Below are 111,777 nucleotides of genomic sequence, written 5' to 3'. Positions count from 1 at the left end.
GCCCTGCGCGCCCAGATAGGCATTGGCCACCGCAAGGTCCACCTTGCCATCGGCCTGCAGGGTGATCTGCCCGGCCTTGTTGACCGGCGCCGTGCCATGCAGGCCCAGATTGACCTGCGGCCCCGCCTCGATCTGGGCATCCACCCGCGCCATGCCTGCATTGAGGTTGGCCGTGGCCTCGATCGACGCGGGCGCGAGCGAGGATGTGTAATCGGTATGGTATCTGAGGTCCGTGCCGCGCAGGCTGACCTTGCCCGTGGGGCTGGCGGGCGTGCCGGTCAGCCGGGCCTCGGCCGAGAGCTGGCCCTGCGCGTGCAGCGTGAGCACGAAGGGCGCCAGCAGGTCGGGCGAGAGGCGGTTGATCGCTACGTGCAGGTCAAGCGCCGGGCTGACCTTGCCGCTGGCCTCGATACTGCCCGCCTGCCCGCGCGGCGGCGTCAGGCTCACGCGCAGGTGGTCGAGCGCGATCTCCTTGCCATACCCCACGCTCACCGGCCCATCGAGGCGCACCTGCTCGCCGCGTGCCTGCGCCACGAGGCGGCGCACGCTCACCGACTGCCCGCTGATATTGGCCACCAGCGCCGTGTCCAGCGAGGCGGGGCCGGTCCAGGACGTATCGAGCGTGGACTGCGCGTTCACATCCAGCGCCGCAAGCGGCCCCTTGGCCGTGACATGCGCCCGCCCCCCCATATCGCGGAAATGGGCGTTATCCACCACAAGGTCGAGGTCGGTCGTGGGGGCATCGCCCGTGGGGTCGAGCACGTGGCCCCTGAGCACGACCCGGTCGATGCGGGCGATGGCGGCATTGAGCGCGCCATCGACATTCACCGCCAGTGCGGCAGGCGCCGTGACCGTGGCGCTGGTGGTGTGCACGGTGGCCGCGACATGGCCGCTGATGTCCTGCCCGGTCAGGTCATGCAGGTCGGCCAGGCGGGTCATGTGCAGGTCAAGCATGCCGGTTGGCACCTTGTGGCCATCGGGCAGCGTCATGTCCGCCGTGCCGCCAAGGCTCTTCCAGCCCAGCTGGGCAATCTGCAGGTGGCGGCTGTTATCGGCATTGCTGTCGAGGTGGGCGCTGACCTGTATGGGAGCCCGGTCCACCGTGCCGGATATGGCAAGCTCCCCCTGCCTGACCTGTGGCAGGTGCGCCATGGTCAGGCTGGCCTGCACGTCACCCGCCGCCGTGTTGCTTGCCGCGATGCTGGCCTGGGTTTTCAGGCTGGCCATGAGGTCATTGACCGGGCCCGCCGCATGCAGGTCGGCCTGCATGTGCCCCTTGAGCGTGGGCGCCAGCACATGCAGGTCCGACAGGGCCAGATGCGCCGTGGCATCCACATTGAGCGGCGTACCGGTTACGATCTGGCTCGGCGTGGCATCAAGCTGCAGGGTGCGGCCCTGTACCTGCAACGTGGTAAAGCGGATCGTATTGCCCCCTTTCCCGCCCGGCGTCATGGTGCCTGCAACGCTCACATGCCCCTTGTCGCCCACCAGCCCGACAGCCACCGGCAGGCCGCCATCAAGCACGATCTGGCTCTCGAGGCCGAACTGCCCGTCGTGCCCCTTTGCGGGCAGGCTCACGCTGCCATCCAGGCCCGCATGGCCATGCAGGTCCGTACCACCCGCCGCTGCCAGCGGGGCAAGGTCGGGCAGGTCGGCATGGAAGGTGGCTGTAATGGGCTGCGTGGTGGTGGCCTGCCCGGTCACCTGCGCCAGCGGGTGCGCCAGCGACAGCGTGACCGGCCCCTTTGGCGCATCGGGCCGCCACATGACATCAAGTTTCAGCGGATCGGCAGCGAACAGCATGGGCTGGCTGCCCGGAATGCGCAGCCCCGTCACGGTGGCATGCACCGCCGCATGTTCCGGCTGGCCCGCAACCGGAGCACTCAGCCCATCGGCCACCAGATGCAGGTTGGTGAAGCTGGTGTCGTTATAGGTCAGGCGGTCGATGTCGAGCGTGCCGTTGCCCGTGGGGCGGTCCAGCGTGCCGCCCAGATGGGTGGCGAGGTCGGCCCCCTGCCAGCCCGTGCCGCCAGTCGCCGTTACAGCGTCGCTATGGGCCGCGACATCAAGCGCCATGTGGTGATCGAGCAGCCCGAGTTGGCCATGCGCGCTGGCATGAATGCCGCCCGTGGCCAGCGCAAGCGCGAGTTGCGTGTTATCACGCGGGCCATGCAGCCCCAGCGAGAGGTCAAGTGGCGCCAGGGCGGGTACGTGGCTGAGCGTGGCGAGGAAGCCGTCCTCCCCTTCGCTGGCGTGCAGGTCCAGCGCCACGTCTGCCTTGCCCAGTCTGGTGACAAGATTGAGGCTGCCGGGATGATCGAGCCGGGTCAGCTTCAGCGCGATATCGGCCGGCGGCAGGGTCGCGATCGAGAAATGGTCGAGCACCGGGGCGATATCGGCCAGGCTGGCATGGCCGCCCAGGCTGAAGGCGGCGGGAACCTGCGCCAGGGCCGCGCCCACATCAATCCGCGCCACATGCACTTCCTTGATGTTGACGCCCATGTGGATGCTGCCGCCCGAGGGCTGTTCAGGCTTTGGCGGGTGGGCGGGGTCATCCTCGCTCAGGCGCGGAATGGCCAGCCGCGCCATGGACAGGTTGCTGATGACCGCCTGCCGCGTGAGCAGCCGCAGGGGCGACCAGTCAAGCTGGAGGTCATCGATCGACAGCCACGCGCCCCTGTAGTCATCAAGTTCAAGATGCTGGACATGCAGCGCATCGGGAAAGCGCCCCCCCAGCCCCGACAGGTGCACGCTGCCCCCGGTCAGGCCCGGCAGGCGGCGCTCGATCTCGCGCTGGCCCGCCCCGGTATTGGCCGCCACCAGCACCATGGCCAGTGCCGCGGCCACCAGCCCGAAGGGAATGCCCAGCGCCAGCGCGCAGGCGCGCGCAATGCGCCGCCCCGTGCGCGGCGGGGGGGAGGATGGCGTGTCTTGCGGCATCAGAATGTCTCCCCCAGGCCCACGTACAGCTCCCACTTGTCGCCTTTGGCGGGGCGGTTAAGGGGCACCGCCACATCCAGCCGCACCGGGCCGATGGGCGTGTAGTAGCGCGCCCCGGCCCCCGCACCCACGCGCACCGTGCCCTGGAACGGCGTGCGGTCCGCCGTGACCTGGCCTGCATCGATAAAGCCCACCGCGCCGAATTTCTGCAATATGCGCTGGCGGTATTCAAATGAGCCCGCATCCATCGACGTGCCACCAATGGCGTAGCGCGTATTGGCAAATTGCGGGCCAACGCCCTGGTAGCGGAAGCCGCGCACCGTGGCCGAGCCACCGGCGTATAGCCGCTGGTCAGGCGGGATGGCGAAGGTCGAGGCCCCTTCCACATTGCCGATGGTGCCGCGAAACGCCAGCACGCTGCGGCCAGGACGGCTCAGGCCAAGATGCTTGAGGTCGAAATAGGTCGAGACCGTGGCCTGCATGATGGCGAAGAACGAGGTGCCATCGGTCAACGAGGCGGAGGGCGTGATGCTGGCCCCCACGCGCACGCCATGGGTGGCAGGCGTGATGGGGTTGTCCACGCCCGTGCCGTCATAATTGGCGGTGAGCGGCACCGAGAGGATGAAGTAGCTGCTGGTGGTGCGCATCTGCTCGATCTGTTCCTGCTCGATCTGGCCGCCGAACGACACGTTCCAGTGCCGGTTGACGTGGCGCACGATGCCTATGCGCGCGAGCAGCGCGGTCTGGCGGTAGGAATAGAGTTCCTGCTTGATGCCCTCGATGCGGGCACTCAGGTTCTGCTGGCGCGAGCCGAAATCGGGCTTCATCAGGTCGGCATAGAAATCATAGCCCAGCCCCTGCTCCGCCGAGCCGCCAAGCCCGGTGATGAGCGCGGTGAGCCGCAGCCGCTCGGCATTGCCGAACAGGTTGTTATGCGTCCATGTCACGCCCGCGCGGCCACCGAGGTCGGTTGAATACCCGCCCTCCGCCCCCACGCTGTGGCGCTTGCCTTCATGAAAGCCGAAATCGAGCGGCATGGAGCCATCAGGGGCCAGCGTATCCCCATGATTGACCTGCACATCGGAAAACAGCCCCGTCGAGGCGATGTCCTGCCGGGCGCGCTCGATGCGCGAGGGCTGGTACAGCTCGCCCGGCGCAATGGTCAGCCTGCGCGCGATATAGGCCGGGTGCGTGCGCTGCAGCCCGCCAAAGGCGAAGGCGCCAAGGTTCACCACCGGGCCGCGATGCACGGTATAGGCAATGTCGAGCGTATGGGTGGCGGGGCGCAGCCAGGCCTGCGGGGTGCTGACATGGGCCAGCGCGTAGCCTTCCTCCGTCAGGGCGGTCTGGAGACTCGCCGCCGCCGTCAGCACGGCCTCGGCCTGCGCGGCTGCGCCCGGCTTCATGCCGAAGGCCGCCGCCTCGGTGGCGTTGAGATGAATGGGGCCATCCCCCTTGTCGGGGTTGAGCGTGACCGTGCCGATGCGAAACAGCGGGCCGGTCGTGGCCGCGATGCTCACCTGCGCCTTGTGGCCCGCGGGCAGCGCCTGCATCCATTCCGGCAGGTCGGGGTCGCGCCCGTCCTGCCCGCCATCGGCGGGCGTGGCGCCCTTGTGGCTGCCATCGCTTATGGTGATGGTAATGCTGCCCGCGTAGTAGCCGTAGCTTTCAAGCGCGCTGATCAGGCGGGAATAGTCGTTATGGATGCGCCCGGTCAGGGCGAAGGGGCTGACGGCCTGCGTTTTCTGGAGCGAAAGCAGGTCGGAAGATGCCCTGAGCGCTGCATCAAGGTCGGCATTGCCGGTGGGGCGGATGGTTGTGGTGTAGTCCTGCGGGTCAGCCGCGAAAGCCGCTGGCAGCCCCGGCAGGAAAACTGTCATGACCGCGAACAGGCTGACATAACCGGCCCCGCGCCGCGCACTGGCTGCCAGGCGGAGATGACGCAATCCTGTCAAACGGTGCTGCCCCTGTTGCTGTCTGCTTTCATGCGGTCAGTTGCCCACAGGGTCTTGTCTGCCATTCCCGCCGTGCATGATCAAACCGATATTAACGCCCTGCCCTTAATAAGTTCCGAATTTGTCGCATTGAAGGGCAAAACGGGCCAGAGATGTTGCAAACTGTCTCCACGCCCGCGTTCCTGACTTGACATACCCCCTGTTCCGGCGCGCATGATCGGGTTGAATCGGGCAAGGGGGCCGCGCCCGGCACCCCACCCTTCGCACCAGGAGCGTTGATGGGCAGACCATGTGTTCCCGGCTTTATCGGCGGCAAGCCTCTTGACCGCACGCAGGCAAGGCCCGATGTCTTGCCCCCGTTGCGCGGGCGCGTGCCCGCGATGATGCCTGAGGATACCTGACCCGTGAACAGCCTGTCTCCCCGCCCCGGCGTGGCCACGCCACAAGCCAGCACGTCATCCACCAGGGGGCTTCATGTCATAACATGGGGCTGCCAGATGAACGTGTATGACAGCGAGCGGATGTCCGATGTGCTGCGCCCGCTGGGCTACCGGGCCGTGAGCACGCCGGATGCGGCTGACATGATCATCCTCAACACCTGCCACATCCGCGACCGCGCGGCCGAGAAGGTATTCTCCGAACTCGGTCGCCTGCGCAAGGTCAAGGAGGCGCGCGCCGAACAGGGCGCGGCCACCGTGCTCGCGGTGGCGGGCTGCGTGGCCCAGGCGGAGGGCAAGGAAATCCTGGCCCGCGCGCCCTATGTCGATATCGTGCTGGGCCCCCAGACCTACCACCGCCTGCCCGAGATGGTGGCGCGTGCCGCCCGCGCGGCGGGGGCGGTGATCGAGACCGACTTCCCCGTGGAGCAGAAATTCGATTTCCTGCCCGCTGACCGCGCGGCCCCCGCGGGCGGTTCCGCCTTCCTTACCATTCAGGAAGGGTGCGACAAATTCTGCTCCTTCTGCGTCGTGCCCTACACGCGCGGGGCGGAAAGCAGCCGGCCCGCGCAGGCCGTGATCGATGAGGCCCGCAGGCTCGTGGCAGGCGGCGTGCGCGAGATCACCCTGCTTGGCCAGAACGTGAATGCCTATCATGGCGAGGGGCCGGATGGCCGCACATGGGGCCTTGCCCGCCTCGCCCGCGTGCTGGCCGGTGAGCTGGGCATCGAACGCATCCGCTACACCACGTCGCACCCGCGCGACATGGAGGATGACCTGATCGCAGCCCACCGCGACCTGCCGCAGCTCATGCCGTTCCTGCACCTGCCGGTGCAGTCCGGCTCCGACCGGGTGCTCGCGGCCATGAACCGGGGCCACACGGCTGATGATTACCGCACGCTCGTGGCCCGCCTGCGCGAGGCGCGGCCCGATCTTGCCCTGTCGTCTGATTTCATCGTGGGGCATCCCGGCGAGACGGATGCCGATTTTGCCGACACGATGCGCCTGATCGATGAAATCGGCTTCGCGCAGGCCTATTCCTTCAAGTATTCCTCCCGGCCCGGCACGCCCGCCGCGGGCGCTGGCATGCACGTGCCCGAGGATGTAAAGGATGCCCGCCTGCAGGAACTCCAGGCCATGCTGCGCGTGCAGCAGGATGCATTTAATGATGCAACCATAGGCCAGGTGGTGCCCGTGCTCTTTACGGGGCGGGGGCGCAAGCCGGGTCAGGTTTCGGGCAAGAGCCCATGGCTGCAGGCCGTGAGCATCGAAGGCCCGGACAGCCTGATCGGCCAGATCGCCAATGTGGATATCCGCCACAGGTACACCAACTCGCTGGGTGGTGTCCTGACAGAGGAGACAGACAGGGCTTGAGAGAACAGACACAATCCACGCTCCACGCCCCCCGTCGCAGCGGCGGGCGGCGTACCCCCGGTGGCACGGCCGCGGCCAATGACCGCACCGTGACCATGCAGTTTGAAGATAACGTGCTGCTCGCACAGCTTGTGGGTGACCATGACCGCCACCTGCTGCATCTTGAACGTGGATTTGATGTCCGGCTGGCGTGCCGGGGCAACCGCATCGCCATTTCGGGTGCGGCCCGGCGGGTAGAACTGACACAGGCCACGCTGACCGAACTCTACCGCCGCGCAACGGCGGGGCAGGCAGTCGATACCGCCACCGTCGATACCGCCATCCGGCTGGCCGCCCATGCCTTTTCCGCGCCTGCGCCACGCCCCGTTACGGGAGGACTGCCCCCCATGCCCGAAACCCGCGCCGCCATGCCCGCGCCGGCCCCCACGCTGGCCGACCTGCCCACCATCATGACCCGGCGCGGCCCCGTGGCCCCGCGCTCGGTTGGCCAGGCGGAATACATGGCCATGCTGGCCCGGCAGGAAATGGTGTTCGGCCTCGGGCCGGCCGGCACCGGCAAGACCTACCTTGCCGTAGCCCAGGCGGTCGCCATGCTGCAGGCAGGCCAGGTCGACCGCATCGTGCTGTCGCGCCCTGCGGTGGAAGCCGGCGAGCGGCTGGGCTTTTTGCCCGGCGACCTGAAGGAAAAAATCGACCCCTACCTCCGCCCCCTCTATGACGCCCTGCATGACATGATGCCGGGCGATCAGGTGATCCGGCGCATGGGCACGGGCGAGATCGAGGTGGCGCCGCTGGCCTTCATGCGTGGGCGCACGCTGGCGCACTGTTTTGTCATTCTGGACGAGGCGCAGAACACGACCCCCGCCCAGATGAAGATGTTCCTCACCCGCATGGGTGAAGGCACGCGCATGGTCATTACCGGCGACCTGAGCCAGGTTGACCTGCCGCGTGGCGTGACATCCGGCCTGCGGGAGGCGGTCGATACCCTCGACGGCCTGCCCGGGATCGGCATGATGCGATTTGAATCGCGTGACGTGGTGCGCCACCCGCTGGTGGCGCGTATAGTGGAGGCATACGACCAGCGTGCCGGGGCCGAACGCCGCCCCCACCGCGCCCGGTCGCAGCAGGAGAACGATGAAACCTCGAAGTAGCACAGGCCCTGCCCACAAGGGCGGGGTCGCAGCAGGCCAGGCCATGCAGCCTGACCTGAAGGCCGGGCGCGATGCCCCCGATGTCACGGTGGCGGACAGGCGCTGGAACCGCGCCGTCCGCCACCCTGCCCGCGTGGTTGAGCGCGCGGCAGGCGCCGCCCTCGCGGCCACGGGCTGCCACGGCCCGGTCACGGTGGTGCTGGCCGATGACCGCACGGTGGCCCGCATGAACTGGCGGCATCGCGGGCGCAACAAGCCCACCAATGTCCTCACATTCGAATACCCCGCGGCAGGCGGCGTATGGGGGGGTGACATCATCATCGCCTTCGAGACCGTGGCGCGTGAGGCGCAGGCGGCAGGACGCGACATGGCGGCCCATCTGGCGCATCTGGTTGTGCATGGCGTGCTGCACCTGGCCCAGTATGACCACCACCACCCCGGCGAGGCCCGCGAGATGGAAATGCGCGAGGCCCGCATCCTGTCCGGCCTTGGCGTTGCCAACCCGTGGAAGCCGGGCCGCATGGTAATGCGGGGGGCACGCTCATGAGCCGCCCCGGCACCGATGCCAACGAGGAGCCTCCGTCCGGCTCGCGCGGCAAGGGATTTCTGTCGCTGTTCAGCCGCAGGCGCGCTGAGCCGGGGCTGCGCCATTCCATTGCCGCGCTGGTCAAGGAAGCCGATGACGCGGCGGGGGATGACGCCAATCCCCACGCCTCCGAACTCGACCGGCAGGAGCGCGCGCTCCTGGCCAACGTGCTGCGCCTGCGTGGCATCACGGCCGATGACGTGATGATCCCGCGCGCCGACATCGTGGCGATGCCCGTCGATATCAGCCTCGACGAGGCGCTGGCCATGATGCGGCGGGAAAACCATTCCCGCATGCCGGTCTATCGCGACCAGCTGGATGACATCGTGGGCATGATCCATGTGAAGGACCTGATTGCCTATGTCGGCACATCGGAAGCCTTCCGCATGGAGCCCCTGCTGCGCCAGCCGCTCATGGTGGCCCCGCAGCTGCCCGTGCTCGACCTGCTTTTGCAGATGCGGGTGCGGCATGTGCATCTTGCCCTCGTGATCGACGAGTATGGCGGGATCGATGGCCTCGTCACCATCGAGGACCTGATCGAGACCATCGTGGGCGATATTTCCGACGAGCATGACGAACCGACCGTGAGCATGATGCGCGAACGGCCCGATGGCACGCTTGATGTCGATGCCCGCACCCCTGTTGCCGCCTTTGAGGAAAAAGTCGGCCCCGTACTCACGCGCGAGGAGCGCGAGGCCGAGATCGAGACCGTGGGCGGCCTGGTGTTCCGCCTTGCGGGCCACGTGCCCACGCGCGGCGAGATCGTGACGCATGAAAGCGGCATGGTGTTCCGCATCCTTGATGCGGATGCCCGCCATATCCGCCACGTGCGCGTGCGCCTGCCGCCCCGTGAGGCAGCCCCGCAGCAGGCCTGAACGGATGGCGCGCCAGAACGGGCGCGCCATCCGATAAGGGCATGATGGATTTACGCACGCCCCGCACGGCCCTAATACTGATCCCCGCCGGGGCCATGCCCCACCCCTGTCCCCACCGGAGAGTGACCGTAATGCCCATCACACGCCGCACCCTGCTTGCCTTAACCCCCACCCTCATGGCTGGCGGCCTGCTGTCTGGCCGGGCCATGGCGCAGGCGGCGGACCCGCGCCTGTCCATCCGCGCCGTGGGCAACCCGGCGGCCAAGGTGCATGTGGAGGAATTCTTCTCGCTTACCTGCACGCATTGCGCGCGTTTTGCCGCCGAAGTCTTCCCCGAGGTGCGCAGCAAGCTGATCGATACGGATAAGGTGTACTACATTTTCCGTGATTTCCCGCTTGACCAGGTGGCGCTGACCGCCTGCATGGTCGCGCGCACGCTCGCCCCCGAGCGCTATGAGCCGTTCGTGCTCGCACTGCTGTCCAGCCAGGATCGCTGGGCCTTTGGCAAGGAACCGGCGGAATCCGAGGCCGAGATCCAGAAAATGGCCGCCCTTGCCGGCATGTCATCCGACCTGTTCCAGCAGACCATCCATGACGACAAGCTGCGCCATGCCATCATGGATGAGGAAGACCGCGCCCAGGCCCTGTACAAGATCGACGGCACGCCGACCTTCCGCTTCAATGACAAGGAACAGGTGGCGCAGGAACTGACCTACGAGCAGTTTGCCCAGAAGGTTGAAGCGGCGGCCCGCTGAGCATGACCGCCCGTTTCGTCCGGCTGCGCATCGCAGGTTTCAAGAGTTTCGCCGATCCGGTCTCCGTGGAGATCCTGCCTGGCCTGACCGGCATTGTCGGGCCCAACGGGTGCGGCAAGTCCAACGTGGTCGAGGCCCTGCGCTGGGTCATGGGCGAAACCAATGCCCGCGCCCTGCGCGGCGGCGAAATGGATGACCTGATCTTCGCCGGCACCACCGCGCGCGCCGCCCGCAACATGGCGGAAGTAACCCTTACGCTGGAAGGGGCGGCCGAAATCGCCCCCGCCCCCTTTACCGGGCAGGAGGAGCTTCAGGTCTGCCGCCGGGCCGAGCGCGGGGCGGGCAGCGGCTACCGCATCAATGGCCGCACCACGCGCGGGCGCGACGTGCAGACCCTGTTTGCCGATCTGGCCTCCGGTGCGCGTTCATCGGCCATGGTCAGCCAGGGCCGCGTCTCGGCGCTGGTCAATGCCCGCCCTGAGGAACGGCGCACCATTCTGGAGGAAGCAGCCGGCATTACCGGCCTGCATGGCCGCCGCCACGAGGCCGAGCTGAAACTGCGCGCGACCGAGGCCAATCTCGCGCGCGCGGAAGATCTGCGCCTGCAACTCGAATCCCGGCTTGGTGATTTGCACGAGCAGTCCGAACAGGCTTCGCGCTACCGCGAACTCTCGCAGGACCTGCGCGACTCCGAAACCGCCCTGCTGGCGCTGCTGCATGCCCGCGCCCATAACGGCGTGGCCGAGGGCGAGGCCGCCCTGCTCGCCGCGCGCACCGACCTCAGGGCCGCGGAGGAAATGGCCGAGACCGCCGTCCTGACCGATTACGAAGTAACAAAGGCCCTGCCCGCCCTGCGCGAGGCACTCGATACGCGGCGCACGGCACTCGAACGCTTCAAGGTCCGCGCCGAAACCATTGCCGAGGAACTGGCCCGCGCCGAGGCCGCGGCGGAACAGGCGCAGGCCCGCCTTGCCGAATGCGAGGGCGTACAGGCCGCGGCCCTTGCGCGGCGTGATGACGCCACCCGCATGCTCGGGCAGCTTGAGGCCGAGCGGGCACAGGTCTCGGAACGCCTTTCCGCCCTGCCTGCCCTGCGCGAGGCCACGCAGGCCGAATGCACCGCGCTGGCCCAGGCCATGACCGGGATGGCGGCCCGCGTGGAAGAAGCCACCACCACCGTGCGCGAGGCCGAACTGCAGACAACGCAGGCCCGCGAAGGGCTTGCCACGGCCACCGCCGCGCATGAGCACCTTGCCACCCGGCACGCGGCCCTCGCCACCGAGATCGCGGCTCTTGAAGCCGACATGCCAACGGCCGAATCCATTGCCGACCATGACGGACAGATCACGCAGGCCGAGGCACAGGCCACCCACGCCCTGAGCGCGCGCGAGGCCGCCACCCGCGCCCATGCCGACGCCACGCTACAGGCGGACCTTGCCCGCAATGCCGCAACCGAGAGCCTGCGCGTGCATGCGCAGGCCACGCAGGATGCCGCCACGGCCACCAGCAGGCTCGAAGCCCTTGAGCGCGACGTGGCAACGCTGGGCAACCATGTGCGCAACGCCCGCGCGGACCTTGTGCCCGAGGCCGAGCGCACGCGTCTGGCCCAGGCGGAAACCGAGGCCCGGGCCGCCCTTGATACCCTCCGCGCCGAACGCGCCACGGCAGAGGACGCCCGCGCACAGGCGACACAAGCTGAAATTCAGGCCAATGCCCGCCTGAAGGAAGCCCGCGCCACCCGCGCCACCACCGAGGAAGCCCTGCGCGCTGCCCGGGCCGCCCACAAGCGCGCGCGCGACGAAGTCGATACACTTGCCGCCAGCATGACCCGCCTGCGCGCGCAGGCCGTGCCCGATGAGGCGCTACAGGCGCGCGTGGCCAAACGCGAGGCCGCGACCGCAGCACTGGAAGCCGCCCGCCAGCACATGGCTACAGCCGAGGCCGCCACCGTTGCCGCAACACGGGAAGATGAAGCCTGCGCCGGCCGCCTTGCCGGGGCCCGCGCCAGCCTGTCGGGCCTCGAGGCGGAAGCTGACGGCCTCGCCCGTGCGCTGCATAGCGAGACGCAGGCCGATCCCGCCCGTGGCACGACGCTGGCGGACAGCCTGCATGTGCCCGCGGGGCTGGAAACCGCGCTGGCCGTGGTGCTGTCCGATGGGCTTGAGGCGGTGGTCAAGGGCGTGGCCCCGCGCTCATGGCATGACCTGCCGCCTGCCGCACCCGCGCCCTTTCCGGCTGCGGGCATCGAACCGCTTTCCGCCGTGCTTGAGGCTCCGCCTGCCCTGTCACGCGCGCTGGGTGCGGCAGGCCTGCTACCCGATGGCATGGATGGCGCCCCCCTTCAGGCCAGCCTGACCCCGGGGCAATGCCTTGTCACCCGCGAGGGCGCGCTCTGGCGGTGGGATGGCTACACGCAGGCCCCCAACCTGCCCGACCGCGCGGCACTGAGGCTCAAGCAGCTCGGCCGCCTGCGCGCCCTGCGCACGGAACGCGAGCAGTTGCGCGCCACGCTCCCGGCGCTGGAACAGGCAGCACAGGCCGCCACAACCACCCGCCAGCAGGCAGGCCAGGCCCTGACAACCGCACGCGACGCCCGCATGGCCGCCGAGAACGCACTGGAAGCCGCCCGCACGGCAGAGGCCGAACTTTCACGCCAGCACGCCACCGTCTCGGCCCAGATCGATACGCTCGCGGTGCAGCAGGCCACGGCCCAGGCCGCCCTGGCGGATACCGAGGCCGCCTGCACCCGCGCCGCAGCGCAGGAAGCCAGCCTGCCCGACCTCGAGCAGCTGGCCCGCGCCCAGCAGGCGGCAACGCAGGCTGCCACGCAGGCACAGGATGCCGAAAAGGCGCTCCGTACCCGCTGCCAGCAGGCTGAAACTACGCTGGAACAGGCCCGCCGCGCCCTGCAGGCCGCCACGACCCGGCATGGCGAGGCGGAAACACGCCTGCAGGCCCTTCTGCCCGAACAGGCCCGGCTGGAAAACGACCGAGACACCGCCAGCACCGCGTTGGCCACCCGGCGCGAACAGCTTGCCGCCCTGCCCGCCCCGGCTGTAGCCGAGGATGCCGCCCGGCAGGCCACCGCAGCCGCGACACAGGCAGGCGAAGCGCTGGAACAGGCCCGTATGGCAGTGGAAAAGGCCACGACCCGGCTGGAGCAGGCCCGCGCCGCACGCACGGCCCTTGAGCAGAAAATGCGCGAGACCGGCGCCCGGCTTGAAGCCCGGCAGGCCCGCATGGCTGACCTGACCGATGGCCTGCGCCAGGCCGAAGCCACCGTTGCCGCCGCCCGCGCCCGCCTTGAGGCCCTGCCTGACCTAAGCGGGCTGGAACACGCGCTGGCCAGCCTGCGTGAACAGGCCGAAAGCCTGCGCGCGCAGGAAACCGAACAGCGCGACGCCCTGGCCCGCCTGCATACGGAAGATGCCACCCTGCGCCAGCGCTTTGAGGCATCCGGACAGGACATGACGCAGTGGACCGCCCGCGTGGAGGCTGCAAGCCTCGAAGCCGAGGCCGCCGGGGCCCGCCTGCACAATGCCCGGGCCGAGCATGAGCGCGTCGCCCCCCAGCCCGTTGCCGTGCGCGAACGGCGCGATGCAATCGCAACCGAACTGGCCCGGCACGAAGCCAGCCACGACGTGGCGATGGTGGAACTGCAACAGGCCGAAACCCGCATGGCGGAAGTGCAGCAGGGCCGCCGCACGGCGGAAGAGGTGCTGACCGCAGCGCGTGAAGCTGTGGTCCGCGCCGAAGGCAGGCGCGAGCAGGCGCAGGTGCTGCTGGCCCAGTTGCAGGCGGACTCGACGCCGCCCGCGGGCGTGGTGCCCACAGACCTGAGCGTGAACGCCGAGACCGGCCTGCGCCGCAAGGTTGCCCGCCTGATCCGCCAGCGCGATGAACTGGGCCCGGTCAACCTGCGGGCCGAACTTGAGGCGCAGGAGGCATCGGGCAAGATCGACACGATCTTGCATGAGCGCGATGAGCTGCAATCGGCCATTGCCCGCCTGCGCGGCATGATCGGGCAGCTCAACCGCGAGGGGCGCGAGCGGCTGATGGCCGTGTTCTCGCAGATCGACCAGCATTTCCAGGCGCTGTTCGCCCGCATGTTCAATGGCGGGCGGGCGCATCTGGGCATGGTGGGCAATGACGACCCGCTTCAGGCCGGGCTGGAAATCTATGCCCAGCCGCCGGGCAAGAAGCTGGCGACACTCTCGCTGCTTTCAGGTGGCGAGCAGGCGCTGACCGCGCTGTCGCTCATCTTCGCGGTATTCCGCTGCAACCCCGCCCCGGTCTGCGTGCTCGATGAGGTTGATGCCCCGCTCGATGATGCCAATGTGGGCCGCTTCTGCGCCCTGCTGGCCGACATGGTGGCCGAAGCGGGCACGCGCTTCCTTGTCGTGACCCACCACCAGCTGACCATGGCGCATATGGACCGCCTGTATGGCGTGACCATGCAGGAGCGCGGGGTCAGCCGCGTGCTGTCGGTTGACCTCGAACGCGCAACCGAAATGGTGGATGCCGAACCCGCCAGATAAAGCATTGATAAGAAATGAAAGTTTTTGGTGAAGCTTTTTCCAAAAAGCTTCGAAAGAAAACGCCGCCTTTTTGAAAAAAGGCGGCACCCAAAAACTTTAATGACTGCCTATATATGGTGCGACGGGGGCGGTACCTGACCGCATCCCGTCAGTTACCGATTGGCCCCTTACGGCAGCATGCTGCCAGTCTCGATGAAGCGCTGGTGCCATGACAGCGCCTCGGTCAGCAGGTGCGGCGACTGCTGGCCGAACGACCCCGCGCGGGCGCGCTTGTAGTAGTCCTGCAGCATGGGGCGGTAATCGGGGTGGGCGCAGTTGGCGATGATCACTTCCGCGCGCTGCTTGGGCGAGAGGCCACGCAGGTCGGCCAGGCCCTGTTCGGTCACGAGCACCTGCGAATCCTGCGTGATGTGATCGACGTGCGAGGCCATGGGCACGATGGCGGAAATCTTGCCGCCCTTGGCGGTCGATGGCGTCATGAATACCGAGATATAGGCATTGCGGGCAAAATCACCCGAGCCGCCAATGCCGTTCTGGATCTTCGAGCCCATGATCTGGGTCGAGTTCACGTTGCCATAGATATCCGATTCGATCAGGCCGTTCATGGCGATACAGCCAAGGCGACGGATCAGGCCGGGATGGTTGCTGATATCCTGTGGGCGCAGGATAATTTTTTTCTGGAACTCGCGCATGCGGCTGTTGAGCGATTCCGCGGCTTCCGGGCTGAGCGAGAAGGCCGTGGCCGAGGCCACCCGCATCTTGCCGCTTTCCAGCATGCCCAGCATGCCGTCCTGAATCACTTCCGTGTAGGCGGTCAGGTCATCGAACGGACCTTCCTCCAGGCCGCCCATCACGGCGTTGGCCACGTTGCCCACGCCGGACTGCAACGGCAGCAGCGAGGGCGGCAGGCGGCCCATCTTCACTTCATGGCGGAAGAATTCCATCAGGTGGCCCGCAATGCCGCGCGCGGTCTCGTCCGGCGGGGAGAACGGGGCGTTGCGGTCGGGCGCATTGGTCTCGACAATCGCCACGATCTTGGCGGGATCGACCTTGAGCGCGGTGCCGCCGATGCGGTCATCGGGGCGCAGCAGCGGAATGGGCTGGCGGTGCGGCGGCAGGGCGGCACCGTACCAGATGTCGTGCATGCCCTCGAGGGCCGCGTCCTGCCAGCTGTTGACCTCGATGATCACCTGTTTGGCGGTGTCAAGCCATGTCTTGGAATTGCCGACGGAAGAGGACGGCACGATGCTGCCATCTTCACGGATGGCGGTGGCCTCGATGATGGCGGTGTCGATCGTGCCAAAGAAGCCCGCCCAGGCCATGGGGGCGACATGGCTGAGATGCATGTCGAGATATTCCGTCTCGCCCTTGTTGATGCGCGCGCGCAGGCCGGGATCGGAATTATAGGGCATGCGGAAGGAGATGCCGTTGACCTTGGCGAGTGCGCCGTCAAGCTCCGGCCCGGTCGAGGCGCCGGTGAGCAGCCGGATGCGGTGCTCCTTACCCTCGGCATGCGCGCGCTCCATCAGTGCCGCGAGCGCCTGCGGCACGGCCTTGGGGTAACCGGCGCCGGTAAAGCCACTGGTGCCCACCGTGCTGCCCGGGCGGACAAGGGAGGCCGCCTGCTCGGCGGTGGTGATCTTGGCCCGGAGCGCCGCATTCCGGATTCGGGTGTGGTCGATCATGAACTTTCCCTCAAACTCTTATCGTTATGCCCGGCCGGTCGAGACCGCGCCGGATATGTCGTATGCCGTCGTCACGGCCCTGGCCGGGGCCGATCTGCCGGGGCAGCAACGGTGGTGCGGGTATTCCCTTTGCACCAGAGCGCTTCTCCCTGCGTTTCACTTCAGCATGACGTCTTCATCTGTTCTCCGTCCTGCAGGCTACGTCACAACAAAAGAGTGTGACACGGCGCCCTGACTCCGGTTGGCTGTTTCACGTTTGCTCCATCAGGCACGCCACAGGCCGCGGCGCGATGTCTTCTGCCGATCTGTGTCGGGGGTAATATATTCCGGTTTTTTCCTGTACAATATCGTTACCCGGATGCAACCGGTTTGTGTCATTAAGGATACATTATTGCCCATCCCCCTAGTGCATGGCGGTCAATCTTGTGAATAATAGGAGACCAGACCCAGCAAGGGGCACAACCCGGACCGGCCACCAACAGGAGAGGATTTTCGCTTGAGACGTCGATTTCCCTCTCATCGGCCTGTCATGGCACGGGATGCCACATTCCCGCCCGCCGCCGAGCGGGAAGACGCAGCCCCCCCTGCCCCGCCCGCGCTGCCCACGCACCCGCTCGCAGGGCTGCTGGCGGGGCGCCCCCTGCGCGTGGTGGGCGACGTGCACGGCGACCTGCATGCCTTCCGCCATGCCGCCGCGACCGACCGCTTTGTCATACAGCTGGGCGACCTGGTGGATTACGGACCGGACAGCGCGGGCGCGTTCCGCCTGATCGATGAAGGGCGCGGCCTGTTCATACTGGGCAACCATGACCGCAAGCTGGCCCGTGCACTGCAGGGCCGCAAGATGCGCCGCGACCCGCCGCTGATGGAAACGCTGGCCGCCTTCCTGCGCGAGGAGAACAGCGACGTGTACCAGCGCGCGCTGGCCGACCTTGCCAAGGCGCCCGCGTGGATCGTGCTGGGGCACTCCATATTCGTGCATGGCGGCTTTCATGCCCGCATGCTGGGCGAACTGCCGCCACCGGGGCTGGGCACGGTAACACCCCTGCTGTCACGCGCCCTGTTTGGCGAGACGACAGGCCGCATGCAGAAGGATGGCTACCCCGAGCGCAGGCTGAACTGGGTCGATCACATTCCGCCGGGCTATACGGTCTATTGCGGGCATGACCGCCGCTCGACTGACGGGCGGCCCTGGGTGCGCAACGGCCGCATGGGCGGGCGGGCCATCTTTACCGATACCGGGGCTGGCAAGGGGGGGCACCTGGCGTGGATCGACCTCCCGCCGGTGCTGTAAGTCTTTTTTCATCCCTTTTTTATCGCAGGAGCGCGGACACCGATGAACACCACCGAGGCCAGACAGGACGCAGCCCGGCTCAAACTTGAAGAGCTGCGCTGCAGCATCGACAATATCGATGCCGCCCTGATCTACATGCTGGCCGAGCGCTTTCGCCACACGCAGGCGGTGGGCAGGCTCAAGGCCGCCAACGACATGCCGCCCGCCGACCCCGCGCGTGAGGCACGCCAGGTGGCACGGCTGCGCGAACTGGCCACCGCAGCCCATCTGGACCCCGATTTTGCGGAAAAATTCCTGGCCTTCATCATCCGCGAGGTCATCCGCCACCATGAGGCCATTGCCGCGGGCACAGGCCAGTAACCGCCGTCATGCCCCGCCAGCTCGTGCTCATGCGCCATGCCCAGGCCGCTCCCGCCGCATTTGGCGACATGGGCGCCAAAGCCGACTTCAACCGCGCGCTCACCCCACATGGCCGCGACAGCGCACATGCCCAGGGGGCATGGCTGCGGGCGCGCGCCTTTGCCCCGCAGCTCATACTGGTCAGCCCCGCGCGGCGCACGGTCGAGACGCTTGCCGCACTGGGATCATTTTATGGCGATCAGGAACCCGATATCCGATATGTGAACGAACTGTATGAGGCGACGGCCGAAACGGTGCGTGAGATGCTGTATGGCATTTCCGATAAAGTAAGCAATATCATGGTATTAGGGCACAATCCGGCCTTGGGCGCCCTGGTGTTTGGCTGGGGCGGCCGGCATTGTCCGCCCGCCCTTGAAGGCGCCATGCAGCGCGGCTTTCCACCGGCCTCGATCGCCTGTTTTACCGCCAAAAAACCATGGAATTCCGCCACCGATGGTGAAATCGACCTGAACGCCCTGTCTTGCCAATAATGTCATTGCGGCAAAGGGGGGCATGGATTGCCACGCCGGGGGTTTCGTTCCTATCGTCAGAGCCGAGGCCCGATGGGTGCCGCCCCCCGCGGCACACGGGCATATAATTTGGGCATGTTCATAAACTGCCGCATGAACGGCAGAATGCCCGGAGGTTGGAGACATGGGCCCCCTGCCCCACCAGCGCAGGCGTGCCCCCCAGGAGGAGAGTTGTAGATGAGCGAGTCCGGAAAAACTGCCACAATCTCGCTAAACGGCAAGGATGTTGCGCTGCCCATGCTGTCCGGCACGATGGGGCCGGAGGTCGTCGACATCCGCAAGCTGCCTGCCCAGGCTGGCGTATTCACCTATGATCCCGGCTATGGCGAGACCGCGTCATGCTCCAGCAAGATCACCTTCATCGATGGTGAAAAGGGCGTGCTGCTGCATCGTGGCTACCCCATCGCGCAGCTGGCCGAACAGGCCACCTTCATGGAAGTGGCCTACCTGCTGCTCAACGGTGAACTGCCCGACAAGGCGCAGTACGACGGGTTTGTGAATTCCATCAAACACCACACGCTGCTGCATGAACAGATCCGCAATTTCTTCAATGGTTTCCGCCGCGATGCGCACCCCATGGCCATCCTGTGCGGCACGGTTGGCGCGCTGTCGTCCTTCTATCATGAAGGGCTTGATGTCTCGAATGCTGCCACGCGCTACCAGTCAGCCATGCGCATCATCGCCAAGATCCCGACCATCGCGGCCTGGGCTTACAAATACACGCAGGGCGAGACCTTCATCTACCCGCGCAATGACCTGTCCTACGCCGAGAATTTCCTGTCCATGATGTTCGCGGTGCCGAGCGAGCCCTACAAGATCAACCCGGTGCTTGCACGCGCCATGGACCGCATCCTGATCCTGCATGCCGACCATGAGCAGAATGCGTCGACCTCCACCGTGCGCCTTGCGGGCTCGACGGGGGCCAATCCGTTTGCATGTATTTCCGCAGGCATCGCGGCACTTTGGGGGCCCGCCCATGGTGGGGCCAACGAGGCGGTGCTGAAAATGCTGGCCGAGATCGGCCACAAGGACAACATCCCCGAATTCATCGCCAAGGTGAAGGACAAGACCAGCGGCGTGCGCCTGATGGGCTTTGGCCACCGGGTGTACAAGAACTTCGACCCGCGCGCCAAGATCATGCAGGCCACCTGCCATGAGGTGCTGGGCGAGCTTGGCATCAAGGATGACCCGCTGCTCGACCTGGCCATCGAACTGGAGAAAATTGCGATCCATGACGAATATTTCGTCAAGCGCAGCCTGTATCCCAATGTCGATTTCTATTCCGGCATCATCCTCAAGGCCATGGGCATCCCCACCAGCATGTTCACCGTGCTGTTTGCCGTAGCCCGCACCACCGGCTGGATCAGCCAGTGGAAGGAAATGATTGAGGAACCCGGCCAGCGCATCGGCCGCCCCCGCCAGCTCTATACCGGATCGCCCGAGCGCAATTTCGTGCCGTTTGACAAGCGGGCCTGATTGAAAAAACCGTGCCGGGTGGATGAGTGCCCCACCCGGCATGGCAATCCTGTTTTTGCAGGAATTTTCGTTATTTAGACCGCTATTGTCATAACATGTTTCGACGGTCACCATATGCCAATGGACCGGGAATATCCGTTGAAACACTTCCGGAAGCTAGCCAAGCAGCTTCCCGATGCCCCATTTTTACGCAATTCAGTTCCTCATACCCCGTATGGAAACGCGTTGATATGGCGCCGCTGTTCAAGGGGACCATGCATGTCCTCGCCGCTGATCCACTACGGTGCGCCGGGTTGCGCGAAGAACGTCAGATCTCCATCAACAGATTCAGAATAACGTGCTGGTCTTGCGAAACGGATCGCTCATTCCATTAAAATAAAGGACCAAAAAAATAATTTATATCTGTGTTATTTATAATAATACAGAATCCGCTACGTATATATAAAGAAAGAATGATACCGCCGCAGCAAGTATATCAGAACAGATTTAAATAAAACTGAAGAAGACGGAAACTAGCATCTGATCCTGTCGTGGACAATATGTTCCGTTACGGCGTGATGACCGGGCCAAAGGCTGCTTCTGGTAATGTTGCGTCATTCGTCCAGCACGTGACACGTGATGCGGACGGAGCATTTACGTTCTCTCACCTGCCTGCTGGCATCTGGCTACAGAGATCGGTCGCGAGAATATTGTCGTCAAGGAGGTCGGGACCCAGCCTGGCCAGACCACATCAGTCACCCTGCAGCATCGCTGGAATTATCCACCTTCGTGGCGGCATGGCCCGTTCCTGTGGCAGGTCGGTCTTGAGGGGAATACGCCGGGCATCTTCGATAAAGTTCCTCGTCTGACATGAAAACCGGACAGACTGCATCCGCAGTCGGCCCTGCTTTTTTACGAATCCCCTTCCCCGGATGGATCAGTCACACTCACACCCGGCAGTCGGGCCAGGGCGCTTCTGGATCACGTGATGGTCGATCCATTCCGATACCAGGCGCCGCGCCTCGTTGAGCGAGGATTCGGGGTGGTGGATGCGGTAGAGGGTCGTGCAGGCATGGAAAGCCGACACATCGCTGGTCCCGACGCCACGCAGTTCCTGGTAGGCGGTGATTACGGCACGCTCGCATTTGCGGGCGATGCGACTGTTTTCAACAGACACGATGCGATGATCCACTAGTGAGAATGATTATTAATATTGAGATACTAGAGCGAATACCCCGTGGGGGCAAGGTACGCGAGCACTCACACTCTGCTGATCGGGTCACGTTATATTTCCGATGCGGCGTTTTTTTGGCAATTCCGCCCCCATTGGCCCGGACACCGATGGATTTTCCGCCCTGTTGCGGTTAATCGTCTGTGCTGACATTCAGTACACGCAATTCATTTGGCCGGAGATAGGGTATGCACGACGCCACGGGGAATGGGGCAGGACTTTCAACAGGCACAACCGCATGGGACCGCGATGCGGCACTCATGACCGCGCGCCTGCTGCTGGAAATCAAGGCCGTCAACTTCCGCCCCGATGATCCATACACCCTGACCTCGGGCTGGAAATCGCCGGTCTATATCGATTGCCGCCGCATCATCTTCTTCCCCCGCGCGCGCCAGAAGATCATGGAACTGGCGGTGGAAAAGATCGGCCGCCATGTCGGCTACGAAAGCATCGACGCCGTGGTGGGCGGCGAGACGGCGGGCATTCCCTTCGCCGCCTGGATTGCCGACCGCATGATGGCGCCCATGGCCTATGTGCGCAAAAAGCCCAAGGGTTTTGGCCGCAATGCCCAGATCGAGGGTGACGTGCCCGAGGGCATGCGCACCCTGCTGGTGGAAGACCTGACCACCGATGGCTCATCGAAGGTGCAGTTCGCCAACGCGCTGCGCAAGGCGGGCGCGATCGTGGACCACACCTTCGTCGTGTTCTTCTATGGCGTCTTCCCCGGCGCGTATCGTACGCTGGCGGACATGGATATCAGCCTGCATGCGCTGTGCACCTGGTGGGATGTGCTCGAGGCCTGTGCGGGCAAGCCCTATTTCTCGGAAAAGGATGCCGCCGAGGTGCGTCGTTTCCTTGAAGATCCGTGTGCCTGGTCGGCCAAGCATGGCGGCGTGGGCAGTGCCGAAGAGGCACTGGCGCTCAAGGCCAAACGCGATTCCGGGGCCTGACCCACGGGCCAGATGATGCCGCGTGTTCTTGCCTTCGATTCGGGAATTGGCGGGTTGGGAATCGTAGCCCAGCTCCGCCCTCTCCTGCCCGGCATACCGGTCGACTATCTGGCCGACACGGCCGTATTCCCTTACGGCGAACAGCCCGATGCCGTGCTGCGCGAGCGGATCGTGCGCCTTGTGGGCGCTGCCATTGCCCGCCTGCGGCCCAGCGTGGTGGTGGTAGCGTGCAACACCGCCAGCACGCTCGCACTCGAGAGCCTGCGCGCGGCTTATGACGTGCCCTTCGTGGGCTGCGTGCCCCCCATAAAATGGGCTGCCGACCAGACCCGCACCGGCACGATCGGGCTACTGGCCACGCGGGCAACCGTGCGCAGGCCCTACCTGAAGGCTCTCAGCGCCCGCTTTGCGCCCAACTGCACCCTGCTTGCCCACGGCGCTCGCGGATTGGCGGACATGGCGGAAAACGCCTTTCGCGGCACCCCGCCAGACCCCACCCTGCTCGGGGCGGAACTCGCGGGCCTGTTCGGGCAACCCGGCGGCAGTGCAATCGACGTGGTGGGTCTGGGCTGCACACATTATACTTTTTTGCTTGATGCCATGCGTGACGCAGGCCCCCCGCATGTCACCTGGCTGGATCCCGCCCCCGCCGTGGCCCGGCAGGTCGCCCGCGTGCTGGCCGCATGCCCTGTCGCGACCGGCCCCGCCTCTTCCCCGCCCGACCAGTTCTGCTTTACCGCCCAGCCGCGTGACCTCGCGGCTCTGCGGCCGGGACTGGCCGCGCTGGGCTATGGGCAGGATGCGCCAAAGCTGTTCGACGCCAGCCCGGCTGCTGCATACAAAGGGTAGTACCGCCTTTTTTCAAAAGGCAGCGTTCCTTGAAGCTTTTTCTGATTTTCAGAGGCCAGAAAGGACAGGCCGCCCCGCCTGCTAGCGCAGGCGGTTGACGGTGTAGCTCGCCGTATCCTGCAGCATCTGGCGCAGGCGGCTGGGCGGGAAGATGGACAGCGCCTCACGCGCCGCATCGGCATATTCCGTTGCACGCTCAAGCGTGGTGCGGATAGCGCCGGTCTGTTCGATCAGGCGCAGGGCATGATCGAGATCCTCGGGCTTCTGCTCGCTTTCCTCGATCACGCGCTGCCAGAAGGCACGATCCTCCGCCGAGCCCGCGGCATAGGCCGCCAGCACTGGCAGGGTGATCTTGCCTTCACGGAAGTCATCCCCCACCGTCTTGCCCAGTCGGGCCTGATCGGCGGCGTAATCCAGCGCGTCATCAACCAGCTGGAAAGCCATGCCCAGATTGGTGCCGTAGGATTCGAGCGCGCGCTCCTCATCCTCGCCCCGGTCGGCCACGACAGCGCCCACGCGGCAGGCTGCGGCGAACAATGCCGCAGTTTTGCCATGAATCACTTCCAGATACTGATCAATCTGTGTGGACAGGTCATTCTGCGTGGACATCTGCAGCACTTCCCCTTCCGCAATGGTGGCGGAAGCGGATGAGAGGATATTCATGACCTTGAGCGAGCCATCATCCGTCATGAGCTGGAACGAGCGGGCGAACAGGAAGTCCCCCACCAGCACCGAGGCCTTGTTGCCAAACACCGCATTGGCGCTGGCCATGCCCCGGCGCAGCGAACTTTCGTCCACCACGTCGTCATGCAGCAGCGTTGCCGTGTGGATGAACTCCACGCAGGCGGCCAGGGCCACGTGGCGCTGGTGCGTGGCATCGGGCTGGTAGCCGCACAGCCGGGCGGAGGCCAGTGTCAGCAGCGGGCGCAGCCGCTTGCCACCGGCGGCCACAAGGTGGGCTGCAAGCTGGGGAATAAGGGCGACCGGGCTGTCCATCCGCTCGACAATGGCGCGGTTGCACGCCGCCATGTCATCCGCAAGATATTCCGCCAGATCGCGCAGGGCGACTTCTGATCCATCTGCCATCGGGCGGCGAGCCCCTTCGTCTTTCTGACTTGCCGTTTCGTCGGATTCCGGCAGACTAACTGCTAGGGCCAAAAGGTTACTCTCCCGGTTCCGAATGTATGAACATAGAATGAGTATATGGGCGGCGCTGGAATAACGGTCAAGCCGGAGCAAACAGGCACACGGCACGGAGCAGCGCATGACCTGCCTCTCCCCCCCTCGGGCATGGACCCTGTAACCACGGGCCACCTGCTGGGCGGAAAGGTGGTCTATCGCCAGTTTTCGACCGGAAACAGGACCGGGCTTGAGCCTGTTCTGATGGCCGCTTTCGTGCCCGCGCGCCCCGGCCAGATCGTCATGGAAGGCGGATGCGGTGCGGGCGCCGGGCTGCTTTGCCTGTCGAATCGGGTGCCCCGGCTGACCGGAATCGGGCTGGAGCATGATGGCGCCACCGCGGCACTGGCCCGGCACAACTTCATGCTCAACCATCGCCACGGGCTGCATGTGCGCCATGCCACCCTGCCTGCCCTGCCCGATGACCCGCTGCTGTCCGGCCCCGGCCTGCGCCGCATCGACCACGCCTTTGCCAACCCGCCATGGCATGGGCAGGACTCGTCGGCCTCGCCCCACAGCCAGCGCGACCTTGCCCGCCGCCTGCCCACCGGCGCGCTTGGCGGCTGGGTGCGCGCGCTCGCCGCCCAGCTACGCCACCACGGCACGCTGACGCTGGCCCTGCCCGCCACCCTGCTGGCCGCCTGCTGCACGGCCATGGAGGGCGCGCAGCTGGGCCGGATCAGGGTGCTGCCCTTCTGGCCCCGCGCGGGGCAGGCCGCACGCATCATGCTGGTGCAGGGACGGGCGAATTCACGCGCAGGCAGCGAAATGCTGCCCGGCCTTGTGCTGCATGAGGCGGATGGCCGCTTTACGCCACAGGCCCGCGCCATACTGGAGCAGGGCATGCCGCTCATGCCTTGAGCACAGCGATATGACTGAAAAACAAAAGCTTCCGGGCGCCGCCTTGTTTCAAAAAGGCGGCATTTCCTGAAGCGTTCTGGAAAAAAGCTTCACCAAAAACTTTTTCCCCTCACCTTACTGGCAGGCGAGGCATTCTTCGTAGTCGCCTGATGTGGCGGGGCCGCCTGCATCCTTGGGCGGTACGTCGCGCTTTTCCTGGCCATCGCTCACCGCATCGGCGCGCTGGATCGACAGCGAGCGGCAGTAATACAGCGATTTCACCCCCCGTTTCCACGCCATGTAATGAATCTGGTGCAGGTCGCGCTTGTGCACGTTGGCAGGCAGGAAGATGTTGACCGACTGCGCCTGGCAGATGAACGGCGCGCGATCGGCCGCATGCTCGATTACCCAGCGCTGGTCGAGTTCGAACGCGGTCTTGAACACGTCCTTCTCCTGCTGGGTCAGGAAGTCGAGATGCTGCACGCTGCCCTTGTTGAGCGTGATGGACGACCAGACATCGCTGGTGTTCCGGCCCTTGCTGGTCAGCAGCTTGTCAAGGTGGCGGTTGCGCACGGTAAACGAGCCGGACAGCGTCTTTTGCAGGAACACATTGGCCGCGATCGGCTCGATGCCGGGGCTGGCATTGCCCGCGATGATGGAGATCGACGCCGTGGGCGCAATCGCCATCTTGTTCGAGAATCGCTCCATCACGCCATATTCCGCCGCATCCGGGCAGGGTCCGCGCTCTTCGGCCAGCTTGCGCGAGGCGGCATCGGCCTGCGCGCGGATGTGCTGGAAGATCTTGCGGTTCCAGCTCTTGGCCACGACGCTCTCGAACGGCACGTTCTTGGCCTGCAGGAAGGAGTGGAACCCCATCACGCCCAGCCCCACCGAGCGCTCGCGCATGGCGGCGTAGCGGGCGCGCTCCATGTCATCGGGCGCGCGGTCGATGAAGTCCTGCAGTACGTTGTCGAGGAACAGCATCACATCCTCGATGAACTGCGGATCATCCTTCCACTCATCCCATGTCTCGAGATTGAGCGAGGACAGGCAGCACACCGCCGTGCGCTCGCGGCCATGGTGGTCCATGCCGGTGGGCAGCGTGATCTCGGCGCACAGGTTCGAGGTCTTGACCTCAAGCCCCGCCAGCTTGTGGTGTTCGGGGCGCGCGTTGTTCACGTGGTCGGAATAGATGATGTACGGCTCACCCTGCTCCATGCGCGCGGTCAGGATGCGAATCCACAACGCGCGGGCCGAAACCTTGCGGATGACCGTGTTGTCCTTGGGGGAAAGCAGCGCCCATTCATCATCATCGGCCACCGCGCGCATGAACGCGTCCGACACCAGCACGCCGTGATGCAGGTTGAGCGCCTTGCGGTTGGGGTCGCCGCCGGTGGGGCGGCGCAGCTCGATGAATTCCTCGATCTCGGGGTGCCAGACCGGCAGGTACACCGCCGCCGAGCCGCGCCGCAGCGAGCCCTGGCTGATGGCCAGGGTCAGGCTGTCCATGACCCGGATGAAGGGAATGACGCCCGAGGTCTTGCCGTTGCGGCCCACGTTCTCGCCAATCGAGCGCAGGTTGCCCCAGTAGGAACCGATGCCGCCGCCCTTTGAGGCCAGCCACACATTCTCGTTCCACAGGTCCACGATGCCGCGCAGGCTGTCATTGGCCTCGTTGAGGAAGCACGAGATGGGCAGCCCCCGCGAGGTGCCACCATTGGAAAGCACCGGCGTGGCCGGCATGAACCAGTGCCGCGAGATGTAGTCATACAGCCGCTGGGCATGGGCGGGGTTGGCCCCGTAATACGAGGCCACGCGGCCAAACAGGTCCTGGTAGCTCTCATCGGGCAAAAGGTAGCGGTTGTTGAGCGTTGCCTTGCCAAACGCCGTGAGCAGCGCATCGCGGGAGTGGTCCACGCGCACGGGATGATGGCCGGGAAGCTGGACCACGCTATCAAGCATGTCAGACGTTTCAGCCATAGGCGTACTGTCCTTTCCCTGAACGGTCCCATCCCAGTTGGCAGAACGATCGGCCATGCCGCCGGATATGTCATCCAGGACCATTTACATTCTCCGTAATCGGCCCGCGCCAAGACACGCAGGGCCTTTCGGGCGCCTGCGTGGTGGGACGGGTCTTTATGATATGCCCCTATATATGGACTATTCCATGCCGCTTTGCACTAGATAATGTGGCCCGGGAAAATGGGGAGCGTTGCCTCGAATCAGCGGTGAGCTTACGTCAAGCGCGTTGACGGCAGATTATTTTTTTTAATTTTTCTTCCCGCCATCGCACGCGGCAAGGCTGCCCCAGCGCGCCTTTGCCGCCTCATCCTGCGCGCGCGCTTCAACCCAGGCGCTCCGCCCATCTGCAAATTCCTCGCGTTTCCAGAACGGCGCGCTGGTCTTGAGCCAGTCCATCATGAAGGTGGTGGCCTCCTGCGCGCCCCCCCTGTGGGCAGAGGCGCACAGCACCAGCACGATGGGCATGCCCACCGCCAGCCTGCCAACCCGGTGGATGACCGTGCAGCCTGCCAGTCCGAATCGCGCGCATGCCGATTCCGCTATGCGGCGCATCATGGATTCGGTCATGCCGGGATAATGCTCGAGTTCCAGCGCCACTAGGCCGCCGCCGCCGCGCACGATTCCGGTAAAGGCTGCGACTCCCCCCACATCCTCATGCCCGCGCAGCAGCAGCGCGGTTTCATGGGCGCTATCGAACGCCTCGACCTGAACGCGGATCGTGACACGCGGCATGGTGGTCTCAGCCCCCTGTAACCGGCGGGAAGAAGGCAATCTCGTCATGCGCCGCAATAGGGGCGGCAATCGTGGCGAAACTCTGGTTCACCGCCACGCGGATCAGTTCGGGCCTGGCGAAGATGGCGGCATATTCTCCTCCACGCGCGTTTAGCGCTGCAATCAGGTCCTGCACGCAATGCGCGCCCTGTGGCAGGGGCAGCGTCTCGCCGGAGCGGCCAAGACGGTCGCGCAGCCATGCAAAATAAAGAATGCGTAGCATTCCGCTCTTCTCTCCCACTCAGGGCAGGCCCGGCACCGCGCTGGGCGGCTTGCATCAGGGGGCCTGCTGTTCATGCACCGTGCCATCGGCGCTGACCTCGGTTGTGGTGCCATCGCCATTGGGCACGATGATCGCCGCATCCGCTGCGTCCTTATGCGTTGCCCCCTGCCCTGAAGACAATGCGGAAACGTGCCCGGGCAGCCCATCGCCCACTGCATCGTTGCCGATCTGCATCTCGCCGCCCGCGGGCAGGTCATGCTCGATTGCACCACCGGGCCGGGTGCCGGGCGGCATGGCCGCGGCCATGTCCTCCTGCGGCGTGACCTGCCCGTCAGGCAGAACGGGCCAGATATTGCGCGCCTGCGGCATGATGGGCAGCACCTGCGGGGCCTGCCCGCTCACGCGGCGCATGTTCTCACCTTCCGCGCGCGGGGTATTGGGCAGGCTACCCGGAAATTCGGTGTTATCGGCCAGGATCGGCCCGAACCCGCCACACCCTGCCAGCCCCGCCAGCAATGACAGCACCATTGCGTTGCGCACCACGCTCTTCCCTCGCCCCCTTGCCAGACTGGCGGGCGCATGGGCCCGCAGGGACGATCAGCCATGAAGCGCGTTAATTTTTCATGTAGGTCAGGAAGATAATTTGGTGGCGCCCGACGTGCCGCGCCCCACGTGGCGCAGCCCGGTGGAAACGTAATCCCACCCGGTGATCAGGGTCAGGGCGGCGGCGATCCACATCATAATGGCGCCGAGCACATTGACCGGCAGCCAGCCGATATGCAGCAGCCCTGCCGTACTGTCGCCCGCGAGCAGGAAGCCGATCGCCGTCATCTGGAACCCGGTCTTCCATTTGGCGAGCTTCGTCACCGGCAGGCCAACACGGGTGGCGGCAAGGTATTCGCGCAGGCCGCTGACCAGGATCTCGCGGCACAGGATGATGATGGCGGGGTACAGGCACCCGTAAGGCAGCCGCCCCAGCCCCGCCATGACCATGAGCGACGCGCCCACGAGCAGCTTGTCGGCAATGGGGTCGAGCATGCGGCCGAGGTCGGAATTCTGGTTCCACGCCCGGGCCAGCTTGCCATCGAAGTAATCGGTAATGCCCGCCAGGATGAACAGTACGCACGCGGCGCAATCGGTCTGCGCCGTGTGAATGACCACAAGCGCCACGACGATCGGCACCACGATGATGCGGGACAGGGTCAGGAGGTTGGGCAGGTCGGTAAGCATGCTGATACTGCTATAACCAAGAAAGGGAGAAAGCCAATATACTGATAACGCCTGTCAGCCAGTTTGCAGGCTCACATCTGCATGACAGCCGCTCACTCTCCTGTCCAGTCGGGATGGAAAAAACCGTAAATGACCCGCGCCATGTCGCGGTTGATGCCCGGCGCATGCTCCAGTTCCCCCAGGCCAGCCTGCCGCACGCCGCGCGCCGAGCCGAAATGCTTGAGCAGCGCGCGCTTGCGTGCCGGTCCAACGCCCGGAATATCATCAAGTTCCGAGCGCACCAGCGTCTTGGAGCGCCCGGCGCGGTGGGTGGTGATGGCGAAGCGGTGCGCCTCGTCACGCAGGCGCTGGAGGTAGTACAGCACCGGATCACGCGGCGGCAGCTGGAAGGGCGGCCGGTCGGCGGTGTGAAACCACTCCCGCCCCGCATCGCGGTCTGGCCCCTTGGCAATGCCCACCAGGGTCACGCCCGTCACGCCAAGTTCATCGAGCACGCCGCGCACGGCGGTGTACTGCCCTGCCCCGCCATCGATCAGCAGGATGTCGGGCCAGTCCTCGGGGCGCACGCCCTCTTCCCGGTCCTTCAGCGCCCGGCGGAAGCGCCGCTCCAGCACCTCGCGCATCATGGCGAAGTCATCGCCCGGCGTGACCGGCCCCTTGATGGAGAATTTGCGGTAGGCGCGTTTTTCAAATCCTTCCGGGCCACCAACCACCATCACGCCATAAGGATTCGCCCCCTGGATGTGGCTGTTATCGTAGGTTTCGATGCGTCTGGGCGGCGCGTCGAGGCCAAACAGGTCGGCCACGCCCTGCAACAGCTTCGCCTGGCCGGCACTTTCGGCCATCTTGCGCTCCAGCGCCTCGCGCGCGTTCAGGGCGGCATGCTCGATCACGCCGCGTTTCTCGCCACGCTGCGGGTGCAGGATCTCGACCTTGCGGCCCCGGCGCAGGCTCAGGGCGGCGGTGAGCACGTCAAGCTCCGGCAGGTCCTGGTTGACGAGCACCTGCGCAGGCGGGGGCTTGTCATCATAGAACTGCGCCATGAAGGCGGCGAGCACATCGGGCGCGTTCTCGTCACGCGCATGGCTGGGAAAGAACGCCCGGTTGCCGTTATTGCGCCCCGCGCGGATGAAGAACACCTGAATGCACGACTGCCCGGCAATCTGCCAGATGGCGATGATGTCAGCATCACTCACGCTGGAGGGGTTGATGACGCTGGAATCCTGCTGCAGGGCCGAAAGCCCGCGTATGCGGTCGCGGATGGCGGCGGCGCGCTCGAATTCAAGCGCCTCGGCGGCCTGTTCCATCTCCAGGCCCAGCTTCTCGCGCATGTCCGGGTCCTTGCCCGCCAGGAAGCTGCGCGCCTGGGCGGCAAGCTCGGCATAATCCTCGCGGCTGATACGGTCGGTGCATGGCGCCGAGCAGCGATGGATCTGGTGCAGCAGGCACGGGCGCGTGCGGCCCTGCATCTCGCTATCGGAGCATGAGCGCAGCAGGAACGTGCGCTGGAGCAGGTTCAGCGTCTGGTTGACCGACCAGGCCGAGGCAAACGGCCCCCAGTACGAGGCCCCCTTGACCGGCTTGCCCCGGTGCTTGCTGATCTGGGGGAAGTCATGCCGGTCGGTCAGCATGATCCACGGGTAGCTTTTGTCATCACGCAGCAGGATGTTGTAACGCGGCTGCATGCGCTTGATGTAGTTGGCCTCGAGCAGCAGGGCCTCGGCCTCGGTATGGGTGGTGACGATTTCCATGCTGCGCGTTTCCGTCACCATGCGGCGCAGGCGCTCGGTCAGGCGGCTGACATGGGTGTAGGAGGTCACGCGCTTCTTCAGGTTCAGCGCCTTGCCCACGTACAGCACGTCCCCCTTTTCACCGAGCATGCGGTACACGCCGGGGGCCTGCGGCATGGTGCGCAGGGCATGATGGATTGCGTCCACCCCCACCGGGCGGGTCGGTGCGTCGGAAATGGCCGTTGTCATGGACGGCAGCCGTTCATCCACCGATAATGTGGATAAGTCTGTGGAGCAGGGGCCGAAAAAAACGTGCGGGTGGCGGTTTTCCGTTCCTGTACTTGGATTGCCCAAAAAAACATCACTAACAACAACCTACTGTTTTTAAACAATTATATTGGACAAGCCGGAGGCCGGAAAAAAAATCCGCTCCTCGACAGGCCGGATTCAGGGCTGTCAACCCCACAGGTGGACAAATTATGGCATCCGTGTGTCCTGATGGGTGGATTGCATTTTTGCAGGAAATATCAGCCGCCTTTTGCCATTCGTTCCTGTTTTCGTCCTGTGCCGCGCCCTGTGGGGAAAAAAATATTCTTGTCAGCCTGCCACGGATCGGCAATGCAGCCGATATGCGTATCGTCACCTGGAATATCAATTCCCTCCGCCTGCGGATGCCGCTGCTTGCCCGGCTGTGCCAGGACACATCGCCCGATATCGTCTGCCTGCAGGAAACCAAGGTGCCTGATGCCCTGTTCCCGCTCGAGGAGGTGCGCGCCCTTGGCTTCGGGCATGTCGTGTTCCGTGGCATGAAGGGATATAATGGGGTGGCCATCCTGTCACGCCAACCCGTAACCGTGCTGGAGGATACGCCGGACTGGTGCGAAAAGGGTGACTGCCGCCACATCGCCGTGCGCCATGGCACGGGGGCTAATGCGATTGACGTGCATGATTTCTACGTGCCTGCGGGCGGTGACGTGCCCGACCCGGTCGAGAACCCCAAATTCGCCCACAAGCTGGCTTTTGTGGAGGAGGCACGCCAGTGGTTCTCCGCGCGTGACATGCGGCGCACCGTGCTGGTGGGCGACCTGAACATCGCTCCCCTTGAGCAGGATGTGTGGAGCCACAGGCAGCTGCTCAGGATTGTCAGCCACACGCCCGAGGAAACCGAACGCCTGCTGGCCTGGCAGCAGACCGGCTTCATCGACGCCATGCGCGAATTCGTGCCGCCGGATGAAAAGCTCTATACGTGGTGGTCCTATCGCAACCGTAACTGGAGTGCGTCAAACCGCGGGCGGCGACTGGACCATGTGTGGGTCACGCCCGACCTGCGCCCTGCCCTGCGCGGCATGGAGGTGCTGCGCACCGCCCGCGACTGGGAGAAGCCGTCGGACCATGTTCCGGTGCTGATCGATATCGACGGCTGAGCGCAAGGCAGCGTGCTTCGAAGCTTTTTGAAAAAAGCTTCACCAGAAACTTTTGTTTTTATAAGGCTCAAACACGACCGGGCCGCCCGAAACCGGGCGGCCCGTCATAATTCACACGTCAACGCGGCCCCGTTCAGGCAAGGGCGCTCTTGCCGCCTTCGGGGTCGAGACGGTAGCCGCCGCCTTCCGTCACCAGCAGGCTGGCGTTGGTGGGATCAGGCTCGATCTTCTGGCGCAGGCGGTAGATATGGGTTTCCAGCGTGTGGGTGGTTACGGCCGCGTTGTAGCCCCACACCTCGTTGAGCAGCACCTGCCGGGGCACGGGGCGCGTGCCCGCGCGGTACAGGAACTTCAGGATGGCCGCTTCCTTCTCCGTCAGGCGGATGCGGCGATTCTTGGCCGTTTCCTGCAACAGCTTGGCCGACGGGCGGAAGATATACGGCCCGATGGCGAAGACCGCGTCCTCGCTGTTCTCGAAAATGCGCATCTGCGCGCGCAGGCGGGCAAGAAGCTCCGCAATGCGGAACGGCTTGGCCACATAGTCATTGGCGCCCGCATCAAGGCCGCGCACGACATCCGTCTCGTCATCAGAGCCAGTCAGGATGATGATGGGGATGCGCTTGCCCTTGCGCCGCAGGTCGGCGCAGAAATCACGCCCGTCCCCATCCGGCAGGGATACATCGAGGATGATCGCGTCAAAACGCGCCCCCGGTTTCTGCAGCTTTTCCCAGGCTTCGGCGACGGAGCCAGCCTCGATCGCTTCAAATTCACCATCAATCTGTAGCTGTTCAACGAGCATCTGACGTAAAGTCTGATCGTCGTCCGCTATCAGTATGGGACGTGCTCCTGCCATCGAACCCTCTTTATCACTTTAAGGCCGGCCCTTTATCGAACCGGTCTCTGTCTTTCTGTTCATGCCTGGCCTCATGCCCGACAGGCCCATGACCCGCCGGCCCCGATGCCGTATGCAGCCGGATGAGGCCGGAGATAACATAAATACGACCCGATCCAGAGGAATTCATGATACGCGCTATTTTGCAAACGAATACAGGGCTGGATGCACAACTGCATTGCATTCGCGAAATTATGCCCGCCATCATCGGCGCGGGCGGCGTAAAAACCCGCAAAATCGAGGGAGATCACGCAACGCCTGCCGGTATTCTGCCATTGCGGCGCGTGTTCTATCGCGCCGACCGGGTAACATCACCTGTTTGTCATCTGCCCGTCGAGCCGCTTTCCCCGCTTGATGGCTGGTGCGATGACCCCGCCAGCCCCGATTACAACCGCCATGTCACCCTGCCCCACCCCGCCCGGCACGAGCGCCTGTGGCGCGAGGATCACGTTTACGACATTGTGGTGGTGCTTGGTTATAACGACGCGCCTGTCCATTCTGGCGCGGGCTCAGCCATCTTCCTCCACCTTCCGCCCAAAGGGGGCAGGCCCACGGAGGGCTGCATCGCCCTGCCCGAGCCTGCGCTGCGCCGCCTGCTCGCCGCGGGGCTTGCGGAAATCGAGGTCAGGCCGCCGGGATAGGCCCATCGACCACGGGCAGGTCCGTCCGGCTGGCATCCTGCCCCGGCGGCATGAACAGCACGATGATGTCGCCTTCCGCCGGTTCGGCCGGAATCGCATCCTCGGCAGAAAAAACCCAGATCGCCGTGCCCTTGCGGATGATCATGAACAGCATGGCCGGGCCATCGGTCAGCCGGGTTTCGCTTATGGTTTCATCGGCAACATAGCTGCCAAAGCGCCAGCCCTGGGCGTAGCGGGAATCAATGAGCGAGAAATTCCATGCAGGCTCGCCCAGCACCTTGCCACGCGAATCCCGGCTCATCCCATGATACAGGTCCAGCCTTGCAATGCCCGGGCTGACCTGAAACACGCGCTGCCGCCCCAGGTCGGGCGCCATGCGCGCGCAGACCAGGCCGTTATAGATGGCGTCCGGCGTGGTGGCGATCAGGTAGTCGGCGGGGCGTTCCTCCAGGCTTTCCTGCCCCTCGACCGAGAGCAGTTCGGCGCGCAGCACCGGCACGCCCAGCCCCGCCGCCTTGTTGAGCGCGGGCGCGTACGTATCGACCAGCAGCACCGGCACGCCCCGGTCATGCACCACGCGGGCAAGGTTGGTGGACCACGCATTCGCCCCCATGATGGCCAGCGCCGGCTCATCGGACAGGGTCAGCCTGAGCGCGCGCGCCAGCGGCCTGAGCGAAAAGCCATGCAGGATCATGGTCGAGGCGATCAGCGCGAACACGGCCGGCGTGATCATGTTGGCCCCGGCGTAACCGGCCTCCTGCAACTGCAGCCCCACCACGCCGGACACGGCGGCGGCCACGATGCCACGCGGCGCGATCCACCCCACGAACAGCCGCTCCTGCCACGACATGCTCGCCCCGATGGTGGAGAGGTAGATGCCAAGCGGCCTGACGACGAACATGACCGTGAATGTCAGCGCCATGATCGGCCAGGACAGTTCGGCCAGCACCGTGCGCTGCAGGTCCGCCGTGAGCAGCACGAACAGGCACGAGACCACGATCACGCCCAGGGATTCCTTGATGCGCTGGAGCTCCGACATGCCGGTCACATGCAGGTTGGCCAGCGCCATGCCGAACACGGTGGCCGCCATGAGGCCCGCGCCCTGCATAAGCAGATTGCAGATGGCCGCAACCCCCATGGCGAAGGCCAGGATCATGGGAATGCGCAGGATCTCGGGCAGCAGGTCGCGCGCCGAAAGGAACTTGATGAGCAGGGCGGGAAAAATGCCGCACCCGATGGAAAACATGGTGGCGAACAGCAGGTGCGGCCCGATCTCCACCGCCGCAAGCGACGCATCGGATGTGTGGCTGGAACTGATCAGCAGGCATTCCAGCACCAGGGTTGCCAGAATGGCGGCGATGGGATCGTTCACGATCGCCTCCCACCGCAAAAAGGCCGCCACCCTTGGCCGCAGCTTGGTGTGGCGCAGCAGGGGCAGCACCACGGTTGGCCCCGTCACCACCACGATGGCGCCAAACAGCCATGCCGTGCCCCAGTTCAGGTGCCCCACGTAATGCGCCGCCAGCGAGCCCAGCACCCAGTTGATGGGCAGGGCCGCCGCCGTCAGGCGCAGCACCCCCTCGCCCGATTCACGCCATTGCCGCAGATCAAGCGCCAGCCCGCCCTCGAACACGATGAACGCCACGGCCATGGAAACAAGCGGGTGAAAATACGGCCCGATGGCCGTAGCCGGGTGCAGGATGCCAAGCCCCGGCCCGCAGATCAGCCCGAGGGCGAACAGCAGCACGATGGCAGGCAGCTTGAAGCGCCACGCCACCCACTGGGCCGCGATGCCACCGCCCAGCACAAACAGAATTCCAATTGCCAGGTTTGTTGCCTGCATCCCGATGTCCCATAATGTTGCAAATGGCGCTGGTGCCAGCCTGCCGATGGATCACGCAGGGGCGCGACCTTTCAGGCCCGCCCAGCCCTGCGCCGCATCCATGATCCCATCAGCTTCGGCACATGGCGCTGTATATGTGCAACAATATCGCCCCAAGGCAGGAAACCAGAACCGGCCTGTCATAGATAAGCCAAAAATATTTCTTGCCGCAACAGAATACGGCGCGAATGTTAAAGACCCGACAGGCGCCCTTTGACTTTCTTCTGTTCTACTGACGCTTTATTGATAACCGGATTCACCCCTGTCCTGCGCAGGCATGGCGGGTGCCGGATGGGGCATCCGATGCCTCAACCCTGCATCCCCCGAGGACGGCCCGGGGAAGATATCCGGCGAAAAACGCCGCCTTTTTGAAAAAGGCGACGTCCGGAAACTTCAGTCGTGTTTACCCGAAAAAACGGGGTTCAGCAGGCTTCACGCTGCATGATGGCGGCAAAAAAACCATCCGTATGGTGCTGGCGCGGCGTCAGGCTGACCTGCCCGTCCGTGCTCAGCCCCGCAGGCAGGTCATCATCCGCGCCATCGGGCACGACCAGCGAAAAGGCCGGGTTACGGGCCAGAAAGGCTGCGATCTGGTCGCCATTTTCCTCGCGCAGCACGGAGCAGGTGGCATAGACCATCCGCCCGCCCGGCCGCACCAGGGCTGCGGCACGGTCCATGATCGCGGCCTGCTTTTCGGTCAGTTCCACAAGATCCTGCTCGCGCAGGCGCAGGCGGGCATCGGGGTTGCGCCGCCAGGTGCCGGTGCCGGTGCATGGCGCATCAACCAGAACGCGGTCAAAGCTGCCACTGCGGCGGCGCGCCCAGCGGTCGCCCGCCACCAGCAGGTGGCGCTCGGCATTGTGCACGCCCGCGCGACGCAGGCGGCGCACGGCCCCCTCCAGCCGCGGCTCGGACACATCGCACGCCACGATGTGCCCGCGGTTCTCCATGGTCATGGCCATGCCCAGCGTCTTGCCCGCAGCCCCCGCGCAGTAATCGAGCACGCGCATGCCCGGCCGCGCGCCCACGGCGGCGACCACAAGCTGGCTGCCTTCATCCTGAATTTCAATCAGCCCGCTGCGAAAGGCCGCGCAGGATGTAATGGGCTGGCGGCCCGCAACCCGCAGCCCCCATGGCGAGAGCGCGGTATCAACCGCATGGATGCCCTCCGCCTCAAGGGCGGCCAGCGCCGTGGGGCGGTCTGATTTGAGCAGGTTCACCCGCAGGTCCAGCGTCGCCTCGCCATCCATGGCCGCGAGTTCGGCTTCCAGCCCGTCCCCAAAGGTGCGCTCGAGGCGAGGCAGCAGCCAGTCCGGCACCTCCAGCCGCACGGCGGGCGGCATGTCGGGGTGCAGCAGCCCCTGCCCTTCAAGCTGCGTGTAAAGGCTGCTTTCCGAGCCGATCAGCCCCAGCGGCGCGTACCGCTCGCCTGTAAAGAGGTGTTGCGGGTTTTCACGCACCTCCGGCTCGAGCGCCATCATGGCCAGCACCAGCGTGCGGGGCGTGACCTTGCCCCCCACGCATTCAATCCACCAGTGCAGCCTGCGCCAGTGCCGCAGCACGCGCCACACGCGCGCCGAGATGGCCCGGCGGTCGCCGCCGCCAATATAACGCCGCTCACGAAAGAAGGCATTGGCCAGCGCATCGGCGGGGCGCTGCGGCGTGGCCTCCATTGCGGCAAGCAGGTCAATGGCGGCGGAAAGCCGTGCGCTGGGTGTCATGAATCAGGGAACCGTTATTGTGAAAAGGGCCGGCAGGATCAGTCCTGCCGGTAGTTCGGGGCCTCACGCGTGATGGACACGTCATGCACATGGCTCTCGCGCAGGCCCGCGCCGGTAATGCGGCGGAAGCGCGCGCGCTGCTGCAGGTCGGCAATGGTGGCCGAGCCGGTATAGCCCATGCCCGCGCGCAGCCCGCCCACGAGCTGGTGCACCACGGCCCCCATGGCCCCCTTGTAGGCCACGCGGCCCTCGATGCCCTCGGGCACCATCTTGTGCGTGTCCTTGATGTCCTGCTGGAAGTAGCGGTCGGCCGACCCGCGCGACATGGCGCCAAGGCTGCCCATGCCACGATAGGACTTGTAGGTCCGGCCCTGGTACAGGAACACCTCGCCCGGCGCCTCTTCCGTGCCGGCAAGCAGCGAGCCGATCATGACCACGTCGGCCCCCGCGCCGATCGCTTTCACGATATCGCCCGAGGTGCGCACGCCGCCATCGGCAATGGCGGGCACGTCAAGCTCATGGCACGCGGCCGAGGTTTCCATCACGGCGGAGAACTGCGGCACGCCCACGCCCGCCACCACGCGCGTGGTGCAGATCGAGCCGGGGCCGATGCCCACCTTCACGCAGTCAGCACCCGCGCCGATCAGCGCCTGCGCCGCCTCGGGCGTTGCGACATTGCCCGCGATGATCTGGATATCATTCTCGATGGCGCGGATGCGCTCGATGCTTTTCAGCACGCCCGCCGAGTGGCCATGGGCGGTGTCGATCACCACCACGTCCACGCCAGCCGCGATCAGTTCGCGCGCGCGGGCCACGCCATCATCGCCCACGCCGGTGGCCGCCGCGCACAGCAGGCGGCCAAGGCTGTCCTTGTTGGCCTGCGGGTACTGCACCGCGCGGTCCATGTCCTTGACGGTGATGAGGCCAATGCAGCGGTCCTCGTCATCAACAACAAGCAGCTTTTCAATGCGATGGCGGTGCAGGAGCTGGCGGGCCTGGTCGCGGTCCACGCCGTTGCGCACGGTCACGAGGTTCTCGCGCGTCATGAGTTCATACACGCGCTGGGCGGGATCGGTGGCGAAGCGCACGTCGCGGTTGGTCAGGATGCCCACGAGGCGGTTGGTCTCGCGCTCGACCACCGGCAGGCCGCTGATGCCATGGCGCGACATGGTGGCGTTCACTTCCGCCAGCGTCTGGTCGGGATAGACGGTGACCGGGTTGACCACCATGCCCGATTCGAAGCGCTTGACGCGGCGGACCTGCTCGGCCTGCTGCTCGATGGTCAGGTTCTTGTGGATGACGCCAAGGCCGCCATTCTGGGCCATGGCGATGGCCATGTTATCTTCGGTCACGGTATCCATGGCCGAGGAAATCAGCGGAATATTGAGGGTGATCTTACGGGTCAGCCGGGTTTTGGTCGATGTCTGCGAAGGCAGCACGCTCGATTCATCGGGAACGACCAGCACGTCATCAAAGGCGAGGGCCTCGCGGATGCGGTCCTCAAGCCGGGAAGTCGATGTGGTTTTGGAAATGGAAGACATGATGCAGGGCCCTCGTCAGCAGATGGCGGCTACCCCGCGCCTCGGGTCACCGACCGTTGGCGCCCCCTCTTAGGGGGCTTGGCGGGCGCTGGCAAGCATTACGCGCGGGCTTCATGCGCTTTCTGCCCGCGCAGGGCAAAAAAACAGCCCGCAGGCAGCCCTTATGCTGTAAGGCGCAGGCCGTCATACGCTGCCTCGACGCCCGCGGGCAGGTTGGCCTGCATCCACGCCCAGTCCATGTCCGGCCCCATATGGGTCAGCACGGTGCGGCGCGGCTGTATGACCTCGCGCCACGCCAGCACCTGCTCCAGCCAGCCATGCGAAGGGTGGGTCGCGCGCTGGAAGCAGTCCACCACCCACGTATCGACCCCACGCAGCACGGCCAGGGCGTGCTCGTCCATCTCGGCCACGTCCGTGCAGTAGGCCATTGGCCCCGCGCGCAGGCCCAGCGTTTCGGTGCGGCCATGGGTCTGGGCAAAGAGCTGCACCTCCATCCCGGCCATGACCTGCGTGGAGGGCAGGCTGACGGGGTTCACGTCCAGTATGGGGCGGAAGATGGCGGGCGGCGTCCAGGGGCGGAAGGCGTAATCGAAGCGGGTGCGGATCTCATCCAGCACCGCCGCCGTGCCGTAGATGGGAATCGGGCCGTTGATGATGCGGTTGATGGCGCGCAGTTCATCAAGCCCCAGAATATGGTCGGCATGGGCATGGGTATAGACCACGGCATCGATCATGCCGATGCGCTGCGCAAGGAACTGCGCGCGCAGGTCCGGCCCCGTATCAACAAGCAGCCTGCGGCCCGGCCCGTCATCAATCAGCACCGAGGCCCGCGTGCGCCGGTTGCGTGGCTCGGTGGGGTCGCACTCACCCCAGTCCCCCGCCCCGTCCGGCCCGCCCAGCATGGGTACGCCCGATGAACCGCCGCAGCCCAGTATGATCATGTCCATGCCGTTATACCGCCTGTGTAAACAGTCGACTGAAATTGCGTGTCGTCATCTCGGCAAATGCCGCATCCTCCATGCCGCGCAGTTCGGCCAGCATGCGGGCGGTATAGGCCACGTAACCCGGCTCGTTGCGCTTGCCGCGTTTGGGCACCGGGGCCAGATAGGGCGAATCGGTCTCGACCAGCAGCCTGTCCGCGGGCACGAAGGCCGCCACATCGCGCACCGCCTGCGCACGGTTGAAAGTGGCGATGCCCGAGAAACTGACATACCCGCCCAGCTCCAGCGCGCCGCGCGCAAGGTCCGGCCCGGATGAAAAGCAGTGGATCAGGAACGGAAACGCGCCGCGGGCCTCGGTCTCGTCACGCAGGATGGCCAGCGTGTCATCATCGGCCTCACGCGTATGGATGACCAGCGGCAGGCCGGTGCGGCGGGCGGCATCGATATGCACCCGAAAGCTCTCCTGCTGGCGGGGGCGGACATCTTCCTTGCCGTGAAAATAATCCAGCCCGCTCTCGCCAATGCCCACCACGCAGGCGTCATCCGCCATGGCGGCGAGTTCCGCACCTGTGGGCAGCGCTTCCTCATCCACGTGGTCGGGATGGGTGCCGATGGTGCACCATACCCGCAGTTCTGGCGCATCGAGCGTGGCGAGTGTCTTCTGCTGCCCCGCGCGTGACAGTCTTGTGCCGATGGTCACCAGCCCGTCCACCCCGGCCTGCCGCGTGCGAGCCAGGACTTCGGGCATTTCCTCAGCGGAGAAGTGGTCGAGATGGCAGTGGGAGTCGGTCAGTCCCGTGCGGGTCATGATGCCTCCGGCTCCTCATAGCGCGGGAACACACCCTCCGGCTTGGGCAGCACGCGGCCCGCGGGCAGCGGCACATCGAGGGCTGCAAAAGTACGCTCGCCTTCTTCCACGCCAAGCTGGATGAGCATCCTGTCCATGCTGCCGGGCATGTAGGGCTGGAGCACGGTCGCGATGATGCGCAGCGCGTCAGCCAGCACGCGCAGCACGTCGGCCATGCGCTGGGGGTCGGTTTTCTTGAGCTTCCACGGCGCCTGATGGTCGATATAGGAATTGCAGCCGCGGATCAGCTTCCACACTTCCTCCAGCGCATCGGTCAGGGCCTGCCGGTCGATCTGCTGGTGCATGATGTCGGGCAGCAGGCTGGCGGTGGCCAGCAGTTCGCGGTCCTCATCAGTCTGTTTGCCCTGCGCGGGCAGCTTGCCGTCGCAGTTGCGCGCAACCTGCGAGAGCGTGCGCTGGGCCAGGTTGCCGAGGTCATTGGCCAGTTCGACATTCATGCGCGTGATGATGGCGCGGCGGCTCAGGTCGCTGTCGCCGCCAAAGGGCATCTCGCGCATCAGGAAGAAGCGGATGGCATCGAGGCCGAAGGTTTTCACCAGGTCGCGCGGGTCCACCACGTTGCCCAGCGACTTGCTCATCTTCTGGCCCTCGATGGTCCACCAGCCATGCGAGAACACGCGCTCGGGCAGGGGCAGGCCGGCTGCCATGAGCAGGGCCGGCCAGTAGATGGCGTGAAAGCGCAGGATGTCCTTGCCCACAAGGTGCAGGTTGGGGGGCCAGAAAGCCCACCGCGCCGCCGTCTCGTCCGGATAGCCCACGGCCGAGAGGTAGTTGGCCAGCGCATCGACCCACACATACATCACATGCTTCGGGTCGCCCGGCACGGGAATGCCCCAGTTGAAGCTGGTGCGGCTGACGGACAGGTCGCGCAGGCCCTGCTTCACGAAGCTCTTCACCTCGTTGCGGCGGCTGGCAGGCTCGATGAAGCCGGGGCGGGTTTCATAAAGTTCCAGCAGCCTGTCACCGAATTTCGACAGGTTGAAGAAATAGGACGGCTCCTTCACCCACTCGACGGCAGCGCCCGTGGGGGCGACCTTCCTGCCCTCGGGGCCGTCGATGAGTTCTTCCTCGCCATAGAAGCATTCATCGCGCGTTGCGTACCAGCCCTCATAGGCGCCAAGGTAGATGTGGCCGTTTTCCTCGAGCTTCTTCCACAACGCCTGCGCCGCCTGCACATGGCGCGGCTCGGTGGTGCGGATGAAATCATCGTAGGAGATGTCCATCGTGTCGTACATGTCGCGGAAGTCGGTCGCGACCGCATCGGCGAAGGCCTGCGGCTGCATGCCCTTCGCCTCGGCGGCCTGCTCCACCTTCTGGCCGTGCTCGTCGGTGCCGGTCAGGAAGAATACGTCAAAGCCCGCCAGTCGCTTGAACCGCGCGATCACGTCGGCTGCGACCGAGGTGTAGGCGTGGCCGATATGAGGCGCCCCGTTCACGTAATAGATTGGTGTTGTGACGTAGTAGCGCCGTGTCATGTTTCACTCACCCGCGCAAGGGCCGTAAGGACCGCCTGCTGTTTATCCAGATTGAACTGTTCCGTTTCCGCGCGCAGCTGCATCAGGTCCTGCCACAGCAGGGCCAGACGGGCCGGGCGCAGATCCGCTTTGTGCACCCTGTCCGTGCTGGCGGCCAGGGCGCGTGCCTTTTGAGATATGGCATCACACAGCAGATCGAAAAAGACGCAAAAGTCATTTTCCCGTTTTGTGACCTGTGCGGCAATGTCGTAATCCGCCCCCTCGCCTGCCGTGCCCGCCATCACCCCGGCCACCAGCCGCGACAGGGCCGGGCCATCGCCGCCGAGCAGTTCGAGCGCCTTGCCCGGCGCGCCATGCGCGAGCGGAATGATGGCCTCGATCTCATCGGCCGGGGGGGCATCGGGCATGGTGACCAGTGCCGTGCGCATCGTCGCTTCATCAAGGGCGGAGAGGCCCAGCACCCGGCAGCGGCTGCGGATGGTGGGCAGCAGGCGGCCCGGCACGGCGGTGGTCAGGATCAGGATCGCGCGCTCGGGCGGTTCCTCGAGAATTTTGAGAATGGCGTTGGCCGCCGTGCGGTTCATGTATTCCGCGCCATCAACGATCACCACCCGCCAGCCGCCCTCGGCTGCCGTGCGCCGCAGGAAGGCGCCAATGGGGCGGATGTCATCACCCACGATCTCGCGGCGCAGGCGGTTGCGCTTTTCATCCATGCCGCGCGCGATGACCAGCAGGTCGGCATGGGTGCCAGCGCTCACGCGGCGGCCTACCGGGCTGTCATGGTCCTCGGCCCGCAGCAGGGCACGCGCCATGAGAAAGGCCATGCTGGCCTTGCCGATGCCCTCCGGCCCGGTCAGCAGCCAGGCATGGTGCAGCCGCCCCGTGCGCATGACGGCCTGGAATTCCCGCCATGCCGCATCATGGCCGAGCAGGTGGCGGCAGGTGCGCGGATCAGGCATGGGGCAGCAAGGGCGTTACGGCCTCGCGCAGTGCCTGCTGCACAGCCTGCGTCGTGCCGCTGGCATCAATGCGGCGGCAGCGCGTGGCGTCGCGCCGGGCAATGGCGTCAAAACCCTCGGCCACGCGGGCATGGAAGGCGGCCCCTTCCGCCTCGTAGCGGTCGGTGCGCGCATTGCCCCGCCCGGCCAGGCGGGCCTGGGCCACCGCAGGCGGCGCCTCAAGCATGAAGGTCAGGTCGGGCACGACCGGGATCAGGCCGCGCAGGGTAGCGATCAGGCCCAGCATCGCAGGGTCGCCGTGACTCAGGCCGTAGCCCTGATAGGCCTCGGTTGAATCGGTAAAGCGGTCGCAGATCACCACGCCGCCACGGGCCAGCATGGGCGCGATGCGCTGCTCGACATGATCGGCGCGGGCGGCGAAATGGGCCATGACCTCGGCGCGGGCCGAAAGCCCATGCCCGCCAAACAGCAGCAGTTCGCGCAATGCCTCCGCCCCCGGCGTGCCGCCCGGCTCGCGCGTGAGGTCGACCTCATGGCCGAGGGTGCGCAGGTATTCGGCCAGCAGCCGCGCCTGGGTGGACTTGCCCGCCCCCTCGCCGCCTTCAAGGGTAATGAACAGGCCCGTCATGGCCTAGCCATGCCCCAGCTTGCGGCCCAGCACCGCCGTGGCGCGGCCCATCAGGCCAAGGCGGGGCACATCGGCACCCGCCACCAGCGGGATGCGGATCTCGGCCAGGCCGGTATTGGCAATCACCATCTCGCCAAGCTGCTGGCCCGCCGTTACGGGGGCGGGCACGGGGCTGCGATAATCCATGCTCACATGCACCCGGTTCTGCCAGCCATGCGGCAGGGTGAGCGTGACATCACGCGTGGCCACCAGCGGCACGGTGGGTGCCTGCCCCAGCCACACCGGGGCATGGTCCACCACGGCGCCGTTATGGAGCAGGGTCGCGTTCTCGAAATTGACGAACGACCACTCGAACAGCCGCTCGCCCTCATTGGCGCGCGCGTTGCTGCTGGGCAGGCCGTTGATGGCCATGACCACGCGGTTGCCGCCACGCTCGGCGCTGGCGCACAGGCCGAAGCCACCGGCATCGGTATGGCCGGTCTTGAGCCCGTCGGCCACGCCCTTGACCACCAGCGCGTTGCGGTTCTCCTGCGATATCTTGTTGTAGCGGAAGCTCTTTTCCGAGAAGAAATGGTAGTATTCAGGGTAATCGTGGATCAGGTGCATGGCGATGGTCGCCACATCGCGCGCGGACATGTAATGCCCGTCCATCGGCCAGCCGGTTGCGTTGAGGAAATGGGTGTTGGTCATGCCCAGCTGGGCGGCCTGCGTGTTCATCAGGCTGACGAACTGGTCCTCTGAGCCTGCCACGCCTTCCGCCAGCACGATGCAGGCATCATTGCCGGACTGGATCACCATGCCCTGGATCAGGTCGGCCACGGCCACGGTACCATTGAGCGGCACGAACATCTTCGAGCCCTGCATGCGCCATGCCTTCTCGCTGACCGGCAGCATCTGCTCCAGCGTCAGCCTGCCTGCGCGCAGCATGCCGAACACGATATAGGCCGTCATCATCTTGGTCAGCGACGAGGGCGGCATGCGCTCGTCCGCCGCCTTCTCCAGTATCACCGCGCCGGTGGTGTAATCGACAATGCATGCCCAGCGCGCGATGGTATCGATCGGGCCGATGAGGCTGTTGGCGGGCGAGGATGCAACGACAGGCGCCGCCGCATCAACGGCGGCAGGACCGGCAGGGTGGCGGCGCCGGGCCGCGGGTGCGGCAAGCGCCGTGGAAGAGACAAGAAGGCTGGTGGCTCCAGCCAGAAGGAAACGTCGGGTGTGCATTGCGTCCTTGGTCCGGTAGGTGCCAGCCGCGCGCACGACTGGCGTGACGGGCGGCGTCACGTGATTTCGTTGCCGAGCAGGCCCACGGCCAGCGCATAGAAATCGGAAGGATTATAGCGACGGATCGCGGCGAAATTGCGATAGACCATGAAAGCCTCGCCCCCTGGCCCATCGGGGCGCAGCACCGCGCCGGTGGTGGCGGGGTCGGCAAAGGGCGCGCCACCCACCTGGCGGATGCCCATGGCCATCCACTCCGCATGGGTGCGGGTGTGGGTGCGCCCGAGTTCGGATTGCGCCACGCTGTCGGGCACGGTGATTTCCTGCCCCCAGCTTTCGCCCCCCACCCAGCCTGATCCCGCCAGGTAGTTGGCGATGGAGCCGAAGATGTCGGGCATGGAATGCCAGATGTCACGCCTGCCATCGCCATCGATATCCACGGCGTATTTGAGGTAGGCGCTGGGCATGAACTGCGGCTGGCCCATGGCGCCGGCGTAGCTGCCGGTCATGAGGTCTGGCGTGATGTCGCCCGCGTTGAGGATGGCGAGCGCGTGGAAGAGTTCATCATGGAAGAACTGCGCCCGCCTGCCTTCGAACGCCAGCGTGCACAGCGCATCGACCACCGTGAATTTGCCGGTCAGCGCGCCATAGGCCGATTCCAGCCCCCAGATGCCCATCACCGCCCCGGGCGAGACATTGTAGCGGGTGAGCACCTGCTGCTCGAGCACGCCGCGCTGGGCGGCGAAGGCCGCGCGCCCGTCACTGATCTTGCGCCCGCCAAGCACGCGGCTGCGGTACTCCGCCCAGGTGAGATGAAATTCCGGCTGGTTGCGGTCGCGCTGGATCACCTGCGCGTTGGGCGCCTGCAGGTCGAGCGCCCGGGTCACGGCTGGCGCGTTCAGTCCCTGCCGACTCGCCTCGCGCCGGATGGCGGCGAGGAAGCCTGCGTAATCCCCGCCAGCCGCTGGCGTGGCCGGGGGCTTGTGGCGTGCCGCCTGCGCGGGCAGCAGCCATGTGGCGCCCGCCCCGGCAAGGGAGGCGGCGGCGGCATGAAGGAGGCGACGACGTACGAGCATGTCAGATGCTGTGCCACGCCACCACGCCCGTTTCAATCTCTGACTTGCGCCAGCGCGCCCCTGGCGGGCAGCGCGATACATTATGCGACATAATTTCGCGTTTGTGACCATAGGCGAAGCATGCAACAAGAACGCCGGGCGCCGCCCCGCGTTGGGCGGATGGCCGATCTTTTTTACCTGCCCGCATGCCCTGCCCGCATGCCGGGCCGACCAGAAGGCATATTCTTGTCCAGCCACGGTTTACCACCCTGCCCGCCCCGCCCGGATGTGCAAAAGCGCGCTGCATGCCCGCGTCGCTAACAGTCTTCCTTGCCACGGCGGGCGCCTCGCCCCTGCTGCAGGCGCTGGCGATCATTGTCGGCACCTTCATACTGGAGGATGCGGCCACGATCCTGACCGCCATGCAGGTGCGCACCGGCCATGTGGCCCTGTGGGTGGCGCTGGTAGCACTTTATATCGGCATCGTGGTGGGTGACATGGGGCTGTATGGCATGGGCAGGCTGGCCGCCCTGTGGCCACCCGCGCGGCGGTGGATCACGCTGCCCGGCGGTGCGCGCGAGGGCAAGTGGTTCGACCGCAACGTGTTCCGCATCGTGTTCATCAGCCGCTTCATACCCGGCGCCCGCTTGCCGCTTTATACCGCATGTGGTTTCTTCCATGCCCGGTTCGGGCTGTTCTGCATTGCCGCCATAGCGGCCACGCTGATCTGGACAACCATGCTGTTCCTTGTCTCGCTCCAGGTGGGGCAGTTCCTGATCGACCATCTGGGAACATGGAAATGGGCGGGCATGGGCGGTTTTGTCCTGACCATCCTTCTGATAAGCCGCATGATCGCACGTTTGCAGGGTAACGAGACCAGATGACCGACACCACCACTACCGTGAACGCCCGGCCCGGGGCCCGGCCTGCTGCCCCCACGGTTTCCGCCTTCGAGTTCTGGCCCGGCTGGATCTTCTATACCCCCATCGTGCTGTACTGGATCATGCTCGGGCTGCGCTACCGCGATTTCAGCCTGCCCACCGCCGCCAACCCCCGCATCGAGACCGGCGGGCTGTGTGGCGAGAGCAAGAGCTCGATCCTGGACATGGCGGGCGATGAAGCGCGCAGATGGATCGCCCCCTACGCAGTGCTGACCACGGGCGAGAATGACACCGCCCGTGCGCTGGCCGCCATGGAGCAGGCAGGACTGTCCTTTCCCGTCGTGCTCAAGCCCGATGTGGGCTGCAACGGCACGGGCGTGCGCATCATGCGCGATGCCGGCAGCCTGCGCGAGGGGCTGGCCGCCTTTGGCCGCGGGGTTGCGGTCATGCTCCAGCACCTGATCCCCTACGGGCATGAGGTGGGCATATTCTACATCCGCCACCCGGATGAGGCGGAGGGGCGCATTACCTCGCTGACCTACAAGGAAGTGCCCTGCCTGACCGGCGATGGCCGGTCCACGGTGGAGGAGCTGCTGCATGCCGACCCGCGCACCCGCCTCGTGCCGCACATCTACATCCCCCGCCTCAGGCCGCGCCTGAACGAAGTGCCGCCCGCCGGGCAGTCATTGCCGCTGGTCTTTGCAGGCAATCACTGCAAGGGCTCGATCTTTCATGACTGCGCCACCGACATCACGCCCGCACTCACGGCGCGGGTGAATGCCATCATGCGCGATATTCCCGATTTTCATTTTGGCCGCATCGACGCCAAGGCCCTGAGCCTCGCCCATCTGCGCGAGGGCAAGGATTTCCAGATCATCGAGATCAACGGCGTGGGCTCCGAGGCCACCCATATCTGGGATGCGCGCACTACCCTGCGCGAGGCCTACGCCACGCAGTTCGAGCATTATGGCGAGACCTTCCGCATCGGTGCCAAGAAGCGCCGCGAAGGCTGGAAGAGCAGCGGCGCGATGGCCATGCTGCGCGCCTGGTTGCGCCAGCGCAAACTCATGGCCGCCTATCCGCTCAACGACTGAGCACATGCACGGCACACCGGCCCTATGGGCCTGTGGTTGTCAGCCCATGTTTTGAAATACATGATGGAATGTCTGGAACGCTGGCTTTTCCGGACAGCAGGCCGTCGCGCGGCAGGCCCGCCCGCATCAGACCATATGCGGGGCGTTCCACGCCTTTTCGGCCTGCGCGCGAAACCACGGGACCATGCGGCGGATGGCCTCCTCGATCAGGTCGGTCGACACGGCAAAGCTGAAGCGGATGAAATGCCGCCCGTCCACGGGGTCAAAATCGACGCCCGGCGCGGTGGTCACGCCCGTATCACGCAGCAGTTGCGTGCAGAAACCGATGCTGTCATCAGTCAGGTGGCGGATATCGGCATAGATGTAAAACGCGCCATCGGGCGGGGCGATATGGGTCAGCCCCATTTCAGGCAGGGCCTTGAGCAGCAGGTCACGATTGCGGCGGTAGGTGGCCAGGTGCCCATCCAGTTCCGCCTTGCAGTCAAACGCCACGAGGGCGGCATGCTGGCTCAGTGCTGCGGGCGTGAGGAACAGGTTGCCCATGCGCGCGCGGGCGGCCTCCACCTTTTCAGGCGGCACGACAAGCCAGCCCAGCCGCCACGGGGCCATGCTGAAATATTTTGAGAAACTGTTCACCACCAGCGCCTGCGGGTCATATTCCAGCACGCTGTGGGCAGGCTCACCGTAACTCAGGCCGTGATAGATCTCATCGGAGATGATGCGGATGCCGCGCGCGCGGCACACCGCGACAATGGCCTGCATCTCGCTGGCTGAAAGGATGGTGCCGGTCGGGTTGGCGGGGCTGGCCAGGATCAGCCCGTCAGGTGCCGGATCAAGGGCGGCGATGGCCTGCGCGCTGAGCTGGAAACGCTCGGCCTCGCCACATGCAATCTCGATCGGTTCCATGTGCAGTGCGCGCAGCACGTTGCGATAGGCCACGTAACCCGGCCGCGCCATGGCCACGCGCGCGCCGGGCACGAAGCTGACAGTCACGGCCAGCACCAGCGCAGGCGATGCGCCACAGGTCAGGATGACCTGATCGGGTGCCAGGGTGACGCCATAGCTATCGTGATAATGCCGGGCGATGCGGGCCTTGAGCGCCTGGCTTTCCCAATACCCCATGGGGTCGGTGGCGAGCACGTGCTGGGCGCGTTCGATCGCGGCGCGCGGCGCGCCGGTGGAAGGCTGGCCGAACTCCATATGGATGATGCTGCGCCCCTCGCCTGCCAGTTCATGCGCCAGCGCGCTGATGGTCATGGCGTGGAAAGGATCAATCCGGGGCACAGTCATCACGACCTCAAGACAGGAAATGCGGTTTCAGATGCAGCCTGCCATACAAGACAATATCGCACCATGTAAGGGCAGCCCTGCCACAACCATGGTGAACAACACGGGCGACACAGCCCCGGATCAGGTTCAGTTAGAACCCGGCAGGCGGCCGCGCCGCCGGATCAGGGCCCTGGCGGCTTCTGGCAGCAACCGGTCATAATCGTGGCTGAACGGTTCGGGCAGCACGCGCTCGAGGGCGGCAAGCAGTCCGTCAAAGGCCCATATCTGCGCATCAGAACCGGCAAAAGCCTGAAATTTTCCGTATTGGGGACGGTTCATTTCCCGCGATAGAATTTCAAACAGGATCAGCGCTTCTGCCCTGTCGAGTGTGATACAGACGCCCTCTTCCTGCTCCATTACCAATGAAACGCTCTTTTTTTCTCTGTTTTACAATATTACATAATAAAAATCATATAACCTACGCCTGTCGCGACAGGAGGCGTGTCAGCCCCCAGCGCCCTTACGAGACGACTTAATTGCCAGGCAGGCCGCCATTGCCAAAAATGTAGTTGCTTACCTGCTGCTCGAGGCTGAGCGGCTCGCGCGTATTTGTAATGACCGTTCCCGGCGCAATGCGGCCCGGCGCCTGCCCGGCCTCGACCATCAGGGCGGTATCAGCCGTGAGCGTGGGGCTACCGATTGAAATGACTGTATCTTCCGGTAGCAACACGGTGCGGTCGAGTGTAAACCCCACATTGGCCATGTAGGTGGCGGGATCGAGCGCAATGGAGGTGACGCGGCCCACCGGCACGCCATCCATGTCAACATCCGCGCCGACCTTCAGCCCATTGGCTGAAACAAAACGCGCCATGACGGGATAGCGATCATGTGATCCGCCGCTTTGCGAGGCCCGGGCGTAAATACAGAACCCGCCTGCCACCAGAAGGACAAGCCCGCTGCATATGATCGCCCCACTTCTCTGCCTTGCCATGCTGGCTCCCTGCCCGCCTGTGCGCCACACCATCCCGAAAGCTGCCGCAATGCGGTGCGAGGGGAATGCGGCGCAACACCTTGCCTTATCTTTTCATTCTACTGCGTCACGGACGGGGGGACAATGACACTCCTTCAGGCTATCATTATTGCCATCATTCAGGGGGCGACCGAACAGTTCCCCATCAGCAGCCTCGGGCATGCGGCCATCGTGCCGGCCATGCTGCACTGGCCACTCGACCTGCATGGGGAGATGTTCCTGCCCCTGCTGGTCATGCTCCACCTGGGCACCTGTGCCGCCCTTCTGGTCTTTTTCTGGCGTGACTGGGTTGCGCTGTTCACCGGCGCTGCGGGCCGCCATGGCGAGACGTGCCAGATGGACAGCATCCGCATCCTTGCCCTGCTGTGCGTGGCCACCGTGCCCGCCGTGCTGATTGGCGGGCTGTTCGAGCACGCCATCCGCAACCTGTTCGGCACGGCACGTTACGCCGCCGTTTTCCTTACCCTCAATGGCGTCATGCTGCTGGCCGTCGACCGCATGCGCGCGACCCTGCGCCACCACAACGACCGCCCGCTCGCAGCCCTCGGCTTTGGCGAGGCGCTGGTAATCGGGCTGTTCCAGTGCCTGGCCTTCTTCCCCGGCCTGTCGCGCTCGGGGGCGTGCATCGTGGGCGGGCTGCTGCGCGGGCTGTCGCATGAGAATGCGGCGCGCTTCTCCTTCCTCATGGCGCAGCCGGTCATTCTGGCCGCCACCGTGCTCGAGGCGCTGAAGCTGCGCCATGCCCCGCCCCAGCCCGAACAGATGCACATGGCCATCATTGCCGCCATCGTGGCGGGTGTCGTGGCGCTGGTGTGCACGGGCATCCTCATGCGCTACTTCCGCGACCATGAGGACTGGGCGCTGCGCCCGTTTGGCTGGTACTGCATGGGCGCTGGCGTGGTCGCGTTCCTCTACCTGTCGTTCTGAGCAGGCCGCATGGGGCGCTCAGCCATGGCCCTGGCCGCCATCGCTGAGCCCCATGCCACCACCACCCGCGCCATTGCGCGGGCCAAGATAGGCCCCCGGCGGCGGCCGCCTGACAGGCGGCGACAGCGATGCCGGGTCCGCCATCACATCCAGCCCTGATACCGATGCCACATGCGACAGGCGCTCACGCGGGAGCGCCTCGGGGCATTCATCACGCAGATAGGCGATGATCTGTTCGCGGATCTCGCAGCGCAGGTCCCAGCTCTGCATGGCCGAGCGCGCGCTGGCAATGACGCGCACGGTCATGACATGGGCATTGCAATCGGCCACCTGGACTGCGAATTCCTTGCCATCCCACAATGGTGCTGAATGCACGATCTCGCGCAGGCGCTCGCGGATGCGGTCCATCGGCGCGTTGAAATCAAGATGCAGGAACACCACCCCGATCAGCGCTGCCGAATTATGGGTCCAGTTCTGGAACGTGTTTTCAAGAAAATACGAGATCGGCACGATATGCCGCCGCCAGTCCCATACCCGCAGCACGACATAGGTGGAGGTGATTTCCTCCACCCAGGCCCAGTCGCCATTGATGATGATGAGGTCTTCCATGCGGATGGGCTGGGTCATGGCGATCTGCATGCCCGCGAACAGGTTGGTCAGCAGCGGACGGGCGGCCAGACCGACCACCAGCGACGCCGCACCGGCGGAGGCGAACAGGCTGAGGCCATACTGCCGCACCGGCTCGAAGGTCATGAGTGCGGCCCCTATGGTGAGCAGGCCGATCAGCAGGTCGCTCGTGCGGCGCAGCACGCGCACCTGGGTCATGTGGGTGCGCAGCAGGATGTCGTCCTTGTCGTCCTTGCCATTGATGCGCTTGAGATAGGCATCGGACAGGATGCGCGTGGCCACCACGGCGGCATAACCCAGCATGAGCACGAACAGCACCACCAGCGCGTGGGTGGTGGCCTGCATGATGTCATATGGCAGGCCCGACACCGGCAGCGCGGTGCCCACAAACACGATGACCAGCATGATGCGCACCGGGCGCTGCATGGCCATGGTGAACGAACGCACGAAGGCCCCGCGCTTCTGCCCCGGTATGCGCACGATGAGTTTCGTGATGAACCGGCTGAACATTTCCGCCACCAGCCCGGCCACACACAGCATGAGGATGGAGGACAGCAGTCCCGGCAGCCATCCGAACAGGTGCCTGATATGGGTCAGAAGTGTAAGGAATTCGGTTTTCACGAAGGATGCGCAGCCTTTTGCTGGTTGTTGCCGGTCAAGGGGTGAGCCTGCCTTAGTACCCCCTATCGGGTGGATGTGCCAAATCCGGGGCTTTTTTATGTGTTTTGAACCCGAACGCGAAAACACGGGTTGACTTGCCCCATAAGCGCGGGTATTCCGCACTCATCCTAACGCGATGGCGGTGTAGCTCAGCGGTAGAGCAGGGGAATCATAATCCCTTGGTCGGCGGTTCAAATCCGTCCACCGCTACCATCTGCGTTAGGATTGATTTCCAATGACTTAGCACAATGAGACGGCCCTTTAACGGAGCCGATGCTAGTCACTTGATTTCCCCCTTTTCAAAAACGCCAGTCACTCTCCCTTGCATCAAGCGCGCGGGCAGAGAACTTGGCAATGGCGTTGACGGCACGGGTTTTCTGCTCGGCATGGCGCACATAGACGCTCACCGATGCTGCCGTCGTGTGGCCCGTGATCGACATGATCTCCCGCTCCGTGCATCCCATCTCCGCCAGCCATGAGGCTGCTGTAGCACGCAGGCCGTGCCAGACGATGCCCTGCAGCCCTGCGCCCCGAATGGCCTTGCTTACAGCGGTCTGAAATGGTCCGAGTTCCCACGGTTTGGCTGTGGCGCCTGTCAGGATGGTCTGTGCCGTGCGCAGGATCAGTTCTCTCTCAAGGGCCGCCTTCAGCTCCGGGTGGCACGGGATCCATACCTTGGCGCCTGTTTTTTCCTGTACGACCTCAATGACATCACCGTCGAAGCTGCTCCAGGTCATGGCGATCAGGTCAGGCATTGCGCCATGCGCTGGATGAGCTCGAGCGCATGCGCGCCCGGTGCGCGGACTGCCCCCATGAATGCCCGCCCCATAACAAGGAAGGCGACGCATGACCTGCCTACAGTCGCTGATTTCGATGCCGATGCCGTGCCGGCCTGGACACTGATCCGCACCATGCCTGCCGAGGCGCGTGGCGTGGCGCATTCCCTGTTCGATACGCTCAAGGCCAACCGGATGGTAGTGATGTGCAGTGGCACGCACATGCGATCCGATGACGAGATCGCGGCTTTCATATGCGAAAGCCCGGCAACGCTGCCCCTGATCGAGCAATGGGGCTTCGCCGCGCGGGATGATGAGGGCGCGCTATATAGCCCCCACCTGCTGCAGCGCGAGATACGGCGGCAGGAGCGTGCGCGGAAGCGTGCCGAGCGTGAGGAGAACCTGCGCCGGTTCGAGGCTGCCCAGGCGGCGGGGATAATCCCGGCTGATGACACGCTGCGAGGCCACCATGCCAAGATCAATGGCGGTAGCGGCGGCCGACCGCGCAAGGGCGAGACGGCCGGGCAGGCGAAGATCCGCCGCGCGCAGGAAGCCGAGGCCGCACCCCCCAGCGCAACATCCCCCTCATGGTGTCCCTGCCCGCTCCGGCAGAAACCAAAAACCGAAACCTAAACCAAAACCGGTTTTCGGTTTCCGGGGGGGGCGGTTTCAGTTTTGGGTTCTGAGGTTTCCCTAGATATAGATAAAGATAAGGAAATTAATTCATCTATATCTGAATCTGCCGAAACCGGTTTTGCCCAGACCGAGGCCGTCATCGATGACGCCACCCTCGACCGGGCCGTGCGGGCCGTCATGGAAGCGGCGGGCTTCCCCAAAGACAGCACGCGGCGGCATACGGGCATTGTCCGCAAATGGCTGCAGGCTGGCATACCCGAGCCAGTGATCGTCCAGGCCGTCGCCGACCATACGGCCGCAATGCACCAGAACCGCGAAATACCGCAACATGCCGGCTGCTTCGACAAGCCGGTGCGGGCGGCATGGGCACAGCATCAGATCTCGGCAGACCTGCCCGAGCCAGCGCCATCGCCAGTCATGCAGGACTGGGAGAAACAGGCCCGCGCGGATCTGTTGAGGATCACCGGGCATGGTCTGCGCTGATGCAGGAACTGGGGGATTACGGCCGAGCCAAGCAGCAATGGGCCGATATGGCCGCCAAGCGCGGCCGCCCCACCACGGAACTGACCCTCGAGGCTTATCTGTCCGCCTACCGCCCGCAGGACGTAGCGGCATGAAAATGCGTTGACACAAGTCAGCGCGCGAGTTGATTACGCGGACTCGTGCCACGGGCTGGCGCTACCTGTTGACCATCAAAGGCCATATCTGCCTGACGCATGATTTTCACAGTGGTTTTTTAGAATTTCCACTCAGGCAGCAACCTCTGTCGGCACGCCTGCCACGCCGACAGGCACCACGACATGCCTGGACTGACCTGCAAGAAGTTCCATCGCTGCCAGACAGATCGCACTGAAGCCGCAGAAAAGACCTTCATATCCCGCTACAACCGTCAGCATCGGTTGTTCAAGGATTTCGGCACTGCCTAGCAGAACAAACAACAGCGTCAGGCTGGCGAACACTACCTGATGCATACGCGAGGCGTGTAGTGTACCGATCGTCATGATAGCGGTGAACAGGCCCCACATCAGCAGGTAACTGCCCATCAGGGCAGGCGAGGATGCAGGCGCAAGCCCCCAGTGCGGCAGGAACAGCAGCACGACAAGCGACAGCCAGAATGCGCCATAGGACATAAACGCTGTCATGCCGAAAGTATTGTTGTTCGCATATTCCATAAGGCCTGCGACAAACTGCGTTGCGCCCCCGAATACCAGCCCCATCGCAAGAATGGCCGCGCCCATTGGAACGATATGGGCGTTATGCAGGTTGAGCAGGACAGTCGTCATACCAAACCCCATCAGCCCTAGCGGGGCTGGATCTGCTTTAGTCGAATTGTGGGTCATGCCGCGTTTCCATTCCCTGGCAGATAAATCATGACAAAACATGTCACGAGCCAACGGGCACGGCATATTAAATTATGACTTAGTGTCTGACCAAAAATGATTTGAGTGATTTCAGCAGGTTATGATCCATGGGTTTGCGAGAACCTGATGAGATCAAGATGGCCTGAACTGAAATCACCCGCGCGCAGTATCAAAGGGACGACCTGGAGTATGCAAGCGACCTTCGCGATGCGGAGTGGGCGCTGATTGCGCCTCTGATGCCCGAGAGGAAACGACTGGGGAGACCACGACGTACGGATTTGCGCCGGGTCATGGAGGCAATCCTTTATATCGTCACTACGGGTTGCCAGTGGCGACAATTGCCTCGTAACTTTCCCGCTTTCACGACCGTGCAGGGTTATTTCTACCGTTGGATCCGCGAGGGACGATGGGAAGCGATGAACCATATTCTCGTGATCCTGTCGCGTGAGCAGGACGGGCGAGACGCCACGCCTTCGGTAGGCATTATTGACAGCCAGTCGGTTAAAACTGCCGAAAACGGCGGTCCACGCGGTTATGACGCGAGCAAGAAGATCAGGGGCCGCAAGCGGCATATCACGACCGACACGCAGGGTCATGTCGTGGCAGCCGTCGTGCATCCCGCCGACTTCAGGATCGTGACGGCGCGCCGCTGGTAGCGACCAGAATACGCTCATTATTCCCCTGGCTTCGCCACCTGATCGGTGACGGCGGGTATGCTGGCGAGAAGTTGCGTGATGCGCTGGCTGGACGCGGCCGATGGACGATCGAAATCGTCAAGCGTAGCGATCGGGCCGAAGGCTTCGTCGTCCTGCCCAAACGCTGGATCGTGGAGCGCAGCTTTGCATGGCTCGGACGCTGCCGTCGCCTCACGAAGGATGTCGAGGCAACTCTCGTCATCCTGCGCGTGGTTGATGATCGCCCATATCCGCAGAGTTCTGCAGAAAATCAATCAAACCACTTTCTGATTCAGGCTCTAAGAACCTGAAGGTCGAGGTCGTGGATAGTAAATGCGAGCCCAGTTCGGAAGTTTCCTCCGTCTATAAATGCAAGGCCACGCTGAAGAACCCGGCAGGTAATGTCAGTGAGGTCACCGTGCCGATGAAGAAGGTTGACGGCCACTGGGTTGCGCTGAACAATTAAAGAAATTATTTAAAATACATTATTCGTAAATAATGAAAAAATCGTGGGATTGAAAAACAATCCCGCGAAAATTTTTGGTTGCAGCGACCTGAAACAGGTTTAATATTACTGAAAATCAGGGGGCGCTTTACTGCTTACACTGTGCATTGATGTCATGCCCAATGCTTGACTCTCCCCGGCCCACAAAAATCTCCTTTACCGCGACATCGCGCATGGCATGCAGCCCCTCGGTGGCATATTTGCCATCGCAGTTGAACTTGCCGTTGAGAATATAGTCATCGGTTTCATGCTTCCTGAGCGCATCATGCCAGTTTGAATAGGCATTGAGGGCCGCTTCATCTACCACCGGGGCATAAACCTCGATATTCACGTAATCCTCGGCATGCGACCCCTGCTCCATCAGCCCGATATTGGGGTTAGCGGCATTGCCGCAGCTTTCAAGGCAGTCAGCCACAGGCCGGGCATTGCCGTTCAGCGCGGCGCTTACGTCGCCCATTGTCAGTTCGACCACCGAGGGGGTTGAATTCTGGATGAACGGTGTCAGCGGCACCGAGCAGGCCGGGGTCACCTTCAGCCCGTAGCCCTGAATCTGGTCGCCCTGTTCATAGGCTGTCAGTTCGCAGGCTTTTATCATGTAAGTATAGGCCGTGGTCTTGTCAGCATAGTGGTTCACATATTTGGCTGGCCCCGTCATCTGCTCAAGAAAGGGGCGCTGGATGCCCAGCATGTCCAACTGGAAGATGCGCAGCAGGGGCGGTGCGTTCGTATCGCTGCTCAGGGAGGGCTCGGGCGGGCGACTGGCCCAGCGCACGGCGCGCGAGACGCCAAGTTTCTCGACATGGAGCACTTCATCATCCGAAAGCGCACCCGTCTGGTCATCCCCGTAGGCCGCCTGCCAGGTTTTGATGGCCGTGCGCGTGCCATCGCCATAAATTCCATCGGCCTTGAGCATGGGAGAGGACGCATACCCGGCATTGATGAGCTTCTGTTGCAGGGCAATATGCAGGTCGATATCGCGCGCGGCTTCCTGCGCATAGGGGCCGCTGAGGGATTTTGCCCACTCGGCGGCCTGCTGCTCCGTTATCTTCACGTAGCATGAAGCAGCGCCCGCTGGCAGGACCGCGCCCGGCGTGCCCGCGGGCGGAATGGCGCACGTATTGCGCAAGGCCGTGTCATAGGCAACGGCCTGCGCCTTGATGGCCGCATAGGCCCCCGCCCCCTCCTGCCCGCGATGGGCATAGAACACTTTTTCAAGGTCCAGTTCCGCTTTTGCCATGACCGGATCGGCACAGAGCGCCGTGGCCAGAACATCGGCCCCGTCAGGCCGGGGGCAGACAAAGCCGGGGTGGTAGGCCGGGGCGGCAAGAGCCGGTGCCCAAAGGAGCATGACGGGCAGAAAACTGCCACCCAACCAGCCAGGAACACGCATGGGGAAACCTTTTCTTGTGAAAGATCAGACAGCAATGAAAAAACTGTCCATACAATTAAGTCCGGCCAACAGGCCCTCATGCAGGCGAAACTGCATCCATTCCCCCTCAATTCATGCATTAAATGTCTGTCAGGTATGCATTAATCGTTGCATTCCTCCATGCGCCGTGCTTTTGTCTGGCATGCGTTTAACGCAGCATTGCTCTGTAAATCTTTTAGGGGAGATGTGACATGGATCGTTTCAAGACAATGCTCCGCGGTCGCACCAACATGCTGCTTGGCCAGCTCAAGCAGGAAATTGGCTATGCCACTGGCCTGCGGCGGCTGGAGCGCCAGGGCATCGCACAGGAAATGCGTGGCTTTTCGCAAACGGCGCGCCTGCACCGCATGGCCAGCATGGACCAGCCCGAACAGGGCTGAAAGCCTGCCCGGCATCTGTCATAGCAAACGCATAACCGCATCGCGTGCAGGGTGGTTGCCGGAAAACCGGCAACCCGTACCATGGCCTGTTCCCTTAATTCTTGCAGGAAATTGATGGCCATGAGCAAAGACCAGATTATCGACATGCCTTTCACCACAGACGCCATGAAAGCGGCGATCGAACGGCGCATCATCCAGTCCCCCCAGCTTTCCGATACTGACAAGCATGAGCTGAGCGTGATCCTCGCGCGGCTTGATGCGCAGGGCCTTGCAACACTCGTCGAGACCGTTCTCGGCCATGCCATTGAATCCGGTTCCGAAATCCTGCCCTACCTCAAGCGCCTCGGCGAGAAGGGCTGAACCCCTACGGCGCGGCGGCAGCAGCCTGCCGCGCATGCCATAAGGCATCGAGCCGGGCATGCAGGCGGGGATCGCTGGCATAGATGTAAAGCCCCCTCACCCCACGCGTCATGAGCACGTTGATGGAATTGAGGATGATCCGCGCCATGACCGCAGGCGGGTTCTCCACCCCGTCGCGCCCGGTAAAGGCGGCGCGGTCCTCGTAGCGGGCAGGGTCGATCACGATCCGGTCGGTGGCCGGGTCATAGGTTACGGACGGGCCAAGGATCACGCCCGCATAATTCAGGTCAAATCCCTGGATGGTATAGACCGAGCCCACCTCATCAATCGTATCCGCCCGTTCCGCCCAGGGCAGGCGGGCCTGCGGCATCGCGCGGTCCCAGCGCAGGTGAAAGCGCCCCTCGGTAATGAAATGGTCCTGCCCGTTCAGGGTGTAGGGATAATCGTAGGTGGCCAGCATGCGGCACAGCCCGTACTGCGCATTGCGCTGGCATATGGCTTCGTACAGAGCCTGCGCGTCATCATAAATACGAAAATCAAAGGGCTGCGGCGCCGGTAGCGCGCGCAGCTCGCCATCACGCAGGGCGCGGATCCAGTCCATCACATCCGCATGGGCGTGCATGCGGAACTGCTGGTCCAGCCTGCGGATCACGACCGGATAGCCCGCAACCAGCGCGCGCAGGCGTTCATCAGTCCACAGGCTCTTGAACTTGAGCACCTGCCTTGCATCGAACACGATCACCACGATGCGGGCATGGCGGATGATCTCGGCAAGCTGGTTGTCCTGCCTAAAGCGGTTATAGGGGTCGCTGCGGGTCAGCAGCAGATGGGCCTCATCCACCAGCACGATATCGGCCCGCCCCCCGTGATCCGCCATCTGGTTGATGAAGGTGGTCGGCCGCTCGAAATCCTTCTTGCGCAGGCAGGGCTGGGATTCGGAAATGTTGCGGTACAGCTTGATCATTTCCGGGTGGTTGACCAGCAGGGCGTTATGCGTGCCATGCAGCGGGTCGGCCGCATCCCGCCCGCGTGCTGCCTGCTGGATGGCGGTGAACAGCGTGTTGAGCAGCAGGCTCTTGCCCGTGCCCGCATCGCCCTCGATCACGAACAGCGCATGCGCATCGGCCGTGTGGGCGCGGCAGAAGGCCAGCACTTCATCCATCAGCGCCTGTTGCGGGCCGGTCAGCCCTACGGTGGGGGCCAGACGGGTCAGGGCGCTATCGGGCGCGGGGGGGACGGGCGTTTGCATATGGGTTTCCGTAAAGGGCCTGCCCATGCCGAACAGGACAAAGCTGATATGTAAAATACGACGTGAGGTCATGCATCCTATAAGTTATAACGCGCCCTTACGCGCACATTGCGCGCCACGTTAACAGGATAGCCTGAACCATGACCGACAAACCCACCGCCGCCGCCCGCGAACACATGCACAAGCTTGCAGCCCGTGGCCTGAAGGAGCCCAAGCTGCTGCAGAAGGAAGAGGTGATCGCCCTCGCCCAGCATGTTGCCAAGGAGCATGGCCGCGCCTCGGGCACCGAGCACGAGATCGCCAAGAAGGCCGAGCACAACCCCGAGGGCGTGAGCGCAGCCGAGATCCAGGCCCTGTGCGCCCACGTGACCGGCGAGCGCACCGCACGCTGAAGCAGGCTGCATGACCACGAAAAAACAGGGGGAAACCCCTGTTTTTTTATGTACGGCAAAGACTGCTGCGTTCCTGTTCATTTTAGAATGATAAAAACCATTCGGACTAATCGACTTGTTAAAAAGGTTCATCAATCATACATTTATAACATAATCGTGAGAAAATTTGATTGCCTTTTCCAAGTGCTTCCGTTCCAGCCTGCTCATGCTGCCCGTGCTCGCACTGGCTGCCTGTAGCAGCGGCGCGCCCTCCAAAAGTGAGGTCCAGCAGACATTCGCCGCCGCCATGAAAATGCATTACATGGAAGCCAATGGCATTACGGATGCCACTCTATCCCATTGAGGAAAAGCTGCCCAAGGTCACCGTTACGGACAGCAGCTGCGATGATAAAGCAGTCGATGGCGTCTATGTCTGCAAGCTCGATCTGCAGCATAATGACGAGAAAAACGAAATGCCGTTGCACTTCAAGAAGGTCGACGGCACATGGACCATACTGGATAAATAACCCGAGCGGGCCAGGACGCAGGCGGCTATCCTGCGTTTAGTTGCCATGCGTCCGGCCCTGCACGCACGGAGGTGATGAAGGTTCCTGCCTTCTTCCCTGCCCCGCAACAGCCTCGCGGCAGGCTGCCGGCGGCCTCCCTGCGTTACGCAGAACCAGCGGCACCGGCCTTGCTGTTACTTACCATCGCATCTTGCTGCCCGTGCGCTCAAGCAGGCTGCTGACATAGGCCAGCAGCATCAGGCCGCCCAGAAACAGCCCCCAGACCAGCGCAAAGCAGCCCAGCCCCGCCAGCACCATGGCAGCCATATGCCATGGCGTAAGGGTTATGCCGCACACGAAATGCCCTGCCCCCAGCGCAATCAGCACCCAGAGCAGGAGCCATAATCGGGCCATGACCCGCTTTCTCCCTGTCATCTGGAGCGCGTTGTGCGCCACAAGGCCGCTGCCCCGCAAGCCCTGCCCGCATGGGTTCGGCTTTGCGCGTTGCATGGCCGCACGCTATGACAACATGCCTGCCCCGGGCCAGGCGCGCCATCGTGGCACGGGCCAGCCCGCGTTCACGCAGGCCTGAACGCTTCTGCATATGGGGAAACAGACTTATTCGCACTACAGGACCGGACCAGAGCAGAAATAAGGAGTAATTTCCGCCGCATGACCACCCGCACGCGTTTCCCCATCTATTCCGTAACCGAACGGGCGGCCGACCTTGCGGTCCACATCATCGGCGTCGTGGGGCTTGGCTATGGCGTGTTGTGGCTGCTGCGCACGGCCATGCTGGCGCATTCGGGCCTCGCGGCGGGTGTGACCATGCTGTACTGCGGCGGCATACTGGGCACCTGCCTGTCATCGGCGGCCTATAATTTCTGCCCGCCCTGCCGCCTCAAGGGCGGATTGCAGCGCATTGACCAGTCCATCATCTTCGTGGCCATTGCCGCAACCTATACGCCCTTCATCGTGCTCGGCGGGCAGGGGCGCGCCAGCCTGTGGTTCTGCGCGGTGCTGTGGGCCATGGCGGCGGCGGGCATCGTGGCCAAGATGTGCTTCTTCACCTGGTCACGCCGGTTTCATGTGGTGCCTTACCTGTGCGTGGCGTGGGTTTTCTTCCTGTGTCCTGACCCGCAGGTCTGGATGCTGCCCAGCCCGACCTTCTTCCTCATCGTGCTGGGGCTGTTCTTCTTCAGCATCGGGGTGGTGTTCTACATGCGCGAGAACATGCCATTTTCCAACGTGCTTTGGCACGTGATGGTGGTGCTTGGCGCAGGCACCCACATGACCGCGGTGGGCTGCATGCTGCTGCACTACAGCCACGGGCCGATGCGCGGGTTCTAGCGCAATTCCACTTCACCAGTTCGAATGTGTCGATTCAAACCGGATCTGCTCTAGCGCCCGATGCGGCGGAGCGGCAGGCCCGCCTCGAGGTGCTGCTCGATCACCTCCAGCGGCACGTCGCGCGTTTCGGGCACCAGCAGCACGGTAAACAGCATGAAGCCGATATTCATCACGCTGAACCCGGCAAAGGTCCATCCCGCCCCCATCGCCGCGACAATGGTGAGAAAGGTGTTGCTCACCGCCCAGTCCATGCCCCAGTTGGCCAGCGTGGAGCACGCCACGCCAAAGTCACGCCCCGCGATGGGCTGGATCTCGGAGCACAGGGTCCACACCAGCGGTCCCGCCCCCATGCCAAAGCCCGCCACAAACACCAGCAGGGCCGCCACAAGGCTCAGCGTGGCCCCCAGCCCCTGCAGGTGCATCCCCTCGATGACGGCGGCACAGCCCAGCGCACAGGCCATGATGACGCAGCTTGACACCAGCAGCGGCCTGCGCCCCCAGCGTGAGACCATAAAGATGGCCGCGATGCCCACCACCGCATTGACCAGCCCGACCAGCACCGTGGCCCATGCGGCGGCGGTGGTGCCAAAATGCGCGCCTTCCAGAATCTTGGGGGCGTAATACATCACCACGTTGATGCCGGTGAGCTGCTGCATGATCTGCAGCCCGATGCCCAGCGCCACCGAGCGGCGGAAATACGGCTTGGCCCGCAGCAGGGCAAAGCCGCTTACGGCCTTGCCCGCGCCCAGTTCGTGGCGGATGCTGTCAAGCTCCCGGTCGGCCTCGGCCTCATCGCCACGCAGGTCGCGCAGCACCTTGCGCGCCTCCTCAAAGCGCCCGCGCGCCGCAAGCCATGACGGGCTGGAGGGCAGCAGCGCGCATGCGGCAAACAGCGCCATGGCGGGCACAACCGGCAGCCCCACCATAAGCCGCCAGTGCCCTCCGCCCGCAAACAGGCCGCCCGCCAGGTAGCCCAGCAGGATGCCGCAGGACTGGAGCATGGAAAAGGTGGAGACCATGGTGCCACGCATCTTGCCCGTGGTCAGTTCCGATATGTAGAGCGGCGCGGTAAAGGTGCAGATGCCAATCGCCGCCCCGATCAGGAACCGCCCGAGCAGGATCTGCCCGATCAGCCCGGCCGTTGCGCAAAGCAGCGCGCCTGCCCCGATGAGCAGCGTGGCCGCGCCCAGCGCCAGCCTGCGGCCGAAGCGGCGCGAGAACACCCCCGCCCCGAGCGAGCCGAGCAGCGCCCCGATCATCAGCACCGACACGATCCATTCCTGCGCGCGCGCACTTGCGTGAAAGTCGTGGCCGATAAAGCCCAGCGCCTCGGCAATCAGCCCGGTATCAAGCCCTACGAGCAGCCCGGCCATGGCCGTGGTCAGCGCCGCGCGCACCCCCGTGGCACCCGGCGGCGAGGCCTGCGGCGGGCATGGCGTGGCGATGGGCGAAGATACAGGCTGTGACACGTGAGTTGATCCCCTGCGCTGCGGCGCCATCGGGATCGAGCGCGCCGCCTGTCCTTCCTTCATAGGCGATGCAACAGGCCCTGATCCATGATGCAACCCCGGATCAGGGTGGATTATGGGCCATCATTTTCGCGTATGCGGCGCGCCGTGTTACGCATGCCGGCCCCACACCGCACAAAGACCCTGCCCCATGACCGTGCCAGTGCCAGTGCCAGCCCCTGCTGCCGCCCCCCGCTTCCTGCCCGGTGAGAAGCTGGCCCTTGGCCTGTGCTTCATATTCCTGTTGTGGGCCAACTGGGTCACGCCGCTCTGGGCCGATGATTACTGCCGCACCATTCCCTTCAGCCCGCGCATGATCTTCCATATCGTGTGGGGCAACTATTTTTTCTGGACCGGGCGGTGGTTCATCACCCTCGTCACTTTTTTCGTCCTCGACCTGCACCGTTATGGCTCGCTGGCCGCGTTTGCGGTGGTGAATGCGGGGGTGTTCGTGTTTCTGATGCATGTGGTGGTGCATATGTGCAGGCACGAGGCCGGGCACCAACCCGGGCCTTCGGCGCGCACCGGATTTGCGCAGTGCCTGCTGGTTTTTCTCATGTTGTGGTGGCTGCCACGCACCATTGCCGAGGTCGCCTTATGGAAAACCGGCGCCATTGGCTACCTGTGGGCGGTTACGGGCGAGATGTGGATCCTCTCACGGGTGCTGGCGGGGCGCACGCGCATGAACGTGGCGCAGTACGGCGCGGTGTTCCTGATCGCCACGGCCATGGAATCGATTTCGCTGCTGATGGCGCTGTTCCTGCTGGGGTGGGCTGCATGGGCATGGAAAAACAGCCGCCCGGCCCCCTGGGCGCTGGCAGGCAGCCACGCGCTGGGCACGTTCACACTGGGCATCGCACCAGGCAATTACATGCGCGCGCGCTTTATGACGCCCAGCACGCTGCCCGACCGGCTTGACGGGCTGATTGGCAACCTGGGCAGCCTGTTCGACCCCTTCTGGGTGCCATTCGTGCTGCTGATCGGCATCGGCCTGTTTGTGGGCAGGCGGCAACTGTGTTTTCCCGCCTGCCTGCGCTGCGGGCGGGGCTGGATGTTTGCCGCGCTGGCACTGGCCTACATGCTGCTGCTGCTCATTTTCCCCCGTGAGGCGCTGGCAGCCCGCGTGTCCTATCCCGCCAGCGTCTTGCTGGTATGCTATCTGGCCTGCCTGCTGTTTTCATGCCCGGTGGGCGCGGTTTTCCGCAAGGTCATGGCGGTGACCTGCGCGGGGCTTGCGGTCATGCACCTGGCCATTGTCATCCCTGACCTGACGCTGCTGGCCCGCATCAGCCATGACTGGGCGGTGAGCACGCGCGCACAGGTGGCGCGTGACCAGCCGGTCGTGCTGCACAAGGTGACCATGGGGCCACGGCACAAGCTGCTTTACGTGCACAAGGACATCATCTTCGTTGGCATCAACCCCGACCCGCGTAACCAGCTGACCATGTGTTACGCCTGGGCCATGGGGGCATCCTCCGTCAGGGCGGTACCCTGACGGCGCATGGCATGCAGCATTATTCGCTGCTGCCATTGGTGGGCGGCGGGGGCGGCGCGCCATTGCCGCCGGGCTGGCCGCCTTCGGGCTGCTGCTGGTTCTGCTGCGCCCCTTCCCGCTCGGCCTTGCGGGCATTGTGCCGGCGCACCATGCCCGCGGCACAGCCTGCCGCGGCACCGCCCTTGCCATGACCGCTGCCAACAAAGTGCCCGGCCACCCCGCCAGCCACGGCACCCTTGACGCAGCCGCCCGGCTCGGCATGGGCTGCAACCGGCAGGGCGAGTGCTGCCGTGGTGGCGAGGGCGAGTGCGGTAAGCCTTGAAAACATCGGATATCCCATCTGGTCTGTGTCTGATCAAAGCAACGGGAGCGTGAGCGTGAAGTTCCCCGCCACAGATGATACGGCCCCTGTGATGGCCATGCGCCAAATCAAGGGCCAGGAAGGGAACGGCAGTCATGCAGGGGGCATGGTTGCCAGCGCGGGGGTCCTATTCCATCGTGACGCATCACGTAACGGAGAGAATTCCATGAGCAAAGAACCGAGCGACATCATCCACGCAGCCCTGATCCACGCCGCCGCCACCCTTACGGCCGCCAAGAAGGACGTGATGGAAAAGGCATCCCCCGATGAGGTGAAGAAGCACTTCAAGACCTTCCTGCACGCCATTGAAAGCGGCTGGCGCGAGCATGAGGCGGCTGATCACCACCATTCCTGATCCTGCGCACACGATCACGCCAAAGGGGACGGCGCATTAAATGCCCGCCCCTTTTTTGTTCAGCGCGGCGGGACCGGGCTGGCGTTCAGCCACGCGTCTCGTCGGGCGCCGGTGTGGGCAGGCCTGCACGCTGTCCTAACAATCCGGCCCGTTGGGCCAACTGAAACAATGCCTGCCCCCTGAAACTGGACATGATCATCACGAACAGGCTGACAGGCCCGATCATATTCTCAAGCGCATGGGCACGCCCAGGCGACAGGTTGTGCGCAAACCATAGATACAGCCCGGCCCTGATGAAAAAATACAGTGCCCATATCCAGCTATAGAGCCGGAAAAATGCCCTGAGGTCATGGCGCTCCGGGGGAAAGGGCGCGCCGCGACGCTGCTCGGCAATTTCCTGCACGATCGGCCTGCGGCCCGAAGCCCCCAGGGCAAACACCACAGCAAAAACCAAACTGGCAGGAATGGGTTCATACGCCGCAGGCAGCCAGACCACGACAATCAGATCCGTAATGGCCAGAACCAGAGCCAGCCCATTGAACAGCCACCACACCCGGGGAAAACCCAGGCCACAATACCAACGCCGCAGCCCGTCGCCTGCCATGAACACGATCACGGCGAGGGTGGCATACGGCGCCAGGCCCAACGCACCCATAACCCATGACAGGATCAGGCCACCTGCATCAAGGGCAATCGTGGCCAAGGCCGATGGGCGCTTCATCGGGATTTTTCCAGATCAAGAAAGACATCAGGCACGAAACTGCCATGAAACCCGTCAGGCACGCGCTGCGGAAGGATGACAGCGGCAACCGGGCCATCGGCCACATGACCGGCATCGAACACGACCAGTTTTGATCCCGCCCATTCCGGTCGCCAGACCGTGCTCATAAGCCACCCATCATCAATCGGCGCATCATCTCCGCGCGGCACGAACACCGGTTCGGACACAGAAGCCGACAGGCCAAAATCAAACTGGTCGATCGCCCTGCGCGACAGATCAAGGCGCGTGATGGCCTGAAAACCCACCTGTTCCACCCCGCTACGACTGGCATAATAAATCTGGTCGTAAGGCCTGCCCGCATGGCGGTCATCAATGCGGGGAAACTCGCCCCCCATGTCATGCAGGCGTTCAACGCGCACGGGGTCGCGCCCCTCAAGCGCCACGCTCCAGCGGCATGGGCGTGCAGGCGCGGCTTTGACACGCACACCGCCTGGCGTAGGAAACAAAGGCGGCACATCATAGACAAACAGATCAAGGAACAGCCGGTCGTGCCCTTCCCACGCATTGGCGATATGAAACGCATAGACCGGTGGTGCTTCATGCCAGCGCACCTCGCTCCCATACGCACCGCGCCGCAGCACGGCAAGATGACCACCTAGCCCCGGCTGCCAGGCAAATCCAAGGGCATCACCCTCATCCAACCCAGGCGCTGCCGCCAGTGGCAGCACCGGCAGCGCGATATGCCGCGCCGTTACCGCCGCATCATGCACCATGCTGCAAAAAGGGGCCTCAAAACAGGTCTCCCAGCCAAGGTGACCGCGGGCATCAAGACTGCCACACCGGATCGTGCGCGTGTGCCGGCCTTCAGCGGCGTAAGCAAAAAACACGAGCGCCCCGGTGGCAGGGTCATGTTTGGGGTGGGCGGTGAAGCGACCGGTCATGCAGCCATGACCATGAAAGGCAAGCGTATCCGGGCCCAGCAGAACCGGCGCATGCGCCTCTTCCAGCGCCATCAACGTGCCAGCGTGGGCGATGACATGCGTATTGGCTTTTCCCAGCTGTGGGGTGAGGTTCACCTGCGGCATGACCCAGCGGTTGCGATAGATGGCCTGCCCACCCCCAAGCGAGATGGCATGGATCATGCCCTGCCCCAAAAACCAGTGCTGGCTGGCTTCGCCCGGCCGTGGGTTGGGGCCGTTGCGATACAGCGTGCCCTGCAGCCCGGGCGGCAGCCTGCCCTCGATGGGAAGGCAGGCTGCATCGATCTCCCGATAGACCGGATTGCGGTTATTCAGCATGGCTCCCCCTTAACTTTACGGTGTAAAGCGTGGCAGGGGCAGAGAATGGTCGTCAAGTAATTTTTACAATGTAAAGTCAGGTGGGGGCATCACATGAAGACAAAAGAAAAAGGCCGCTATCATCACGGAGACCTGCAAGCCACCCTGTTACGCTCGGCGCGGGTTCTGCTGGAGCGGGACGGTATTGCAGCGCTGAAGCTCAGGGCCATCACCCGGCATGCCGGTGTTTCCGCCACGGCGGCGGCTCCCTATTTTGGCAATCTGGCCGGACTGTTAAGCGTCCTGGCAGCACAAGGTTTTGACGAACTGACTGAAGCAATGTCACCACCACACGCCCCCTCGGCGCGTGATGTGGGGCTGGCCTACATCCGTTTTGCCATTGCCAATCCGGGCCTGTTCACCCTCATGTTTCGCAGCGATGCCATCAATCGCACTGACGCGCACCTTGTAACGGCATCAGAGCGGGCCTTCAGGCGGCTGGCCGCCCTGCCGGGGCCAGGGGAATCAGGCACAACCCAGGCAGCCACCATGGCGGCCCGTTGGGGAAAAGCGCATGGACTGGCCGTACTCGCAATAGACGGACTGCTGCTGTCCCTCACCAACAATGGCGACACCTGCATGACGCTAGATCAACTGGTCAACGAAGCCTTTCGCTGAAAGACTGTTTGAAAAGTCAGCCCAGAAAATATCCAGAGATCATAAGGAAGTTTTTGGTGAAGCTTTTTTCAAAAAGCTTCGAAGAACACCGCCTTTTAAAAAAAAGGCGGCACCCAAAAACTTTTATCATTTTTTATCAATGAGTTGTTTTTAAATAATCTCTGATGCAGACCCTGCCTGTTGCATTGCTTGCCAGCACTGCGACTGCCTTGGCCCGGCAGGCGAGAAAACGATCAAATCCGATCCGGCACCGTTCTTGTACCGAGCCAAATAAAAGTCTTTTTTCGGGAGCCTATAAATGACCACCCATTGCCAATACGAATGGAATGAATTTTAAGTATTCAATAAATACTTATACTCAAATGCACTATGCATTATTTTAATTTCTATAGATTACATCATCGACATGCCTCCGTAAAAATCGACGGCGAAGTGGATGATGCATCCATGTCTCCTCATAAAAAAATGCCGCCTTTTGAAAAAGGCGGCATCCATAAGTTTTCATCAAGGCGTTGTCTTGAACAAGCGCCTCAGCGGTGACCCGTAAAGAACTGGCTCATGTCACCCTTGGTATTATGCCCCCAGTTATCCAGCTTCTTGCCGGTGCGGTCGCCCCAGTCCTTGGCGCTATCGGTGCCTTCCTCGGCCTTTTTGTGGGCCTTGTGCGCCGTATGGCGCGTGCCTTCCTTGGTGTCGTGCGCCTTGAGCCGCACTTCGCATTCGGCATGGTCGGTTACGCCATCGCACGAATCAGCCAGTGCTGGCGCAAGCGTCGCCACGTTCAGGCCGGTTGCACACAGCACTGCCGCAATCACTGTCTTTTTCATGATGTCCTTACCTGTCCGTCCGTTTGCTGTTGCGGCAGGGCACCCGCAGGGGGCACCCTGCCCTTTCATTCAACCAAACGCCCCAAAACGGTCCGGGTTGCCTTACGCCCCGTTGCGGAAGTCGAGCACCACGCGCCCGGCCACCCGGCCATGTTCGAGATTATCGAAAATGGTGTTGATGTTTTCCAGCCGGTCGGGGCTGACCACGGTAGTCACCTTGCCATCGGTGAAAAAGGACATCGCCTCGATCATGTCGAGCCGCGTGCCCACTATGGAACCACGCACCGTGGTGCCGTTCATGACCATGTCAAAGATGGAAAGCGGGAAGTCGCCCGGCGGCAGGCCGTTGAGCACCACCGTGCCGCCGCGCCGCGCATAGCCCACGGCCTGGCTGAAGGCCTTGTCCGACACCGCCGTGACCAGCACGCCATGGGTGCCCCCCGTCTGCGCGCGGATGGTGACGACCGGGTCTTCCTTCAGCGCATTGACTGTTACGCGCGCGCCCAGTTTGCGGGCCTCGGCCAGTTTTTCATCGCTAATGTCAACGGCGGCCACGTTCAGCCCCATGGCCACGGCATACTGGATGGCCATCTGCCCCAGCCCGCCCGCGCCGGAAATGGCCACCCATTCCCCTGCCCGCGTATCGGTCATCTTGAGGCCCTTGTACACGGTCAGGCCCGCGCACAGCACCGGGGCGGTCTTGATCGGGTCAATGTCCTTGGGCAGGTGGGCCACGTAATTGGGGTCGGCCACCACATATTCGGCAAAGCAGCCATTGACCGAATAGCCGGTATCCTCCTGCTTTTCACACAGCGTCTCCCACCCGCCCAGGCAGTGCTCGCAATGCCCGCAGGCGGAATACAGCCACGGCACGCCCACCACGTCGCCGGTTTTGATCCAGTTGACGTTGCTGCCCACCTCGACCACATGGCCGATCCCCTCATGGCCGGGAATGAACGGGGGGTTGGGCTTGGTGGGCCAGTCGCCGCGTGCTGCGTGCAGATCGGTATGGCAGACGCCGCAGGCATCGACCTTGACCAGAATCTGGTTTGCGTTGATCTGCGGAATATCGAGTTCCTCGATCGTCAGCGGCTTGCCGAATTCCCGCACTACCGCTGCCTTCATCTTGCCAACCATCTTGCACCTTCAGTTTCACTGCCCTGAGCGGGCCGGTATTGCACCTTGCCGCCTGCCAGCCCGGTCAGGGCGGCGGGGGCGGCATCCGGGGTGGGAGTCTTTCACCGCGGCGGCGGATCAGCCTTGATCTGCATCAGGCTGGCCCGTGCCGGTGGCGGGCAGCAGACATGCCATCAAGCCCACGGGCCAGGTCAGCCACCAGCGCCTCGCCTGCTTCAAGCCCGATATGCAAACGGCACGTTGGCCCTGCCTGCGTGACCGAGGGGCATTGCCGCGAAATCCCGCCCGTGGTGGGCAGCACCAGGCTTTCATATCCTCCCCATGAGGCCCCGATGCCGAACAGGCCCAGCCCGTCGATCATCGCCACCATGTCGGCTGTTGTAAAAGCCGCGTCAAACACGACCCCGAACAGCGAGGAGGCACCGGTGAAATCCCGCTTCCAGTATTCATGGCCGGGGCACGATGGCAGCGCCGGGTGCAGCACGCGCGCCACCTCGGGCCGGTCCTGCAGCCACAGCGCCACGGCCAGGGCGGTCGCGGCCTGCTGGGCCTGGCGCACGCCCATGGTGCGCAGGCCGCGCAGGGTCAGCGCGCAGTCATCGGGGCCGGCCACCTGGCCTGCCTGAATAGCGGCATCACGCAGGGGGCGCCAGTCGGCCTCGCTGGCCACCGTCACCGCGCCGATGATGGTATCGGAATGGCCTGAGGGGTATTTGGTCAGCGCCTGCACCGACACATGCGCCCCATGGGCGAACGGACTGAACAGGCCGATGCCCCATGTGTTGTCCACGATCAGGCGCGCGCCGGTTTCAGCCGCAAGGCGGCCCAGCATGGGCACGTCCTGCACCTCGAACGAGTGGCTGCCGGGGCTTTCGGCAAAGATGATCTGGGTATTGGGCTGGATCAGGCCGCGCAGTTCGGCCTCGGTCGCGGTGGGGGGGAAGTAGGTGATCTCCACGCCAAAGCGGCGCAGCACCTTCTCGGCAAAGCGGCGGGTGGGGCCATAGACGGAATCAGAGAGCAGGCAGTGCGCGCCCGCCTGCGCATAGGCCAGGAATGGCAGCGCGCACGCCGCCAGCCCCGAGGGCACGAGCTGCGCATGCGTGCCGCCCTCGATCAGGGCTATGGCCTGCTCCAGCCGGTGGCCGATGGGCGTGCCCATGGCGCCATAGATCAGTTCATCCCCATAGCGGCCCTGCCCTGCCTGCTCCATCGCCCCGACGCTGGAGAACAGCACGGTGGAGCCCCGCTCGGCAGGCGGGTTGACGAATACACCCTTCGCCCCCTGCGGCGTGTCACGGCCAAGGGGCACGAGCCGGGGCGAGAGGTCGCGCCAGCCGCGCACCACGCTTTCAAGCAGGTCTGGCGGCACAAGGGCCATCGGATCAGTCATGTTGGCCGTCCGCCCTTACGCGCCGCACACGATGGGCGCATCGGGCGTGGAGGCCCATTCCGCCCATGAGCCGTCATATACCACCGGCTCGCCCGCGCCAGCCTGTGCACAGACCAGCCCCAGCGCGATCATGCACGCGGTCATGCCGCTGCCGCACGAGCAGGTGACGGTGGTGGTGTCGTTTACGCCCAGCGTCTCGAATTTCGCCCTGAGCGCCTCAACGGGCAGGAAGCGACCGTTATCATCAAGCAGTTCGCCATAAGGCAGGCTGCGCGCGCCGGGCATGTGACCGGATTCGATGCCCGCGCGCGGCTCGGGGTCGCGCCCTTCAAAGCGGCCACGGCTGCGGGCATCAAGGATCAGGCCAGGCAGGCGGCCGTGCACGATGTCGAGCACATCACCCGTGCCGTGCAGCCGGTCATAATGCGGGCGGCTGATGAAAGGGGCTGGCGTGGTCAGGTCCGGCCCGCTTTCCAGCGGCAGGCCAGCGCTTTTCCATGCGGGCAGGCCGCCTTCAAGCACCTGCACGCCTTCATGGCCGAACAGGCGCGTCAGCCACCACGCACGCGCGGCGCACGCCATGCCATCCTGGTCATAGAACACGATGCGCTTTGTATTGGCCATGCCGCGCTCGGTGGCGAGGCGGCTGAAGCGGGCCTGCCCGGGAATGGTGTGCGGCAGGGGAGAATCCGGATCGGAAAAAGTATCGATATCAAAGCGCACCGCACCGGCTATGTGCGCGTTGGCAAAGCGTTGCTGCGGGTCGAAGGCCTGCCCCGGCAGCGCCATGGAGGCATCGAGCACAAGAATATCACCACCATTGTGGATGGCCTGTGCCAGATCACTGGCTGAGATCAGCGGATGCATACCTTCTCCCGGTCTTCAAGGAATTGCGTGTTCGACAATAAGGTGCAGCATACAGGACGGGAGCGAAAGTCCTGAACATTTGTCTTTCGTTTCATGGCAGGAGGGGATAGGCCACCGATATGGTCGAACGTATCATGATGGGGTTGATGCTGGGGGGGATCGCATTCGGCTGCGTTCTCATCCTCTATCCGTTCCTTACCGCCCTGCTCTGGGCCGCGATCCTGACCTTTTCCACCTGGCCGGTGTTCATGCGGCTGCGTGCGCGCATGTCGCTGCTGCCCGCGGCCCTGGTCATGACGCTGCTGTGCGCACTGGTGCTGGTGGTGCCGCTGGCCATCGTGGTGTCGAGCAGCATTGCCGATGTGCCCGCAACCTTGCAGTACATGGTCAACGCCGTTGGCGCGCTGCACCTGCCGCCACTGCCCGCGCGTATTGCCCATATTCCGCATTTCGGCCCCGAAATTGTTGAAAAATGGCAGAAATGGTCGGTCGATGTCGGCAGCATAGACCAGGTCGTGCGCCCCTATGCCGGGCGCATCGGGCAGTCGGTGCTCAGCGCCATGATGCAGCTTGCCAGCGGGCTGGCGCACCTGGCCATGGCGCTGTTCATCTCCTTCTTCTTCTGGCTGGGCGGCGATGCGCTGGGCAACACGTTCGTAGCCGTGGTCAGGCGCATCGCAGGCGTGTATGCCGACCGGATACTGGGCATCGTGGGCCGCACCATACGCGGCACGGTTTACGGCATTCTGGGCACGGCCATCATCCAGGGCATCCTGACCGGAATCGGGTTTGCCATCGCGGGCATTTCCAGCCCTGTGCTGCTTGGCGCGGTCACCGCCTTCGTGGCCGTGCTGCCCATCGGCGCGCCGCTGATCTGGATCCCGGCTTCGGTGTTCCTGCTCATCACCCACCATCCCGGCTGGGGCATTTTCCTGCTGCTGTATGGCACCATCATCGTATCGGGCGCCGACCACATCATCCGCCCCATGTTCATCGCCCGGGGCGCGCAGATGCCCTACCTGCTGACAGTGCTGGGCGTGCTGGGTGGCGTGCTGACCTTCGGGGGCCTGGGCATTTTCCTTGGTCCCGTGCTGATTGGCGTGGGCTATACGCTTACGGCAGAATTCGCGGCGGGCGACGTGCGCCGCCGCGATCCCGTTCCTGATGACATCCGCGAGCCGTTTATCGAACCATGACCCTTGCCCGCCCCTATCTCCGCCTGCCTTCCGTCCAGCCACGCCACGGCACGCCGCCCCGGCTGGACCTGACGCCCCCCACGCGCGAGGGAGATGGGGTCAAGATCATCAGCTGGAACCTGCTGCGCCGCATTGGCGCCACGGTGCGCGACGTGATCAACCTGATCCATGCCGAGCGCCCGGACCTTCTGCTCATGCAGGAGGCCACGGTGGAAATCGACACCCTGCCCACCCTGATTGGCGGCCACTACGCGCGCTCGCCCCTGCCCGGCCGCATTCACGGGCTGGCCTGCTGGAGCCCGTGGCCCTATCGCCGCCAGCCGCTGACCTGCACCCTGCCTGCTGGCACGCTCATCCGCCGGGTGGCGCAGGTGATCGAGTGCCGGTCGCTGGTCGTGGCCAACGTGCATCTTTCACACGGGCAGCTGCTCAACCGCCGCCAGTTGCGCCGCGTGGTGCAGCTTTTGCCGCACCAGGCCGCCATATTGGGGGATTTCAACCAGGTCGGCCCGGCGCTGATCCGCCATTTTCAGGATGTGGGGCCACGCGCGCCCACCCACCGCATGGCCGACATGCTGCCCATACGCCTCGATCGCTGCCTGGTGCGCGGCCTGACCTGCACCGAGCGGCATGTGATCGAGAACTATGCCTCAGACCACCGGCCCATATCGGTCACGCTGCGCCCCTCGGGCAGCCGCGCCTACAGGTAGGGCAGCATGAGGCGGGCCGCGGCGTCGCGCAGCTTGCGCACGAAGGGGCGGCGGTCGAGATCATGGTGCGTGAGCCTGATGTGGCGGTGTCTGGCGATGAAATCATCAAGCGAGCCCGCAAGGTCTGCATCATAGGTTTCGAGGTTGATCTCGAAGTTCAGGCGCAGGCTGCGCACGTCAAGGTTGGAACTGCCCACGAACGACCAGTGCCGGTCCACCACCATGAGCTTGGAATGGTTGAAGGGCGGCCGCGCCAGCCAGATCCGGCACCCCGAATCCAGAAAGCGCGGCAGGTTGGCCGCCCGCGCCCAGTCCAGCAGGGTGTGGTTGCTGTGCGCGGGCACCACGATATCCACCTCGATGCCCCGCAGCGAAGCCAGTTCCAGTTCGGTCAGGAACCGGTCATCTGGCAGGAAATACGGCGTCATGAGCCTGATGCTGTGCCGCGCCATGGTGAAGGCCTGGAGCATGGTGTACTCGATCTTCTCCAGGTCCATGTCCGGCCCGGCGGTCACGATGCGGCCGGGTGTTTCGCCACAGCTTGCCTGGGGGGGGAAGAAGATGTCCGCCGTCAGTTCCTCGCCCATGGTAAAGGCCCAGTCCCGCGCAAAGGCCTCGCTCAGCTGGTGCACCACCGGGCCTTTAAGCTGGAAATGCGTGTCCGATACCAGGTGCGCGGGATGGGAGGCGGCGATGTTTTCCTCGCCGATGTTCAGCCCGCCCATGAATCCGGTCAGCCCGTCGGTCACCAGAATCTTCTTGTGGTCGCGCATGTTGATGAACGGCATGCGCCACGGCAGCATGGAATGCATGAACTGCCCCACCGGCACGCCGGCATGGCGCAGGATGCGGGCCACCCCGCAATTGAAATAACCCGACCCCACGCCATCGACCAGCACGCGCACTTCCACCCCCCGCCCGTGCGCCCTGGCCAGCGCATCACAGAACTGGCGGCCAATGCTGTCGGCGCGGAAGATATAGGAGCACAGCAGCACGCTGCGCTCGGCCGCGTTGATGGCGGCCAGCATGCGCGGGTAGACCGTATCGCCATCATGCATCGGCTCGATGGCGTTGCCGCCCAGCAGCGGGCGGCCGGTCAGCTTGCCCACCATGGAGCCCAGCGGGGCGAAGGCGCCCTTCTCATCGCACCGCCACTGCGAGGACATGGTGCGGCTGCGCCACGGATGCTGCCCCGCCATGCGTCGCGCGCGCCGGTGCACGCGGTTGATGCCGAACATGAGATACAGGATGCCGCCCGTAAGCGGCATGAGCACGGTCACGCCAATCCAGCCAATCGAGGCCCCGACATCGCGCTTGGTCAGGAGCACATGGATCACGACCGGCACGAGAAAGCACAGCCGCAGCACAAGCAGGGTCAGGTCCCATATGGTCAGGGTATCAAAGATCATGTCACCTCATCCTGCTCCAGCCCGGTCATGCGCCTACATGCTCTTATCCTACCCGCCGGGCTTTACACAGCCACGACCCGGTGGAATGACCCTGTTTTTCAAATAACCTTTTGATAAATAAAAACAAAAGTTTCCATCTGTTGCCTTTTGTCAAAAAGGTGCAGGACTTCAGGGCCCATGACCCCATGCCTGCTGGACGGACGCTTGAGAAAACCTGTAAAAAACGGGGCATGACAGCACGCCCGCCTGCCCTTCATCGCCAGCGCCGTGGCAGGCGCGCCTTTGCCGATGGCCTGGCGGCGGAACAGGCTGCCATGGCCGATCTGCGGGCGAAGGGCTGGCAGGTGCTGCTGCACCGCGCCCGCACGCAGTGGGGGGAAATCGATATCGTGGCCCTGCGCGCGGGCTGCCTGGCCTTTATCGAGGTCAAGGCACGCCCTTCCGTGCTGGCGGCAGGCGAATCGATCCGGCCTGCGCAGGTCACGCGCATCATGAATGCAGCCCAGGCGCTCTGCGCCGCCAATCCGCACTGGACCTATGACAGCATGCGCCTTGATGTCTGCGCGGTGCTGCCGGGCAATGTCATTGAATGGATACCGGACGCCTTCAGGCAGTACTGAGCCCGGCTGGTTCCGCCAGGATGCAAACGCCGCCTTCTTGAAAAAAGGCGGCATCCAAAAGCTTTTATTATTTTTTAAAAGGCTGTTTTCAAACAGACTTTCAGGTGCGATGGCGGATCGGTGCCGGATGGATATGGTGGGTTACGCTGCCATGCGGGTGATAGACGATGGTATGCACCATCGTGTGCTGCGTATGGGCGGGGGTGCCATGATGCGCTGCCAGCACAACCGGAGCGGCATGGCCCCTGCCCGCTGCATGGCGGTAGGTCGCGTGGCGCACGGGCGGTGGTGGCGGGGCGATCAGCGCGCCAAGCGTGAGCCGGTCGGCCTCGCTCTCGGTTACCGCATGGGTGCGGGCATGGGCGGGGGTGGCGATGCTTCCAATCAGACCTGCGCCAAGCAGCAGCATTGTAGCAGAACGCAAGTCAGTATAGCGCATCAGGCCCCCTTGTTTTTTCAAATGCCAAGGAAAGCTAGGCGAAAGCGGTGGCATGATGCAAGTGATGTTATGCCCCAAATACGAAACGGGCGGGACATTTCTGCCCCGCCCGTCCTTTTTACTGCCCTCGGGCCGCCCTGATCAGGCAGCAGCGGTGGCGATGCCCTTCTCGGTCAGGAGCTTTTCGAGCTCGCCGGTCTGGTACATCTCGGTCACGATATCGCAGCCGCCAATGAACTCGCCCTTGACGTAAAGCTGCGGCACGGTGGGCCAGTTCGAGAAGTCCTTGATGCCCTGGCGCAGTTCGGCGTCGGCCAGCACGTTCTCGGTCTTGAAGGGCACGCCAAGGTGCTTGAGCACCTGCACCACACGCGCGGAGAAGCCGCATTGCGGGAAGTTGGCATCACCCTTCATGTAAAGCATGACGGGGTTGGCGTCGATCTGCGCCTGGATGCGCTGTGCGATTGTTTCGGCCATAATCTTGTTTTCCTGCTTTGGGGGTAAGGATACCGCTTTTTTGGTCAGTCGGGCGTCTGGGTCTGGAGCGCCAGCGCATGCAGCTTGCCGCCCATGTGCCCCTGCAACGCGTTATAGACCATCTGGTGCTGCCGCACGCGGGGCAGGCCGCGAAAGGCCTCGCTCACCACGCGGCAGGCATAGTGGTCGCCATCGCCCGCCAGATCATCGATCGTGATCTTTGCATCAGGCAGGGCCTCGCGGATGTAGGTCTCGATTTCCTGTGCCGTCATTGCCATGTGGCTTAAAACTCCTGCCCTATCGGTCCATCAGTCGCGGAAAGAATTCGGAATGCACCGCGAGCAGACGCGCCTTGGATATTGTGGACCCGCTGGGCAATGTCAAACCCTCGCCGCCCGAACGGCCCAGCCTGCGGCATGGCACCCCTGCCTTTGCCGCAAGGGTGGCAAGGGCCTGCCCATCACGCACCGCCACGACATAGCGCGACTGGTCCTCGCCAAACCAGAAAGCCTCGGGCCGCATGCCGGATTGCGGGGCGTCGAGCACGCAGCCTGCCTGCCCTGCCATGACCATCTCGGTCACGGCCACCAGCACGCCGCCATCAGCCACATCGTGGCAGGCGGCAATCGTGCCATCAAGGATCAGCCCGCGCACGAAATCGCCATTGCGCCGTTCGGCGGCCAGATCGAGTTCAGGCGGCTCGCCATCCTGCGCGCCAAGGATCTCGCGCAGCCAGATCGACTGGCCAAGCTGGCCCTTCGTCTCGCCCAGCAGCATCACGTCGCAGCCATCAGGCATGCCAAGCCCGACCGCCTGGCGCACGTTCTCCAGCACGCCAAGGCCACCAATGGCAGGCGTGGGCAGGATGGACTGCGAGGTGCCATCAGGCGCACGCGTCTCGTTATACAGCGAGACATTGCCGCTTACGACCGGGAAGTCGAGCGCACGGCACGCCTCGCCCATGCCAGCGATGGCATCGACGAACTGGCCCATCACCTCGGGCTTTTCAGGCGAGCCGAAGTTGAGGTTGTCGGTCACCGCCAGCGGGCGGGCACCCGTGGCCGTGATGTTGCGCCACGCCTCGGCCACGGCCTGCGCGCCGCCCAGCTTTGCGTTGGCGCGGCAGTAGCGCGGCGTGCAGTCGGTGGTCAGCGCCAGGCCGATTTCCGTATCCTCGACCTTGACGATCGCGGCGTCGGCCGCACCCGGCCTGCGCACCGTCTGGCCGCCCACCGTGCTGTCATACTGGTTGTAAACCCATGCACGCGAGGCGAGGTCCGGGCAGCCGATCAGCCGGATCAGCGCCTGCTCCACACCCACGGGGTCGATGATCGGCTCCATCGGCTGCGGCTTTTGCGCAGGCGCCGTGGGGCGACGATAGACCGGGGCCTGATCGGCCAGCGGTGCCAGCGGAATCTCGGCCTCGACCGCGCCCTTGTGGCGGATCACGATATTGCCGGTATCGGTCAGGTGACCGATGACGGCAAAGTCGAGTTCCCACTTGTCAAAGATGGCGCGGGCCTGCTCGGTGCGGTCGGGGCGCAGCACGATCAGCATGCGCTCCTGGCTCTCGGACAGCATCATCTCATACGCCGTCATGCCGCGCTCGCGCTGGGGCACATGGTCAAGGTCGAGGTCGATGCCAACGCCACCCTTGCCCGCCATTTCCACGGCGGAAGAGGTCAGGCCAGCCGCCCCCATGTCCTGAATGGCCACGATGGCGTCGGTCGCCATCAGTTCGAGACAGGCCTCGATCAGCAGCTTTTCAACAAACGGGTCGCCCACCTGCACGGTCGGGCGCTTGGCCAGCGCATCCTCGTCAAACTCGGAGGACGACATGGTGGCCCCGTGAATGCCGTCGCGCCCCGTCTTGGAGCCGACATAGATCACCGGGTTGCCAACGCCAGCAGCCGCCGAGAGGAAGATGCGGTCCTGCCGCGCAACACCCACGGTCATGGCATTGACCAGCGGGTTGCCGTCATAGGCGGGGTGGAAGTTGATCTCGCCGCCTACGGTCGGAACACCCACGCAGTTGCCGTAGCCGCCCACGCCGCGCACCACGCCATCAACGATGCGGCGGGTCTGCGGGTTGTTGGGGTCGCCAAAGCGCAGGGCGTTGAGGTTGGCCACCGGGCGCGCGCCCATGGTGAACACATCACGCAAGATGCCGCCCACGCCGGTGGCAGCGCCCTGATAGGGCTCGATGAAGGAGGGGTGGTTGTGGCTCTCCATCTTGAAGATGGCGGCCAGACCGTGGCCGATATCAACCACGCCCGCGTTCTCGCCGGGGCCATGGATGACCCATGGTGCCGTGGTGGGCAGGGTCTTGAGATAGGCGCGCGATGACTTGTACGAGCAGTGCTCGGACCACATCACGGAGAAGATGCCCAGTTCCGTAAAGCTGGGCGTGCGGCCCATGATGGACAGGACATTGCCGTATTCTTCCGCCGTCAGGCCGAATTCGCGCGCCAGTGCCTCATCAACGGTGCGTTGTGCCTTTGCACTCATCCGACCAGAGCCTCCACAAGTCCCGTAAACAGGGGTTTGCCATCCTCGCCGCCCATCAGCGGATCAACCAGATCCTCCGGGTGGGGCATCATGCCGCAGATGCGCAGGTTCTCGCTGAACACACCGGCAATGGCGTTCATCGAGCCATTGGGGTTGAGCTGCGGGTCGCCTGCATCCAGCCGCCCGTTTTCCGCAACGTAGCGGAAGGCCACGCGGCCGGTATCTTCGAGCATGCGGATGGTCTCGGCCTCGGCAATGTAATTGCCATCGCCATGCGCCATGGGGGTGCGGTACACATCACCCTTTGCCCAGTGGCGGGTGAACGGCGTGTCATTGCGCTCCACGCGCAGCCAGCAATCCTGCGACAGGAAGCGCAGCGCCGCGTTGCGCAGGAGTGCGCCGGGCAAAAGCTGCGCCTCGGTCAGAATCTGGAAACCGTTGCACACGCCCAGGATATGGCCGCCCTTGAGCGCGAATTCGCGGATGGCCGCCATGATCGGCGCGTGTGCCGCCATGGCGCCGCAACGCAGGTAATCGCCATAGCTGAAACCGCCGGGCAGCACCACAAGGTCCAGCCCCTCGGGCAGGACCGTATCACGGTGCCACACCATGGCCGGGGCCTGCCCGGTCACGCCGCGCAGCGCGATGGCCATGTCACGCTCCCGGTTCGTGCCGGGAAAAACTACAATTGCCGCCTTCATTTGCCGCCGCCGCAGGGATAGGATTCATGCAGCGCCGTGAACACGACCTCGCCCGCCGGGCGGTTCAGTCCATCGCGGTGGGCCTTCATCCAGTTCACGACCTTGCCGCGCATGTCCGCCGTAGGGGTTGCGGGCATTATGCAGAAAGCCGCGGCGTCCTTGTCGTCCTTCTGCGCATTGCGCTCGAACAGGTGGTCGAGCGCACCCGCATCGGCCACGCCGGAGATGTAGGAATCACAGATTCCGGTGCCGGCGGGCTTGGTGCACAGCGATCCAAGCTGCTCGCCAGACAGTCGCGAGACACGCTGGGCGGAGGCCTGCGCCACCGGCAGCGCCGCCGCCATGACACAGCCAAGGGCAAGAAGGCGGGCGATCTTCATCCAACGACCTCCGTTGTGAAATCCTCGATCACGAGATTGGCCAGCAGGGCGCGCGCCATGGCATCGGCCTGCGCGCGGGCGCGCTCGCGGTCGGTCTCGTCAATCTCGAGCTCGATCACGCGGCCAATGCGCACCTCGCCCACATTGCCAAAATCGAGCACATGCAGCGCATGTTCCACGGCCTTGCCCTGCGGGTCGAGCACGCCTTCCTTCAGCATGACGGTCACGCGCACCTTCATTGCATTACCTCCGGTCCCTTCATGTCGGAATTCGTGGCCTCGGGCAGGATGCCCAGGCGCATCGCAACTTCCTGATAAGCTTCTTCAACCTTGCCCATGTCCTTGCGGAAACGGTCCTTGTCCAGCTTCTCGCTGGTCTTGGCATCCCACAGGCGGCAGTTATCGGGCGAGATTTCATCCGCCAGGACGATGCGCATGTTGTCGCCCTCGAACAGGCGTCCGAATTCCAGCTTGAAATCGACAAGGATGATGCCGATGCCCATGAACAGGCCGCACAGGAAGTCGTTGATGCGCATGCTCAGCGCCACGATGTCTTCCATGTCGTGCGGGCAGGCCCAGCCGAATGCGGTGATGTGCTCCTCGCTCACCATCGGGTCGTTCAGGGCGTCGTTCTTGTAATAGAACTCGATGATGGGGCGCGGCAGGCGCGTGCCTTCCTGGATGCCCAGCCGCTTGGACAGCGAGCCCGCCGCCACGTTGCGCACCACGACCTCGAGCGGAATGATCTCGACTTCGCGGATCAGCTGCTCGCGCATGTTGAGGCGGCGGATGAAATGGGTGGGAATCCCGATATCGTGCAGGCGCAGCATGAGGTGTTCGCTGATACGGTTGTTCAGCACCCCCTTGCCGGTGATGATGCCTTTTTTCGCGCCGTTGCCGGCGCTGGCGTCATCCTTGAAATACTGCACGAGCGTGCCCGGCTCGGGCCCCTCGAAAAGGATCTTGGCTTTTCCTTCGTAAAGCTGGCGGCGGCGGCCCATACTCGTCCTTCACATAACGCTGTGGGGACGGGCCGGGAGCGGCCCCTCCCCTGATCTGCAGGATCTGTTTGCGGCATGATCCCCAATGGTCCGCATGCCATAGCAGCGTTCCGGGCGGGAAGATACCATATTTACCTTAATCCCGTGGCTGTGGCGCCTCGAGGTCGATCGGCTGGTAGCCCACGCGGTCGGGCGCGCCCGCGGCAAAGAACCACGACCGGCGGCCATCGCCTGCCACCCCGATGGCCGATGAACTGCACGTGCCAAAGCCCGAGCGCGGCGGGATGTTGAGTTCACTACCAGCAGGCAGCGAGCGGTCGGCCAGCAGCGTGGTCCAGGCCGACCATTCCGGCGGCACGGGCCAGGTTGCCGCCCGGAAGCGTGGCAGGTGGCGGGCGATGCGCGGCATGCCCATGTCATCGGGGTCGGTGGTGGCGACCATGTGCACGCCGGGGGCGAGCTGCTCCACCTGCGGCTGGCCGTAGCCGGGGCCGCGGATGAAAAACGCATCCGCCCGGTCCGCCACGATCATGTTGAACGAGCGCCATGCACCTGCATCGATGGTGGCGATGTGTTCCACCGCCGCCCGTGCCGTATCAAACTTTCCCGCCAGCAGCGGCAGCGCGCCGCGCGAGTTCTTGCCCGGCATGGGGCCAAGGCTGCCCACGCGGTTCATGATGCCCGCGACCACGCCCGCATCATTGAGCGTGAGCCACGAGCCACCGGCCACCTGGTCCTGCCCGCCAATGACGTTGGGCTGCCCGGCCCAGTGCCGCCCAGGCGGCAACCAGGGCCGGTCGAGGCGTTCGTCACGGTTGGCCGCCATGAGCAGCGGCCAGCCCTGATCCGGATCGTGGGAAATGACGACTGTGCACACGCCTCGATATCCTGCTGCTGTTTTCCGTCAGGGCACGGGGCTTCAGCTCCGTGCGGGACCTGCCTCGCCAAACACGCGGGTGAAGGTATGGTCGATCTTGCCCAGATGGGCATTGCTGTCCATCGCCGCATCGAGCACTTCCGCCGGCACCCGGCCTGCCACCTCGGGGTCGGCGGCGAGGTTCTCGCGGAAGGTCTTTGCGCCCTTCTGCCCCAGCTTCGTCCACGTTTCCATGGCGTTGCGCTGGACGATGCGGTACGCATCCTCCCGCAGGATGCCCGCGCGCGCAAGGGCCAGCAGCACTTCGCCCGAATGCACCACGCCGCCAAGGCTCTCGATATTGGCCTGCATCTGGTCAGGATAGACCACCAGCTTTTCCATCATGCCCGCAAGGCGCATGAGCGCGAAGTCGAGGCCGATCGTGCCATCGGGGCAGATGTTGCGCTCGACGGAGGAGTGGCTGATGTCACGCTCATGCCACAGCGCCACGTTCTCGAGTGCGGGAATGACATGCGAGCGCACGAGGCGGGCCAGCCCGGTCAGGTTTTCCGACAGCACGGGGTTGCGCTTGTGCGGCATGGCGGACGAACCCTTCTGCCCCTTGTGGAAGAACTCCTCCGCCTCGCGCACTTCCGAGCGCTGGAGATGGCGCACTTCGGTGGCCAGCCGCTCGATGCCGCTGGCAATGACCGCGAGCGCGCAGAAATAGGCGGCATGCCGGTCACGCGGAATGATCTGGGTGGACACGCCCTCGGGCTTCAGGCCCAGCTTGCTGGCCACATAGTCCTCAACGCGGGGGTCGATATGGGCATAGGTGCCGACAGCGCCCGAGATGGCGCAGACGGCAATTTCCTCACGCGCGCGGACAAGGCGCTCGCGGTTGCGGGCGAACTCGGCATAATGGCCCGCGATCTTCAGGCCGAATGAGGTCGGCTCGGCATGGATGCCGTGGCTGCGGCCGATGGTGAGCGTGTATTTGTGCTCGAACGCGCGGCGCTTGAGTGCCGCCAGCACGGCATCGACATCCTGCAGGAGCAGGTCGGTCGCCTGCACCATCTGCACCGACAGGCAGGTGTCGAGCACGTCCGACGAGGTCATGCCCAGGTGCACGAAGCGGCTGTCGGGGCCGACCTTCTCGGCCAGCCAGGTCAGGAAGGCGATGACATCGTGGCGGGTCTCGGCCTCGATCTCGTCAATGCGGTCGAGATCGGCCTGCGAGAAGGCGGCCATGGCGGCATCGCCCTTCTCGCGGATGGTCTTTGCGGCCTCCAGCGGGATCGCGCCATATTCCGCCATGGCCTCGCAGGCGAGGGCCTCGATCTCGAACCAGATGCGGTAGCGGTTCGTGGGGGACCAGATGGCGGCCATGACGGGACGGGTATAGCGCGGTACCATGTTCTCGGGCTTCCTTGGCTCAAAGCGACACAATTCAGGATCAGGCCGCCTTCCTAGCCAATTCTGGCGCGTGCGTCTCCCTTATATTCACGCCGCTTTCCGCCCATGGCATACAAGCTGTCATGACAGGCATGATTGCATGTTGCCCGCGCACGGCGGCATAAAGCACCTGCCACGCCCGCCACGCCTTGCCGCGGCATGACCTTGCCTTCAGGAATCCTTCTGCCCATGTCAGCCATTTTTTCCCCTTCTTCCCTTTACGCACTGGCCCAGGTTATCCTGATTGACGTGACGCTGGCGGGTGATAACGCCATCGTGGTGGGCATGGCGGTGCGCAACCTGCCGCAGCAGTCACGCCGAATCGCCATATTGTGCGGCGTGCTGGGGGCGGCGGTCATCCGCATCGGGCTGGCGCTGGTGGCGGTCAGGCTGCTGGCCATCATCGGGCTGACACTGGCGGGCGGCCTCCTGCTGATGTGGGTATGCTGGCGCATGTTCCGCGAGATGCGCGGGGATGGCCATGCCGAAACGGACACCCCCGCCCCCGGTTCCCTGCGCAACGCCATCATCCGCATTATCGTGGCTGACCTGTCCATGAGCCTGGACAACGTGCTGGCCGTAGCGGGGGCTGCGGGCGAGCATATGGGCGTGCTGGTGAGCGGGCTGGTCATATCGGTGGTGCTGATGGCGGTCGCGGCCTCGCTCATCGCCCGGCTGCTGGAGCGGTACAAATGGATTTCGTGGGTGGGGCTGCTGGTGGTGCTGGCGGTGGCCATTGAACTCATCGTCAAGGGCGGGGGCGAGGTCTGGGCGCATGTGGGGCATGTGGGCTGATGCGCCCCCTCACCTCCCTGCGGCCCGCATGCCTGCGCCGTTGGTGCCAGGCGGCCTGCCTTGCCACCATCATGGCGGGGCTGGCCACCCCTGCCTCCGCGGCCACGGCTCCCGCTCCGGCTGAAGGCGACTGGCCCACGCCGCGGCAGGCCGCCACGGGCAATGCCGATGATGACCCCATCGCAGCCAAGCTGCTGGTCTATCTGCGCCTGCTCTCGGGTGCTGGCGGCACGGCGGAGGAATACGCCACCTTCCTCAACGAAAATCCCGCATGGCCACAGCGTGGCCTCCTGCTCGCCCACTACCAGCAGGCGCTGGCGGCGGAATCGGATGATGCGGTGGCGGGCGCGCTGTGCCCCCGCCTGCTGCTGACGGACGCACGCGCCCTGCTGCGCTGCGCCCATGCCAGCCCCGCCCCCGAAAAACTGGCGGCATGGGCGCGGGATACATGGATCAACCGCGCCGACAGCCCCACGGACGCGCAGGCCCTGCTGGCGGGCTTCGGGCCGCAGTTTACGCCACAGGACCACTGGCAGCGCTTTGACCGGCAGGAACGCGCGGGCAGGATTGACGCCGCAACCCGGCAGGTGGCGTTGCTTGAAGCCACGCAGCAGCCCGTGGCCCGCGCGCGCCTGGCGTTTCGCCGCAACGACCCGCAGGCGGAAGATACACTAAGCACCCTGCCGCCCGAGCAGCAGGCCGATGGCGCGCTGGTGCTCGACCAGTTGCGCTGGCTGCACCACGCGCAACGGCTCGATGAGGCGCTGGCCCTGTGGCGCGCCCGTGGCGTAGACACCGAAAAGCAGCAGGCCCCCGCCATCGCCACCGTGTTCTGGCGCGAGCGTGACGGGCTGGCACGCGACTTGCTGCTGGCCCACCGGGTGGATGACGCGCTGTTCCTGGCCAGCGACACGGCGGATATCGGCTCGGCCAACCATTATGATGCCCTGTTCCTTGCAGGATGGATCCGGCTGGAATATCTGCATGATGCCGAGCACGCGCAGGCCGATTTCGCCCCGCTGGCGCAGGCGGTACCGGTCATTACCCGCAGCCGGGGGCTGTTCTGGGTGGGCCGCGCGCTCTGGGCACGCGGGCGCCATGGCCCGGCCCGCGCGCAATGGATGCAGGCGGCCAGCCTCGCCAACACCTTTTATGGCCAGATGGCCATAGAATGGCTGGCAGGCAACCGCGCCAACCAGCTCGTGACCCCTGAGCAGGCGGGCCGCCAGATCCGCGCGCATCTGCTGCGCGAGAGCGAACCCAGCCCCAGCGTGGCCGATTCCGTGCGGTTTGACACCACCGACCTCGCCCGCGCCGCCGAGATCCTCGTTTCATGGAACGACCGCCACCATGCGCGTGACTTCATTCTGGCGCTTGATGCGCAGGGCACCAGCCCCATCACCCATGTGCTCGCCGCCCGCATGGCCATCCGCCTTGGCATGCCCGATGCCGCCGTGATGGTGGCCCGGCTGGCGGGCAAGGATGGGCTGACACTGGTGCATGAGGGCTGGCCCCGCGCCTGCGCCCCCCCCACGAGCACCCTGCCGCCCGATGTGGAACTGGCCATAACCCGGCAGGAAAGCGGATTTGACGCAGGCGTGGTCAGCCCCGCCCATGCGGTGGGCCTGATGCAGCTGCTCGTGCCCACCGCGCGTGAAGTGGCGCGCAAGGCGGGGCTGAACGTGAATGTCAGCGCCGCCAGCCTGACCAACCCGGACCTGAACATGCAGCTTGGCGCGGCCTACCTGGCCGATATCGCCCGGCGCGTGGGCAATGCCGTGCCCTACGTGGCCGCCGCCTATAATGCAGGTCCCCACCGCACCGACGGCTGGCTGCTGACCCTGGGCAACCCCGCGCGCGACACCCCCGTGCCCGATGCCATGCTGGACTGGATCGAGAGCATCCCCTTTGGCGAGACGCGCAACTACGTGGAACGGGTGGAGGAAAACATGGCCATCTATCAGGCGACCGACCCGGCGCTGGGGGCAGGCTGATGGCGTTTTCACCCGCCCGCTTCATCGCCAGTTTCTGTGGCACCGGCTTTGCGCCCCGTGCGCCGGGCACGGTGGGTTCGCTCGCTGCCCTGATCGTGGGCGTGCCACTGCTGGGGCAATGGCTATGGATGGCGCTGGCGGTGCTGGTGGTGACCTTTGTAGGCTACCGCGCCACGCAGCTTGCCTCAGGCGGGGAAGACCACGGGTGGATCGTGATCGATGAGGTGGCGGGCATGTGGATTGCCATGTTCCCCCTCGCCCCCCTGCCGCTTGATGGCCTGCGCTGGGCTGATGGGCTATGGCTGGCGCTGGCCTTTGCGCTGTTCCGCCTGTTCGACATTACCAAGCCCGGCCCGGTGGGCTGGTTTGACCGCAGGCATGATGCTCTGGGCATCATGGGCGATGACGTGGTGGCCGGACTCATGGCGGCCGCGATCCTGGCAGGCATCCGTTGCCTTGCCTGATGCGTTGACGCCCCTGAAAGAGGAGATTGCCGCCGATGTTACCTGACACCTTTCTGGGCCGCATGCCCGATGCCCTGGCCCGCCTGCGCGCCGCAGGCCAGCGTGTTGTCACGGCGGAAAGCTGCACCGGCGGCCTGCTGGCCGCCGCCATGACCGAGGCCGCTGGCGCGTCCGATGTCGTATGCGGCGGTTTTGTCACCTACTCCAACAGCATGAAGCACCATGCGCTGGGCGTGCCGCTGAAACTGCTGGAAGAATATGGCGCGGTCAGCCGCGAGGTGGCCGCCGCCATGGCGCAGGGCGCGCTCGGCCATGCGCCCGATGCCAACCTGTCAGTCGCCATTACCGGCATTGCAGGCCCCGGCGGGGCCACGCCGGGCAAGCCGGTGGGGCTAGTCTGGTTCGCCGTAGCAGGTGGCGGCACGGTGCATACGGTCTCGCACCATTTTGCGGGCGAGCGATGGGATATCCGCACCCAGGCCGTGCGCGCGGCCCTTGGCCTGCTGCTTGACCACGCGGGCCGACTGGCAGCGGAATAAGGGCAGCATAATAACAGAAGTTTTTGGTGAAGATTTCTTTAAAAAGCTTTGAAGAACGCCGTCTTTTAAAAAAGACGACACTCAAAGACTTTTATTTTTTCTATTAATAAGTTGTTTTTCAACAGTCTTAAGCTTTTTGAAAAAAGCTTAACCAAAAACTTTTTTCTGTTTTCAGGACAAGCTGGCTTGACCTAGTACCCGGCTACCGTGCTGCCGGTTTCCGGCACGCGGATGGGGCTTGCGGTCTGGCCCGTGCCCTGTGCCTGCACGGGGTGGCCAGCAGAAGCTGCCGGCGCGGGGGACTGAAGCGAGGTACGGGCCTTCTGCAGGCTCTGCTCGTTCAGGTCAGCGGTCTCGGCATCGCTGCCGGGCGCGGGGGCTTCCGCCTTGTGCGGCGCGGGCGAGGCGGCATGGGCCAGCGGGGCCGCGCACACAAGGGCCGCCCCCATAAGGGCGGGGAGAATTCTGCTCATGAAGTGTTTTCCCTGTCGTCGATACGGGGGGGTCAGGCGTTGCCTGCCTTGGCGGCGGTCACCTGCGCAGGCTCGGCTGCGGGCGGCGGGCCATAGATGTCACGCGCGCGGCGGATGAAGGCCGAGACCATAAGGCGCACGGCCTCGTTGAACACCACCCCGATCGCGGCCTGCAACAGGCGGGACTTGAACTCGAAATCCACGAAGAAATCGACCAGGCAGCCACGCGGCTCGGGCGTAAAGGTCCAGACGTTGTTGAGGTAACGGAATGGCCCCTTCTCGTAGCTGACGCGGATGGTGCTGGGTGCCTCGAGCAGAACACGGCTGGTAAATGTCTCGCGGAAGGGGCCGAACCCGATGGTCAGGTCAGCCACCAGCTCGGTTGCCGTGCGCGTGCGCACGCGCGCACTGGTGCACCACGGCAGGAACTGGGGGTATTTCCCGACGTCGGCCACCAGTTCAAAAAGCTGGCTGGGCGAATAGGCGATAAGCCGACGTTCGGCATGGGTGGGCATCTACTTGATCTCCATTGCGCCACGCTCTGCCTTCAGGCGTTGCTCACGTGCGGCGCGTAGCTGCGCAAAATCTGAATCCGCATGGTACGACGACCGGGTCAGCGGCGAGGAACTGACCTGCAGGAAGCCCTTCACCCGGGCCATGCCCGCATAATCGGCAAATTCCTCAGGCGTTACGAACCGGGCCACCGCAGCATGCTTGACCGTAGGCTGGAGATATTGCCCCAGGGTGATGAAATCAACGTCCGCAATGCGCAGGTCATCCATGACCTGCAGGATTTCAGGCCGTTCCTCCCCCAGTCCCAGCATCAATCCCGATTTTGTGAAGATGGAAGGATCCATCCGCTTCACGTCATCAAGCAGGCGCATCGACTGGTAGTACCGCGCGCCGGGGCGGATGGTGGTGTAGAGCCGGGGCACGGTCTCGAGGTTGTGGTTGAACACATCGGGGCGGGCGCGCACCACCACCTCGAGCGCGCCGGGCTTGCGCAGGAAGTCGGGCGTCAGGATCTCGATGGTGGTGTCAGGCGCGCTGGCGCGGATCGCGCCAATCACGCGGGCGAAGTGATGCGCGCCGCCATCAGGCAGGTCGTCACGATCCACCGATGTAATGACCACGTGCCGCAGGCCGAGCTTGGCCACCGCATCAGCCACGCGCCCGGGTTCATCCCCGTCAAGCGCGTTGGGCAGCCCGGTGGTGACATTGCAGAACGCGCAGGCCCGGGTACAGATCTCGCCCATGATCATCATGGTGGCGTGGCGCTGCGACCAGCATTCACCAATATTGGGGCATGCCGCCTCCTCGCACACGGTCACGAGGTTGTTGTCGCGCATGAGCTTGCGCGTCTCGTGATAGGTGGGGTGGTTGGGGGCGCGCACACGGATCCACTCTGGCTTGCGGGCAATGGGGTTATCGGGCCTGTGCGCCTTTTCTGGATGGCGCAGCGTGGCTTCACCCTTCTTGCGGTGGTCGATCATCAAACGCACGGACATGATGCAAAAAATCCCGTAAACAGGCAGATAACCAGAAGTGAAACGCCTGCAGCAAGACGTCAAGCATTCTTGGCGCCCTGAGCCGGGCGCAGGATCACATCCGCACGATCAGGGTGCGGTATGGCCCTGCCCCCGGCTTTCAGTGGGGGTCAGATATGCAGCGCCCCGTCATACGCGGCCAGCACGGCCTCGTGCATGGTCTCGGATATGGTGGGGTGCGGGAAGACCGTTTCCTTCAGTTCGCCATCGGTCAGTTCACCTGTGCGGGCGATCACGTAGCCTTGGATCATCTCGGTCACTTCCGCGCCAACCATGTGCGCGCCGAGCAGTTCGCCGGTAGCCTCATCAAAGATGGTCTTGACCATACCCTCGGGCTCGCCCATCGCAATCGCCTTGCCATTGCCTATGAACGGGAAGCGACCCACGCGGATCCTGTAACCCGCAGCCTTTGCCTTCTCCTCGCTCAGCCCGACGGAGGCCACCTGCGGGCGGCAATAGGTGCAGCCGGGAATATTCATTGGGCTGATCGGGTGAACCTCACGCCCCGCGATCAGTTCCGCCACCATCACACCCTCGTGGCTGGCCTTGTGGGCAAGCCAGGGGGGAGCTGCAATGTCACCGATGGCGAACACGCCCTTCTCGCCCGTGCGGCAGTAGGGATCGACTGTGATATGGGTGCGGTCCACCTTGATGGCAGTGCCCTCGAGGCCGATATTCTCGACATTGCCGACAATGCCCACCGCCGAGATCACGCGCTCGACCGTGATGGGCGTGGTCCTGCCGCCAGCGGTTACGTCTATCGTAACCGAATTGTCAGCCTTGGTGATTTTGCCCAGCTTCGCCCCGGTCAGGATCTTCATGCCCTGCTTTTCCAGCGCCTTGCGTGCAAAGCCGCTGATCTCGGCATCTTCCACCGGCAGGATGCGGTCAGCCACTTCCACAATGGTCACCTCGGCACCCATGTTGCGATAGAAGGAGGCGAACTCCACGCCAATCGCGCCAGAGCCGATCACCAGCAGGCTGCGCGGCATGGCCTTGGGCACCATGGCCTCGCGGTAGGACCAGACCAGCCTGCCATCAGGCTCCAGCCCCGGCAGCACGCGGGCACGCGCGCCGGTGGCCACGATCACGTTTAGCGCGGTCAGCACGGTGGTTTCCTTACCATCCACGCTGACCGAGACCTTGCGACTGGCCCCCGCCGTGCCGGCCAGCTTGCCAAAGCCGCTGATGACCGTGACCTTGTGCTTTTTGAGCAGGTGGGCAACACCTGCCGAAAGCTGCGCCGAGACGGCGCGCGAGCGCTTGACCACCTTGTCAAAGTCAAAGCGCACGTTATCCGCCGCGAACCCGAACTCGCCAAGGTTGTGCAGCAGGTGGTTGATCTCGGAGGCGCGCAGCAGCGCCTTGGTGGGAATGCAGCCCCAGTTGAGGCAGATGCCACCAAGCTGGGAGGCTTCCACCACCGCGACCCTGAGCTTGAGCTGGGCCGCGCGGATGGCCGCGACATACCCGCCGGGGCCGCCGCCAATAACAATCACATCAAACTGTGTGGTGCTCATTGAACGCGCTCCCTCAGACCACAAGGCTCATGGGGTTCTCGACCACCTTGCGGAAGGCCGAGACCCACTGTGCGGCCAGCGCGCCGTCCACCACCCGGTGATCGACCGAGAGCGTGACAGTCATGACGGTGGCGATGGTGATCTCGTTACCCTTGACCACCGGCCTGCGCTCGCCTGCCGCAATGGCCAGGATGGCCGCCTGCGGCGGGTTGAGAATGGCCGAGAACGCCTTGACCCCGTACATCCCCATATTGGAGATGGAGAAGGTGCCCCCCTGGAATTCCTCGGGCCTGAGCTTGCCCGCCCGCGCACGCGCCACGAGGTCGCGCGTCTCGAGGCTGATCTGGCGCAGGCTCTTGGTATCGGCCTTGCGCACGATGGGCGTGATCAGCCCGTCGGGAATGGAGACGGCCACCGAAATGTCCACATCCTCATAGACCCGCACGGCCTCCTCGGTGAAGGACACGTTGACCTGCGGCACCCGGCGCAGCGTGACAGCCGCCGCCTTGACCAGCATGTCATTGACGGAAATCTTGTACGCCCCCGGCCCTTCATCAGGCGAGGCCGCGTTCATCTGGCTGCGCAGTGCCAGCAGCGCATCAAGCTCCACATCCATTTCCACATAGAAATGCGGTACGGTGGACTTGGATTCCGTGAGCCTGCGCGCAATGACCTTGCGCATGGTGGTGTGCGGAATACTCTCGAAGCCTGCCTCTTCCACCAAAGCCGCGGGCGCTGCGGTTTTGGGTGCCGGGGCAGATGCCGCCTGCTCCACATCACGGCGCACGATGCGCCCGTTGGGGCCGCTGCCCTTGAGGCTGGCAAGGTCGATGCCCTTCTGCGCTGCAATGCGGCGCGCCAGCGGGGATGCGAACACGCGCGTGCCTTTGGCGGGTGCGGCAGCCGGAGCCGCTGCGGCTGGCGGCGGCGCGGATGGCGCGGGCGCGGGTGAAGCTGCCGGGGCAACCGGGGCTGGCGCATCCGGTACGCTTTCCCCCTGCGCCACCAGGATGGCGATGGGCGTGTTGACGGCAATGCCGTGCGTGCCGCCCTCGATCAGGATGCGGCCCAGAATGCCTTCATCCACGGCCTCGACTTCCATCGTGGCCTTGTCGGTCTCGATCTCGGCAATCACGTCGCCTGCGGTGATCGTGTCGCCCTCCGCCTTGAGCCAGCGGGCCAGCGTGCCTTCCTTCATGGTGGGGGAAAGGGCTGGCATCAGGATGTTGATGGACATCGCGCGTTCCCCTCACACAACCTGCCGGACGGCATTGATGATCCAGTCCGTATTGGGCAGGGCCAGCTTTTCAAGGTTGGCGGCGAACGGCATGGGCACGTCGGCGCCCGCCACGCGCACCGGCGGCGCGTCGAGGTAGTCGAACGCATGCTCGATCACCTGCATGGCCACTTCCGCGCCGATGCCTGCAAACGGCCAGCCTTCTTCCACCGTAACGAGGCGGCTGGTCTTCTTCACGCTGTCCACCACGGTCTGGGTATCGAGCGGGCGGATGGTGCGCAGGTTGATCACCTCCGCCTCGATGCCCTGCTCGGCCAGTTTTGCCGCCGCCTCAAGGGCCACGCCCACCATGATGGAGAAGGCGACGATGGTCACGTCACGCCCCTCGCGCTCCACCTTGGCCTTGCCGATGGGCAGGATGAAATCCTCATCCACCGGGCAGGGAAAGCGCTGGCCGTACAGGATCTCGTTTTCAAGGAACACGACCGGGTTGGGGTCGCGGATGGCGGCGCGCAGCAGGCCCTTGGCATCGGCTGCCGACCACGGTGCCACCACCTTCAGCCCCGGCACATGGCCATACCAGCTTGCATAGCACTGCGAATGCTGGGCCCCCACGCGGGCCGCCGCGCCATTGGGGCCACGGAACACGATGGGGCACGACATCTGCCCGCCCGACATGTAGCGCGTCTTGGCCGCCGAGTTGATGATCTGGTCAATGGCCTGCATGGCGAAGTTCATGGTCATGAACTCGACAATCGGCTTGAGCCCGGTCAGGGCCGCGCCAATGGCCATGCCGGTAAAGCCCTGCTCTGTAATGGGGGTGTCGATCACCCGCTTCTCGCCAAACTGGTCGAGCAGCCCCTGCGAGACCTTGTAGGCCCCCTGGTACTGGGCCACTTCCTCACCGATCAGGAACACGTCCTCATCGCGCGCGAGTTCGGCGGCCATGGCGTCACGCAGCGCCTCGCGCACGGTGATCTCGGTGGTCTCGCCCCAGTCCTTTTCAGGCTGCGGGGCGACGGGGGCGGCAGCTGGCGCGGCTACGGACGGCGCGCACGAGGGCTGGGCCACCGCAGGCTTTGCCGCTGCCGTGGGGGCTGCCGCCGGCATGGCGGATGCATCCTCGCCTTCGGCAAGGAGGACCGCGATGGGCGTGTTGACCGCTACGTTCTCCGTGCCTTCGGGCACCAGGATCTGGCCAAGCGTGCCTTCGTCAACGGCCTCGACTTCCATCGTGGCCTTGTCGGTCTCGATTTCGGCAATCACGTCGCCTGCGGTGATCGCATCACCGGGCTTGCGCAGCCAGCGGGCCACCTTCCCCTCCTTCATGGTCGGGGAAAGGGCGGGCATGAGTATTTCTGTTGCCATCTCTAGATCAGCTTTCCACCAGTATGTCAGTCCACAGCTCCGAGGGGTCGGGCTCGGGACTGGCCTGGGCAAACGCCGCTGCATCGGTCACGACCGCCTTGACCTGTTCGTCCATGGCCTTGAGCTCGTGTTCATCCACGCCCATGGCCAGCAGTTCGCGGCGCACGCGGTCGATGGGGTCCTGGTTCTTGCGGATTTCATCCACCTCCGAGCGCTGGCGGTATTTCGCCGGGTCGGACATGGAATGGCCACGGTAGCGGTAGGTATCGACCTCCAGCAGCACCGGCCCCTTGCCCGCGCGGCAGTGGGCCACGGCCTCGGCTGCGGCCGCGCGCACGGCCTGCACGTCCATGCCGTCGACATACATGCCCGGAATGCCCCACGGCTCGCCATTGCGCCACAGCGCCTTCGAGGCCGAGGCCCGCTCCACGCTGGTGCCCATGCCGTAGCGGTTGTTCTCGAGCACGAACAGGCAAGGCAGCTTGTGCAGGGCGGCGAGGTTGAAGCTCTCGTAAACCTGGCCCTGGTTGGCGGCACCCTCGCCATAATACGTGACCGAAACCTCGTCCGTACCACGATACTTGTTGGCGAATGCCAGCCCGATGCCCAGCGAGACCTGCGCGCCCACGATGCCGTGGCCGCCATAGAAATGTTTCTCGCTCGAGAACATGTGCATCGACCCGCCCTTGCCGTGGGAATAGCCCCCCTCACGGCCGGTCAGCTCGGCCATCACGCCGCGGGGGTCCATGCCGGCGGCAAGCATCTGGCCGTGGTCGCGGTAGGAGGTGATGATCTTGTCACCCTGCTTGAGTTCCATCTGGATCCCGACCACGACGGCTTCCTGCCCGATATACAGGTGGCAGAACCCGCCAATCAGCCCCATGCCATAAAGCTGGCCCGAACGCTCCTCGAAGCGGCGGATCAGCACCATCTGGTAATAGGCATGCTTCAGGTCGGCTTCGGTCATGGCGCGGCTGTTATGCCCGCCCCCCAGGCCGGGATCGGTCTCGTTACTCATCGAACGTCCTTGGTTCATGGTGCCCGTGCCGCCACCCGCGCAGGGTAGGGCAGCCGTTGCGATTACAGGGTGTTTGCGGTGCCATCAGCAGCCTGATGCACGATCATAAGTGCCAGACGCGCCGCCGGATTTATGGATCACATGGATCTGACCGATTTCCATGTCGCGCTCCACGGCCTTGCACATGTCATACAGCGTCAGCGCCGCGACGGAGGCCGCCGTCAGCGCCTCCATCTCCACCCCGGTCGGCCCGGTGGTGCGCACGCGCGCGGTAATGTCGATCCCCTCGCCCGCCCTGTCGGGCGCAAGCTCCACCTTGACGGAGGAAATGGCCAGCGGGTGGCACAGCGGAATAAGCTCCGCCGTTCTCTTGGCGGCCATGATGCCCGCGATGCGCGCCGTGGCCAGCACATCGCCCTTGGGCATGGCACCCGCCAGGATCAGGTCCAGCGTTCCGGCGCGCATTTTTATGTGGCCATGCGCCACGGCCTCGCGCTGCGTATCAGGCTTGGCCGAGACATCGACCATGACCGCATGCCCCGCCGCATCGAGGTGTGACAGGCGGGGTGCGGTCATGGCGTGCTCTCGGCTGGTGGCGCGGCCGCATCCGGGCTGGCCGGGGCGGTGGTGCCCAGCAGCGCGTGCACGGCGGCGCCCACATCCTCATGCCGCAGCAGGCTCTCGCCCACCAGAAAGCCCGATGCGCCCACGGCGTTGAGCTTCATCACATCCGCATGCGTGCGGATGCCGCTTTCGGACACGATGATCCGGTCGGGCGGCACCAGCGGGGCCAGGCGGCAGGTGGTCTCGATATCGGTCTGCAGCGTCTTGAGGTTGCGGTTGTTGATGCCGATCAGCGAGGTATCGAGGGCCAGCGCGCGGTTGAGCTCGCCTTCATCATGCACTTCAACGAGCACATCCATGTCGAGGCCACGGGCGATGTCGAGCAGCTCGGCGGCTTCGGCATCGGTGAGGATGGCCATGATGAGCAGGATGCAGTCAGCCCCCATCAGGCGGCTTTCATGCACCTGCCACGGGTCGATGATGAAGTCCTTGCGCAGGATGGGCAGCTTGCACGCCTCGCGCACGCGGGTCAGGTCCTCGGCGCTGCCGTGGAAGCATGAGCCCTCGGTCAGGACGGAAATGCACGCCGCCCCCGCCGCCTCGTAGGCTTCGGCAATGACGGTGGGCTCGTAGTCGGGGCGCAGGATACCGGCGGAAGGCGAGGCCTTCTTGATTTCCGCGATCAGGCCGATCTGGTGGTCGGCGGTCTTCTGCTTCAGCGCCTGGCCAAAACCGCGCGGCGGGGTGTTCACCTCACGCGCGCGGGCGGTGATTTCCTTCAGCGGCATGACCTTGGCACGCTGCGCCACGTCCACCCGGGTCCGTGCACAGATACGTTCCAGAACATCGGGGATGCTGTCCACATCCACGGGCTGGACACTGCCTGTCTGGGGGGGGGTCATTGGCGTGTCGTTCATGTTTTACCCTGTTACTCTGTTTGGCACGTCTGCCCGGAACTGCCGGACAGCCTCCAGCACGGCCGCAACCGCGCCATTATCGAGCACACCCGCAGCCAGGCGGATGTTCTCGCGCAGGGCGGCATAGTCAATCACACCCCCGTGCATGATATTGTTCCCTCGCCCCGCCACATGCAATGCCACGGCTGCATTGAGCAGCACGGTATCACGGTAGGCACCCTGCCCTCCTGCCGCCAGCGCGCGCAGGGCGGCGGCATTATGGGTGGGCGCGCCCCCTGCAATCGCCGTGATGGGGGCGGGTTGCAGGCCGGTCCTTTCGGGCGCGATGGTCAGGGTGTGAATCTGGCCATTTTCCAGCACGCAGGCCTGCGTGGGGCCAGCAAGGGTCAGTTCATCGATAAAGCGCCCCTGCCCGCACGCCCCGCTTACCGCCCAGACCCGCTCGGAACCCAGGGCGCGGAGCGTGCGCACCATGACATCAAGCCATTGCGGCGTGAACACGCCCACAAGCTGCCGCCTGACCCTGGCGGGATTGGAAAGCGGGCCGACAAGGTTGAAAATGGTGCGGAACCCCAGCGCGCGGCGCACGGTACCCACATGCCGCATGGCGGGATGGTGGCTTGTCGCGGCCAGGAACGTCACGTTATGCGCCGCCACCATCTGCCCGATCGGCTCAGCCCCAACGGGCATAGGCACGCCAAGTTCCAGCAGCACGTCGGTCGCCCCCGAGCGTGATGACAGGGCGCGGTTGCCGTGCTTGACCACCGGCACGCCAAGCGCTGCCAGCACAAAGGCCACCGCGGTCGAGACATTGAGCGTACCCAGCCCGTCGCCCCCCGTGCCACACACGTCCAGGCCGCCATCAGGCATGCCGGGCACCGCCAGCATGCGCGCGCGCATGGCCTTTACTGCGGCTTCAAGCTCGCCCACGCTCTCGCCGCGCATGTGCAGCGCGGTCAGGAAGGCGGCCAGCATGCCCTCGCCCACCGCGCCGTCCATGATCAGCCCGAAGGCTTCATCCGCCATCCCGTGCGGCAGTTCCCGGCCCTCGAGCACCACGTCCACAATGCCCCGGAACGTGGCGGACGCAGCCGAAGGATCAGCCGCGCGCCCGGTCATGACGCCTTCAAGCTCCACCGGGTCGGCCTGCAGCATGCCGCGCAGGCGCAGGCCGGTCAGGAAGGCAACCGCCGGAATTTCCGCCACCTGCCCGGCACGCACCTGCGCCAGCCCGGCCTTTACCAGTTCGGGCGGCACCGCCCCCTGCCCCACGACACGGGCCAGAATATCCCTGAACGCAACCTGCGGCTCGGGGGTGTTGTCCATCGTGCTGCCCATGCCGGCTCAGGCGGCCTTGCGCGGTGTGTTCCTGCCCCGCGCGATGGACAGGAAATTGGCCATGATCTCGTGGCCATATTCCGAGGCGATGCTCTCGGGGTGGAACTGCACGCCAAAGATCGGCAGGCTGGCGTGGCGCAGGCCCATGATCACGCCATCGGCTGTATGGGCGGTGGCGACGAGCGTATCGGGCAGGCTGTCGGGATCGACCGTCAGGCTGTGGTAGCGGGTGGCGTTGAAGGGGTCCGGCAGGCCGGTGAAAATATCGGTGCCGTCATGATAGACCGGCGAGACCTTGCCATGCATGGGCGTGGGCGCACGCACCACCTTGCCGCCAAACACCTGGCCAATGGCCTGATGGCCAAGGCAGACGCCAAAGACCGGCACCTTGCCGGCAGCGGCGGCAATCAGGTCGCAGCAGATCCCGGCCTCGTTGGGTGAACACGGGCCGGGCGAGATGACAATGGCCTCGGGCCTGAGCGCAAGGGCTTCTTCCACGCTGATGGCATCGTTACGGTACACATCGCATTTCTCGCCCAGATCACCGAGGTAATGGACGAGATTGAACGTGAAACTGTCATAATTGTCGATCAGGAGGATCATGGGCGTATCATGGCTTTTCCGCTGGGCCGGGTCAAACCCTGCGGCCTGCCCCGGCATGTCTGGGCGCATCCTATCATGTACGCCCCCGCTATCAAATCGCCTTATGCGCCGTCATCCGTGGCAAAACGCACTGCCTCCTCCGCCGCGCGGAACAGGGCGCGGGCTTTCTGGCGGGTTTCCTCGTATTCCGCCTCGGGCACGCTGTCGGCCACCACGCCGCAGCCCGCCTGCACGTACATCCGCCCGTCCTTGACCACCGCCATGCGCAGGCCGATGCAGGTATCCATGTCGCCATCGGGGCCGAAATAGCCGATGCACCCGGCATAGGTGGCGCGGCGGGTCGGCTCCACCTCGTCAATGATCTGCATGGCGCGGATCTTGGGCGCCCCCGTCAGCGTGCCGGCGGGGAAGCCCGCCATCAGCGCATCGAGCGCCTCGAGCCCCGGCCGCAGCGTGCCCTCCACGTTGGATGAGATGTGCATGACATGGCTGAAGCGCTCGATCACGAACTGCTCGGTCACCTTGACCGACCCGAGTTCGCACACCCGGCCCACATCGTTGCGGCCGAGGTCGATCAGCATCAGGTGTTCGGCGCGTTCCTTGGGGTCGGCCAGCAGTTCCTCCTCCAGCGCCAGGTCCTCCGCCGTGGTGTGGCCACGCGGGCGGGTGCCCGCCAGCGGGCGCACGGTCATGGTGCCCTCGCGCAGGCGCACCAGGATCTCGGGCGAGGAGCCGACAAGGCTGAACCCGTCAAGGTCGAGATAGAACAGGAAAGGTGCCGGGTTGATGCGCCGCAACGCGCGGTACAGCGCAAAGGGCGGCAGGGTGAAGGCCGCGCTGAAGCGCTGGCTGGGCACGATCTGGAAGGCATCCCCCGCCGCGATGTAGTCCTGCAACCTGCGCACGATATCGCAGAACGCCTCACGCGACAGCGTGGATTGCGGCACCGGCGCCTCGATCGCACCCGCAGGCGCATCGGGCAGTTCCACCGGGGTAGAAAGGGCTGCGCGGGCCTGCTGCAGGCGGGCCTGCCCCTCGTCCCAGATGGTCTCGGGCGCAACACCGGGCCGGGGGCGCAGCGGGCTTGCCAGCAGCAGTTCATCGCGCACGGTGTCGAATATGGCGAACAGGCCCGGGCGGATCAGGATGCCCTCGGGCAGGTTCAGGTCATCGGCGGGCATGTTGGGCAGGTGCTCGACCTGGCGCACCATGTCATAGCCAAGGTAGCCGAACACGCCGCCGGTCATGGGCGGCAGGCCCTCGGGCAGGTCGATGCGGCTTTCATGCAGGATGCGCCGGAGAGAGACCAGCGGGGCCTCGGCCTCGGGCGTGAAGACATGGCTGGGCGCGGCCGGGTCATGGCACACGCTGGCCCGGCCGTCATGGCAGCGCCAGATCAGGTCGGGCAGCAGGCCGATGACCGAATAGCGCCCGCGCGAGGTGCCCCCTTCGACGCTTTCGAGCAGGAAAGCGTTATGCCCGCCATTGCCGCCGCCATGGCTGCGCGCCAGCTTTGCCAGCCGCAGGAAGGCCGCGACCGGCGTGAGCAGGTCGGCAGGCTCGATGCACCACGCCACGCTGGCCTGGCCCGCCCGCAGGCTGGCCAGCGCCGCGTCGCGCGCGACCTGGTGGAGAGGGGAAGCGGAGGAGGCTGCCTGTGTGCTCACTGTGCTGCTCCCGCGTTCTGCTGGCCGGTCACTTCCGCCATCACCGCCTGAATGGCACCGTTATTGGGCTTGGGCTTGACGATGCCTTCAAGGGCCGCGCCATAGCTCATTTCAATATCATCGCCCATCGACTGGCCCAGCCCGGCACGCACCTGGTCATACAGGTTTTTCTGGGTGGCGGGATCGGGGTGGTTGATGGCGGTGAGCGTGGCCACGACATACGCATCGCCCGCCTGCGTCATGACACTCTGCCCCGGCTGCGACAGGCGGAAGATCAGGGCCGCCACCTCACGCGGGATTTCGGGCGCGGGCTGCATGGGCGAGATCGGCTGGCTGTGCTCAAGCCCGGCAATGGCGGGGGTGACATGGCCAAGCCCGCCCTGCCCTGCCGCCTGCGTGTAATAGGCGGTGGCCTGCTGGTCGGCCATGTGGCGACGGGCCGCCGCCTGCCATGCGGCGGCAACCTTCGGCCCGGCCTCGGCCAGGGTCTGCGCATGGCCCGGCGTTACGCCATCAACCGCCACGGCATACCACACGCCATCAGGCCCCTGCACCAGCTCGGGGTTCGCCCCCTTCGCCTGCGAGAACACGCGCGCGATGATCGCCTGCCGGGCGGCGTCGCTGCCGGGAATGGGGGCGGGCGTGCCCTCATGGGTCAGGCCCTGCGCATCCAGATCGCCCGAGACGGCGGTGGCGGCCAGATCGGTGGGAATGGCATCAAGCCCGCCGCCTGCAATCGCATCCTGCAGCTTCTGCACGTGGTCGGCCAGCAGCGCCTGGGCGCGGTCATGCGCGAGCTTGTCGTGCAGGGCCTGCTTCACCTCGTCAAAGGGTGTGGAATGGGCGGCATTGATGGCCGTCACGCGAAAGACCACCCAGCCGCCCTCGCTCTTGACGGGGCCCTGCGTTGCATCGGCCGGGGCGGCGAAAATCTGCCTGCCCAGAGTGGCCGAGGGCACATCACCCACCTTGATGCCCGGCAGTTCCACCGCCGCCGCGTCCTTGCCCGCGTTTTTCTGCACGCTGGCCCAGGCGCCGCCATCCGTCCACTGCGCGGCGAGCGCCTTTGCGCGGTCCTCGGTCGGCACGGTCACGATCTGCACGGTCCGCCGCTCGGGCTGGTTGAAGGTCTGGGCCTGCGCCTCGTAGGCCTGGTGCAGGTCGGCATCGGTAATATCAAGCCGCTGGCCAATCGTATCGGCCGACAGCACCACGATGCGGGCATGGCGGTATTCCGGCACGGTGAATTCCCACGGGTGGTTGGCCTGGTAGCGGGCAAGCTGGGCGGCCGTGGGGGTGGCGGTCACGTCCTGCGCGGCAAAGGGCACGCGCACGAGGTCGATGGTGCGGGTCTGGGCCTCGAAGTCGAATACGCGGCGCACCATCACGTCGGGTGCGGCCACGCCATCACGAATCGGCTGCAGCAGCACGCGCGAGGCCTGCTCCTGCTGCACCAGCTCGATCAGGCGGCCCTCGGTCATGCCGGTGCGGCGCAGGCGGTCATTGAACAGGGCACGGTCGAACTGGCCATTGCGCCCCTTGAAGGCGGGGATGGAGAAGATCTCGTCGCGCACCACGGAATCGGGCACGATCAGGCCGTGACGGTCCGCAGCCTCCGCAATCTCGGCCTGCAGCATGAGGCGACCGAGCACCTGCTGGGCCACCTGCTCGCGCGTGGCGGGGGGAATTTGCGAGGGGTCGGCCAGGTGCATGGACTGCGCCACCTGCGGCATCTCGGTCTGCAACGCGTTCTGGTAGGTCTGCACCAGTATGGGGCGGTTGCCCACGCGGGCGGCCACGTCAGCGCGCTCGGTGCCGATGTTGAGCAGCACGTCGCCCACGCCAAACCCGATGAAGGCCAGGAAGAACAGCCCGGCGACGATACGCCCCACCCATGAATCGACAAACACGCGATACAGAAAAGACAGCATGAAAAACCCTGCACCAGGACCAAGATAAAGGCGGACGGATCAGACCCGCGCACCCCGTACGCCGTGCGGGCGGCCCTGTTTTCCGGTCGGGCACCATACGGTCACGGGGGCGGTTTGACCAGCGCTAGCGTGCAGGCGGGCCGGTTGTGCCGCGCGCGGGTTGCAACGCCACCGCAGCCGTGGTGTAGGCTTGCCGCCATCATCGCCATGCCCCGTGCCGCCCGCAGGCCGCACGACCGGGCCATGGCCAGGAGGGGAAACATGAAACAGATCATTGTTGGCAACTGGAAGATGAACGGCCTGAGCGCGGAGGCGGATGCGCTGGTGGCGGGGCTGGCCACGGAACTGGCCGCCCTGCCCACCCGCGCCGACGTGGTGGTCTGCCCGCCCTTTACGCAGCTTGCCCGCCTTGCGCCCGGCCTCAAGGCGGCAGGCATCGCCCTGGGCGCGCAGGACTGCCACAAGGACGCCTCGGGCGCGCATACCGGCGACATTTCCGCCCCCATGCTGGTCGACCTCGGGGTGCAGTATGTCATCCTTGGCCATTCCGAGCGGCGCGCCGAGCACCATGAGCTTGACGAGACGGTGCGCGAGAAGGCGGTTGCCGCCATGGCGGCCGGCCTCACCCCCATCGTGTGCGTGGGCGAGAACGACGACCAGCGCTCCTCGGGGGATTCGCAGGCCACCGTGGGCTGGCAGCTCGAGGGCTCGCTGCCGCAGGGCTTTACCGGCATCGTGGCCTATGAGCCGATCTGGGCCATCGGCACGGGGCAGGCTGCATCCCAGCAGGATATTGCCGATATGTCCGCCTTTATCCGCGCCGAACTGGTGCGCCAGTTCGGTGAAGCTGGCAAAACGATCCGAATCCTTTATGGTGGGTCCGTTAACGCACGCAATGTCACCGATATCCTGCCTGTCGAACACGTTGACGGGGCGCTGGTGGGCAATGCCAGCCTGAAGGCCGAGTCCTTCGTGCCGCTTGTCCGCGCCGCCCGCGCATCGTGATTGCCGCGCGGCCTGCGGGGATCTACTGGAAAGACGCATGATTACAGTTCTTCTTCTACTGCACCTGTTCGTCACCATCGCGCTGATCGGCACCATCCTGATCCAGCGCAGCGAGGGTGGCGGGCTTGGAATCGGCGGCTCGCAGGGCATGGGCTCCTTCATGTCCGGTCGCGGCACGGCAACGCTGCTCACCCGCTCGACGGCGGTGCTCGGCACGGCGTTCATGGTGCTCTCGCTCACGCTCGCGGTCATGAACCGTGGCGCCTCGAGCGGGGTTGGCCACGATATCCTGGCCCAGCCGCCCGCGCCTTCGGCCCCCGCAGCAGGCAAGTAAGCCCGGCCCCTCTGGGCAAGGGTCAAGGCCCCCGCCCCACTTTGTGTGGGGCGGGGGCTTTTTTATTTTTTCACTCAGCCCGCAGGTAGGCTTTGCGCGTGGGCTGCAACCAGTGTAGGAAGGCCATCCATGACGCGGTTTGTATTCATCACCGGCGGCGTGGTGTCCTCCCTTGGCAAAGGCATCGCTTCGGCTGCCCTTGCTGCCCTGCTCCAGACCCGTGGCTATCGGGTCCGTTTGCGCAAGCTTGACCCCTACCTCAATGTCGATCCGGGGACGATGAGCCCCTACCAGCACGGCGAGGTCTTCGTGACCGACGACGGTGCCGAGACGGATCTCGACCTCGGGCATTATGAGCGCTTTACCGGCGTGCCCGCCACCAAGGCGGATAATGCCACCACGGGCCAGATCTATTCCGGCGTGATCGCACGCGAGCGGCGTGGCGATTACCTTGGTGCGACCGTGCAGGTCATTCCCCACATTACCGACTCGATCAAGGAAACGATCGTGGCGGATACCGAGGACCTTGACTTCGTGCTGGTCGAGATCGGCGGCACGGTGGGCGATATCGAGAGCCTGCCTTTCCTTGAATCCATCCGGCAGCTACGCAATGACCTCGCACCTGACCAGACGATGTTCATCCACCTCACCCTGCTGCCCTGGATTGCGGCTGCGGGCGAGCTGAAAACCAAGCCCACGCAGCATTCGGTCAAGGAACTGCAGAACGTGGGCATCCAGCCGCAGATGCTGGTCTGCCGCTCGGACCGGGAAATACCGGAAAACGAGCGCCGCAAGATCGCCAATTTCTGCAACGTGCGCCCGCAGGCCGTCATTGCCGCGCGCGATGTGGACACGATCTATGCCTGCCCCATCTCGTATCATGCCGAGGGCATGGACACCGAGGTGCTGCATCATTTCGGCCTGCCGACCGATACCGCCCCCGACCTGTCGCGGTGGGAGAAGATCGTTGACGCCGTGCGCCACCCCGACCGCGAGGTGGTGGTGACGGTGGTGGGCAAATACACCGCCCTGCTCGACAGCTACAAATCGCTGATCGAAGCATTGCAGCATGGTGGCATTGCCAACCGTGCGCGCGTGCGGCTGAACTGGGTCGAGGCCGAAAGCTTCGAGAAATCGGACGATGCGGTGAACATCCTGGCCCGCAGCGACGCCATTCTGGTGCCCGGCGGGTTTGGCGAGCGCGGCTCGGAAGGCAAGATCCGCGCCGTGCGCTATGCGCGCGAGAACAACATTCCCTTCATGGGCATATGCTTTGGCATGCAGATGGCGGTGGTGGAATGCGCGCGCAACCTTGCGGGCATTCCCGATGCGTCCTCGACCGAATTCGGCCCGACGGACCAGCCGGTCGTGGGCCTGATGACCGAATGGGCGCGCGGCAACGAACTGCTGCGCCGGCGCGAGGGCGGCGAGTTGGGCGGCACCATGCGCCTTGGCGCCTACCCCGCGAAGCTGGCCGAAGGCTCGCGCGCAGCCGAGACCTATGGCCGCACCGACATCCGCGAGCGCCATCGCCACCGCTACGAGGTGAACGTGCATTACCGCGAGCAGCTGGAAAAGACCGGCCTGCGCTTTTCGGGCATGTCACCTGACGATATCCTGCCCGAAGTGGTGGAATACCCCGACCACCCGTGGTTCATCGCGGTGCAGTACCACCCCGAGCTGCTCTCCAAGCCGTTTGACCCGCACCCGCTGTTCTCCGGATTCATCAAGGCGGCGGTGGCGCACGCGGCGAGCAAGCGATGACGGCGCACGCCACGGTCGATATCGGCGCACTTGCGGTTGGCAACGAACATCCGTTCGTGCTGATCGCGGGGCCGTGCCAGATCGAGTCCGCCCAGCATGCGACCGAGGTGGCCGATGCCCTGCAGGGCATGGCGAAGCGCCTTGGCATCGGGCTGATCTATAAAAGCTCGTTCGACAAGGCCAACCGCACCTCCCTCAACGGGGCGCGGGGCGTGGGCATGGCTCAGGGGCTTGATATCCTCTCGCAGGTGCGTGCACGTTTTGGCCTGCCGGTCCTGACCGACGTGCACCAGCCAGACCAGTGCGCGCCGGTGGCCGAAGTGGCCGATGTGCTCCAGATCCCCGCCTTCCTGTGCCGCCAGACCGACCTGTTGCTGGCCGCAGGCCAGACCGGGGCTGCCATCAACATAAAAAAGGGGCAGTTCCTTGCCCCGTGGGACATGGCGAACGTGGCGGCCAAGGTCGCCTCGACCGGTAACGAACGCATCATGCTGTGCGAGCGGGGCACATCGTTTGGCTACAACACGCTGGTCAATGACATGCGGGCCCTGCCCATCATGGCGGGCACGGGTTACCCTGTAATCTATGATGCCACGCATTCGGTGCAGCAGCCCGGCGGCCTGGGTTCGGCCTCGGGCGGGCAGCGCGTGTTTGCGCCCATCCTGGCGCGCGCGGCCTTGGCCATTGGCGTGGCGGGCCTGTTTATCGAGACCCATCCCGACCCCGACACGGCCCCGAGCGATGGCGCGACCATGCTGCCGCTCTCGGCCATGGAAGAGCTGCTGGGCACCCTGCTGCGCTATGACCGGTTGACCAAGCAGACTCCGCCAGATGAGATACTCTGACCGCCCGACCCTGACAAAAAGAAGTTTCTTCTGAAGCTTTTTTCAAAACGCTTCAGAAGAACGCCGCCTTTAAAAAAAAGGCGGCACCCAAAAACTTTTACTTTTTCGCTTTTAACCGGTTAACGGCGCTATGCCAGCGCCGCCATGCGCTGCAACACCGCACTCCCGGCCTGCATGAAGGCCGCCGGGCTGAAATGCTGCGCCACATAGGCCCGCGCCGCCTGCCCCATGGGCGCAAGGCGTTCGGGCTGGCGCAGGGCCTGCTCGAGCTTGCCTGCCAGTTCATGCGGGCGGCGGGGGCGGACATGCCAGCCGCTGACCCCTTCGGTAATGGAATGCGTCATCTCGCCCACGGTGCTGCCCAGCACCGGCAGGCCCATGTTCATGGCCTCGTGGGCGGCAATGCAGAACCCTTCCTGCCGCGAGGGCTGAACATAGAGATGGCAGCCCCGCAGGAACGCCGCCGTATCCTCGACATAACCCGCGAAGTGCACCTGATCCAGCCCGTGGCGCTGGCAGAAGCCCTGAAGCCGCGCATGCTCCGCCCCCTCGCCGCCTATTGTGACCTTGTAGGGCGGCAGGCCGGGCACATCACGCAGGGCCAGCAGCGCGCGGAACAGCACGTCATACCCCTTGGATGGATCAAGCCGCCCCAGCGAGCCGATCTGCACCACCTCGCCCGCCCGCCACGGCGCGGCGGGTGCCAGATCAGGATCAATGCGGAAGATGGGCCATGACATGACCCGGTCGGCAGGCAGGGCGAGCCGCTGGCGGGTCAGTTCGGTCACGTAGCCTGAATCGCCCACCCATAACCGGCTGCGGTTGCGCATGAGCCGCAGCAGGGCGAGGTTGGCAGGCTTGAGAAAGGCGTTGTGCTGCCAGCTCACCACCGGAATGCCCTGGCGCAGCCCCACAAGCTGCCCGAGCAGGGTGGCGCGGGTAAGGGATGTCCAGATATGGGTTGGCTGCACCTTGCGCACCCAGGCATCAAGCCGGTGCAGCATCAGCGCGGGAGATGACGTATCCTCGGCCAGCACGACCGGCTCAAGCCCGGCCTTGCGCAGGGCGGGCATGGCGCGCCCATTGCGCGGGGAGAGAGCGGCAACCTCGACACTGTGCCCGTTGGCGCGGCACACCTCCACGATATCGGGTATGGGCAGGGCAGCGCCACCACCCTCGAACGTGTTGATGACATAGGCGATCCGCATGACCCTCTCCTCCCACACCGACGGTCATGGGTTCTCTCAGCTTTCAGGCGGCGGATGTTTTACCATGCGAGAGGAAATACACAATGTCCCGGGCGGCGCGGCTGGCGGCACTCTCATCGGGCACGGTATGGAAGGTGGCGGCAAATGCCTCCTGCTGGCGGGGGCCATAAAGGGCCTGCTGCGCCTGCGCTACGGCAAGCGCATGGGGCAGTTCATCCACCCGGTCGATCACCTGCCCCATGTTCCAGTGGGCATAGCTGGGATTGTCGCGCCACCGGGCCTTGTGCGAATTGAGGAAGATGCATGGCCGCGGCTGGTAGATCCATTCATAGATCTGGCTGCTGACATCACCGAGGTAGATATCGGCCCCGCACACATAGGACATGTCGACCGAGTTGGCGCTGCCGGTATCGATCAGGATATGCGACAGGTTGCGGATTTTCTGCGGTATCATCCGGCGCAGGCGCAGCCTGCGGTGCTCGACCGATGTATGCAGGTTGCGCCTGAACAGCATGACATGGGGCGCAAAGATCAGGTTGTAGTCATCCTGCCGCGCAAACCAGTCCAGCACCTCAAGCCCCATGTCCCACCATGAGGACAGGACGGGATCGAAATGCGGGTTGTACAGCACGGTCGGGCGGTCATTATCAAAAAACCGGCGGCGCCTGGACAGGTCAACGATATCGAATTTGGGGTAGCCAACCACGGAATGCGCATCAGGGCGGATGAGGCCTTTAGCCTGCATGCGCTCGCGCGTCTTTTCACCGGGCAGCAGCACCAGGTCGAAAAACCGCGTCACGTCGCGAAAGCCGATGGAGCGGTCGCCCGCGCCGTGGGGGAAGTAGATCAGCTTGATATCGAGCCGGAAATGGCTCTTGAGCAGGGCCGATGTGGTCTCGGGCACCACCAGCGCATCAAAGCGGGAGAACAGGCGGATATTCTCGCGCAGGTTGGCAATGCGGCGGAACGGCAGGAAGGAACGGGCCACCACGTTGACGGCGCGCGCAAGCAGGCTGATGTCGATGCGCACGAAGGTCACATCATGCGCGCAGGCACCGACCGTGCGGCGTACATGCGCCTCCTGCTCCACCGATGAGGTAATGACCGTAACATCCTGCCCCAATGCAACCAGCTGGCAGATGATGGGGGCCGTATGCGAAACCTGGTGGATACAGTCGTGGTTGAACAGAAAGCCAATCTTCATGCCATGCAATGTCATGCCTGTAACTATGTCGGTTTTTTTACCGCGATAAAGAGCCGCGGATCATGGCCTTGGCCGCTTTTAGCACCTCCGGCAACGGGGGAGAATACCCTATCCCCATCCCGTTCTTTTTATTGCCTGACGTTTGTGCGAACAGGCATGCCGCCATCACGTGTGCGTGTACCCTCAGGCGCAGGCCAGGGCGGGGCTGCGGCTTTCAAGCCCGATCCGCGCGATATTGAACGGCGTGGTCTGGTATATCTGGTTGATCCAGTTGGCCGCCAGCAGGTGCGCATGCGCGCGCCAGCGGTTGATGGGGCGCTGGCCCGGGTCATCATGCGGAAAGTAGTTGTGCGGCACCGCAATATCGAGGCCCCTTTCGCGGTCGCGGAAATATTCTTCGGCCAGCGAGGTGGAATCATATTCAAGGTGGTTGAACATGTGCAGCGCATGGTGGCGCGGGTCATCCAGCAGGCACAGGCCAGTCTCGGGGCTTTCGGCCAGGACGGTCATGTCAGTGCCACGCGGCAGGTCGGCGCGCCGCACCTCCGTCCAGCGCGAGACGGGAATGGACAGGTCATCGGCAAAGCCGAGCAGGTAGGGCGAGGCCGGGACAAGGATGCGGTGGTCATACACCCCGAACGCCTTGCGGGCGAGCGCATGCTTGGGCATGCCATGAAAGTGGTGCACCGCCGCCTGGGCGGCCCAGCAGATGTTGAAACATCGGTGCACGTTGGTCCGGGTCCAGTCGAACACGCGGCGCAGTTCATCCCAGTATGTCACTTCCGCAAAGGGCAGGCGCTCGACCGGTGCCCCGGTGATGATGAAGCCATCGAAGCGCGCGCCGCGCACCTCCTCCCACGCCCGGTAGAACGAGGTCATGTGACTGGCTGAAGCATTGCGTGGCACATGCCCGCTCATGCGCACCAGCGTGAGTTCGACCTGCAGCGGTGTTGCCCCGATGAGGCGGGCGATCTGGGTCTCGGTGCGGATCTTGTCGGGCATGAGGTTGAGCAGGCCGATGCGCAGCGGGCGGATATCCTGCCGGATGGCATCGGTTTCGCCCATCACCATCACGCCCTCGGCCTCAAGCGTGCCGCGGGCGGGGAGATCATCGGGTATTCTTATGGGCATTGCCGCGTCCGTCCTCCATTGTGTGGGGCGTGACGCACTGCGTGGCATGATCCGCTTGGTTGCCGGCCTGGCCACATCCTCCCTTGCGGGAGCGCCACCTTGCCCGGAACGGCAGGTTGGCGTTGGGCGTCGCCCCAACTCCTGATGCTGGCTGCGGTTTTACGTGTTTTGCGTTACGGGTGCAAGACTAGGCCGCCCCTGCGCTCAGGCATGGGTCAGGATGCTCTGGCGGATCATCTCCGATGGCTGCGGGCGACCGAGCAGGAAGCCCTGCACCTGGTTGCACCCAAGCGCGTTGAGGTGCGCCCACTGGTCGTGTGTTTCCACCCCTTCCGCCGTGATGGGAATGTCCATGCTCTGCGCCAGGCTGATGATGGCGCGGATGATGCCCGCGGCCCCGCGCTCGGGCAGTTCCTGCACGAAGGAGCGGTCGATCTTGATTTTCTGGAAGCGGAACGAGCGCAGGTAGCCCAGCGAGGAATAGCCGGTGCCGAAATCATCAAGCACGATGCTGCACCCGATCTGGCCCAGCCTGTGCAGGATGTCGCGGTTGGTGGCGCTGTTCTGCACGAAGATGTTTTCGGTAATCTCGACTTCAAGCCGCGCCGGCGCGAGGCCCGAGCACGCCAGAGCCCCTTCCACAATGCTCAGGAAACGCGGGTTGCGCAGCTGGATGGGCGAGACATTGACCGCAATGCGCACCTGCTCGGGCCAGCCCGCAGCCTCAAGGCAGGCGGCGCGCAGCACCCATTCACCAAGGTCGTGGATCAGGCCGTTTTCCTCGGCCAGGCCCACGAACTGGTCGGGCGGGATCATGCCGCGCACGGGGTGGTGCCAGCGCACCAGCGCCTCGCACGCGCTGATGCGGTTGCCCGGCATGGAATAGAGCGGCTGGAAATGCAGCGTCAGCGCATTGCCCGCAATGGCCGCGCGCAGTTCGTTGCCAAGGCGCGCGCGGGTCTGGATTTCATCACGCAGGTCGGCATCAAAGAACTGGAAGCCGTTGCGCCCGAGCGACTTGGCGCGATACAGCGCAATATCGGCATGCTGCAAAAGGAGTTCCGCATTCTCGCCATCCTGCGGGTACAGCGCAGCACCTATACTGGCGCCAATGACGATATGGTGCCCGTCGATGATGTAGGGTTTGCTGACGGTCTCGACAATCTCTCGCGCGCGGCCGGTCAGCTCATTCGGGTCGGGCACATGGGGCCAGATGATGGCGAACTCGTCGCCGCCCAGCCTTGCCACGAGGTCTTCAGGACGGCTGCACGCCTTCAGCCGGGCGGAGACCAGCTGCAGCAGCGTATCGCCCGCCGCATGGCCATACACGTCATTGACGGTCTTGAAATAATCAAGGTCGATGCACAGCAGCGTCGCACTCAGGCCGGGGGTGCAGCTGGCCTCGAGCCGGGCGGAGAACAGGGCGCGGTTGGCCAGCCCGGTCAGCGGGTCGTAATGGGCAAGCTGCTCGACGCGGTGCTGTGTCAATCGGCACTCAAAAATAACCCCTGATCGGCATGCAATATTAACCCCCTGTTGAAGGCCCGGCCTGTCTCCTGAAGCCGTAGGCGTAAGGAGACAGGCCGGGGCAGGTATGGATCTGGAGAGA

Annotated in this window: 111 protein-coding genes, 1 tRNA gene, 1 pseudogene and 1 riboswitch (1 of these 114 only partly in view); of the genes and pseudogenes, 45 read left to right on the top strand and 68 right to left on the bottom strand. The window is 64.6% G+C overall.

The window, feature by feature from the left end; translation table 11 throughout:
* Window positions 1-2,940 carry the 5' portion of a translocation/assembly module TamB domain-containing protein gene (locus OQZ28_RS12135; RefSeq protein ID WP_458136285.1) on the bottom strand. It extends 1,263 nt beyond the left edge of the window, so only the first 2,940 of its 4,203 coding nucleotides appear in the window; it begins with the start codon at window positions 2,938-2,940; its stop codon lies beyond the left edge, outside the window.
* Window positions 2,940-4,886: an autotransporter assembly complex protein TamA gene (locus OQZ28_RS12130; protein ID WP_130731774.1), complete on the bottom strand. Its 1,947-nt coding sequence runs from the start codon at window positions 4,884-4,886 to the stop codon at window positions 2,940-2,942. The genes OQZ28_RS12135 and OQZ28_RS12130 overlap by 1 nt, the downstream gene beginning before the upstream one ends.
* Window positions 4,887-5,173: 287 nt before the next feature.
* Here OQZ28_RS12130 and OQZ28_RS12125 point away from each other — a divergent pair, with 287 nt between their 5' ends.
* The 7 genes from OQZ28_RS12125 (at window position 5,174) to OQZ28_RS12095 (ending at window position 14,611) form a co-directional block, all read left to right on the top strand.
* Window positions 5,174-5,296, top strand: a complete 123-nt coding sequence (locus OQZ28_RS12125; RefSeq protein ID WP_458136284.1) for a hypothetical protein — start codon at window positions 5,174-5,176, stop codon at window positions 5,294-5,296.
* 3 nt (window positions 5,297-5,299) lie between these two features.
* Window positions 5,300-6,706, top strand: coding sequence for a tRNA (N6-isopentenyl adenosine(37)-C2)-methylthiotransferase MiaB (miaB, locus tag OQZ28_RS12120; RefSeq protein ID WP_130731756.1), 1,407 nt, complete (start codon window positions 5,300-5,302; stop codon window positions 6,704-6,706).
* Between the two features lie 89 nt (window positions 6,707-6,795).
* Window positions 6,796-7,857 (top strand): PhoH family protein, encoded by a 1,062-nt coding sequence (locus OQZ28_RS12115; protein ID WP_130731772.1) that lies wholly within the window; start codon window positions 6,796-6,798, stop codon window positions 7,855-7,857.
* Window positions 7,858-7,900: 43 nt separating this feature from the next.
* The gene (ybeY, locus tag OQZ28_RS12110; RefSeq protein ID WP_458136297.1) at window positions 7,901-8,404 is read left to right on the top strand and encodes an rRNA maturation RNase YbeY; all 504 of its coding nucleotides are present in this window, start codon (window positions 7,901-7,903) and stop codon (window positions 8,402-8,404) included.
* A complete protein-coding gene (locus OQZ28_RS12105) occupies window positions 8,401-9,318 on the top strand; it encodes a hemolysin family protein (protein ID WP_130731755.1) in 918 nt (305 codons plus the stop codon). The genes ybeY and OQZ28_RS12105 overlap by 4 nt, the downstream gene beginning before the upstream one ends.
* Window positions 9,319-9,449: 131 nt before the next feature.
* The gene (locus OQZ28_RS12100; RefSeq protein WP_130731754.1) at window positions 9,450-10,073 is read left to right on the top strand and encodes a thioredoxin domain-containing protein; all 624 of its coding nucleotides are present in this window, start codon (window positions 9,450-9,452) and stop codon (window positions 10,071-10,073) included.
* 2 nt (window positions 10,074-10,075) lie between these two features.
* A complete protein-coding gene (locus tag OQZ28_RS12095) occupies window positions 10,076-14,611 on the top strand; it encodes an AAA family ATPase (RefSeq protein WP_458136283.1) in 4,536 nt (1,511 codons plus the stop codon).
* Window positions 14,612-14,778: 167 nt separating this feature from the next.
* Here the strand turns inward: OQZ28_RS12095 and OQZ28_RS12090 are convergent, their stop codons facing one another.
* Window positions 14,779-16,296, bottom strand: coding sequence for an acetyl-CoA hydrolase/transferase family protein (locus OQZ28_RS12090; protein ID WP_130731752.1), 1,518 nt, complete (start codon window positions 16,294-16,296; stop codon window positions 14,779-14,781).
* A 529-nt stretch (window positions 16,297-16,825) separates the two neighbouring features.
* Here OQZ28_RS12090 and OQZ28_RS12085 point away from each other — a divergent pair.
* From OQZ28_RS12085 to gltA, 4 genes are all read left to right on the top strand, one after another.
* The gene (locus tag OQZ28_RS12085; protein ID WP_458136296.1) at window positions 16,826-17,590 is read left to right on the top strand and encodes a metallophosphoesterase; all 765 of its coding nucleotides are present in this window, start codon (window positions 16,826-16,828) and stop codon (window positions 17,588-17,590) included.
* 42 nt (window positions 17,591-17,632) lie between these two features.
* The gene (locus OQZ28_RS12080) at window positions 17,633-17,950 is read left to right on the top strand and encodes a chorismate mutase (protein WP_078524201.1); all 318 of its coding nucleotides are present in this window, start codon (window positions 17,633-17,635) and stop codon (window positions 17,948-17,950) included.
* Between the two features lie 8 nt (window positions 17,951-17,958).
* Window positions 17,959-18,480 (top strand): SixA phosphatase family protein, encoded by a 522-nt coding sequence (locus tag OQZ28_RS12075; protein ID WP_130731750.1) that lies wholly within the window; start codon window positions 17,959-17,961, stop codon window positions 18,478-18,480.
* A gap of 216 nt (window positions 18,481-18,696) precedes the next feature.
* Window positions 18,697-19,995 carry a citrate synthase gene (gltA, locus tag OQZ28_RS12070; RefSeq protein ID WP_130731749.1) on the top strand — a complete coding sequence of 433 codons (1,299 nt, stop codon included), beginning with the start codon at window positions 18,697-18,699 and terminating at the stop codon, window positions 19,993-19,995.
* A gap of 916 nt (window positions 19,996-20,911) precedes the next feature.
* On the opposite strand, the gene OQZ28_RS12065 is transcribed toward gltA, so the two are convergent.
* Window positions 20,912-21,166, bottom strand: a complete 255-nt coding sequence (locus OQZ28_RS12065) for a hypothetical protein (protein ID WP_082770746.1) — start codon at window positions 21,164-21,166, stop codon at window positions 20,912-20,914.
* A gap of 227 nt (window positions 21,167-21,393) precedes the next feature.
* Here OQZ28_RS12065 and OQZ28_RS12060 point away from each other — a divergent pair, with 227 nt between their 5' ends.
* Both OQZ28_RS12060 and OQZ28_RS12055 read left to right on the top strand, forming a co-directional pair.
* Entirely contained in the window at window positions 21,394-22,155 is a 762-nt protein-coding gene (locus OQZ28_RS12060; RefSeq protein WP_458136282.1) for an orotate phosphoribosyltransferase, read from the top strand.
* Window positions 22,156-22,170: 15 nt separating this feature from the next.
* Window positions 22,171-23,004, top strand: a complete 834-nt coding sequence (locus OQZ28_RS12055; RefSeq protein ID WP_458136295.1) for a glutamate racemase — start codon at window positions 22,171-22,173, stop codon at window positions 23,002-23,004.
* An 81-nt stretch (window positions 23,005-23,085) separates the two neighbouring features.
* On the opposite strand, the gene OQZ28_RS12050 is transcribed toward OQZ28_RS12055, so the two are convergent.
* On the bottom strand, window positions 23,086-24,090 hold the full coding sequence (locus tag OQZ28_RS12050; RefSeq protein ID WP_130731748.1) for a polyprenyl synthetase family protein: 1,005 nt from the start codon (window positions 24,088-24,090) through the stop codon (window positions 23,086-23,088).
* Window positions 24,091-24,294: 204 nt separating this feature from the next.
* Between OQZ28_RS12050 and OQZ28_RS12045 the strand changes: the two genes are divergently transcribed.
* Entirely contained in the window at window positions 24,295-25,044 is a 750-nt protein-coding gene (locus OQZ28_RS12045) for a tRNA1(Val) (adenine(37)-N6)-methyltransferase (RefSeq protein WP_458136281.1), read from the top strand.
* A gap of 114 nt (window positions 25,045-25,158) precedes the next feature.
* Here the strand turns inward: OQZ28_RS12045 and OQZ28_RS12040 are convergent, their stop codons facing one another.
* From OQZ28_RS12040 to uvrC, 6 genes are all read right to left on the bottom strand, one after another.
* Window positions 25,159-27,003: a ribonucleoside-diphosphate reductase subunit alpha gene (locus OQZ28_RS12040; RefSeq protein WP_458136280.1), complete on the bottom strand. Its 1,845-nt coding sequence runs from the start codon at window positions 27,001-27,003 to the stop codon at window positions 25,159-25,161.
* Window positions 27,004-27,291: 288 nt separating this feature from the next.
* A complete protein-coding gene (locus OQZ28_RS12035; protein WP_458136279.1) occupies window positions 27,292-27,777 on the bottom strand; it encodes a molybdenum cofactor biosynthesis protein MoaE in 486 nt (161 codons plus the stop codon).
* A gap of 7 nt (window positions 27,778-27,784) precedes the next feature.
* The gene (gene moaD, locus OQZ28_RS12030; RefSeq protein WP_130731744.1) at window positions 27,785-28,039 is read right to left on the bottom strand and encodes a molybdopterin converting factor subunit 1; all 255 of its coding nucleotides are present in this window, start codon (window positions 28,037-28,039) and stop codon (window positions 27,785-27,787) included.
* 54 nt (window positions 28,040-28,093) lie between these two features.
* Window positions 28,094-28,567, bottom strand: a complete 474-nt coding sequence (locus OQZ28_RS12025; protein ID WP_458136294.1) for a hypothetical protein — start codon at window positions 28,565-28,567, stop codon at window positions 28,094-28,096.
* Between the two features lie 102 nt (window positions 28,568-28,669).
* Window positions 28,670-29,269, bottom strand: a complete 600-nt coding sequence (gene pgsA / locus OQZ28_RS12020; protein ID WP_130731743.1) for a CDP-diacylglycerol--glycerol-3-phosphate 3-phosphatidyltransferase — start codon at window positions 29,267-29,269, stop codon at window positions 28,670-28,672.
* 92 nt (window positions 29,270-29,361) lie between these two features.
* Window positions 29,362-31,248, bottom strand: coding sequence for an excinuclease ABC subunit UvrC (gene uvrC / locus OQZ28_RS12015; protein ID WP_458136278.1), 1,887 nt, complete (start codon window positions 31,246-31,248; stop codon window positions 29,362-29,364).
* A 380-nt stretch (window positions 31,249-31,628) separates the two neighbouring features.
* Between uvrC and OQZ28_RS12010 the strand changes: the two genes are divergently transcribed.
* Complete coding sequence (locus tag OQZ28_RS12010; RefSeq protein WP_458136277.1) at window positions 31,629-32,423, top strand: exodeoxyribonuclease III; 795 nt, start codon at window positions 31,629-31,631, stop codon at window positions 32,421-32,423.
* Window positions 32,424-32,556: 133 nt separating this feature from the next.
* Here the strand turns inward: OQZ28_RS12010 and OQZ28_RS12005 are convergent, their stop codons facing one another.
* A complete protein-coding gene (locus tag OQZ28_RS12005) occupies window positions 32,557-33,276 on the bottom strand; it encodes a response regulator transcription factor (RefSeq protein WP_061273227.1) in 720 nt (239 codons plus the stop codon).
* Between the two features lie 167 nt (window positions 33,277-33,443).
* Between OQZ28_RS12005 and OQZ28_RS12000 the strand changes: the two genes are divergently transcribed.
* Entirely contained in the window at window positions 33,444-33,956 is a 513-nt protein-coding gene (locus OQZ28_RS12000) for a L,D-transpeptidase family protein (protein ID WP_207303474.1), read from the top strand.
* Here the strand turns inward: OQZ28_RS12000 and OQZ28_RS11995 are convergent.
* The 10 genes from OQZ28_RS11995 to OQZ28_RS11950 all read right to left on the bottom strand — a co-directional run bounded on the left by OQZ28_RS11995 (window position 33,940) and on the right by OQZ28_RS11950 (window position 46,268).
* A complete protein-coding gene (locus tag OQZ28_RS11995) occupies window positions 33,940-35,799 on the bottom strand; it encodes a cation:proton antiporter (RefSeq protein WP_130731740.1) in 1,860 nt (619 codons plus the stop codon). The genes OQZ28_RS12000 and OQZ28_RS11995 overlap by 17 nt on opposite strands.
* A gap of 461 nt (window positions 35,800-36,260) precedes the next feature.
* Window positions 36,261-37,559: an RsmB/NOP family class I SAM-dependent RNA methyltransferase gene (locus tag OQZ28_RS11990; protein ID WP_458136276.1), complete on the bottom strand. Its 1,299-nt coding sequence runs from the start codon at window positions 37,557-37,559 to the stop codon at window positions 36,261-36,263.
* A 38-nt stretch (window positions 37,560-37,597) separates the two neighbouring features.
* Window positions 37,598-39,100 (bottom strand): IMP dehydrogenase, encoded by a 1,503-nt coding sequence (gene guaB / locus OQZ28_RS11985; protein ID WP_458136275.1) that lies wholly within the window; start codon window positions 39,098-39,100, stop codon window positions 37,598-37,600.
* A gap of 161 nt (window positions 39,101-39,261) precedes the next feature.
* Window positions 39,262-40,047: an MBL fold metallo-hydrolase gene (locus OQZ28_RS11980; protein ID WP_458136274.1), complete on the bottom strand. Its 786-nt coding sequence runs from the start codon at window positions 40,045-40,047 to the stop codon at window positions 39,262-39,264.
* 4 nt (window positions 40,048-40,051) lie between these two features.
* A complete protein-coding gene (locus OQZ28_RS11975; protein ID WP_130731736.1) occupies window positions 40,052-40,849 on the bottom strand; it encodes a TatD family hydrolase in 798 nt (265 codons plus the stop codon).
* Window positions 40,846-42,384, bottom strand: a complete 1,539-nt coding sequence (metG, locus tag OQZ28_RS11970; RefSeq protein ID WP_458136273.1) for a methionine--tRNA ligase — start codon at window positions 42,382-42,384, stop codon at window positions 40,846-40,848. The genes OQZ28_RS11975 and metG overlap by 4 nt, the downstream gene beginning before the upstream one ends.
* Window positions 42,381-43,343, bottom strand: coding sequence for a DNA polymerase III subunit delta' (locus tag OQZ28_RS11965; RefSeq protein ID WP_458136272.1), 963 nt, complete (start codon window positions 43,341-43,343; stop codon window positions 42,381-42,383). Before OQZ28_RS11965 ends, metG begins: the two co-directional genes overlap by 4 nt.
* A complete protein-coding gene (gene tmk, locus OQZ28_RS11960; RefSeq protein ID WP_458136271.1) occupies window positions 43,336-43,971 on the bottom strand; it encodes a dTMP kinase in 636 nt (211 codons plus the stop codon). Before tmk ends, OQZ28_RS11965 begins: the two co-directional genes overlap by 8 nt.
* A gap of 3 nt (window positions 43,972-43,974) precedes the next feature.
* Window positions 43,975-45,255 (bottom strand): D-alanyl-D-alanine carboxypeptidase family protein, encoded by a 1,281-nt coding sequence (locus tag OQZ28_RS11955; protein WP_458136270.1) that lies wholly within the window; start codon window positions 45,253-45,255, stop codon window positions 43,975-43,977.
* Window positions 45,252-46,268: a lytic murein transglycosylase gene (locus tag OQZ28_RS11950; RefSeq protein WP_458136269.1), complete on the bottom strand. Its 1,017-nt coding sequence runs from the start codon at window positions 46,266-46,268 to the stop codon at window positions 45,252-45,254. The genes OQZ28_RS11955 and OQZ28_RS11950 overlap by 4 nt, the downstream gene beginning before the upstream one ends.
* A 284-nt stretch (window positions 46,269-46,552) precedes the next feature.
* Here OQZ28_RS11950 and OQZ28_RS11945 point away from each other — a divergent pair, with 284 nt between their 5' ends.
* Complete coding sequence (locus OQZ28_RS11945; RefSeq protein ID WP_458136268.1) at window positions 46,553-47,131, top strand: DedA family protein; 579 nt, start codon at window positions 46,553-46,555, stop codon at window positions 47,129-47,131.
* A complete protein-coding gene (locus OQZ28_RS11940; protein ID WP_458136267.1) occupies window positions 47,128-48,222 on the top strand; it encodes a D-alanine--D-alanine ligase in 1,095 nt (364 codons plus the stop codon). The genes OQZ28_RS11945 and OQZ28_RS11940 overlap by 4 nt, the downstream gene beginning before the upstream one ends.
* A gap of 126 nt (window positions 48,223-48,348) precedes the next feature.
* Here the strand turns inward: OQZ28_RS11940 and OQZ28_RS11935 are convergent, their stop codons facing one another.
* From OQZ28_RS11935 to OQZ28_RS11925, 3 genes are all read right to left on the bottom strand, one after another.
* The gene (locus tag OQZ28_RS11935) at window positions 48,349-49,512 is read right to left on the bottom strand and encodes a pyridoxal phosphate-dependent aminotransferase (protein WP_458136266.1); all 1,164 of its coding nucleotides are present in this window, start codon (window positions 49,510-49,512) and stop codon (window positions 48,349-48,351) included.
* Window positions 49,513-49,638: 126 nt separating this feature from the next.
* Window positions 49,639-49,908 carry a hypothetical protein gene (locus OQZ28_RS11930; RefSeq protein ID WP_458136265.1) on the bottom strand — a complete coding sequence of 90 codons (270 nt, stop codon included), beginning with the start codon at window positions 49,906-49,908 and terminating at the stop codon, window positions 49,639-49,641.
* A gap of 115 nt (window positions 49,909-50,023) precedes the next feature.
* Window positions 50,024-50,482, bottom strand: a complete 459-nt coding sequence (locus tag OQZ28_RS11925; RefSeq protein WP_130731727.1) for an MlaD family protein — start codon at window positions 50,480-50,482, stop codon at window positions 50,024-50,026.
* Between the two features lie 123 nt (window positions 50,483-50,605).
* Here OQZ28_RS11925 and OQZ28_RS11920 point away from each other — a divergent pair, with 123 nt between their 5' ends.
* Entirely contained in the window at window positions 50,606-51,448 is an 843-nt protein-coding gene (locus tag OQZ28_RS11920) for an undecaprenyl-diphosphate phosphatase (RefSeq protein ID WP_130731726.1), read from the top strand.
* 18 nt (window positions 51,449-51,466) lie between these two features.
* Here the strand turns inward: OQZ28_RS11920 and OQZ28_RS11915 are convergent, their stop codons facing one another.
* On the bottom strand, window positions 51,467-52,696 hold the full coding sequence (locus tag OQZ28_RS11915; RefSeq protein ID WP_130731725.1) for a mechanosensitive ion channel family protein: 1,230 nt from the start codon (window positions 52,694-52,696) through the stop codon (window positions 51,467-51,469).
* Between the two features lie 177 nt (window positions 52,697-52,873).
* Here OQZ28_RS11915 and OQZ28_RS11910 point away from each other — a divergent pair.
* A tRNA-Met gene (locus OQZ28_RS11910) sits at window positions 52,874-52,948 on the top strand.
* 86 nt (window positions 52,949-53,034) lie between these two features.
* Here the strand turns inward: OQZ28_RS11910 and OQZ28_RS11905 are convergent.
* Window positions 53,035-53,490, bottom strand: coding sequence for a tyrosine-type recombinase/integrase (locus OQZ28_RS11905; RefSeq protein ID WP_458136264.1), 456 nt, complete (start codon window positions 53,488-53,490; stop codon window positions 53,035-53,037).
* A 6-nt stretch (window positions 53,491-53,496) separates the two neighbouring features.
* Here OQZ28_RS11905 and OQZ28_RS11900 point away from each other — a divergent pair, with 6 nt between their 5' ends.
* The 3 genes from OQZ28_RS11900 to OQZ28_RS11890 are packed head-to-tail and all read left to right on the top strand — an operon-like array spanning window position 53,497 to window position 54,764.
* Window positions 53,497-54,144, top strand: coding sequence for a hypothetical protein (locus OQZ28_RS11900; RefSeq protein WP_458136263.1), 648 nt, complete (start codon window positions 53,497-53,499; stop codon window positions 54,142-54,144).
* A gap of 42 nt (window positions 54,145-54,186) precedes the next feature.
* Window positions 54,187-54,630 carry a hypothetical protein gene (locus OQZ28_RS11895; protein ID WP_458136262.1) on the top strand — a complete coding sequence of 148 codons (444 nt, stop codon included), beginning with the start codon at window positions 54,187-54,189 and terminating at the stop codon, window positions 54,628-54,630.
* On the top strand, window positions 54,630-54,764 hold the full coding sequence (locus tag OQZ28_RS11890; RefSeq protein WP_458136261.1) for a hypothetical protein: 135 nt from the start codon (window positions 54,630-54,632) through the stop codon (window positions 54,762-54,764). Before OQZ28_RS11895 ends, OQZ28_RS11890 begins: the two co-directional genes overlap by 1 nt.
* 132 nt (window positions 54,765-54,896) lie before the next feature.
* Here the strand turns inward: OQZ28_RS11890 and OQZ28_RS11885 are convergent, their stop codons facing one another.
* Complete coding sequence (locus OQZ28_RS11885; protein ID WP_458136260.1) at window positions 54,897-55,487, bottom strand: acetate uptake transporter; 591 nt, start codon at window positions 55,485-55,487, stop codon at window positions 54,897-54,899.
* 173 nt (window positions 55,488-55,660) lie between these two features.
* Here OQZ28_RS11885 and OQZ28_RS11880 point away from each other — a divergent pair.
* Window positions 55,661-56,473 (top strand): annotated as a pseudogene (locus OQZ28_RS11880) (IS5 family transposase).
* Between the two features lie 302 nt (window positions 56,474-56,775).
* On the opposite strand, the gene OQZ28_RS11875 reads toward OQZ28_RS11880, so the two are convergent.
* Window positions 56,776-58,035, bottom strand: a complete 1,260-nt coding sequence (locus tag OQZ28_RS11875) for a peptidoglycan-binding domain-containing protein (protein ID WP_458136259.1) — start codon at window positions 58,033-58,035, stop codon at window positions 56,776-56,778.
* Between the two features lie 272 nt (window positions 58,036-58,307).
* Between OQZ28_RS11875 and OQZ28_RS11870 the strand changes: the two genes are divergently transcribed.
* Together OQZ28_RS11870 and OQZ28_RS11865 are read left to right on the top strand one after the other, a co-directional pair.
* Window positions 58,308-58,496: a CsbD family protein gene (locus OQZ28_RS11870; RefSeq protein ID WP_110570241.1), complete on the top strand. Its 189-nt coding sequence runs from the start codon at window positions 58,308-58,310 to the stop codon at window positions 58,494-58,496.
* 120 nt (window positions 58,497-58,616) lie between these two features.
* On the top strand, window positions 58,617-58,856 hold the full coding sequence (locus OQZ28_RS11865; protein ID WP_207303469.1) for a hypothetical protein: 240 nt from the start codon (window positions 58,617-58,619) through the stop codon (window positions 58,854-58,856).
* A gap of 4 nt (window positions 58,857-58,860) precedes the next feature.
* Here the strand turns inward: OQZ28_RS11865 and OQZ28_RS11860 are convergent, their stop codons facing one another.
* Complete coding sequence (locus tag OQZ28_RS11860) at window positions 58,861-60,105, bottom strand: DUF2075 domain-containing protein (RefSeq protein ID WP_458136258.1); 1,245 nt, start codon at window positions 60,103-60,105, stop codon at window positions 58,861-58,863.
* A 140-nt stretch (window positions 60,106-60,245) separates the two neighbouring features.
* On the opposite strand from OQZ28_RS11860, the gene OQZ28_RS11855 reads away from it, so the two are divergent.
* The 3 genes from OQZ28_RS11855 (at window position 60,246) to OQZ28_RS11845 (ending at window position 61,003) form a co-directional block, all read left to right on the top strand.
* Entirely contained in the window at window positions 60,246-60,497 is a 252-nt protein-coding gene (locus OQZ28_RS11855; RefSeq protein ID WP_458136257.1) for a hypothetical protein, read from the top strand.
* 166 nt (window positions 60,498-60,663) lie between these two features.
* The gene (locus OQZ28_RS11850) at window positions 60,664-60,840 is read left to right on the top strand and encodes a hypothetical protein (RefSeq protein ID WP_458136256.1); all 177 of its coding nucleotides are present in this window, start codon (window positions 60,664-60,666) and stop codon (window positions 60,838-60,840) included.
* Complete coding sequence (locus tag OQZ28_RS11845) at window positions 60,821-61,003, top strand: hypothetical protein (RefSeq protein WP_458136255.1); 183 nt, start codon at window positions 60,821-60,823, stop codon at window positions 61,001-61,003. The genes OQZ28_RS11850 and OQZ28_RS11845 overlap by 20 nt, the downstream gene beginning before the upstream one ends.
* 177 nt (window positions 61,004-61,180) lie before the next feature.
* Here OQZ28_RS11845 and OQZ28_RS11840 read toward each other — a convergent pair whose 3' ends face one another.
* Window positions 61,181-61,396, bottom strand: coding sequence for a hypothetical protein (locus tag OQZ28_RS11840; RefSeq protein ID WP_458136254.1), 216 nt, complete (start codon window positions 61,394-61,396; stop codon window positions 61,181-61,183).
* On the opposite strand from OQZ28_RS11840, the gene OQZ28_RS11835 reads away from it, so the two are divergent.
* Together OQZ28_RS11835 and trhA are read left to right on the top strand one after the other, a co-directional pair.
* Window positions 61,395-61,574 carry a hypothetical protein gene (locus OQZ28_RS11835; RefSeq protein ID WP_458136253.1) on the top strand — a complete coding sequence of 60 codons (180 nt, stop codon included), beginning with the start codon at window positions 61,395-61,397 and terminating at the stop codon, window positions 61,572-61,574. The genes OQZ28_RS11840 and OQZ28_RS11835 overlap by 2 nt on opposite strands.
* Window positions 61,575-61,654: 80 nt before the next feature.
* Window positions 61,655-62,332, top strand: coding sequence for a PAQR family membrane homeostasis protein TrhA (gene trhA, locus OQZ28_RS11830; protein WP_458136252.1), 678 nt, complete (start codon window positions 61,655-61,657; stop codon window positions 62,330-62,332).
* A gap of 50 nt (window positions 62,333-62,382) precedes the next feature.
* On the opposite strand, the gene OQZ28_RS11825 is transcribed toward trhA, so the two are convergent.
* A complete protein-coding gene (locus tag OQZ28_RS11825; protein WP_458136293.1) occupies window positions 62,383-63,777 on the bottom strand; it encodes a sugar porter family MFS transporter in 1,395 nt (464 codons plus the stop codon).
* A gap of 214 nt (window positions 63,778-63,991) precedes the next feature.
* Here OQZ28_RS11825 and OQZ28_RS11820 point away from each other — a divergent pair, with 214 nt between their 5' ends.
* A complete protein-coding gene (locus OQZ28_RS11820) occupies window positions 63,992-65,335 on the top strand; it encodes a DUF6056 family protein (RefSeq protein WP_458136251.1) in 1,344 nt (447 codons plus the stop codon).
* Window positions 65,336-65,354: 19 nt separating this feature from the next.
* Here OQZ28_RS11820 and OQZ28_RS11815 read toward each other — a convergent pair whose 3' ends face one another.
* Window positions 65,355-65,663 (bottom strand): hypothetical protein, encoded by a 309-nt coding sequence (locus OQZ28_RS11815; protein WP_130731668.1) that lies wholly within the window; start codon window positions 65,661-65,663, stop codon window positions 65,355-65,357.
* Window positions 65,664-65,862: 199 nt separating this feature from the next.
* Between OQZ28_RS11815 and OQZ28_RS11810 the strand changes: the two genes are divergently transcribed.
* Window positions 65,863-66,051: a hypothetical protein gene (locus OQZ28_RS11810; protein WP_130731669.1), complete on the top strand. Its 189-nt coding sequence runs from the start codon at window positions 65,863-65,865 to the stop codon at window positions 66,049-66,051.
* An 85-nt stretch (window positions 66,052-66,136) separates the two neighbouring features.
* Here the strand turns inward: OQZ28_RS11810 and OQZ28_RS11805 are convergent, their stop codons facing one another.
* Both OQZ28_RS11805 and OQZ28_RS11800 read right to left on the bottom strand, forming a co-directional pair.
* On the bottom strand, window positions 66,137-66,772 hold the full coding sequence (locus tag OQZ28_RS11805; RefSeq protein WP_458136250.1) for a hypothetical protein: 636 nt from the start codon (window positions 66,770-66,772) through the stop codon (window positions 66,137-66,139).
* A complete protein-coding gene (locus OQZ28_RS11800) occupies window positions 66,769-68,070 on the bottom strand; it encodes a carotenoid oxygenase family protein (protein ID WP_458136249.1) in 1,302 nt (433 codons plus the stop codon). Before OQZ28_RS11800 ends, OQZ28_RS11805 begins: the two co-directional genes overlap by 4 nt.
* Before the next feature lie 93 nt (window positions 68,071-68,163).
* Between OQZ28_RS11800 and OQZ28_RS11795 the strand changes: the two genes are divergently transcribed.
* On the top strand, window positions 68,164-68,727 hold the full coding sequence (locus tag OQZ28_RS11795) for a TetR/AcrR family transcriptional regulator (protein ID WP_130731672.1): 564 nt from the start codon (window positions 68,164-68,166) through the stop codon (window positions 68,725-68,727).
* Window positions 68,728-69,257: 530 nt separating this feature from the next.
* Here the strand turns inward: OQZ28_RS11795 and OQZ28_RS11790 are convergent.
* The 4 genes from OQZ28_RS11790 to OQZ28_RS11775 form a co-directional block, all read right to left on the bottom strand.
* Complete coding sequence (locus OQZ28_RS11790) at window positions 69,258-69,554, bottom strand: hypothetical protein (RefSeq protein WP_061274229.1); 297 nt, start codon at window positions 69,552-69,554, stop codon at window positions 69,258-69,260.
* Window positions 69,555-69,656: 102 nt separating this feature from the next.
* On the bottom strand, window positions 69,657-70,691 hold the full coding sequence (adhP, locus tag OQZ28_RS11785) for an alcohol dehydrogenase AdhP (RefSeq protein ID WP_458136248.1): 1,035 nt from the start codon (window positions 70,689-70,691) through the stop codon (window positions 69,657-69,659).
* 133 nt (window positions 70,692-70,824) lie between these two features.
* Entirely contained in the window at window positions 70,825-72,084 is a 1,260-nt protein-coding gene (metC, locus tag OQZ28_RS11780; RefSeq protein ID WP_458136247.1) for a cystathionine beta-lyase, read from the bottom strand.
* 15 nt (window positions 72,085-72,099) lie between these two features.
* Window positions 72,100-72,951, bottom strand: coding sequence for a sulfurtransferase (locus tag OQZ28_RS11775; protein WP_130731676.1), 852 nt, complete (start codon window positions 72,949-72,951; stop codon window positions 72,100-72,102).
* A 119-nt stretch (window positions 72,952-73,070) separates the two neighbouring features.
* Between OQZ28_RS11775 and OQZ28_RS11770 the strand changes: the two genes are divergently transcribed.
* Both OQZ28_RS11770 and OQZ28_RS11765 read left to right on the top strand, forming a co-directional pair.
* A complete protein-coding gene (locus OQZ28_RS11770) occupies window positions 73,071-74,147 on the top strand; it encodes an AI-2E family transporter (RefSeq protein ID WP_130731677.1) in 1,077 nt (358 codons plus the stop codon).
* Entirely contained in the window at window positions 74,144-74,857 is a 714-nt protein-coding gene (locus OQZ28_RS11765) for an endonuclease/exonuclease/phosphatase family protein (protein ID WP_130731678.1), read from the top strand. The genes OQZ28_RS11770 and OQZ28_RS11765 overlap by 4 nt, the downstream gene beginning before the upstream one ends.
* Here OQZ28_RS11765 and cls read toward each other — a convergent pair.
* Window positions 74,848-76,266 carry a cardiolipin synthase gene (gene cls, locus OQZ28_RS11760; protein WP_458136246.1) on the bottom strand — a complete coding sequence of 473 codons (1,419 nt, stop codon included), beginning with the start codon at window positions 76,264-76,266 and terminating at the stop codon, window positions 74,848-74,850. The two genes, OQZ28_RS11765 and cls, sit on opposite strands and share 10 nt — an antisense overlap.
* Window positions 76,267-76,496: 230 nt before the next feature.
* On the opposite strand from cls, the gene OQZ28_RS11755 reads away from it, so the two are divergent.
* Window positions 76,497-76,886 (top strand): YraN family protein, encoded by a 390-nt coding sequence (locus OQZ28_RS11755; protein WP_207303470.1) that lies wholly within the window; start codon window positions 76,497-76,499, stop codon window positions 76,884-76,886.
* 100 nt (window positions 76,887-76,986) lie between these two features.
* Here the strand turns inward: OQZ28_RS11755 and OQZ28_RS11750 are convergent, their stop codons facing one another.
* The 10 genes from OQZ28_RS11750 to purB form a co-directional block, all read right to left on the bottom strand.
* Entirely contained in the window at window positions 76,987-77,325 is a 339-nt protein-coding gene (locus tag OQZ28_RS11750; RefSeq protein ID WP_207303471.1) for a hypothetical protein, read from the bottom strand.
* A gap of 141 nt (window positions 77,326-77,466) precedes the next feature.
* Window positions 77,467-77,802, bottom strand: a complete 336-nt coding sequence (gene grxD / locus OQZ28_RS11745) for a Grx4 family monothiol glutaredoxin (RefSeq protein ID WP_078524283.1) — start codon at window positions 77,800-77,802, stop codon at window positions 77,467-77,469.
* 44 nt (window positions 77,803-77,846) lie between these two features.
* Window positions 77,847-78,080, bottom strand: a complete 234-nt coding sequence (locus tag OQZ28_RS11740) for a BolA family protein (RefSeq protein WP_061274211.1) — start codon at window positions 78,078-78,080, stop codon at window positions 77,847-77,849.
* 19 nt (window positions 78,081-78,099) lie between these two features.
* Complete coding sequence (purL, locus tag OQZ28_RS11735) at window positions 78,100-80,310, bottom strand: phosphoribosylformylglycinamidine synthase subunit PurL (protein ID WP_130731680.1); 2,211 nt, start codon at window positions 80,308-80,310, stop codon at window positions 78,100-78,102.
* Entirely contained in the window at window positions 80,307-81,011 is a 705-nt protein-coding gene (purQ, locus tag OQZ28_RS11730; protein WP_458136245.1) for a phosphoribosylformylglycinamidine synthase subunit PurQ, read from the bottom strand. Before purQ ends, purL begins: the two co-directional genes overlap by 4 nt.
* Window positions 81,008-81,391, bottom strand: coding sequence for a Rap1a/Tai family immunity protein (locus OQZ28_RS11725; RefSeq protein WP_458136244.1), 384 nt, complete (start codon window positions 81,389-81,391; stop codon window positions 81,008-81,010). The genes purQ and OQZ28_RS11725 overlap by 4 nt, the downstream gene beginning before the upstream one ends.
* The gene (gene purS, locus OQZ28_RS11720) at window positions 81,388-81,630 is read right to left on the bottom strand and encodes a phosphoribosylformylglycinamidine synthase subunit PurS (RefSeq protein ID WP_110569194.1); all 243 of its coding nucleotides are present in this window, start codon (window positions 81,628-81,630) and stop codon (window positions 81,388-81,390) included. Before purS ends, OQZ28_RS11725 begins: the two co-directional genes overlap by 4 nt.
* A complete protein-coding gene (purC, locus tag OQZ28_RS11715) occupies window positions 81,627-82,391 on the bottom strand; it encodes a phosphoribosylaminoimidazolesuccinocarboxamide synthase (RefSeq protein ID WP_130731683.1) in 765 nt (254 codons plus the stop codon). The genes purS and purC overlap by 4 nt, the downstream gene beginning before the upstream one ends.
* A 136-nt stretch (window positions 82,392-82,527) precedes the next feature.
* A complete protein-coding gene (locus OQZ28_RS11710; RefSeq protein WP_458136243.1) occupies window positions 82,528-83,268 on the bottom strand; it encodes an NRDE family protein in 741 nt (246 codons plus the stop codon).
* Window positions 83,269-83,310: 42 nt separating this feature from the next.
* On the bottom strand, window positions 83,311-84,663 hold the full coding sequence (purB, locus tag OQZ28_RS11705) for an adenylosuccinate lyase (RefSeq protein ID WP_130731685.1): 1,353 nt from the start codon (window positions 84,661-84,663) through the stop codon (window positions 83,311-83,313).
* A gap of 228 nt (window positions 84,664-84,891) precedes the next feature.
* Here purB and OQZ28_RS11700 point away from each other — a divergent pair, with 228 nt between their 5' ends.
* From OQZ28_RS11700 to OQZ28_RS11685, 4 genes are read left to right on the top strand one after another with little or no spacing between them, the layout of a single operon-like run.
* Window positions 84,892-85,497, top strand: a complete 606-nt coding sequence (locus tag OQZ28_RS11700; RefSeq protein WP_458136242.1) for a YjbE family putative metal transport protein — start codon at window positions 84,892-84,894, stop codon at window positions 85,495-85,497.
* Window positions 85,497-87,491 (top strand): transglycosylase SLT domain-containing protein, encoded by a 1,995-nt coding sequence (locus OQZ28_RS11695; RefSeq protein ID WP_458136241.1) that lies wholly within the window; start codon window positions 85,497-85,499, stop codon window positions 87,489-87,491. Before OQZ28_RS11700 ends, OQZ28_RS11695 begins: the two co-directional genes overlap by 1 nt.
* Entirely contained in the window at window positions 87,491-87,955 is a 465-nt protein-coding gene (locus OQZ28_RS11690; protein ID WP_130731688.1) for a phosphatidylglycerophosphatase A family protein, read from the top strand. The genes OQZ28_RS11695 and OQZ28_RS11690 overlap by 1 nt, the downstream gene beginning before the upstream one ends.
* Before the next feature lie 35 nt (window positions 87,956-87,990).
* Window positions 87,991-88,494 carry a CinA family protein gene (locus tag OQZ28_RS11685; RefSeq protein ID WP_130731689.1) on the top strand — a complete coding sequence of 168 codons (504 nt, stop codon included), beginning with the start codon at window positions 87,991-87,993 and terminating at the stop codon, window positions 88,492-88,494.
* A 191-nt stretch (window positions 88,495-88,685) separates the two neighbouring features.
* On the opposite strand, the gene OQZ28_RS11680 is transcribed toward OQZ28_RS11685, so the two are convergent.
* The 14 genes from OQZ28_RS11680 to OQZ28_RS11615 form a co-directional block, all read right to left on the bottom strand.
* Window positions 88,686-88,967 carry a hypothetical protein gene (locus OQZ28_RS11680; RefSeq protein WP_458136240.1) on the bottom strand — a complete coding sequence of 94 codons (282 nt, stop codon included), beginning with the start codon at window positions 88,965-88,967 and terminating at the stop codon, window positions 88,686-88,688.
* Between the two features lie 32 nt (window positions 88,968-88,999).
* Window positions 89,000-89,482: a type II toxin-antitoxin system RatA family toxin gene (locus tag OQZ28_RS11675; protein ID WP_458136239.1), complete on the bottom strand. Its 483-nt coding sequence runs from the start codon at window positions 89,480-89,482 to the stop codon at window positions 89,000-89,002.
* On the bottom strand, window positions 89,483-90,475 hold the full coding sequence (gene lipA / locus OQZ28_RS11670; protein WP_129551302.1) for a lipoyl synthase: 993 nt from the start codon (window positions 90,473-90,475) through the stop codon (window positions 89,483-89,485).
* A gap of 149 nt (window positions 90,476-90,624) precedes the next feature.
* Window positions 90,625-92,034: a dihydrolipoyl dehydrogenase gene (gene lpdA / locus OQZ28_RS11665; protein ID WP_458136238.1), complete on the bottom strand. Its 1,410-nt coding sequence runs from the start codon at window positions 92,032-92,034 to the stop codon at window positions 90,625-90,627.
* Window positions 92,035-92,047: 13 nt separating this feature from the next.
* On the bottom strand, window positions 92,048-93,271 hold the full coding sequence (locus OQZ28_RS11660) for a pyruvate dehydrogenase complex dihydrolipoamide acetyltransferase (RefSeq protein ID WP_458136237.1): 1,224 nt from the start codon (window positions 93,269-93,271) through the stop codon (window positions 92,048-92,050).
* A 12-nt stretch (window positions 93,272-93,283) separates the two neighbouring features.
* Window positions 93,284-94,639 carry a pyruvate dehydrogenase complex E1 component subunit beta gene (locus OQZ28_RS11655; protein ID WP_458136236.1) on the bottom strand — a complete coding sequence of 452 codons (1,356 nt, stop codon included), beginning with the start codon at window positions 94,637-94,639 and terminating at the stop codon, window positions 93,284-93,286.
* A gap of 7 nt (window positions 94,640-94,646) precedes the next feature.
* Window positions 94,647-95,606: a pyruvate dehydrogenase (acetyl-transferring) E1 component subunit alpha gene (pdhA, locus tag OQZ28_RS11650; protein ID WP_242621841.1), complete on the bottom strand. Its 960-nt coding sequence runs from the start codon at window positions 95,604-95,606 to the stop codon at window positions 94,647-94,649.
* Between the two features lie 135 nt (window positions 95,607-95,741).
* On the bottom strand, window positions 95,742-96,233 hold the full coding sequence (gene moaC, locus OQZ28_RS11645; RefSeq protein WP_458136235.1) for a cyclic pyranopterin monophosphate synthase MoaC: 492 nt from the start codon (window positions 96,231-96,233) through the stop codon (window positions 95,742-95,744).
* On the bottom strand, window positions 96,230-97,123 hold the full coding sequence (gene trpC, locus OQZ28_RS11640) for an indole-3-glycerol phosphate synthase TrpC (protein WP_130731720.1): 894 nt from the start codon (window positions 97,121-97,123) through the stop codon (window positions 96,230-96,232). Before trpC ends, moaC begins: the two co-directional genes overlap by 4 nt.
* Window positions 97,124-97,141: 18 nt before the next feature.
* Window positions 97,142-98,476: an anthranilate phosphoribosyltransferase gene (gene trpD / locus OQZ28_RS11635; RefSeq protein ID WP_458136234.1), complete on the bottom strand. Its 1,335-nt coding sequence runs from the start codon at window positions 98,474-98,476 to the stop codon at window positions 97,142-97,144.
* A 6-nt stretch (window positions 98,477-98,482) separates the two neighbouring features.
* Window positions 98,483-99,079, bottom strand: a complete 597-nt coding sequence (locus OQZ28_RS11630; RefSeq protein WP_458136292.1) for an anthranilate synthase component II — start codon at window positions 99,077-99,079, stop codon at window positions 98,483-98,485.
* Between the two features lie 101 nt (window positions 99,080-99,180).
* Window positions 99,181-100,746, bottom strand: a complete 1,566-nt coding sequence (trpE, locus tag OQZ28_RS11625; RefSeq protein ID WP_458136233.1) for an anthranilate synthase component I — start codon at window positions 100,744-100,746, stop codon at window positions 99,181-99,183.
* Window positions 100,743-102,677 (bottom strand): peptidyl-prolyl cis-trans isomerase, encoded by a 1,935-nt coding sequence (locus OQZ28_RS11620; RefSeq protein ID WP_458136232.1) that lies wholly within the window; start codon window positions 102,675-102,677, stop codon window positions 100,743-100,745. The genes trpE and OQZ28_RS11620 overlap by 4 nt, the downstream gene beginning before the upstream one ends.
* Before the next feature lie 101 nt (window positions 102,678-102,778).
* Entirely contained in the window at window positions 102,779-102,940 is a 162-nt protein-coding gene (locus tag OQZ28_RS11615) for a hypothetical protein (RefSeq protein ID WP_458136231.1), read from the bottom strand.
* On the opposite strand from OQZ28_RS11615, the gene tpiA reads away from it, so the two are divergent.
* From tpiA to kdsA, 4 genes are all read left to right on the top strand, one after another.
* Window positions 102,939-103,682 (top strand): triose-phosphate isomerase, encoded by a 744-nt coding sequence (gene tpiA, locus OQZ28_RS11610; protein ID WP_130731700.1) that lies wholly within the window; start codon window positions 102,939-102,941, stop codon window positions 103,680-103,682. The two genes, OQZ28_RS11615 and tpiA, sit on opposite strands and share 2 nt — an antisense overlap.
* A 37-nt stretch (window positions 103,683-103,719) precedes the next feature.
* Window positions 103,720-104,016, top strand: coding sequence for a preprotein translocase subunit SecG (secG, locus tag OQZ28_RS11605; protein ID WP_130731701.1), 297 nt, complete (start codon window positions 103,720-103,722; stop codon window positions 104,014-104,016).
* 129 nt (window positions 104,017-104,145) lie between these two features.
* On the top strand, window positions 104,146-105,780 hold the full coding sequence (locus OQZ28_RS11600; RefSeq protein WP_458136230.1) for a CTP synthase: 1,635 nt from the start codon (window positions 104,146-104,148) through the stop codon (window positions 105,778-105,780).
* Window positions 105,777-106,625 (top strand): 3-deoxy-8-phosphooctulonate synthase, encoded by an 849-nt coding sequence (gene kdsA / locus OQZ28_RS11595; protein ID WP_458136229.1) that lies wholly within the window; start codon window positions 105,777-105,779, stop codon window positions 106,623-106,625. Before OQZ28_RS11600 ends, kdsA begins: the two co-directional genes overlap by 4 nt.
* 128 nt (window positions 106,626-106,753) lie before the next feature.
* Here the strand turns inward: kdsA and OQZ28_RS11590 are convergent, their stop codons facing one another.
* The 4 genes from OQZ28_RS11590 to OQZ28_RS11575 all read right to left on the bottom strand — a co-directional run bounded on the left by OQZ28_RS11590 (window position 106,754) and on the right by OQZ28_RS11575 (window position 111,656).
* A complete protein-coding gene (locus tag OQZ28_RS11590; RefSeq protein WP_458136228.1) occupies window positions 106,754-107,833 on the bottom strand; it encodes a glycosyltransferase family 4 protein in 1,080 nt (359 codons plus the stop codon).
* A gap of 43 nt (window positions 107,834-107,876) precedes the next feature.
* Window positions 107,877-109,037, bottom strand: a complete 1,161-nt coding sequence (locus OQZ28_RS11585; protein WP_242621836.1) for a hypothetical protein — start codon at window positions 109,035-109,037, stop codon at window positions 107,877-107,879.
* Between the two features lie 183 nt (window positions 109,038-109,220).
* Window positions 109,221-110,168 carry a homoserine O-succinyltransferase gene (locus OQZ28_RS11580; RefSeq protein ID WP_458136227.1) on the bottom strand — a complete coding sequence of 316 codons (948 nt, stop codon included), beginning with the start codon at window positions 110,166-110,168 and terminating at the stop codon, window positions 109,221-109,223.
* 45 nt (window positions 110,169-110,213) lie between these two features.
* A riboswitch (SAM-I-IV-variant riboswitch) is annotated at window positions 110,214-110,321 on the bottom strand.
* Between the two features lie 51 nt (window positions 110,322-110,372).
* Window positions 110,373-111,656, bottom strand: a complete 1,284-nt coding sequence (locus tag OQZ28_RS11575; protein ID WP_458136226.1) for a putative bifunctional diguanylate cyclase/phosphodiesterase — start codon at window positions 111,654-111,656, stop codon at window positions 110,373-110,375.
* Between the last annotated feature and the right edge of the window lie 121 nt (window positions 111,657-111,777).

This window comes from Komagataeibacter sp. NFXK3, from assembly GCF_054182245.1.
This window is presented reverse-complemented; position numbering and strand designations above follow the sequence as displayed.

Bases quoted from the DNA above. Each gene is read 5' to 3' on its own strand.
- uvrC (WP_458136278.1), bottom strand. From the start codon at position 31,248: ATGACAACGGCCATTTCCGACGCACCGACCCGCCCGGTGGGGGTGGAC.
- OQZ28_RS11695 (WP_458136241.1), top strand. From the start codon at position 85,497: ATGCGCCCCCTCACCTCCCTGCGGCCCGCATGCCTGCGCCGTTGGTGC.
- OQZ28_RS11935 (WP_458136266.1), bottom strand. From the start codon at position 49,512: ATGACTGTGCCCCGGATTGATCCTTTCCACGCCATGACCATCAGCGCG.
- OQZ28_RS11620 (WP_458136232.1), bottom strand. From the start codon at position 102,677: ATGCTGTCTTTTCTGTATCGCGTGTTTGTCGATTCATGGGTGGGGCGT.
- OQZ28_RS12100 (WP_130731754.1), top strand. From the start codon at position 9,450: ATGCCCATCACACGCCGCACCCTGCTTGCCTTAACCCCCACCCTCATG.
- lipA (WP_129551302.1), bottom strand. From the start codon at position 90,475: ATGTCCGTGCGTTTGATGATCGACCACCGCAAGAAGGGTGAAGCCACG.
- OQZ28_RS11770 (WP_130731677.1), top strand. From the start codon at position 73,071: ATGGTCGAACGTATCATGATGGGGTTGATGCTGGGGGGGATCGCATTC.
- OQZ28_RS12075 (WP_130731750.1), top strand. From the start codon at position 17,959: ATGCCCCGCCAGCTCGTGCTCATGCGCCATGCCCAGGCCGCTCCCGCC.
- OQZ28_RS12040 (WP_458136280.1), bottom strand. From the start codon at position 27,003: ATGGCTGAAACGTCTGACATGCTTGATAGCGTGGTCCAGCTTCCCGGC.
- OQZ28_RS11685 (WP_130731689.1), top strand. From the start codon at position 87,991: ATGTTACCTGACACCTTTCTGGGCCGCATGCCCGATGCCCTGGCCCGC.
- moaC (WP_458136235.1), bottom strand. From the start codon at position 96,233: ATGACCGCACCCCGCCTGTCACACCTCGATGCGGCGGGGCATGCGGTC.
- OQZ28_RS11920 (WP_130731726.1), top strand. From the start codon at position 50,606: ATGACACTCCTTCAGGCTATCATTATTGCCATCATTCAGGGGGCGACC.
- metG (WP_458136273.1), bottom strand. From the start codon at position 42,384: ATGACACGGCGCTACTACGTCACAACACCAATCTATTACGTGAACGGG.
- cls (WP_458136246.1), bottom strand. From the start codon at position 76,266: ATGATCTTTGATACCCTGACCATATGGGACCTGACCCTGCTTGTGCTG.
- OQZ28_RS11980 (WP_458136274.1), bottom strand. From the start codon at position 40,047: ATGGACATGATCATACTGGGCTGCGGCGGTTCATCGGGCGTACCCATG.
- OQZ28_RS11975 (WP_130731736.1), bottom strand. From the start codon at position 40,849: ATGACCCGCACGGGACTGACCGACTCCCACTGCCATCTCGACCACTTC.
- secG (WP_130731701.1), top strand. From the start codon at position 103,720: ATGATTACAGTTCTTCTTCTACTGCACCTGTTCGTCACCATCGCGCTG.
- OQZ28_RS11680 (WP_458136240.1), bottom strand. From the start codon at position 88,967: ATGAGCAGAATTCTCCCCGCCCTTATGGGGGCGGCCCTTGTGTGCGCG.
- gltA (WP_130731749.1), top strand. From the start codon at position 18,697: ATGAGCGAGTCCGGAAAAACTGCCACAATCTCGCTAAACGGCAAGGAT.
- OQZ28_RS11600 (WP_458136230.1), top strand. From the start codon at position 104,146: ATGACGCGGTTTGTATTCATCACCGGCGGCGTGGTGTCCTCCCTTGGC.
- OQZ28_RS11675 (WP_458136239.1), bottom strand. From the start codon at position 89,482: ATGCCCACCCATGCCGAACGTCGGCTTATCGCCTATTCGCCCAGCCAG.
- OQZ28_RS12010 (WP_458136277.1), top strand. From the start codon at position 31,629: ATGCGTATCGTCACCTGGAATATCAATTCCCTCCGCCTGCGGATGCCG.
- OQZ28_RS11940 (WP_458136267.1), top strand. From the start codon at position 47,128: ATGACCGACACCACCACTACCGTGAACGCCCGGCCCGGGGCCCGGCCT.
- OQZ28_RS12125 (WP_458136284.1), top strand. From the start codon at position 5,174: ATGGGCAGACCATGTGTTCCCGGCTTTATCGGCGGCAAGCCTCTTGAC.
- OQZ28_RS11885 (WP_458136260.1), bottom strand. From the start codon at position 55,487: ATGACCCACAATTCGACTAAAGCAGATCCAGCCCCGCTAGGGCTGATG.
- OQZ28_RS11950 (WP_458136269.1), bottom strand. From the start codon at position 46,268: ATGCTCGTACGTCGTCGCCTCCTTCATGCCGCCGCCGCCTCCCTTGCC.
- OQZ28_RS11965 (WP_458136272.1), bottom strand. From the start codon at position 43,343: ATGCCTGATCCGCGCACCTGCCGCCACCTGCTCGGCCATGATGCGGCA.
- OQZ28_RS11870 (WP_110570241.1), top strand. From the start codon at position 58,308: ATGGATCGTTTCAAGACAATGCTCCGCGGTCGCACCAACATGCTGCTT.
- OQZ28_RS11805 (WP_458136250.1), bottom strand. From the start codon at position 66,772: ATGAAGCGCCCATCGGCCTTGGCCACGATTGCCCTTGATGCAGGTGGC.
- trpD (WP_458136234.1), bottom strand. From the start codon at position 98,476: ATGGGCAGCACGATGGACAACACCCCCGAGCCGCAGGTTGCGTTCAGG.
- OQZ28_RS11700 (WP_458136242.1), top strand. From the start codon at position 84,892: ATGTCAGCCATTTTTTCCCCTTCTTCCCTTTACGCACTGGCCCAGGTT.
- OQZ28_RS12005 (WP_061273227.1), bottom strand. From the start codon at position 33,276: ATGGCAGGAGCACGTCCCATACTGATAGCGGACGACGATCAGACTTTA.
- OQZ28_RS12045 (WP_458136281.1), top strand. From the start codon at position 24,295: ATGGACCCTGTAACCACGGGCCACCTGCTGGGCGGAAAGGTGGTCTAT.
- OQZ28_RS12035 (WP_458136279.1), bottom strand. From the start codon at position 27,777: ATGCCGCGTGTCACGATCCGCGTTCAGGTCGAGGCGTTCGATAGCGCC.
- OQZ28_RS11750 (WP_207303471.1), bottom strand. From the start codon at position 77,325: ATGCGCTATACTGACTTGCGTTCTGCTACAATGCTGCTGCTTGGCGCA.
- purB (WP_130731685.1), bottom strand. From the start codon at position 84,663: ATGGTACCGCGCTATACCCGTCCCGTCATGGCCGCCATCTGGTCCCCC.
- OQZ28_RS11820 (WP_458136251.1), top strand. From the start codon at position 63,992: ATGACCGTGCCAGTGCCAGTGCCAGCCCCTGCTGCCGCCCCCCGCTTC.
- OQZ28_RS12080 (WP_078524201.1), top strand. From the start codon at position 17,633: ATGAACACCACCGAGGCCAGACAGGACGCAGCCCGGCTCAAACTTGAA.
- OQZ28_RS11875 (WP_458136259.1), bottom strand. From the start codon at position 58,035: ATGCTCCTTTGGGCACCGGCTCTTGCCGCCCCGGCCTACCACCCCGGC.
- pgsA (WP_130731743.1), bottom strand. From the start codon at position 29,269: ATGCTTACCGACCTGCCCAACCTCCTGACCCTGTCCCGCATCATCGTG.
- trpC (WP_130731720.1), bottom strand. From the start codon at position 97,123: ATGACCCCCCCCCAGACAGGCAGTGTCCAGCCCGTGGATGTGGACAGC.
- OQZ28_RS11800 (WP_458136249.1), bottom strand. From the start codon at position 68,070: ATGCTGAATAACCGCAATCCGGTCTATCGGGAGATCGATGCAGCCTGC.
- lpdA (WP_458136238.1), bottom strand. From the start codon at position 92,034: ATGAGCACCACACAGTTTGATGTGATTGTTATTGGCGGCGGCCCCGGC.
- OQZ28_RS11655 (WP_458136236.1), bottom strand. From the start codon at position 94,639: ATGGCAACAGAAATACTCATGCCCGCCCTTTCCCCGACCATGAAGGAG.
- OQZ28_RS11945 (WP_458136268.1), top strand. From the start codon at position 46,553: ATGCCCGCGTCGCTAACAGTCTTCCTTGCCACGGCGGGCGCCTCGCCC.
- purC (WP_130731683.1), bottom strand. From the start codon at position 82,391: ATGGGCCGCCGCCGCCAGCTTTACGAAGGAAAAGCCAAGATCCTTTTC.
- OQZ28_RS11990 (WP_458136276.1), bottom strand. From the start codon at position 37,559: ATGACACCCAGCGCACGGCTTTCCGCCGCCATTGACCTGCTTGCCGCA.
- OQZ28_RS12105 (WP_130731755.1), top strand. From the start codon at position 8,401: ATGAGCCGCCCCGGCACCGATGCCAACGAGGAGCCTCCGTCCGGCTCG.
- ybeY (WP_458136297.1), top strand. From the start codon at position 7,901: ATGCAGCCTGACCTGAAGGCCGGGCGCGATGCCCCCGATGTCACGGTG.
- OQZ28_RS11995 (WP_130731740.1), bottom strand. From the start codon at position 35,799: ATGCAGGCAACAAACCTGGCAATTGGAATTCTGTTTGTGCTGGGCGGT.
- OQZ28_RS11905 (WP_458136264.1), bottom strand. From the start codon at position 53,490: ATGCCTGACCTGATCGCCATGACCTGGAGCAGCTTCGACGGTGATGTC.
- OQZ28_RS11690 (WP_130731688.1), top strand. From the start codon at position 87,491: ATGGCGTTTTCACCCGCCCGCTTCATCGCCAGTTTCTGTGGCACCGGC.
- purQ (WP_458136245.1), bottom strand. From the start codon at position 81,011: ATGAAGGCGGCAATTGTAGTTTTTCCCGGCACGAACCGGGAGCGTGAC.
- OQZ28_RS11900 (WP_458136263.1), top strand. From the start codon at position 53,497: ATGCGCTGGATGAGCTCGAGCGCATGCGCGCCCGGTGCGCGGACTGCC.
- OQZ28_RS11775 (WP_130731676.1), bottom strand. From the start codon at position 72,951: ATGCATCCGCTGATCTCAGCCAGTGATCTGGCACAGGCCATCCACAAT.
- OQZ28_RS12095 (WP_458136283.1), top strand. From the start codon at position 10,076: ATGACCGCCCGTTTCGTCCGGCTGCGCATCGCAGGTTTCAAGAGTTTC.
- OQZ28_RS12085 (WP_458136296.1), top strand. From the start codon at position 16,826: ATGGCACGGGATGCCACATTCCCGCCCGCCGCCGAGCGGGAAGACGCA.
- OQZ28_RS11865 (WP_207303469.1), top strand. From the start codon at position 58,617: ATGAGCAAAGACCAGATTATCGACATGCCTTTCACCACAGACGCCATG.
- purS (WP_110569194.1), bottom strand. From the start codon at position 81,630: ATGAAGGTGCGCGTGACCGTCATGCTGAAGGAAGGCGTGCTCGACCCG.
- OQZ28_RS11590 (WP_458136228.1), bottom strand. From the start codon at position 107,833: ATGCGGATCGCCTATGTCATCAACACGTTCGAGGGTGGTGGCGCTGCC.
- moaD (WP_130731744.1), bottom strand. From the start codon at position 28,039: ATGCTACGCATTCTTTATTTTGCATGGCTGCGCGACCGTCTTGGCCGC.
- OQZ28_RS11845 (WP_458136255.1), top strand. From the start codon at position 60,821: ATGCCACTCTATCCCATTGAGGAAAAGCTGCCCAAGGTCACCGTTACG.
- OQZ28_RS12060 (WP_458136282.1), top strand. From the start codon at position 21,394: ATGCACGACGCCACGGGGAATGGGGCAGGACTTTCAACAGGCACAACC.
- OQZ28_RS11790 (WP_061274229.1), bottom strand. From the start codon at position 69,554: ATGAAAAAGACAGTGATTGCGGCAGTGCTGTGTGCAACCGGCCTGAAC.
- metC (WP_458136247.1), bottom strand. From the start codon at position 72,084: ATGACTGATCCGATGGCCCTTGTGCCGCCAGACCTGCTTGAAAGCGTG.
- adhP (WP_458136248.1), bottom strand. From the start codon at position 70,691: ATGGTTGGCAAGATGAAGGCAGCGGTAGTGCGGGAATTCGGCAAGCCG.
- tmk (WP_458136271.1), bottom strand. From the start codon at position 43,971: ATGACGGGCCTGTTCATTACCCTTGAAGGCGGCGAGGGGGCGGGCAAG.
- OQZ28_RS12000 (WP_207303474.1), top strand. From the start codon at position 33,444: ATGATACGCGCTATTTTGCAAACGAATACAGGGCTGGATGCACAACTG.
- OQZ28_RS11930 (WP_458136265.1), bottom strand. From the start codon at position 49,908: ATGGAGCAGGAAGAGGGCGTCTGTATCACACTCGACAGGGCAGAAGCG.
- guaB (WP_458136275.1), bottom strand. From the start codon at position 39,100: ATGTCTTCCATTTCCAAAACCACATCGACTTCCCGGCTTGAGGACCGC.
- OQZ28_RS11890 (WP_458136261.1), top strand. From the start codon at position 54,630: ATGCAGGAACTGGGGGATTACGGCCGAGCCAAGCAGCAATGGGCCGAT.
- OQZ28_RS11580 (WP_458136227.1), bottom strand. From the start codon at position 110,168: ATGCCCATAAGAATACCCGATGATCTCCCCGCCCGCGGCACGCTTGAG.
- OQZ28_RS11925 (WP_130731727.1), bottom strand. From the start codon at position 50,482: ATGGCAAGGCAGAGAAGTGGGGCGATCATATGCAGCGGGCTTGTCCTT.
- kdsA (WP_458136229.1), top strand. From the start codon at position 105,777: ATGACGGCGCACGCCACGGTCGATATCGGCGCACTTGCGGTTGGCAAC.
- OQZ28_RS11840 (WP_458136254.1), bottom strand. From the start codon at position 61,396: ATGGCCCGATTATGGCTCCTGCTCTGGGTGCTGATTGCGCTGGGGGCA.
- OQZ28_RS11795 (WP_130731672.1), top strand. From the start codon at position 68,164: ATGAAGACAAAAGAAAAAGGCCGCTATCATCACGGAGACCTGCAAGCC.
- OQZ28_RS11755 (WP_207303470.1), top strand. From the start codon at position 76,497: ATGACAGCACGCCCGCCTGCCCTTCATCGCCAGCGCCGTGGCAGGCGC.
- pdhA (WP_242621841.1), bottom strand. From the start codon at position 95,606: ATGACCGAAGCCGACCTGAAGCATGCCTATTACCAGATGGTGCTGATC.
- OQZ28_RS12090 (WP_130731752.1), bottom strand. From the start codon at position 16,296: ATGATCGACCACACCCGAATCCGGAATGCGGCGCTCCGGGCCAAGATC.
- grxD (WP_078524283.1), bottom strand. From the start codon at position 77,802: ATGGCCGAAACAATCGCACAGCGCATCCAGGCGCAGATCGACGCCAAC.
- trhA (WP_458136252.1), top strand. From the start codon at position 61,655: ATGACCACCCGCACGCGTTTCCCCATCTATTCCGTAACCGAACGGGCG.
- OQZ28_RS11860 (WP_458136258.1), bottom strand. From the start codon at position 60,105: ATGCAAACGCCCGTCCCCCCCGCGCCCGATAGCGCCCTGACCCGTCTG.
- OQZ28_RS11725 (WP_458136244.1), bottom strand. From the start codon at position 81,391: ATGAAGATCGCCCGCCTTCTTGCCCTTGGCTGTGTCATGGCGGCGGCG.
- OQZ28_RS12050 (WP_130731748.1), bottom strand. From the start codon at position 24,090: ATGGCAGATGGATCAGAAGTCGCCCTGCGCGATCTGGCGGAATATCTT.
- OQZ28_RS11835 (WP_458136253.1), top strand. From the start codon at position 61,395: ATGACCCGCTTTCTCCCTGTCATCTGGAGCGCGTTGTGCGCCACAAGG.
- OQZ28_RS11815 (WP_130731668.1), bottom strand. From the start codon at position 65,663: ATGTTTTCAAGGCTTACCGCACTCGCCCTCGCCACCACGGCAGCACTC.
- OQZ28_RS11740 (WP_061274211.1), bottom strand. From the start codon at position 78,080: ATGGCAATGACGGCACAGGAAATCGAGACCTACATCCGCGAGGCCCTG.
- OQZ28_RS11615 (WP_458136231.1), bottom strand. From the start codon at position 102,940: ATGTTTCCCCTCCTGGCCATGGCCCGGTCGTGCGGCCTGCGGGCGGCA.
- OQZ28_RS11855 (WP_458136257.1), top strand. From the start codon at position 60,246: ATGACCGACAAACCCACCGCCGCCGCCCGCGAACACATGCACAAGCTT.
- purL (WP_130731680.1), bottom strand. From the start codon at position 80,310: ATGAGTGCAAAGGCACAACGCACCGTTGATGAGGCACTGGCGCGCGAA.
- OQZ28_RS11630 (WP_458136292.1), bottom strand. From the start codon at position 99,079: ATGATCCTCCTGATCGACAATTATGACAGTTTCACGTTCAATCTCGTC.
- OQZ28_RS11765 (WP_130731678.1), top strand. From the start codon at position 74,144: ATGACCCTTGCCCGCCCCTATCTCCGCCTGCCTTCCGTCCAGCCACGC.
- OQZ28_RS12055 (WP_458136295.1), top strand. From the start codon at position 22,171: ATGCCGCGTGTTCTTGCCTTCGATTCGGGAATTGGCGGGTTGGGAATC.
- OQZ28_RS11810 (WP_130731669.1), top strand. From the start codon at position 65,863: ATGAGCAAAGAACCGAGCGACATCATCCACGCAGCCCTGATCCACGCC.
- OQZ28_RS11660 (WP_458136237.1), bottom strand. From the start codon at position 93,271: ATGTCCATCAACATCCTGATGCCAGCCCTTTCCCCCACCATGAAGGAA.
- OQZ28_RS11585 (WP_242621836.1), bottom strand. From the start codon at position 109,037: ATGAAGATTGGCTTTCTGTTCAACCACGACTGTATCCACCAGGTTTCG.
- tpiA (WP_130731700.1), top strand. From the start codon at position 102,939: ATGAAACAGATCATTGTTGGCAACTGGAAGATGAACGGCCTGAGCGCG.
- OQZ28_RS12025 (WP_458136294.1), bottom strand. From the start codon at position 28,567: ATGGTGCTGTCATTGCTGGCGGGGCTGGCAGGGTGTGGCGGGTTCGGG.